Below are 115,343 nucleotides of genomic sequence, written 5' to 3'. Positions count from 1 at the left end.
GGCGATTTCAGCGCCCAGCTGATACCCCGCTGCCAACGGAAGCCTGTCACCGCTCCAAAACGAACCGGGATCGAACCAGTTGTAGTACTTCTCCGTCGACAGCAATCCCATTTCCTCGTACGTGAGCGCGACCGTCTCGGCGCAGTAGGCACTTTCCAGGCCGACTTCACGGCGCCGCGCCTTTCGTCGCTGTGTCGATTCGCGAACCTTCTTGTCCACCACCGGGATTCCCCGTACCCAGTCGTACATGGTGGGGATTCGACCGCGGAACCACCGGCCGGTGAGCCGGGCGGTGCTGGGAAACGGGGTGCCGTCCATGCGGGCGATAACCCGCAGCAGCCGGTTTTCCTGCTCGCCGGTCGCATACGGCGTCAGCTGGCGTAGCCAGCACCGCTGGCCGTATCGGTGCATCCACCGTTCGACCGCTTGGCGGGCGTCGTTGAGCTGCACACCGCGATGGTTGGTTCCGGTCCACACATCGATGAGCTTGTCGCCGAGCTCGGCGTGCCACACCAGCGGCGGCAAATCATCGATCGCGACGGTCATCGCGACATGGTTGACCGGGCTGTTCGACAGGGTCTGGATCGCCCGATCCGGCGCCGAATGGCCGCGAAACAGCCAGATGTCGCCGGTTCGGGTCTCCTCCAGCGCTCGGTCCAAAGGCACGGTACTGGTGTCCACCACTGCACGATATGCAGACTGATTCCATGCGCAACATGTGGAAGTGGCTCGGGGTGGCCGGTCTGGTCGGCGTTGCCGCGGGTGGAGCGCTGGTTGTGCGCGATCAGCGGCGGCGCAACGCCTACACGCCCGACGAGGTGCGGGCCCGTCTGCATCAGCGGTTAGCGGAATCCGGTACCGAGGGCTAGTCGGCGGCTTTCACGGCGTACAGGCGGTGGGTGCCGCTGAAGCCCTTCAACTCGGCGTAGCGGCCCTCGTCGACGCTGATGCCGTCGCAGTCGCTGATGGCGTCGCGCACCGGTTCGCTGACCAGGATCTCGCCGCCGGCGGCCTCACCGGCGACTCGTGCAGCCATCGCGACGTTGCGGCCGAACAGGTCGTCACCGCGTCGCACCGACCGGCCCATGTGGATGCCGATTCGAACCCGAAACCCATTTCGCCGCTTGAGCTTTCCACCGTTTTCCAACGCACGCTGGATCTCGATACCGCAGCGCACCGCTTGTTCGGCTTGAGAAAAGGCCATCATGAAACCGTCGCCCTGACTCTTGACCACATGTCCACCGTGGTTCTTGACCAACTTGCGGACGAGCTTGTCGTGCTCGGCAATCAGCTTGACCCAGGCGCGGTCGCCGATGCGTTCGTTGAGAGCGGTGGACTCCTCGATATCAGTGAACAGAATCACCACCCGGCCGTCGGGAGTGACCCGCGCGAGATCCGGCCGCTCTACCTCGGCCCAGTCGGCGAGGTCTTCGATACTGCTGCGCACCACGGCGCCCAAGCCCTCCTTGCGGACCAGGTTCGCCGTCTGCCACACCGTCTTGACGGCTTCGCGGCCGCCGGACAGCAGCCAGCTGCGGGTGTCGGCTCGGTGCTGCAGCGCCTCGGCCTCTCGGCGACTGCGCGCCAGCAGCACCGACACCGTGGCCAGGGCCGCGGCTTCGATCACGGCAATGCCGGCCAGGATGTAAACCACGATCATCGGGGCATCACCCATGCCAGGAATCTTTCCCGATCGCGATTGCGGTCGGCCCAACAGGTATGCCTGCCAGTCTGACGCCGATGTGTTTGGGGGGTGCGAAATCCGGTCATCTATTGAACGCGCTGCATACGTGGCGTCGTGGCCTGCCCACACCTCGTGCGACGGCGACTGGTTGTCGCGCTAAATGCGGGTGCTTAGGGTTGATCGTGGCCGCCGCGGGGAAGCGAGTTGTGCTGGTTGACTATTTGCCGTGGAGGTGCCGGTTTGGCCGAAGGTGACGGCTGTCCCGCCGATTTGTTGGTGATCTTCGGGATTACCGGCGATCTGGCCCGCAAGATGACGTTTCGGGCGCTGTACCGGCTTGAGCGCCGCAAGTTGCTGGAATGCCCCGTTCTGGGTGTGGCCAGCGATGACATTACCGTGGACCAGCTGATCGACCGTGCCCGCGACGCGATCAAGGACAGCGGCGAGAGCTTCGACGAGACGGTGTTCAAGCGGCTGGCTAAGCGGTTGTCCTACCTGTCCGGTGACGTCACCGACGATGGCCTGTATAGCAAGCTTGCCGAGCAGCTCGGGTCGGACCGCCAGGTCCTGTATTACCTGGAAATGCCACCGGCACTGTTCGCGCCGATCGTGGAGAACCTCGGCAAGGCCGGGTTGCTGGAGCGGTCGCGGGTTGCGGTGGAAAAACCTTTCGGCAACGATCTTGCGTCCGCGCGTGAACTCAACGCCCGGCTGCATGCGGTGCTCGACGAAGAGCAGATCCTGCGTGTGGACCACTTCTTGGGCAAGCAGCCTGTCGTCGAGCTCGAATATCTGCGGTTCGCCAATCAGGCGCTGGTTGAACTGTGGGATCGCCAAAGCGTTTCCGAAATCCACATCACTATGGCCGAGAACTTCGGCGTCGAGGAGCGGGGGAAATTCTACGACGCGGTGGGCACACTGCGCGACGTCGTCCAAAACCATCTGCTGCAGGTGCTGGCGCTGGTCGCCATGGAGCCTCCCGTTGGCTCTAGCGCCGACGATCTGAACGACAAAAAGGCCGAGGTCTTCCGGGCGATGCCCACGCTAAATCCGGCCAATTACGTCCGAGGGCAGTACCGCGGCTACACGGATGTCCCCGGCGTGGCGAAGGATTCGAGGACCGAGACATTCGTTGCGCTCCGGTTGGAGATCGACAACTGGCGCTGGGTGGGCGTCCCGATCTACCTACGTGCCGGCAAGGCGCTGCCGTACAAAGTCACCGAGGTCAGGCTGTTCTTGCACCGAACGCCTGCCCTGGGCTTCCTGCCCAGCCCGACTAGGGTGGCACCGAACCAGATTGTGCTGCGCATAGACCCGGATCCCGGAATGCGCCTGCAGTTGTCCGCCCGAGGCGGTCACTCCTGGCGGGAAGTACATTTGGACTCGTCGTTTGCTGAGGATCTCGGAGAACCGATCCGCCCCTACGAGCGGCTATTGCACGCCGGGCTGGTCGGCGATCACCAGCTGTTCGCCCGTGAAGACAGCATCGAAGAGACCTGGCGGATCGTGCAGCCACTGCTCGACACACCGGGTGAGGTCCATCCCTATGAGCCCGGTTCGTGGGGACCGGAGGCGGCGCAGTCGCTGCTGCGCGGCCACCACGGTTGGTTAGAGCCGTGGATGCCGGGGGACAAGCAGGCACGACGTTAAGGAGGACGGGATGCAGCTGGGCATGATCGGCCTGGGCCGGATGGGCGCCAACATCGTGCGCCGCGTGGTCAAGGACGGGCACGAATGCGTGGTGTACGACCACAACCCCGACGCGGTCAAGGCAATGGCCGGCGAAGACAACACCATCGGCGTGTCGTCGCTGGCAGAACTCGCGGAGAAGCTCAACGCGCCGCGAGTGGTCTGGGTGATGGTGCCCGCCGGCGACATCACGACCGGGGTAATCGAGGAACTGGCCAAGACCCTGGAGGCCGGTGACACGGTGATCGACGGCGGCAACTCCTACTACCGCGACGACATCCGTCACTCGAAGACCTTGTCCGAGCGCGGAATTCGCCTGCTGGACTGCGGCACCAGCGGCGGTGTGTGGGGCCGCGAGCGCGGCTACTGCCTGATGATCGGCGGCGACCCGGATGCGGTGGCCCAAGCCGAGCCGATCTTCGCCAGCATCGCACCCGGGGTGGAGGCAGCCCCGCGCACGCCGGGCCGAGACGGCGAAGTCGCTCAATCGGAGAAGGGCTATCTACATTGCGGACCGTCGGGAGCCGGGCACTTCGTCAAGATGGTGCACAACGGCATCGAGTACGGGATGATGGCCTCTCTTGCCGAGGGGCTGAACATTTTGCGCAACGCCGACATCGGCACCCGCATCCAGAAGGGCGAGGGCGACGCGGAAACAGCGCCGCTGGCCAATCCTGACTTCTACAAATACAACTTCGACATCCCCGAGGTCGCCGAAGTGTGGCGGCGGGGCAGTGTGATCGGCTCGTGGCTACTGGACCTGACCGCGATTGCGCTGCAGGAGTCGCCTGATCTCAGCGAGTTCGCCGGGCGCGTCTCCGACTCCGGCGAGGGACGGTGGACCTCCATCGCGGCTATCGACGAGGGAGTACCCGCGCCGGTGCTGACGTCGGCGCTGTATTCCCGCTTCGCGTCGCGACGCCTCGATGAGTTCGCCGACAAGGCGTTGTCGGCTCTGCGTAAGCAGTTCGGCGGCCACGAGGAGAAACCCGGGGATTAGCCGCGTCGAATGGCCAGTTATGGCACGGTTTTCCGTCCGATGCGTGCATTAACTGGCCACTCGCCGAGTATCTATCGGGTGACGAAAGCCACCACGGCGTCGCTGAATGCGTCGTTGTCGTCACCCGCCGCGGTATGGCCGGCATCGGACAATTCGACGAATTCCGCGTTGGGCACGGTCGCGAGAAAGTGCTGGACCCCTTCGCGACTGACGACGTCTGAGAGCTTGCCGCGGATCAGCAGGACCGGGATCTTCAGCTCGGCAGCGGCCTGCTCGAACTTCTCGGTGCGCAGTTGTGGGTCGTCGCCGGGCTTGGTCATAAACGCTGGGTCCCAATGCCAGTACCAGCGCCCGTCGCGCAAGCGCAGGTTCTTCTTCAGGCCTTCAGGGTTGCGCGGCCTTTTGCGGTGGGGCAGATAAGCGGCGACGGCATCAGCGGCTTCCTCGAGTGAGCTGAATCCGTGGATGTGGTTGAACATGAAGTCGCGGATACGGGCGCTGCCGCGCTTTTCGAACCGCGGTACCACGTCGACCAGCACTAGCCGGGTCACCTTGTCCGGCCCGGCCCGGTACGCGACGAGGATGCCGGTCAGCCCGCCCATGCTGGCCCCGATCACCACCACGGGCCGGCCGATTGCGTCGAGGACGTGCATCACGTCGGCGGTCAGGGTCTCGACGGCGTAGTCCGCGCCAGGGGCACGGTCGCTGTCGCCATGGCCGCGGCTATCGAGCGCCACCACGTGGAATCCCTGATCGGCCAGAATTTGGCCGGTGTTCTTCCAGGAGAACCGATTCTGGCCGCCGCCATGCAGCATCAAGACGGTCGGGTGAGCAGCCGATGTGGCGGAGCCGCGATTCCACTCGTCGGCGACCAGACTGATCCCTCCGGCGCCGGAAAACGTGACCGTCTGAGGTGTGCTGCTCACAGTGCTCACGGGCGTCCTCTCGATCAGGCTCGCACCTGACGTTACCGGGGGAGTTTGCCCCCGGTTCACCCGTGGTCGGTGTTGGTCGTTTCAGCGGTCGACGGAGGCAGCGGCGCATCGGGGAACAACTCATGGAACGCGCCGAAAAGGACGCGATCCCTAATCTTTTCGTCGACGCGGTCGAACAGCTGGTGCAGCGTCTGCTGGGTGTGGCCGAAGGTGCCTTCGATATGTGGATAGTCGCTGCCCCACAGCATATTGTCGAAGCCCATCGCCGTAGCTGCGGCGACGGCCGAGCTGTCATGTTGAAACGACGCGTACACCTGCGAGTAGATGATCTCCCGTGGACTGCGAGAAAGCTTGGGCCGCACCACCATTGCGTGCTGGCGATAGCCCTCCTCCATCCGGTCGGCGATGAACGGCACCCACGTCGCACCACCCTCGGACACCAGCACTTTGAGATTGGGGTGACGATCCAGTGCACCGCAAGCCACGAGCTTCATCACCGCTCGCTGACCGCCGAATGATGTCTCGGTGTAGTTGAGTACCGCGCCGCCCGGCCCGTGATATGTGACGCCGATCGACCCGCCGCGGGCAAAGTCGATCGGCTCGGTGCCGATGTGGACGGCGACGACCATGCGCGACTCTTCCGCGGCGGCCCAAAGCGGTTCCCACTCGTCATGGTGGTAGTCGGGCTGGGCGGGATGGGGAGCGACGGGTAGAAACACTGCCTTGAATCCCATTGCGGCGCAGCGCATCAGTTCCCGGACGGCGTCGTCGATGTCGAGCGTGGAGACCTGTGCGGTGGGGATAAGCCGCGACGAGTAGTCCATCAGCGTCTCTTTGGCCCAGTCGTTGGAGGCCCGCATTGCTTCGCGCAGCACCTCTGGCGTCCGGAACGAACTCGACCACATGCCCAGTGACGGGAACACCAGCTCCGACCAGATGCCTTCCTGGTCGAGGTCGGCCAACCGCTTGCTGACGTCGCGTGCGCCAGCAGCGGCGACCGTGGCCGCCATGAACTCTTGCTGCGCGACGCTGGGCAGCCGGCGACGAAAAACCTGGCCGTCGACGTAGATGGTCTCCCATCGGCCGTCGGCGTCTTTTTGTGTTCGAGGTACCAGCTCAGCCAGCCGCTTCGGCAGCCGCGACCGCCACAGGTCAGCCGGCTCGATGAAATGCGAGTCGGCCGAGTTGGCCCACAGCTTGACCGGTGTCGTGTGTTGTGCTGCGACGGTCATAGCGCTTCCTTGGCGAGTGAAGCCCCATATTAGAATCAGATTCTAATACCGTCAACGCCTTGGCGTAGGTTTGATCACCCGATCAGCCGGTCGATCCATTCGATCGTCGCCTCGATAATCGCCGTCACCTCGCTGCGGTGCTCGCACTCGGCCGCCATCAGCGACGACTCCGCCATGGTCGCCACCAGAACGCGGCGCAGTAGCTGAGCACCCAGCGAGTCGTCCAACTCCAGTACAGACATCCAACTGCCGAAGGCTGCAGTCATGCGTTTGCGCCGCGCGCTCTCAAACCCCGCCGGTGTGTCGTCGGACACCAGCACTCTGGCTGCGCGCCGGTTTTCCCACATCGCCTCCAGGTATGCCCGCACGTGCAGTTCGAATATGCGCCGGCGGTCGACCCGCTCGTCGGCTTGGTGCAGCATCGCTTCGATACGGCCGTCGACGGCCTGGGCCATCTGCTCGAAGATGGCCAAAAACAGCTCTTTCTTTCCGCCGAAGTGGTGATAGATGCTGCCGATGCTGGCGCCCGACGCGGCCACCACGTCCGCCATCGTGGCGGCGGTGAAACCCTTGGCCGCGAAGACATCGGTCGCGGCGTCGAGGATGCGCCCTTGCGTCGCATCCGTTTTCGCCCAGCGGCGGGTGGGAGGCCCGTCGCGGCCGACGCTCGGGACGCCGTCCATGGGCGTCCGGGCGGAAGTCGCCATAAGAAGACGGTAACGCGGCCCGCCACCCCGCAACCTGGGCAGAGCATGACTCTGGCCGCGACGTCGCCGGCTCGGGTCGGCCTCGCCGAGTGCAGAACGACCGCGTGGACGTACGTTGGACCGTACCGGCAGCTGTATGCCGGCCGATCCGTCAGGAAGCGGCCGAACAGGAGCAAAGCGTGGCAGACGATGCAGTGGACCCGGAGTTGAGCGGGTCGACCACAGACGGCAAACCCGAAACTGCGGCAACAGACACAAGCCATGTCCCGCCCCCGTACCGGGCCATCTTGCCCGAGCGGTGGGCGTTGGCCGTCGGGCTGACAAGCGTGGTGGTATTGGCCGCCCTGGTGGGGTGGCTGGGTTTCCGCGCCTACGAGTCCCATACCGCGGAGGTGCAGCGCGACCTGTTCCTGCAGGCTGGTCGGCAGGGTGCGGTCAACCTCACCACGTTCGACTACCAGCATGTCGACGCCGACGTGCAACGGATTCTGGGTTCGGCGACGGGAACCTTCTACGACAGCTTCTCTCATCGATCGCGCTCGTTCATTGACACCGTCAAACGCTCGCAGTCAAGGTCGGCCGGTACCGTCACCGAGGCGGGAGTGGAATACCAGACCCGCGACGAGGGACGGGTGCTGGTGGCGGTTACCGTGAAGAGCGTAAACTCCGGCAGCGCGCAGCAAGAGCCCCAGGCCTTGCGGATGCGTATCACCGTGCGCAAACTGGGCGACGGGCCAAAGGTCTCCAACGTCGCATTCCTGTCATGACCGAACCGCAGCCCGACGGACCCGAGAACCGCCCTGGCGCAAGGAAACCCGAAGGCGGATCCGAGCGTCGTGTCGACTCGTGGCGCGTGCTGGTCTATGGTCTGCTTCCCAGCCTGGCTTTGCTGCTTGCCATCGCGGCGGCCCTGTTGAAGTGGCACGACTCCTCGGTCCGGAATATTGACCTTGCGCGCGCCGAATCGGTGCTGGCGGCAAAGGATTCGGCGACGGAACTGCTGTCGTTTACGCCCGACACGATCGAGAAGGACGTGCAGATTGCGCGTGATCGGCTGACCGGCGGGTTCCGGGAAACGTACACCCAAGTGACCCGGGAAGTTTTGATTCCGAACGCAAAAGAAAAGCATGTTACGGCGGCGGCCACTGTCCCCGCCGCAGCTTCGGTGTCAGCAACCGAAAACCACGCGGTGGTCTTGGTGTTCGTCGATCAGACCGTCACAATTGGTACCGCCCGGCCGAACAACGCTACCTCCAGCGTCCGGGTGACGTTGGACAAAATAGACGAGCGGTGGTTGATTTCCGGCTTTGACCCGGTGTGAGAAGGATCAGGTGATGACCGAACCAGCCTGGATCAACGTGCAGGCTCCCGAGGTCGAGCTGAAAGCCCTGACCTGGGGGCCGACCACCGGCCCGATCGCGTTGTGCCTGCATGGATTCCCGGACACCGCCCATGGATGGCGCAAGTTCGCGCCCCGACTGGCCGAGGCGGGCTGGCGGGTGGTTGCCCCCTTCATGCGGGGCTATGCCCCATCGTCGATTCCCTCGGACGGCAGTTATCACATCGGGGCGTTGATGGACGATGCGCTACGGGTGCGGTCAGCGGCTGGCGGTAGCGCGCGCGACGTGGTGATCGGCCATGACTGGGGCGCGATCGCGGCGACGGGTCTGGCCGCCATGCCGGACAGCCCGTTCGCCAAGGCAGTGATCATGTCGGTGCCGCCGGCGGCCGCGTTTCGTCCGCTCGGTCGAGTGCCCGACGTCGGTCGGCTGGTGGCGAAGCTGCCGCGTCAGATGGCCCGTAGCTGGTACATTCTTTACTTCCAATTACCTTGGCTGCCAGAGCGTTCGGCGTCGTGGGTGGTGCCGCGGTTGTGGCGGCAATGGTCTCCGAACTACGATGCCGAAGAGGATTTGCGCCACGTCGACGCCGCGATCGGCACCCCTGAGAGCTGGCGGGCCGCTTTGGGGCCGTACCGGGCCACGATCCGTAACACCCGCCCGCCCGCACGCTACGCCGGACTGCACCGGTACTGGACTGCTCCACCGCTGTTGCCCAGCCTGTACCTGCACGGCCGCGACGACGGTTGCGCCACAGCTGATTTTGCGCACTGGGCGGCAAAGGTGCTGCCCGACGGCAGCGACGTGGCGGTCGTCGAACACGCCGGCCACTTCTTGCAACTCGATCAACCGGAAAAGGCGGCCGAGTCGGTGCTGAAGTTCACCGGTTCGGCGCGCTAACCGGGCTGGGCGTCGGCTGTGGGGTTCCGCAGCAATTCACCGAGCTCATAGTTAGGGCCGAAATGTCAGGTAAAGGACAGCAATATCGCAGGCGAAGACAACATAGGTGGCTAAGGGAATTAGGATGCCCCAGCCACGCTTTGCGGTCCGGCGGGACACAACGATTGTTAGCACTGCAATCACCGGAGCGCCGTAAAACAGCACGACGAAGATGGGCATTGGGGGGCCTTGGTGTGCACAGTATTGGTAGGCGCAACGATCAGTGGACATCGCACCCGCGAAGCCTATCGCCATGACCAACAACGCGGCCGGCACTGTAAGGAGTGCCAGAATCCAGTTCAGTATTGCAAGCCAGCGACGGCCGTAGCTTCCCCGATGGTAGGACGATGTCCGGTGAGAGGGTCGTTCGGGCTCAGTCGGTCTCGCGGTCTGACTCATGGGATGGTGGTCGGTCAGTTCGGCACTACGGATGAGGCTGACTGCTCGGCGTCGAGGTCGGTGTTTGAGTGTCGGTCTCCCGCATACGGCAGTCCGATGTAGCCGTGAGGATCGTCTGCACCGCAGTCCCGAAATGAAATTGGGCTCCAGAACCAGAGATGGCGAGGTCTTTATTGCCTGGTTGGTCGACGAAAACATTGACAGTCGTGGCACCGAACCGGGCGGCGCCGTCTTTGACGATCTGCAGCGCCTTCGGCCAGATCTCGTCAGGGATCCGGCGATCAAAAACGATGCGTTCGAACACCCGAACAGCGCGGGTCCAGACGTACTCGCCGGCGCAGTGGTCCCAGCTATTCTCGTCGACCGTCCACTTCATTCCTGGCACAAGGGCGGCGACCTTGTCTGCCATCTCGCTCATGGCCGACGTGTACTCGGATTTCGCGGTCTCAAACGATGGTTTCGACCGTAGTCCGTTCTCCAGCTCGGCCACCCGCTGCGGCCCGGGATTGCCGTGCGGCCCGGAATCGGCGGCGCCACAACCGGAAATCGACATGCATACCACCATCCCCACAATTCCTGCAGCGATTCGAATCATCATCCTCCCGTATGGGGATATGGCTTCAATGGCGTCGGCGCCATCACCAACTGCTTACCACCATCAGGAAGGTCCGCTATCCCCGCGGCGATCACCGCCAAGTTATAACCCGACATTCTCAACACTGGTTCGCCGCCTGGTCCGATAACCGCGCGAGGATAGTCGGCATGGCTCAGCACACCCGCCCGCGCAATACCGTCGGGGCTGGTCCCGGCGGCTGCGGATAACTCCGGCATCATCCCGCTATACGGGTCGGCACCCCAACCGTGGAATGGGGCAAGCGGTCCCACCTCGGGAATCAGGTCATGACCGATCGACCGCATCACGTAGGCATGACCATTAGCGAGCCCTAGTTGACTGGGGTCGGTGAGCTCAAGGCCCGGGGATCCGTAAAACACCGCATCGTTGACTGGATGCAAGCCCTGGGCGTTGAGCTGTTGCAAAGCCAGCGACGACGTCAAGGAGCCGTAAGAGTGCCCGAACAGGCTGATATGCGCGGTGGGATTGTTGGTGCGGACGTGTTGCAGGTATGACGAGAGATTCGCCGCGCCGGCACGGGCTTGGCCGTCGTTGATCATCCGCCAAAAATCACGCGGACTCGTGGTGTTGATGGGGTTCGCTGGCGGGTCGTAGCCCATAAACGCAGTGCGCCAAGGTCTCCAAGTCGACCCGAAGTTCGTCCGCAGCGGCCACCTGCTATGTCCTCGCAATCCCGAAAAAGTGCTGAGTATGCCATATCAGCACGGGGAACCGGCTGCAAGTCGCCCATACCGTCGGCGACCTCCGAAGTATGGTCGAACGGGCGAACATGGAAACGATTAATGACGAAGCACCGCATGGCGGCGGTCGACGCCCAGTTTTATTGGATGTCGACCAAGATCCCCAACGATCAATTCTTGCTCTACGCGTTCGGCGGCCAACCGGACGACCTGGGAAGGGCAATATACGAGGTCACTGACCGTGCCCGGTCCTGCCCGGACCTCACGATGCGGGTCGAAGACGGTTGCGTGCTCACCTACCCGACCTGGGTGCCGGCGGACATCGAACCCGATCAGGTGGTCTGCCATGAGCTTCCCGACGACACCTGGCATGGCTGTCTGGACGCTGTGGTGCGGCTGGCGGGCGAGCAGCTCGACATCCGAAAGATGCCATGGCGGCTACACGTTTTCACCGGAGTGCGCGGCATGCCTGCGAGTAGCGCAACGGGCACCGTCGGCGTCATGCAAGTCGCCCACGCGCTGGGCGACGGAGCGCGGTCCTCGGCAATGGCTGCCCGGCTTTTCGGCCGGGCGGAGCCGGTGCCCGCGGTGACGCCTCAGCCGCCAGGGTGGCTGCCGCGGCGCGCCGTCGAAGCCGCACGAACACACAACCAGCTGGTCAAGGACACCCGCTCTGGACTGCTGGCGCCGCCGGTGGGATCGCGACCGGCGTTGGCGACCAATGCGCGCCCGGAAGGTGCCCGCAGCGTGCGCACGCTGCGGCGGCACCGTTCACAGCTGCACGGGCCGACCGTAACCGTCGCTGTGCTCAGTGCCGTGTCGACCGCGTTGTCAAATCATCTGGGCGGCAATGCCGACATGCTGGGCGCCGAGGTGCCCATGCTCAAACCCGGTGTGCGGCATGCGCATAACCATTTCGGTAACGTCGTCGTCGGTCTGTACCCGCAACTGGACCCGGATGCACGGGTCGAGCGGATCGCCGGGGACTTGGCCAATGGCCGTCGGCGTGCGGAGCATCCCGCGGCGCGGGCCGCCGACCGGGCCTTCGCCGCGGTACCCGCGCCGCTGCTGCGTTGGGGTGTCGCGCAGTTCGACCCGGACGCCCGACCCGAGCTGGTCGCCGGCAACACGGTGGTGTCCAGCGTCAACAGGGGCGCGGCGGATCTGCATTTCGGCGGTGCGCCCGTGGTGCTGACGGCCGGCTTTCCGGCGCTTTCTCCCGCGATGGGATTGACCCACGGGGTGCACGGCATCGGTGACACCATCGCGATCAGCGTGCACGCGGCAGAGTCGGCGATCGGCGACATCGATGCGTATCTGCATAGGCTCGATGCCACGCTGTAGCGAAAGCTATTCGGCGTGGCCGGATTTGGCTTCGGCATCTCGGGTCAGGCCCGCAGCGCCGATCAGCTCCTCGTGCAGTTCGAACCACACGGTGTGGTAGGAGTCGATGAGTGGGCGGGTCAACCAGGTGTTCTCACCCGCCCGAACCTTGTCCAGCGCTTTTTGCAACTTAGCCGAATACGCGCTGAGCCGCGGCAATCGGGCCGTCGCGGCAGCAATGATCGGTAGCACCCGCCGGTGCACATCCTCGATGCGTGCGAGGACGGCCGAGTCGTATTCGCCGTCCCGGTGCATGTTGGGCTGGCCGTCCTTGAGCTGCCAGTCGGTGATGGCCGCTTTGAAATCGCGGTTGACAGCGCGGAACTCGTCGTAAGCAGCGAGCAGGGCAGCACCGTCGATATCCCTGCGCTCCTCGGCGAGCAACTCGTCGAGCCGGGCACGGCCTTCGCGGGTGAGCTTCAAAACTTTGTCGTCAGCCAGCAGACCCGTCTTCGTCAACTGCTCGACCGTATGCGCAATCTCGGCCGGATCCTCAACCAAGGTCTCGGACAGATCAGCCAGAGTTACCCGACCCTTGAGGCGGACCGCCTGCAACACGGCCAATTCACTCATCGGGAAGCCGGCACTTCGGTAAGCCTCAAGGCCGCCAGCATGGTGACCACGGGGTTGGTGGACACCACGTCCGTCTGACCGCTGGCCATAGCCGCGCGTACAGCCTCAAGCGAGTTCTTCTGCAGCCTCGGATAATTCCCGTCATCGTGGGCGCGCAGCGGGCTTATCCGCCGTGCGATATCGGCTAACTCCCGCAGCTCCGGAGTGTCGTTCTCCGACCAGGCGGACAACTCCAGGATGCCTTCGCGCACTTCGCCTTGGTTGCCGTCCACAGTCACCAGCCTGCCGGCCAGCGATTCGACGACCCCGACGCCGCAGCCCACCACGGCCACCTTGCCAAGCTCCCGGCTGACCACCGCGGCGTGACTGGAGGCGCCGCCGACCTCGGTAACGATGCCACGCGCAGCCAGCATGCCGTGGACGTCGTCGGGGCTGGTGTGGTTTCGCACCAGGATGACGTCCTCACCGGCGTCGGCGGCGTTCATCGCGTCGTCCATATCGGTATAGGCGCGGCCCGATGCCACACCGGGGCTGGCGGGCAGTCCCTTAGCTAAAAGTGCTACGGCCAACCGGGTCTCCGGCTGCAGCGACGGCAGCAGCAGTGTCTCGACTTGGGCGGGGGTGACTCTGCGTAGCGCCTCGGCGTCGTCGATGAGGCCTTCGCGGCGCAACTGCAGCGCCAAACGCACCGCCGCTTGCGCCGAACGCTCCGCGGCCCGGGTTTGCAGCAGCCACAGCTTGCCTTGTTCGACGGTGAACTCGATTTCTTGGACGTCACCAGCAAGCCGTTCAAGCGTGCGCGACGCGGCTATCAGCTCGTCGTAAACGGCCGGTTGTTCATCGCTCAGCGCGGCGATCGGTTCGACGTCGAAGGTCCCCGACACCACGTCGTCGCCTTGGCCGCCGGGCAGCCATTCACCAAATCGCTCGTCCGCGCCGGTTATCGGGTTGCGGGAAAACAGCACTCCCGCACCCGAATTAGGGTCCCGGTTGCCGAACACCATCGATTGCACGACAACCGCGGTACCGCCCCTGTCGTCGATGCCGTGATGGGCGCGGTAGGTGATCGCGCGTGGCGAGTTCCACGACGCGAACACCGCCTCAATCGCCGCCCGCAGCTGGGTGTACGGATCGGCCGGCGCGGAGATCGTCTCAGGACCGCCGGCCGTCGCCCCGGCGATGCGGCGATACATCCGGCTGAACCGCTGCCGGGTGTCGCGTGCGAACGCCGCCGTGCCGAGCGCTGCCAATGCTTCTTCGACAGCGTCGTCGATGCCCAGATCCAGCACCGTGTCCATCATGCCCGGCATCGACCGCGCCGCACTGGAGCGCACGCTGATCAGCAGCGGATTCGGCCCTCGGCCGAACGTCCGCGAGGTCTGGGCTTCCAGCCAGCCGATGTGGTCCAGTACGTCTTTCCAGATCGCGGCCATCGTCGCCTCAGGTCTAGAGAGGTACCGGGCGCCGACGTCGGTGGTGATGCAGAACGCCGGCGGCACCGGCAAACCCTGCCTGCGCATCGCAGCAATGCCGTAGCCCTTGTTACCCAGCGATTCCCGCGACAGCTTCGTGTTGCCGTCCAGCACCAGCACAGGGCATGCGCAGGGTGACCCACTGGAGGCACGTCTCGACACGCCCCGAGGTTACCTCCCGGGCAAACGCCCGAACGCGTCTACTGGCAGCCGGCTTATGGCTGGCCGCGCAACAGGCCGAACCCGAAGGTCGGGCCGAATCCGCGGCGCAGTGCCAGGTGAATCCACAGCAATGCGTACGGTTCGAGCAGCCGGGCCAGCGCCAGCTCGCCGATGTCGACCGTCTCGAAGCCAAGCTCGTCGACCAACCCGGCGGTCACCGACTTCGCGTCGTCATCGTCACCGCAGATGAACATCACGGGTTTGCCCGGCAGTTGGGGCGCATCCATCATCGGGGCGCCGATCTGGTTCATCGCTTTACAGACCCGCGCGCCGTTCGCCCAGGCCGCGACCTGCTCTGCTCCGGATGTGGTATGCCCAACCTCCAAGCCGGCGACGTCCGGTGTCAGCGGGTTCGTGCAGTCGATGAGGACCTTGCCAGTCAGGTCCCCGCAGGTCTGCACGGCAGCCTGCGTGCTCTGCCACGGCGTGCACAAGGCGACGACTTCGGCGGACGCGACCGCCGATTCGTTGGTCGCGACTGCACCAAGCGACGCATACTTCGGGTCATCCGGGTGCCGAACACCGAACGTGACGTGATGGCCGCGGTTACCCCACGCACCGCCCAGCGTGCTGCCGACATTGCCTGCTCCGATAATCGCGATCTTTATGTCGGGCTCCTAAGCGCTCAGGGAGCAGAGTTACCCCAGTCCGCACATCCCCGCCGCTCGGGAACGCTACGTTGATGGCGCGCAACGAACAAGAGCGCACTTCGAAGTGGGTTACTGACCCGGAGGTTAGCGTGGACAACAACTTCGAGTGCCCGGTCGAGGCCACGCTCGCGGTGATCGGCGGCAAGTGGAAAGCCGTGCTGATCTTTCACTTGATGACCGACGGCGCCCAGCGGTTCGCCGAATTGCGGAGCAAGACCCGCGGTATCAGCGACCGAGTTTTGTCGCGACAACTGCGTGAGCTGGAATCCGACGGCATCGTCCACCGCGAGGTCTTTGCTGAAGTCCCGCCACGTGTCGTGTATTCGTTGACGGAGTACGGGCAGTCGTTGCGGCCGGTGACCGAGGCGATGTGCGCGTGGGGCAAACGCCATATGGCTGTCGGCGCTGCCTAAGGGGTACAGCACACCGCAGGCGTCCGATGATCTAGCTTGACACTATGACTGCCTACGATGTCGGCTTATTGATTCTGCGGTTGGTGCTCGGCTTGACCCTTGCCGCCCACGGCTTCAACAAGTTCTTCGGCGGCGGCCGAATCCCGGGAACCGCGCGTTGGTTCGAGAGCATCGGCATGAAGCCCGGCACCTTTCATGCAGCCGTCGCCGCCACTACTGAGGTATCGGCCGGACTTGGCCTGGCGGCAGGGCTGCTGACCCCCATCCCGGCGGCGGGCTTCGTCTCGCTGATGTTAGTCGCGGCTTGGACTGTGCACCGGCCCAACGGATTCTTCATCGTCAAGGAGGGCTGGGAGTACAACCTTGTCCTCGCGGTCAGCGCCGTCGCGGTGGCCACGCTGGGTCCCGGGCGGCTCAGCTTGGACTGGCTGATCTTCGGGCACAACTGGCTCGACGGCTGGAAAGGCCTGCTGTTGTCGGCCCTGCTGGGCCTGGCCGGGGCCATCGGCCAGCTGCTGATCTTCTACCGCCCGCCGGTCAAGCAGGCGCAGTAGCCTCAGCGGACTAGGAGAGACAGCAGCTTCTTGCCAAGCGACAATGGCGGGAACTCGTTTTCGTAGGAAACATCGACCTGGTCGCCCACTCGTCGGCGCAACTCGGACTGCAGCTTTTCGTAGATCGTCGAGCCCGACGCCGGACATCCGGCGCAGGCGCCCGACATCCGGACGACGACGTGGCTACCGGTCACTGACACCAATTCGATTGATCCGCCGTGTGATTCAGCGAGCGCGCCGATCGGTCCAGCGAGCAGCGAGGTGGCCACCTCGGCCAGCTCAGCGCTTGTATCGGCGGATGACGCGTCGACCTGCCAACCCGCGGGGTCACGCAGTGCCTCGCTGAGCGCGTCACGCACGTCGTCGCCGAGCTCGCGCCAACTGGCGCCGGGCCGCAGCGTGATCAACACATCGGTTCCGCGCACCGTCAACGCATCGATGACTCCGCGGTCTAACAAGGCGCCGAGCCGCCCCGGGACGTGCCGGACGGCGCCTTCAGATGGGAGGTTGCTGCCCGGCGGCACGACCCAGCGCAATTGCTGAGGATTCGAGGTGGCGATGGCATGGATCGGAATCATGCCCCGACTCCTACCGCGATCGACCTGGCAGCGAACGCCATCACCCACGCGAGCACGAACATGTAACCGAAGGCCAGGCCCGGCCATCGCCACGAGTTGGTCTCTCGGCGCATCACGACGACTGTCGACATGCACTGCAACGCGAACATGAAATACACCAGCAATGCGATCACGGTCGGCCCCGTGAAGACCTTGTGGCCGTGGTCGTCGGTCATTGTCGCCAGCGCTTCACCCGGATCGGCGGGGTTTGTCGCGGCCGAAACCTGGCCCAGCGTAGACACGAACACCTCACGCGCCGACAGGGCACCGACCAGCGCGATATCGATATGCCAGTCGAAGCCGAGCGGTTTGAACACGGGCTCGATTGCTTTGCCGACGTCGGCGGCATAGCTGTGGCTCATCACGTATGCGGTCGCGTCGGTGGGCGACATGTGAGCGGTCTCGGCATCGCGGGTCGGCAGGTTGAGCAGCGCCCACAGCACCAGTGAAACGGCCAAGATGATCGTTCCGGCCTTGCGCAAGAACATCTTCGACGCGCTCCACACCGCGACCAGGACGGCTTGCGGCGACGGGAACCGATACGGCGGGAGTTCCATGGTGAACGGCAGCAGGTCGCTGCGCAGGATCGTCGACTTGAACAACCACGCCGCGATCAGGGCCGAGGTGCCCCCACCGAGATACAGCAAGAACATCGTGATGCCCTGCGCACTGAACCCCCACCAACGCGTTTGGGGGGCGACCAGCAGACCGACCAGCAAGGTGTACACCGGCAGACGCGCCGAACAGGTCATCAGCGGTGCACTCAAAATGGTGGCGATCCGGTCGCGCGATGACGGCAACGTCCGGGTAGCCATGATGCCGGGAATGGCGCAGGCGAACGACGACAGCATCGCAACGAAGGCGCGGCCTTCCAGACCGGTGATGGCCATCACCCGGTCCATCACGAACGCTGCCCGTGCCATGTAGCCGATGTTCTCGAGCAGCGCAATCAGCAAGAACAGCAACGCAATCTGCGGGATGAACTGCAGGACGGTACCGACACCGCCGATGATTCCGTGGCCCAGCAGGCTACCCACGATTGAGTTGCCCAAGTGATCGGCGATCTGGGCGCCCAGCCAGTTCAGTCCGTCACCGATCCAATCGCGCAGTGGGGCACCGACGGTGAAGACGATCTGGAAGAAGGCGAACATCACCGCGAAGAAGACGACCGTGCCCCGCAACGGGTGCAGGATCAACCGGTCGATCCGGTTGGTGCGGTGATCCGGTTGCGGCGCGACATAACCTGCCGCATCAAGCACCGACTTGCCCCAGGCGTCGGCGGTGTTGTGGTCGGACGGAGGCAAAAGCGGTGGCCGTTTCCACTGCGTGAACGACCCCAGCTGGGCGCGCAAAGCCGCAATGCCCGTGCCGCGGTGCGCGACGACCGCGGTCACCGGGATACCCAGGGCCGTCGATAGGGCATCGGTATCGATCCGGCCGCCACGCGACGTCAATTCGTCAGTCATCGTGAGTACCAGCACGCACGGCAAATCGAGGCGCAGGACCTCCGCCACCAGAGTTATCGAACGACGCAGCGTGGTGGCGTCGGCCACCAGCAGCACCGCATCGGGTCGGCCGATGCCATCGAGATCCCCGGTGAGCAGGTCTGTGACCACCTGCTCGTCCGGGCTGATGGGGTCGAGGCTGTAGGTGCCGGGCAGGTCCTCGACAACGATCTCGACGCCATCCACTTTCGCGGTACCCACACTGCGTCCGACGGTGACGCCCGGGTAGTTGCCGATCTTCGCGCGCAGCCCGGTCAGATGGTTGAAGACGCTGGTCTTGCCGGCATTCGGACTGCCCACCAGGGCGACCCGACGAAGATCTGCGACGGCAACCGCCCCGCTGCCCTCGGCATGACACGACGTCATGGCTGGGTCTCCGGGAGGACCTCGATCAGTTGCGCCTCGCGGCGACGGATACACAGTTCGGTGTCGTGGACTCGGTAGATCGTGGGATCACCTAGCGGTGCGCGGCGGATCACGTCGACGCGGGCGGTTGGCCGGAAGCCCAATTGGTGCAGTCGACGTCCGACCGCGGGGTCGGCCTGCGGCGCCAAACCCACCACTGTCGCCCGCTGACCTGGTGCCAGCTGGGCAAGATCGGATCGACGCGGATCCTGGCCTTGACCATGCATGACGTGCCTTAACGTTTGAGTGCAGTTAGGGTCACCTTACGCCCACGCGGGTGAGGGGTACTGCGGCTTGGCGCTAGACGTCGATCGTGGCGCGGCAACGCCAGTGGTCGCCGGTATGGCTGAACTCGAGCCCCGACAGCGCGACGGCCTTCGGCGCCGCACCGATCAGCGTGACGTCGCTGAGCGAGGCCACCGGCATGGTCAATCGCACTGACTTCGAGTCGATGTCGACGTCCGCGCCTAACGGGACAACGCCTTGGGTGTCGAGCAGAAAGATCAGCTCGTCGAGTGCCGCCACCAGACGATCGCTGTCATTCGTCGCGACCAACTCAGAAGTGATGGTCCGCAGCGGCGCCGCATCCGAGACGTCGACGAAACTCTCCGTGAGTCCCATCACCGCTTCAGCCAGGCACGCCTCGCGGGTCGGAGCCCAGGCTTCGATGGTGATATCAGCGGGATGGGGCAGGGTGCAGTGGCCGCGATCAGGGGCCATCAACCCTTCACCACGCCCAGCGGTTCCAGTCGGGCCACAGTGCGACATAGGCCCGCCTGTTCGGCGACCGCGACAACCTCCGAAACGTCCTTGTAGGCCGCGGGCGCCTCTTCGACCAGTCCGCGTTTCGACGCGCCACGGACGAGGATCTTCTGTCGTCGTTCCAGTTGCTCGCGCAATTCGTTCGGCGATACCGAGCGGGCCGCTTGATGGCGGCTCAGCCGCCTACCGGCGCCGTGACAGGTCGAATGAAACGCACCGCCACCAGTCACCCCAGCCAATACATATGACGCGGTCCCCATCGACCCCGGTATCAACACGGGTTGGCCGACATCAGCCAAATCCGTTGGCAGTTTTGCGTGCCCGGGCGGCAGCGCCCGGGTCGCGCCCTTGCGGTGCACACAAAGGTCGAGCAGCTGTCCTCCGACATCGTGCCGTTCGATCCGGGCGAGGTTATGCGAAATGTCGTAAACCAATTCCAATCCGTTGCCGGTGGCCGACCGAAACACCTCCGATGCGGCCCTGCCGAGGATCTGCCGGTTGGCGCGCGCGTAGTTCGCCGCTGCATACATCGCCGCCAGGTAGCGGCGACCTTCGGCTGAATCCATTGGCACGCAAGCTAATTGCCGATCAGGGACCTGCACTTTATGGCGCTCCATGGCACGGTCCATCGCGTGCACTTCGTCGGTGCAGATCTGATGTCCGAGTCCACGCGATCCGCAGTGGATCATCACGCATACTTGGCCGGCGCGCAGCCCGAAAGCCTTGGCAACGGGCTCGTCGGACACTTCGACCACATGCTGGACCTCCAGGAAATGATTGCCGGAGCCAAGGCTGCCGAGCTGGTGGCGACCCCGCTCCCGCGCTCGCTGGCTGATCGCGGACGGGTCAGCCTCGTCGAACGCGCCGCCGTCCTCGCAGCGCTCTAAGTCGAGCTCTGACCCGTCACCGTGCTCGACCACGTACCGAGAACCGCCGCGCAGCACGTGATTCAACTCGTTGTCGCTGACCGGCGAGCGCACCGCTCCCGGTCCCGCACCACGGGGAATGCGTTTGCTCAACAGATCCATCACCACCCGGGCAACTTTGGCGAACTCAGTCCGTTCGAGATCGGCTGACAGCAGCCGCACACCGCAGGAGATGTCGAATCCCACACCGCCGGGCGAGATCACGCCGCCGTCGCGGATGTCGGTCGCGGCCACGCCGCCGATCGGGAAGCCGTAGCCCAGATGGATGTCGGGCATCGCGTACGACGCCTCGACAATGCCCGGCAAGGTCGCGACGTTCGCCACCTGCCGCAGCAGGGGTTCGCGGTTGGTGTCGGGCAGCAGCGACGACGACGCGAAGATCACTCCCGGCACGCGCATTGCGCCGGACGGGTCGATGCGAAACCGAAACGGTGTTTCCTGCACTAATTTCATCGCCGCTCCCAGACGCTGGGGGAGTACCCACTGCGGGGTCGACTGTATGCGACGACGCCCGGCCGGCGGTCAGTCAGCAAGCAGAAGGATGTGACTCGCAGTACGGCGTCGTGCCGGGGAAGCGGTAGCGATGTGCCGCCACCCACCTATAGATCGCATCCTGGACGAACCGCACGCCGGGAATCCGGTACAGGGCCAACGGCAACTTGGTGCCGAGCGCGGCCGACACCGCCGCATTAAAGGCCTCCGCACCGGAGTAGACGGCGCCCGACTCGTCCAGCCACCGGGTGGAATCGAGCAGCTGCGACGGTGCGATGCCGAGCCGGTCCGCGACTCCCGCGCTTTGCAGCGGCTCGATCCGCACGTCACCGGTCCGGTTGAGCTTCAGCACGAAATACGCCGAGCGCGTGCACATTCCGCATACGCCGTCGAAGAAGAGAATTCCTGCCATACGCCCATCCTTCACCTAGCGGCGTTGTCGGCCAACAACATATCCGCCTCAGCGGATCGCCGGATGGCCTGGATGCCGGCAATCCCGAACACGATGCCGCTGCCGATCTCCGCGACTGCGCTGACCCACGAGAACCACGTCACGTTGATGTGCGGCGGAGAGATGAAGCTGTCCTGGTAGCCGGGCAACACCGTGGGCAGCAGGTGTGCATACGTGAAGACCAGCGCACTGCCGAAGCCGACGAGAATCCCCGCCAGCGGCGCCTGCCTGCGACGCGTGAGCACCATGCCAATCGCGGCGACGACGAACAGACCCTGCACCGTGCCGCCGGCCATGATGAACGGCGGCGATGCCGACATGCCGCGTCGCAGATGATCCAGGCCGTGTACCGCAAACCCGATGGCGAAGGCGACTGCGGCCCAGCGCAGAAACCGATCCGCGTTGTCCCGTGGTTGCTGGATCTGATCGGTCATCAGGATCACCGCCCCCCCTACGCGTGGTCGACCTGTAGCACCGTTCTTACTACTACGTTAGGTAGTAGTCAAAGACATTTGGTGAGACCTCGCGCCGCGAACCCGCGCCCACACATCTAGAACACGTTCTAATCTGTCCGGCATGGGATTCTTCAAACCTGAGCTGCCGCAGATCGACATGGCGGAATGGAGCAAAGGCACGCGAAGCGAGAAGATCCAGCCGATGGCCCGGCATTGGGCCGAGGTGGGCTTCGGGACACCGGTCGCGTTGCACCTGTTCTACGTCGTCAAAATCGGTCTCTACATCCTGGGCGGCTGGTTGTTCGCGCTGACCACCACGGGCATCAATGGGTTCACCGCCGTGGGTTCGTGGTGGTCGGAGCCGATCGTGTTCGAGAAGGTCGTGCTCTACACGATGCTCTTCGAGGTCGTCGGCCTGGGCTGCGGCTTCGGGCCGCTGAACAACAGGTTCTTCCCGCCGATGGGCTCGATCCTGTACTGGCTGCGCCCGAACACGATCCGATTACCGCCCTGGCCCAACCGAATCCCGCTGACGAAGGGCACCGCTCGCACTCCGATAGACGTCGCGTTGTATGCCGGCTTGCTCGTAATGCTGTTGTGGGCGTTGTTCTCCGACGGCACCGGCCCAGTTCCGGCGCTGGGCACCGACGTCGGCCTGCTTCCGCTGTGGCAGATCTGGGTGATCCTCGGCCTGCTCGCCGTGCTCGGGCTGCGGGACAAGGTGATCTTTCTGGCCGCCCGCGGCGAGGTCTACGCGTCGATGACGGTGACGTTCTTGCTCCCCGGTGTGGACATGATCGTCGCCTCGAAACTGGTGTTCTTGGTGATCTGGATGGGCGCGGCCACGTCGAAGCTCAACCACCACTTCCCGTTCGTGATCTCCACAATGATGTCGAACAACCCACTGATTCGGGCGAAGTCGATGAAGCGGGCCTTCTTCGAACGGTTCCCCGACGACCTGCGACCCGGACGCCTGTCGCGGATCGTCGCCCACGGCGGCACGACCGTGGAGATGTGCGTGCCGCTTGTGTTGTTCTTCTGCCACGGCGGCTGGCCGACCGCGATCGCCGCCGCCGTCATGGTCTGTTTCCACCTGGCGATCCTGACCGCGATCCCGATGGGGGTGCCGCTGGAGTGGAACGTCTTCATGATCTACGGGGTCGGAGCCCTCTTCGTCGCCTACGCGCACCTGGGGCTTGCAGAGCTGGAACATCCTGTGGTGGTGGCGGTCTTGTTCGTGGTGCTCGCCGGCGTCGTGATCGTCGGCAACCTGTTCCCGCGCAAGGTTTCGTTTCTGCCGGGCATGCGCTACTACGCCGGCAACTGGGATACCACGCTGTGGTGCGTCAAACCCTCTGCGGAGGAGAAGATCACCCGTGGGCTGGTGACGATCGCCAGCATGCCGGCCGCGCAGCTCGAGCGTTTCTACGGCAGCAAGGAGGCGGCGCAGATCCCCATCTACATGGGCTACGCCTTCCGCTCGTTCAACACCCACGGCCGGGCGCTGTTCACGTTGGCGCATCGAGCCATGGCCGGGCAGAACGAGGACGACTACGTCATCACCGACGGCGAACGGATTTGTTCCACCGCCATCGGCTGGAATTTCGGCGACGGCCACATGCACAACGAACAACTGATCGCCGCGATGCAGGAGCGCTGCCACTTCGAGCCCGGCGAGGTGCGCGTCGTGCTGCTCGACGCGCAACCCATTCACCGCCAGATCCAGCAATACCGGTTAGTCGACGCAGCTACGGGCGAGTTCGAGCGCGGCTACGTCAAGGTGGCCGACATGGTCACCCGGCAACCCTGGGACGACACCGTGCCGGTGCACGTGTACGAAAGCCGCGTCACCGGCTCCGACGAGGTGAGCCGGCCCTAGGCGGCTTCGCCTCGCACCTTCGCCGCCGCGGCGACCATGTTCTGCAGCGACGCCGTCACCTCCTCGACGGTGCGGGTTTTCAGCCCGCAGTCCGGGTTGACCCAAAGCCGTTCGGCGGGAACAGCTCTCAACGCCGCACGTAGCGAATTGGCGATCTCCTCGGTGCTTGGCACCCGCGGCGAATGGATGTCGTAGACGCCCGGACCCACGCTGTTGGAAAAGCCTGCCGCGTTCAGGTCGTCAAGCACTTCCATGTGCGAACGGGCTGCCTCGATCAGCGTGGCATCGGCGTCCAGCTCGCCGATGGCGCCGATGACCTCGCCGAACTCCGAATAGCACAGATGGGTTTGGATATGCGTCGAGTCGGCGACACCGGAGGTCGCCAACCGGAACGCGCCCACCGCCCACTGCAGGTACGCGTCCTGATCGGCGCGGCGCAGCGGCAGCAGCTCCCGCAGCGCCGGCTCGTCGACCTGGATGATCGCGATGCCGGCCGACTGCAAATCGATGGTCTCGTCGCGGATCGCCAGCGCGATCTGGTAGGCGGTGTCGGCCAGCGGCTGGTCGTCGCGCACGAACGACCACGCCAGGATCGTCACCGGCCCGGTCAACATGCCTTTGACCGGTTTGTCGGTCAGCGACTGCGCGTAGGTGATCCACTCGACCGTCATCGGGTGCGGGCGCGACACGTCGCCGTAGAGGATCGGCGGGCGCACACAGCGGCTGCCGTAGGACTGCACCCAGCCGTTCTGGGTGGCGAAGAAACCGTCGAGCTGCTCGGCGAAGTACTGCACCATGTCGTTGCGCTCCGGCTCCCCGTGCACCAGCACGTCGAGACCGAGCCGTTCCTGCAGCGCGATGACGTCAGCGATCTCGGCCTTCATCCGCCGGTTGTACTCGGCCTCGTCGATCTCGCCGGACCGGAAGGCGGCGCGGGCTTTTCGGATCGCCGGGGTCTGCGGGAACGAGCCGATCGTGGTGGTCGGCAGCGTCGGCAGGTGCAGCCGGGCCTTCTGCTGTTCGCGACGCTCGGCGGCGTTGCCGCGTTTGGCGCCCGACGCCAGGATCGAGTCGATGCGCGACCGGATTTGTTCGTTGCGCAGCCGCGGGTCCGAACGGCGTGACGCCACCGCGGCGTTGGAGGCTGCGATCTCGTCGGCCACTGCGTCGCGGCCCTCACGCAGTGCGCGCGCCAGGGTCACCACCTCGTGCACCTTTTCGGCCCCGAACGCCAGCCAGCTGCGCAGGTTGTCGTCCAGCTCGGTCTCGAAGGCCAGCGAATACGGGACGTGCAGGGTCGAGCACGACGTAGAGACAGCCAGCGTGCCCACCGATCCGAGCAGGGTGGCCAGCCGGCTCAGCGCTGCTTCCAGGTCGGTGCGCCACACGTTGCGTCCGTCGACGACCCCGGCTACCAGCGTCTTGTTCGCCAGCTCCGGCACCGAGGCGATCGCGGTATCGGCGCCGGCCACCAGGTCGACGCCGATGGCCTCGACCGCTGTGCGGGCCAGCGCCGGCAAGGCGGCGCCCGGGTCCCCGAAGTAGGTGGCGACATGGATCGCCGGCCTCTTGGCGAGGGAACCCAGCGCGGTGTACACGCGCTCGGCCAGTGCCGGGGTGTCGGCGCTGATGTCGGTCACCAGCACCGGCTCGTCCAACTGCACCCAAGCTGCGCCGACGTCGGCCAGCAGCGACAGCAGCTCGGAATACACCGGGATCAGCTCGTCGATGCGTTCGACCGGCGCGCCCGCACCGTCCACTGGTTTGCTCAACAGCAAGAAGGTGATCGGCCCGATGACCACGGGGCGCGCCGGAATGCCTTGTTCCAATGCCTCTTTCAGCTCGGCGACTACCTTGACCGGATTGAGCGTGAACCGGGTGTCCGGCGAGATCTCGGGTACGAGGTAGTGGTAGTTGGTGTCGAACCACTTGGTCATCTCCAGCGGGGCGATGTCCTCGGTGCCCCGCGCGGCGGCGAAGTAGCGGTCCAGTTCGTCGTGCACCGGCTGCACGCGCGCCGGCAGCGCGCCCAGCATCACCGCGGTGTCGAGCATCTGGTCGTAGTAAGAGAATGTGTTGACCGGCACGGAATCCAGGCCGGCGGCAACCAAATCAGACCAGGTGTCGCGGCGCAGGTTAGCGGCGACGGACTCGAGCTCGGTTCGGCTGGTCCGTCGGGCCCAGTACCCTTCGGTGGCGCGTTTGAGTTCGCGGCGCGGGCCGATGCGGGGCGAGCCGGTGATGGTGGCGGTAAACGGTTGAGCGGTCACTGTTCGTCCTTCACTCGACGGGGTGGTTCACCGCCCGCGGACGCGCAGCCGATCCGGTCGGGCACATGCCCTGTAACCGGTACGGCCAGACGCCCATTCCACGAGGCGATGAGCCGCCGGACGCGGCGCATCCGGCACAGCCGGCAGGTCTTCGGACTCGCAGGCGCGCACCGAAGTGCTCCTAGTGGCCGTCGCTTCCCAGTCTGGCGACCAGTGCTGATGACGGCGGTCGTTCCTGCATACCGCTGCGGGACAGTCCCGGACTCTCACCGGGTTCCCTCTTGCGAGGCAGATTCAACCTGCCTCGCTCGATGCCGGCACATGTGCCGGCAAACCAGCTGCGCGATCGAGATTACTCGATTGATGGCGACGTCAGCCTCCGGCGGCCAGCGCCTCGGCGATCGGGAGGTCGCCGTTGTTGAACTCGATGGTGCGCCTGATCGTCGAATCGTCGGCTAGAGCGGCGGCGATCACCAGCGCGACATCCCCGCGGGACACCTGGCCTTTGCTGGCCTCCGGCCCCAGCGCGATCCGCCCGGTCGCGGGCTCGAGGGTGAGCCGGCCCGGTCCCAGCACCGTCCAGTCCAGGTCACTGGCCCGCAGGTGGGCGTCGGCGGCCGCCTTCGCCTCGGCATACGGAAAGAACGGATCGTTCTGCGGCACACCATGATCCCGTCGGGCGCCAAAGTAGGAGACCATCACGAACCGCCGCACACCCGCTTGCTTGGCGGCGTCGATCACCCGGATGGCCGCATCGCGGTCGACGGCATACGTGCGGGCCGGGTTGCCGCCGCCGGCCCCGGCGGAAAAGACGACCGCGTCGTGCCCGGCCAACAGCTCCGCGAGCGCGTCGGTATCCAGTCTCTCGATGTCCGCCACGACCGGTGTGGCGCCGGTGGTGACGACGTCGTCGGTGTGATCCGGGTTGCGGAAGACGGAGCTCACCTCGTCTCCGCGTTCGCTCAGGATGCGGCTGAGATGCAAAGCCACCTTGCCGTGGCCGCCGATAACGAGGATGCGTGCCATGCGCACCGAGGCTACCGGGCGCCGCCGAAGTACCCCCGCGGTGAGCCGTCCAACGGGTTGGTCAACAATCGAGGCATTACCTCTTGAGAAGGAGAATTGCCATGGCTGAAGCCGTCATCGTCGAGGCAGTGCGCTCACCGATCGGCAAGCGCAACGGAGGTCTGTCGGGCGTGCATCCCGCCGACCTGTCGGCGCAGGTCCTCAACGGGCTGGTCGCACGGGCGGGCATCGATCCCGGGATCGTCGACGACGTGATTTGGGGCTGCGTGATGCAAGCCGGTGAGCAGGCCCTCGACATCGCCCGCACTGCGTTGCTGACGGCGGGCTGGCCGGAAAGCGTTCCGGGTGTCACCGTGGACCGCCAGTGCGGCTCCAGCCAGCAGTCGATCCACTTCGCCGCGGCGGGCGTGGTCGCCGGCCACTACGACGTCGTCGTCGCCGGCGGAGTGGAGTCGATGTCGCGGGTGCCGATGGGTTCATCGCTGGCCAACGGTGGGCGCCCGTTCCCCGACGGGTTCTTGAGTCGCTACGACGGCGCGATCCCCAACCAGGGCATCGGCGCGGAGATGATCGCCGAGCAGTGGGGCTTCGACCGCACCACACTCGACGAGTTCTCTCTCGCCTCGCATGAAAAGGCCGCTGCAGCACAGGATTCCGGGGCGTTCGACGACCAGATCGTGGCCATCAAGGATCAGGACGGCAACACCGTCCTCAAGGACGAGGGCATCCGCCGCGGCACCACGATCGAGAAGATGGCCGAGCTGAAGCCGGCATTCAAAGAGGACGGCGTGATCCACGCCGGCAACTCCAGCCAGATCTCCGACGGCGCCGCGGCCGTGCTGTTCATGTCCGCGGGCAAGGCGAAGTCGTTGGGACTCAAGCCGCTTGCCAAGGTGCACACCGCCACGCTGGCCGGCTCCAACCCGGTGATCATGCTGACCGCACCGATCCCGGCCACCCAGAAGGCGCTGAAGCGCTCCGGGCTGAGCCTTGACGACATCGGGGCCTACGAGGTCAACGAGGCATTCGCGCCCGTGCCGCTGGCCTGGCTGCACGACATCGGTGCCGACGAGAAGAAGCTCAACCCCAACGGCGGCGCGATCGCGCTCGGCCATCCGCTCGGCGGCTCGGGTGCCCGCATCATGACGACCCTGCTGTATCACATGCGCGACAAGGGAATTCGCTACGGCTTGCAGACGATGTGCGAGGGCGGCGGTCAGGCCAACGCGACCATCGTGGAACTGTTGTGACCGTCGCCGACGCCGCGCCCGCGGCGCTCACCGAGCGCCGCGGCAACGTCATGGTCATCACGATCAACCGGCCCGAGGTCCGCAACGCTGTCAACGGGGCGGTCAGCACTGCCGTCGGCGACGCGCTCGAGCAGGCGCAACACGACCCCGAGATCCGCGCCGTGGTGATCACCGGTGCCGGCGACAAATCCTTCTGCGCCGGAGCCGATTTGAAGGCGATCGCACGCCGCGAGAACCTCTACCACCCGGACCACGCCGAGTGGGGCTTCGCAGGCTACGTGCGCCATTTCATCGACAAGCCGACGATCGCCGCAGTCAACGGCACCGCGCTGGGCGGCGGCACGGAGCTGGCCCTGGCCAGTGACCTGGTGGTCGCGGAGGAGCGCGCGAAGTTCGGTCTGCCGGAAGTCAAGGTCGGTTTGATCGCAGGCGCCGGCGGCGTATTCCGGATCGTGCACCAGCTTCCCCGCAAGGTGGCACTGGAGATGCTGCTGACCGGTGAGCCGATCAGCGCCGCCGAGGCGCTCAAGTGGGGCCTGATCAATCAGGTCGTTCCCGACGGCACGGTGCTGCAGGCCGCGCTGGCGCTGGCCGAACGGGTCACCGTCAACGCGCCGCTGTCGGTGCAGGCCAGCAAGCGCATCGCCTATGGGGCTGACGACGGCGTCATCCCCGACGAGGAGCCGGGCTGGGCTCGCACCGAGCGCGAGTTCCGTGCACTGCTGAGGTCCGAGGACGCCAAGGAAGGCCCGCGGGCGTTCGCCGAGAAGCGTCAACCAGTGTGGAAGTCTCGCTGACGCAAGCTATTTCACTCGGCTAGCGTGTTGACCGCGCGGCCGAACACCGCGGGTAGAACCGTGCACGCAGGCACGATAGCGCGCCGGGCCTGCCGCGGCATGCTGGCCAACACCAGCGCGCGGGTGAGCATTCGGTAGTCGCGGGTGATCCGCCGCCACGCCGCCTCGTACGCCGACGGGGCGTCATCGACGATGGCGCCCACGGCTGCGGCGGCTTGCTTGAGGGCCAAGCTGATGCCATCGCCGGTCAGCGCGTCCTCGTAACCGGCGGCGTCGCCCACCAACAACACCCGGCCGGCCACGCGCCGTGAAACCACTTGACGCAACGGCCCGCATCCGCGGGCGCGCCCGGGTCGGGTGTCGCGCAACCGGCGTGCCAGCCAGGGAAACCAATTCAGATCGGGACGGTGCCGCGAGAGGATCGCGACACCCACCAAGTCCGGTTCGACCGGTGTCACATACGCCTCGCCCCATGGTGACCAGTGCACTTCGACGAACTCTGACCACGCCGGTACGCGGAAGTGCCGGCGCACGCCAAAGCGCCGCGGTTTACCCACGACCGTTCTGATTCCCATCGCCCGCCGGATCGACGAGTGCAGCCCGTCGGCTGCCACCAACCATTTCGCGCGCACACCGGCCGCCGTGACGCCGCCGGCATCCTGCTCGACAGTAGTAATCCGTGTCTTGATCCACTCGGTGTCTTGCTCTTTGGCGCGCGCCGCCATAGCGGCGTGCAACGTGGTACGGCGCACGCCGCGGCCCGGTCCGCTGCGGAATAACGCCTCCGCGCGGCGGTGCTCGCTGACGTAGGCGATGCCGCGGAACGGCAGGCCGGCCGGGTCGACGCCGAGCGATGTCAGTTCTTTTAGTCCGCCCGGCATCAGGCCCTCGCCGCATGCCTTATCGATCGGGCTCTCTTTCGGCTCGGCGACGATCACCGAAAGTCCTTGGGCGCGCGCGTGTATCGCCGTGGCAAGACCGCCCGGACCGCCGCCGACGACCAGCAGATCAGCGTCATAAACGCTCATGTGTAGCCCAGCGCGGCGTTCTCGACCCGGATCCGCACCCTGAGCAACACTGCGTTGGCCACCGTGAATGCGGCCGCGGTCAGCCACGCGGTGTGCACCAGCGGAAGCGCCAGCCCTTCTGCCACCACGGCCACATAGTTGGGGTGGCGAAGCCAGCGATACGGACCTCGTCGCACCAACGGCGCTTGCGGCACAACGATTACCAGAGTGTTCCACCGACGCCCCAACGTCGTCACGCACCACCAGCGCAGCGTCTGGCTCAGCGCGACGACGCCGAGCATCGGCCAGCCCAACCATCCGATGAAAGGCCGGTGCAAGGCCCAGACTTCCGCGGCGCAGCCGAGCAGCAGCGCGGTGTGGATGGTGACCATCAGCGGATAGTGGTCGTGGCCGAACTCCTTGCCGCCGTGGGCGAAAGCCCATCGCGCATTGCGCTTGGATACGATCAGCTCCACCACGCGCTCGATGCCGACCGCCAGGATCAGCAGGTAGTACACGGCCTACCAGCCGAGCAGCACGAGTTCTGAGCAAAATCCCGGGCCCATTGCAATCATCAGTCCGATGGAGCCCGGCGGCGGGGGATCGGCCATGGTGGCTCGAAGCACGTCCAGCACTGACACCGACGATAGGTTTCCGTTGTCGCGCAATGATTTTCGGGTGTGGTCAAGGGCATGCGCGGGCAGGTCCAACACATTCTCGACGGCCTCGATCACGCGTGGGCCGCCCGGGTGGCAGACCCATGTCGAGACGTCGGCGGTGGTGAGCCCGTGGTCCGCGAGAAACTTGCGGACGTCTTCGGCAAGGTATTTCTCGGCGACGGTGGCGACTTCGACTGACAACACGATCTTGAATCCGTCGCTGCCGATCCGCCAGCCCATGACCTCCTCGGTGTCCGGATAGATCCGGCTGCGCGTGGCCAGCACCCTCGGCGCGATCGGTGTCCGGTCGGCTCCGGTCGCGACCACGGCGGCAGCGCCGTCACCGAACAGGCTGGAAGCAACCAAATTGGCCACTGAACGATCGTTGCGCTGAACGGTTAGGGTGCATAGTTCGACGGCCAGCAGCGCGGCAACCTGATCGGGAAACGCCCGCAGGTAGTCGGCCATGCGTGCGATGCCCGCGGCGCCGGCGACGCAGCCCAGACCGAACAGCGGCACCCGTTTTACGTCGGGTCGCAAGCCGATTCGAGTCGCCAGCCGGGCCTCCAATGTCGGCACTGCAAGTCCGGTAACCGTCGTCGAAAAGACGATGTCCACCTCCGCCGGTTTGACGTTCGCGGCATCGAAAGCCGACAGCAGCGTCTGCTCGCCGAGTTCCAGCGCCACCTCGACAAAGGCGTCATTGGACTCAGTGAAGCCACTCAGCTGGCTATATCGTGACATTGGCAGGGCGTGGTGTCGCGCCTGAACCCCGCTACTGGCGGTGAACCGGCCAAATTCTGGACCAGCGAAACCCGCTAGGGTCGCGGCGATCTCGTCTTGACTGTGCCGGTGTGGGGGGAAGCCGACAGAAACCGCTGCGACGGAGGGGGCTGTCGGCGTGCTAGTTCTCGGTGATTGCCGGCCGTGAGTCACCGGAGCCATCCGGTCATGGTATCGGGGTCGGAGGTGTCCATATAAGAGTGACGGTCGCGGGTATTGATCAATTCAAAACTGAGCCGCGTCGCCCCTCGTGGGCCGGTTGGCCGGCCTAGTTGAAGTCGACGTTTTGTCGGCCGCCTTTCGCGCTCTTGCTGCAAAAACGTCGATATCGCCGTGCGAAGATGCGCCGCATTGCGGTTCGGCGGAACTAAATCCACCCGCGGCCTCTGCCCCAATCGCTAGGTTGGACGGTGTGCGCATTCTGGTGACCGGCGCCACCGGCTACGTCGGATCACGCCTGGTCACTGAGCTACTCGCAGAAGGCCACCAGGTAGTGGCTGCCAGCCGAAACCCCGCCCGTCTGCAGCGGCTGGGATGGCTTGACGACGTCACGCCGGTGAAACTCGACGCGGCCGATCATGCATCGGCTCATAAAGCCTTAGCCGATGCGGGTCACGTCGACGTCGTGTACTACCTGGTCCACGCGATCGGCCAACCCGGCTTCCGGGATGTGGACCACGTCGCGGCCACAAACCTTGCTGCCGCGGCCAAAGACGCCGGCGCATGTCGCATCGTGTACCTGGGCGGGTTCGTGCCGGACAGCGACGTTCTTTCGCAGCACCTGGCCAGCCGGGCCGAGGTGGCCGTGGCGCTGACGGTCGAGGACGGTCCCGAGGTGGTGTGGCTGGGCGCCGCCATCATCTTAGGGGCGGGGTCGACGTCGTTCGAGATGCTGCGCTACGTCGGCGACCGGTTTCCGGTCATGCCGATGCCGGCGTGGATGGACAACCCGATCGACCCGATTTCGATCCGCGATATGCTGTACTACCTAGTGGCTGCAGCCGATGCGGGGCAAGTACCGCCTGGCGCCTACGACATCTGCGGTCCTGACACCACGTCGTACCGAGGACTGCTCAGAACCTATGCGCGTATCTCCGGCAGGTGGCACACGGGTCTGCCGGTCCGCGGCGTCGACACCACGGTGGCTTCGCGGTTGACCGCCGCAGCGCTACCAGTTCCTGACGGCCTGGCCGCCGATTTGGTGGAATCGCTGGCACACCCGATGCTCGCCTCCGACACCGGCCTGCGCGACCTGGTTCCTGACCCGCCCGGGGGGCTGCTGGCCGTCGACGACGCCATTGCGCTGGCGCTGTCGAGCCCGCCACCCCGGCCCGTCAACGTGCTGGCTGATCCACACCACCTCGCCGACAGCGACCCGACGTGGGCCGGCGGGGACGCGCTGCGCATCCGCCAGCTCGTACGGGCCGTCACACCGGCGATCGCGCACCCCACGCTGGGCCTGGTGAACGTCGTCCCGGGACCGCTTGCAGGAGCACTGCGAACAGGCCTCGACCTACTGATCACTTTGACCCCGAAGGTGCGCCTATGACCGACCTGAATACCCGACCCTCGACGAGTGCGCTGGACGAACTCCGCCGTGCCGCCACCAAAGTTGCTGTCCCACATCACGAACCGCCGTCAGTGGTGCGGCGCCGGCGCATCGTCGTGGCCGTGGTGTTGGTGTTCGGTGCGGTGGTGCTGGGCCTGTCGATGAAGCGCCACCCGGGCGAGTCCACCTTTTACTGGCTGACCGCGGGGTTGAGCGCGCTGTGGGCTGTCGGGGCGTTCGCCTCCGGGCCGCTGCATTTGGGTGGCATCTGCTGGCGAGGCCGCAACCAGCGCCCGGTGATCACCGGCGCGACCATCGGTCTGGTGCTGGGGGGCGTGTTCGTGGTGGGCGGGCTAATCGCTCGGGAAATCCCGCCCGTGGCGGAGTTGACTACTCGCGTCTTGCATTTCGCCGACCAGGGTTCGTGGCGGCTGGTGCTGGCCATCGCGTTGCTGGGTGCCATCGCGGAGGAGTTGTTCTACCGCGGTGCGCTTTACACGGCGCTCGGCCGCCACCATCCGGCGCTGATCTCAACCGTCTTGTATGTGGCCGCCACCATGGCCAGTCAGAATCTGATGCTGGGATTCGCCGCGATCGTGCTGGGCTCGGTGTGTGCCTGGGAGCGCCGCGCGACGGGCGGAGTGCTGGCCCCGATACTCACCCACTTCGTGTGGAGCCTGGTTGTGATACTCGCGCTGCCGCCGCTGTTCGGGCTTTAGAGGGTATCGGTGAAGTTGGGTGTGCGACGCTGCTGGAAAGCCGTTGCCCCCTCGATGAAGTCACGCGATTTCAGCAGCACCGCCTGACCCTGCAATTCGCGGTCGAGCGCTGCGTCGAGTTCGGTGAGCGTAGCCGCGTTGATGGCTTCCTTTGTCTTGGCGAACGCCACCCCGGGCCCAGCCGCTAACGCCGACACCACTTTGTCCACTTCGTCGTCGAACTGGTCGGCCGGATAGACGGCGCTCACCAGTCCGGCGGCCAGCGCATCTGCGGCCGGCAATCGCTCCGCCAACAGCGCCATGCGCATCGCCCTGGTACGGCCGATTGCTGCTGCGACCAACGCCGACGCGCCACCGTCGGGCATCAGGCCCACCTTGGTGAAGGCAAGCATGAAAAACGCTGTGTCCGAAGCCAATACAAGGTCACAGGCCAGCGCCAGGGATACTCCGACACCGGCGGCGGGGCCGTGCACGACAGCGACCACCGGCCGCGGCAGCGCTGTGATCGCCCGCACCGCGCGGTTGGCCTCCGCGATGATTTCGGTGCCCGGACCGCCGCTGCCGGACACGTCGTCGGCGCTCATGCCGGCTCCGGAGCAGAAGCCGCGACCCGCTCCGCCGAGGCGCACCACTTTGACCCGCTGATCGGCGCCCGCCCATTCCATCGCGTCGGCGATCCCGGCCAGCACCGGCGTCGTCACCGAATTGAGGCTCTCCGGGCGATCGATGATCACCGACAACACGCCGTTGGTAAGCGTGACGGACAGGCCGGCGACGGGGGCCAGGGTGTCGATCCGGGACTCGATCGCGGTCATGGGGATCACCTTAAGTGACCGGGATGCCGGCCCTTTGCGGGCGGCTGCGAAGATGCGAGCGGGAATCTGTGGTGGCGACCCGCTGCGCCCGGCTCCGCCGCGCTGGCGATCGCCACGGGAGGAGGTCGCTAGATGGCGGGACCGCTAACAGGACTGCGCGTGGTGGAGCTGGCCGGTATCGGGCCGGGCCCGCACGCCTCGATGATCCTCGGCGACCTGGGCGCCGATGTTGTGCGGGTAGAGCGGCCCAGCGCCGCCAGCGGCCCGGTCCGCGACGCGATGCTGCGCAACCGGCGCTTCGTCACCGCCGACCTTAAGTCCGACGAGGGCCGCGAACTCGTGCTGCGGCTCATCGCCAAGGCCGACGTACTGATCGAGGGATACCGTCCGGGCGTCACCGAGCGGCTGGGCCTGGGCCCTGAGGACTGCGCACGCGTGAACGAGCGGTTGATCTATGCCCGCATGACCGGCTGGGGCCAGACCGGCCCGCGCAGCCAGCAAGCCGGCCATGACATCAACTACATCTCGCTCAACGGCGTGCTGCATTCGATCGGACGCAAAGGCGAGCGGCCGGTGCCGCCGCTCAACCTGGTCGGTGACTTCGGCGGTGGGTCGATGTTCCTGCTGGTCGGCATCTTCGCTGCGCTGTGGGAGCGGCAGACCTCCGGCAAGGGCCAGGTGGTGGACGCGGCGATGGTGGACGGGTCGTCGGTACTGATCCAGATGATGTGGGCGATGCGGGCCATGGGCATGTGGTCCGACGAGCGTGGCACCAACATGCTCGATGGCGGCGCGCCGTACTACGACACCTACGAATGCGCCGACGGCCGCTATGTCGCGATCGGCGCGATCGAGCCGCAGTTCTACGCGGCCATGCTGGCCGGGCTGAGGCTGGACCCCGCCGACCTGCCCGCGCAGGACGACCGCAGCCGCTGGCCGGAGCTGCGGGCCCGCATTGCCGAGGTGATCGGCTCGAAAGACCGCGACCACTGGGCCAAGGTGTTCGCCGACTCGGACGCGTGCGTGACTCCGGTGCTGGCGTTCGGCGAAGTCGAGACCGAGCCGCACGTCACCGCCCGTCGGACCTTTTACCCGACCGATGGCGGACTGCAGCCCGCGCCGGCGCCGCGGTTCTCGCGGACAGCGCCCGACCAACCCCGGCCGCCCGGCCCGCCGGGGTCTGACACCGAGGCGGTGCTCGCCGACTGGGTATAGTCGCCGACCGACCCTGAGGCCGGCCCGGTGGGCCGGATGGAAAGGAAAGACTCGAGTGGAGATCAAAGACGCCGTCGCACTCGTCACCGGTGGTGCATCTGGCCTGGGCTTGGCGACCACAAAGCGGTTCCTCGATGCCGGCGCCCAAGTGGTCGTCCTCGACATCAGAGGTGAAGAGGTTGTGCGCGAACTCGGCGATCGGGCACGTTTCGCGCCGGCTGACGTCACCGACGAAGCCGCCGTCACCACCGCCCTCGACCTGGCCGAGACGATGGGTCCGCTACGCATCGTCGTCAACTGCGCCGGCACCGGAAACGCGATTCGGGTGCTGGGCAAGGATGGCGTCTTCCCGCTGGATGCGTTCCGCAAGGTCGTCGACGTCAACCTGATCGGAACGTTCAACGTGCTTCGCCTGGGCGCCGAACGGATCGCCAAAACCGAGCTGGTGGGCGAGGAGCGCGGCGTCATCATCAACACCGCATCGGTGGCGGCGTTCGACGGCCAGATCGGCCAGGCCGCCTACTCGGCGTCCAAGGGCGGTGTGGTCGGCATGACGCTGCCGATCGCCCGCGACCTGGCCAGCAAGGCCATCCGGGTGGTCACCATCGCGCCCGGACTCTTCGACACCCCACTGTTGGCCGGTCTGCCGGAGCCGGCCAAGGAGTCGCTCGGTAAGCAGGTGCCGCACCCCAGCCGGTTGGGCAAGCCGGACGAATACGGGGCGCTGGCCGTGCACATCGTCGAAAACCCGATGCTCAACGGCGAAGTGATCCGCCTCGACGGCGCCATCCGGATGGCGCCGCGGTAACGAGCGCAGTTCACGCCAATACGGGCGGTTCGGGTAGCCACCAGCGTCGCCTACCCCGGCTTTGCTTCACGTTTAGTGCCCAGAAGCCGTCGCGAAGCGTAGCGTCCGGAAAGGTGATCGACGCTATCGAGCGGTGGCGCGCTAATCGCGTCATAGCGGCGATTTACGACGTCGGCATGAAGCACGACCGGGTTGCACGGATTGGTGCCCGAGCGCAGTGGGGTGCCGACATGCGCCTCATGCACGCCGAAATCGCGCGACTTGGGGACCTCCCGTCCGGAACGTCGGTCCTCGACATACCGTGCGGGGGTGGACTCGCGTTCCGAGGGCTGCGTGGCGGGCAGCCCGTGCGTTACGTCGCCGCCGATATATCTCGGTACATGCTGCAGCTGGCGCGCCGAGAGGCCGGTCGACAGGAGGTAGAAGACAGGATCGAGTTCGTCGAAGCGGACATGACCGCCCTCCAGTTCCCTGACGCAAGTTTCGATCTCTGCGTGACCTATAACGGGCTTCATTGCCTGGCGGACCCGCGTCGGGCATTGGCGGAGCTCACTCGTGTGCTCAGGCCAGGCGGGACCTTGCGGGGGACATCGTGCGTTACCGGTCGAGGTGTGCGCGCGGACGCGCTGATCGCGATGTACCGGCGCGCCGGGGTATTCGGGAACGCTCCCGGCGCAGGCCAGATCGAGACCTGGTTGACAGAGCTTGGTTTTGATGTCGTGACACTCAAGCGCAGTGGTGCAGTCGAGCTTTTCGAGGCGCGGTTACCGTTGCCCGGCTCGTGACCGACTCTGGTTCTGCGGTGGTCGCATACTTCACCCACGCGAACACACCCCGGCATACTGACGCAAGTCCAAGCGGGGTCAGGGATGGCTGATGGTCAAGCTAGGTGAGCATGCGGTTGTCCTTGGCGCGAGCATGGCCGGGTTGCTCGCCGCGCGGGTGGTGGCCGACTTCTACGAGACCGTCACCGTTGTCGAGCGGGATGTGCTGCCTGACCAACCCGGGCAGCGGCGCGGTGTGGCCCAGGCGCGCCACGCCCATGCCCTTCTGGCGCGCGGATCGCAGATCTTGGATGAACTGTTCCCCGGGCTGCTTGACGAACTGGTCGCCACCGGTGCTCCAGTCCTTGACGACGGTGATCTGTCGAAGGTCTTTCTTTCACCCGGGCACCTATTCACTCGCTCAGGCAGAGTGAAAGATCCACGTTCGCTTGCGACGTACTTCCCGAGCAGGCCGCTGTTGGACTTCTATGTCCGGCGTCGGCTACAGGCCCTCCCGAACGTGGCGCTTCTGGATGGCCACGACGTCGTCGACATCATCTCAACACCCGATCGAGAGCTTGTGACCGGAGCACGGTTGGTTAACCGCGACGGCGGCAAGGAACGAAACCTCTTCGCGGATCTGGTGATCGATGCGCTGGGCCGGGCTGCCCGCACACCGGCGTGGTTAGACCATCTTGGCTACGGCCGCCCGATCGAGGATCACGTCACCGTTCGTCTTGTCTACGCCAGCCAGCTGCTGCGCATGCGGCCCGGAACCTTGAAGGAAATGGCGATTATCATCGGCGCCACGTCAGGGCGGCCCACCGGGATGGCGTTGTTCGGCCACGAACGCAACACCTGGCAGTTCACCGTCGGCGGAATGGCTGGGTACGAACCACCACCCGACCGTGAGGGCATGATCAGTTTCGCCCAAGACTTCGCCCCGGAGTTTGTGATCGCAGCACTACGAGTGGCCGAACCCGTCGATGAGCCTGCGCGGTACACGGTGCCGTCCAACCAATGGCGACGCTACGACAAGATGAGCCGATTCCCGGCGGGTCTCTTAGTGATCGGCGACGCGATTTGTAGCTTCAACCCGATCTACGGGCAGGGCATGACGGTGGCGGCGCTCGATGCCCTGGTTCTACGGGATTCCCTGCGGCGTGGTCAGCGCGATCTGGCCCGGAGATTCTTCCGGGCCTCCGCCAAACCCATCGGGCAGGCCTGGCAGCTCGCCGTCGGCGCCGACCTCGCCGTACCCGAAGTTGAGGGCACCCGCACACTGCCAATGCGCATTGCCAATCGGTATGTGGACCGACTACTCACCGCCGCAGAATCGGATAGCCATGTGGCGGAACGCTTCTTGCGGGTCAGCTGGCTCATCGATCCGTCAACCCGCTTATTCCACCCCTCGTTGCTGTTCCGCGCGGCGACCGTCAACCTGCGCCGCCGGCAAGTCGATCGCACGCCCTTAGTAAGCGAAGCGGCTCGGTGACCAACAGGTCGGGATCGATGACGGTTGCCGCTCCGCCATCAATCACCTGTGACGTGGCCTCGATCGAGGATGCGCCGTGTTCCTCGGGGGAGCAGTTCTCGAGCGCAGTTCCGGCGCAGCTTGCCCGACAGTGTCTTCGGCAAAGTTCCGGCGGGGAACAACCGTACCTCGCGCGGGGCGTGACCAACTTGCCGGTTCACCCTGGCGGTGATGTCGCGGCTGATCCGCAGGCGCACATCCTCCTCGTCCGCGTTATGTACTTCGGCGAGCACCGCGAAGCCCTCTCGCTCGGCGTCGACACGCAGCGCGATCACGCAGCCCTTGCGAACACCGTCCACGGTCTCAGCGGCACGCTCGATATCGTGCGGATACAGATTCGTCCCGGCAAGCACGATGAGATCCTTTGTGCGGCCGCACACGTAAATTCGCCCCTCCTCGTCGAGATAACCCAGGTCGCCGGTGTCGAACCAGCCGTCCTGGCGGGCGAGTGGAAAGCAGCCGTCCGGCGTGAGATAACCGCTGGCCACCGCAGGACCGCGAAGTTCGATGGCGCCGATCTCCCTGGGTCCCTGCGCCTTTCCGTCCCGGGCGATGCGCACGTCCATGCCCGTGACCGGGGATCCCAGGCACACGACGTGCTGCGCGTTCTCGGAGTCATCCGGAACCGGCTGCGCGCGGTGTGCCTGCGTGACGGCCTGCCGGGAGACCGAGTCGACGATCGCCTGGTCTTGTGGTGCCGCCGCTGACACCACCAGGGTGGCCTCGGCGAGCCCATACGCGGGCCTCGGTGCGCTGGGTCTCAGGCCAAAGCGGGCGCCGACGGCGGCGAAGTTCGCCAGATCGCGGTGATTGATGGGTTCGGCCCCATTCGCCGCGAACCGCAGCGACGAGAGGTCAATATCGGTGGGGTCGGCTTTTTGCAGGACACGCGTCAGCAGGGAGTAAGCGAAGTTGGGGCCCGCGGTGATGGTCACGCGATGTCTGCTGATCAATTCGGCCCATATGAGTGGTCGCCGCAGGAACTGCTCCGTTGCGACGACGACGGCTTCCGCACCAAGCTGCATGGGGAACTGCAGGAAGGCGATCATGCCCATGTCGTGTGAGAGCGGAAGCCAGCTGGCCATGACGTCCTTCTCGGCGTCCATGTCAAACACATCGCGCAGTGCGACGCTGTTAGCGGCGATGTTGGCGTGACTGATTTCGACGGCCTTGGGCACGCCCGTTGACCCGGACGTCAGCTGGCGCATCGCGATGTCCGCCTCCTCGGCCTCGTCCGCGTCGACGGGCTCGATCGGCTCGGCGCCGCGCAAGGACTCGATCGTGCAGACGGCCAGGTTGTGGGCCAGCAATTGATCCTTCGCCATCAGAAAGGGCTCGCCGAGGACGACCAGGTCCGCATGGACCATCAGGATCGCCCGCACGGTGTCGGCTAGCCAGACCGCCAGGTCGGTGCGTGGTGTCGGTTGCTGAAGCATCGTCAGGGCGGCGCGACGCAGCCAGATCGCTTGCGCGAGCGGTGCGACGTCCGCCGCGTCGGTGGCCAGCACCGCGACGGAGCTGTGGCGCCCAATTCCTTTGGCGGTCAAGCTGCGGGCCATTCGCTTCGCCTGGTCGTGAATTTCGCTCCAACTCAACCGTATGGGATCGGCGACGGTGCCGACGGTCAAGCCGTGCGGTGACGATGCCGCAGACGCGAGCATGTCGCGGGTCAAGATGCTCATCGGATCGGCTCCCTTTTCTGTGCCACGTCCTCGACAATGCGGGCCACCGCTGTTACCAACTCCGGGTCCGGCTGACGCAACAGAAAGTGATCGCCGGCGAAGAGTCGGACCGGTTGCGGCTGCACGGAATAGCTCCACCAGGCGGCCAACGTGTCCGGCGGAGCCAGCGGGTCGTCGTTGCTTCCGAAGATGTGCAACGGACATGGCAACGGTGGCCCACTCGCAGGCCGGTAGGACTGGCACATCCGCAGATCATCGCGCACAGTCGGCAGCAGCAGTGCGAGCCATTCGGGATGAGACACGATCTCGGCGGGCAGACCGCCGTGGTGCGCGAGCACCGCGGCGAGCTCGCGATCGTCGACCAGATACACATCGCGCAGGGGTCCGGGCAGGTGTGGGGGGCGGCAGGATGCGACGATTACCGCCTCCGGTGCGCGCAATCCGCGCGAAACACGTTGTTGAGCAAGAAAATACGCCAGCAAAGCACCCATACTGTGGCCCAGCAGAACGTGGGGTCGGCTCAACAAGCCGTCAAGTTCGTCGGCGAGGGCCGACACGCAGGCGTCAGCATCGACGTAGCGCGGCTCGTCGCGGCGCGAGTCCCGTCCGGGCAAGCTCACCGCCGTCGGCACCACCTCTGCACCCTGTGCCGCCAGCGCCCGGCGCAACCGATGAAACGACGCCGCCCCGCCGCCGGCGTGGTGAAAGCACACCAACTCGACGGGTGTCATCCGGTCACTCCGGACCTATGGAACCACTGCACCATGAAGTCGACGAGGTCGCCGACGCTTCGAATCTTCGGCAGCACCGCGGTGACGTTGATGTGCTCGAGTTGGGGATATTCCGCCTTCAGCCGATCGAGGAGGCGAAGTTGCAGCAGCGAGTCGTAACCCAGGTCCTCAGCGAGCAGGCTGGACCGGCGAAGCTCGGCGACCGAATAGCCGCCCACATCGGCGATCACCGCCAGTACCGCCTCCTCACTGGCGGCCGGCACCCGAGCCGGCTGTTCTCGCTCGCCGACGGGCGTAACTACCGCGGGCCGGGCCGGTGCCACGGCGGCGACCCCGCCGTCGAACCAAAACCGACTGGAAGCGTCGAAGACGTACGGCGGAATCCGTTGCAGCGGACCGGCGGGGCTGCCATATAACGGCGTCAGGTCGGGCGAGTACCCGTCGCGCAGCATTGTCGCAGCTACGGCCAGCAGCTCCATTCCGTCTGAATCCGGTCCGCCGCACAATGGCAGCGATCGGGACTGCGGCTGTAGTCCACACTGGGCGGCCATGGCGAGCAGCGTGGATCGCGGACCGGCCTCGGCGACGTAGTCGGCACTTACCGCACTTCTGGCGGCCTGGACTGCGTCGAAAAACCTTACCGGCGAACAGATCTGATGGACCCAGTAGTCGCCGCCCATCTCGTGGCCCTCGACCTGTCTGCCAAGCACCGTTGAGAAGAGCGGGAACTCCGCGGGGCGCGGCGTGAGCCCGGACAGCTCGCGCCGAAATTCCGTCACGACAGGCTCCATCAGCGGCGAATGAAAGGCATGGGACACCCTGAGGTTCACCGCTCTTCCACCCTGTTCGCGAACCGCGGCGTGGGCCCGCGACACCGCCTCTGCGGCACCTGAGATAGCCACCGAGCGTGGCCCGTTGACGGCCGCAATAGCGCACCCGGGCTCGTCGGCAACTAGTGCCTCCGCCTGCTCGACGCCGAGGTCGGCCGCGATCATCGCGCCACCAGGGGGCAGGCAGCCCATCAGACGTCCTCTCACCGCGACGAGCCTTGCCGCATCATCGAGTGACAGCACGCCGGCCAAGCAGGCCGCCGCGAGCTCGCCGACGCTGTGGCCGATGCCGAAGGCTGGACGAATCCCGCTTTGCAGCAATGTCTTTCCCAGCGCGTAGGAGACCGCGAATAATGCGGGCTGCGCAAGGCCGGTGTGATGGAGTCCGGGATCGTCGCCGAACATCACCGCGAGAAGGTCCGACGGTAGGTGTGGGTCGAGGGCGGCCGTCGCGGCTTCCAGATGTTCCCGGTAGATGGGGTTGGCGTCGTAGAGCGGCCGCGTCATGCGCGGGTACTGGGTGCCCTGCCCGGAGCACAAGAGCCCGACCCGGGCCGGGACCTTATGCATCGGGGCAGACGACGCCAACTCGGCACGCGTACCGGCGAGATACGCGCGCAGCCCATCGACCAGTGTGGCGCGGTTGCCTTCCAGCGCAAAGCGATGCCGGTTCGATCGCTTGACGACATTCGTCGAGCGGCACCAAGAGGCGAGCCGCTGATCTTCGAGGGTGTGCAGCGCGGCGGCGATCGAATCGACGTTGCGCCGCAGCGCCTGCTCAGAAGACGCCGATAGCGTCAGGACACCGGTCGCACCCGGATGGGGTGCCGCTGCGGGCGGCGCCGACTCCAGCACCGCATGCGCGTTGCTGCCGCCCAGTCCGAATGAGCTCACCGCACCCAGTGCGCCGTTCACCGGCAATTCCTGCGGACCGTCGGCCAGGCGCAACCCATTCGCGTCCAGGCGCAATCTCGGATTGGCTTTGTCGCCGAACACCGTCGGCGGCAGTATGCGATGCTGCAGCGCCAGGCACGTCTTGATGAACGCCGCTATCCCCGCGCTGCCCTCGGTATGCCCGATATTTCCCTTGACCGAACCAAGCAGACATGGTTCGCCGCCGCGCGTTTTGTGGATATCGCCCAGCGCGTTGGCCTCAATCATGTCGCCGAGAACCGTGCCGGTGCCGTGTGCTTCGACGAAGTCGATCTGCCCGGCCTCCAGTTCTGCGAGTTCTAGTGCGCGGCGCATCAGCTTTACCTGGGCTCCACGGTTCGGGGCGGTGATCCCATTGCTGCGGCCATCGTGGTTGGCGACCGAACTTTTCACGACGGCGTAGATCGGCTGGCCGTCGGCAACGGCGTCGTCCAACCGGCGCAGCACTACCGCGGCCACGCCCTCACCGCGGCCGATGCCGTCGGCGGACTGCCCGAACGGTTTGCAGCGACCATCCGGCGCGGAGAGGCCAGCTTGGGTGTAAAAGATTGAAAGCGCTGGTGTCAACAGCAGATTCGCGCCGGCGGCGATGACAGTGTCGGTTTCCCCCGAACGCAGCGCGGCACAGCCTTGGTGCACGGCCATCAATGATGACGAACAGGCGGAATCGATGACCATGCTGGGCCCGGTGAGGTTCAGGTGGTATGAGATGCGGTTGGCCGTCATGAAGTAGCCGCTGCCCGCACCACGAAATGCGGTGAGCCCGGCGAAGTCCAGAATCTGGAGGAAGCTCCACTCGCTGGACATCATTCCGACGAAGACTGCGGTTGGCGTGCCGGCCAGCGACCGGGGATCGATGCCGGCATCCTCGAGTGCGCGCCACGACGCCTGTAGCAGCAGTCGCTGCTGCGGATCGAGCGCCGCCGCCTCGATGGGCGCGACGCCGAAGAAGTCGTTGTCGAATGCGTCTACGTCGTCGATGAAATGGGCACGTCGGGTGTTCATCGATCCGGCGACACCGTCAGGGTGATAGTAGGTGTCGATGCCCCAACGCTGCGAGGGCACTTCGGTGTCGGTGACGACGCCGCCCATGAGCAGTCGCCAGAACGCGTCCTTGTCGGGCGCGCCCGGGAAGCGGCAGTCGATGCCGACCACTGCGATCGGCGTCATGGCGCGGCTCGCTCGGTGAGCAGATACGCCGCGATGGCATCGATGGTCGGGTAGTCCCAGACGGTGGTGGTTTCGACGTCGAAACCCTTCTCGCACTGCAGGTCCGCGCATAGCGCCATGGCGGAGACCGAGTCGATCCCACAATCGGCCAGCGGGGTGTCAATGCCGATCGCGTCAGGCGCAACGTTGACGTATCCGGCGACCTTGACGGTCAGCCAGTCGACAAGTTCCTGATACTCTGAAGCGTCAGCGGTCATGACGCTCTCATGTCCGGATTGTGTCTCGGCGATCACCGATCGCCGGCTGGGGGACAGCTCCTCCGCCGAATGAGATCCGGCCCCGCACGAAACCAGCGACCAGCGCCTCGAACCGCGCGCCGCCGGCGAGTGCCGCGCATCCGATCAAAGGAAGACCGACCATGATGCCGATGGCCAAGCCGAGGACGAACATCGCCAAACTCGCGCCCTCCACCACCGCACCACATCGCCGAGCCGACCTCACTGTTGCGCCCCATCTCCGAAAAACCACCCCGGAGAGAAGATCCGCCGCAGCCAGGGTGGGCACGATGGGCGCCGCCTCTTCGGGGCACCGCCTCGACTCGGCGATGCATCGCCCTACATCGGCGATCCGAGCCATTTCCGCGTCGCCGATCCCGGCCCGCCCGAACCACAGGAAGGGTTCGCGATTCCCCGTCAGCAACCAGCGCAGGGTGGTCACAAATGTCGTCGCCTGCGGCCGTGTGTCGGTCGCGGCGATGACCTCGACGCGTCTTGCACCCGCGGATCGCAGCAGCGCGGACACTTCGATCGCCGCCGAGTACCACATGTTGCGGCAGGCGATCAGCGAGACCACCGACCGGTTGCGGACTGCCTCAGGATGCGCTTTCAGCAGTGACCGGACGGGAAGCGAGGGCGCTAAATACCACACCTGGTAGGCCAGGATCACCAATTCCTCTGGGTCGCTGGAGAAGCCGCCCGCCGGCTCGATGAGCTCCACGACCGCCTCCGGGTCCACCGCCGAAGGGAACACCCCGAAGAATCGCCGGATCGGCCACGGGAAAGGGAACGCGACGCGCGGCTGTACCTGCACCCGCCGGATGTCCCACCCGCGGGAGACGAGAGGAGCGGTCAATGCATCGGCGACCTCCCGCAGCTGCCCCGTCTGCGAATAGAGGTACACCACCGCGCGAGGCTGCGGCCGCCCGTCCGATACGACCTCGGATGCCGTAGTCATGGCTTGACGTCCGAGACCGCAGCCGCCGACACCGCGGTCAGATGCATGAACGAGACCACGAACCGGCCTGACTCCGGGACCATGCACAACAGCGTGTCGCCATCCTTGATCAGGCCCTCCGTCACCATCTCGTCGAGAATGACGAAAATGGCTGCGCTCCCGACATTTCCGACTCTCGTCAGGTTGCTGTACCACGCTTCGGTACCGCCCGCGGCGACACCGCGCCGACGGAACTCGCCCAACATCATCGCCTTCATCCGTTCGCTCGAGTAATGCGCGGGAAACCAGGTCACCGTCTCAGGGTCGAACTTGCCCATGGCGAGCAGACGTTCGTACTCGTCGATCCCGACGCGCACCAAGTGCGGCAGCAGGGAGAGCTTCTGCCGCAGAACGAACGCACCATCGGCAGCGGCTGCTGAGACGCTCGGGTAGTCACCCCAGGTCGTCGCGCACGTGTTGCTGTTACTGCCGAAAAACATGCAGGCCTTTTCGGTGTTCGCATACGACGTCAGCGAAATCCAGTCGATGCGAAGACTGATCCCCGATGTCGCTGGCGCGCTCTCGACCACCACGGCCCCGGCGCCATCGGAGAGCATGTAGCGCAAAAACGCGGTTTCCATCGGTAGCGACCCGTCGTCAGCGATCGCCTCCAGACCCTCGTAGCGGGTGCTCTTGAATCCCCGTGATGCCAACTCGCTGGCCACGCAGATCGCATTGCGCTTCTCGCCGATCGCTACTTGCAGATATGCGTTCTTCAACGCCATCATCCCGCAACTGCAGATACCGTGGGCAGTCGCAATCTCGAGCGGCCCATACCCCAACTCGCCGTGCACCATGCTGGCATGCCCGGGACCCAGCACGTCGGGCATCGTCGTAGCAGCACAAAGCATTTCGACTTCGTCGGGGCCGAGTCCCGCGCGCTCGGCGGCATTGCGCACGGCGGCGGCCGCCATCGCCGTATTCGACACGACGGTTCGCTGACTCTTGTCGATCGCGTAGTGGCGCGTCTTGATGCCGCAGTTGGCGAGGACGAGATCTTTGAGATCGGCCGACGCGTTACCCGCCTTTCCGATGTAGTCTTCGATCTCGTCGTTTGTCACCGGGTAGCCCGGGAGAAAACTGCCGGTGGCTGTGATGTATGCACTCATAGTGGTGGCTCCGATGATGCAGTTCCTAAAGAGACTTTGTGTGCGCCGTCAGGCCACTTCGGTTCTCTTTAGTTCGATGAGACCCTTGAAGTCGGAGAGTGTGCGCACCCCCGCTATGCGCTCGTCGTTGAGCGAAACGCCGTACTTGTTCTCAATGATCTCGGCGAGGGCGAGTAGCCCCAGTGAATCGACTCCCAGATCGTCCAATGTGGATTCACTCGTGATGTCCTCGGATTCGACGCCGTAGTGCGCGCGCAGGTACGCGACGATGTCGTTTTCGATCGACATGACAGTCTTCCTTCCGCTTGACCATTGTGCGGCCGTGTCATGTGCCACGGCAAACCGTCGCTGAGCTACTCAGTCCTATTACGAGTCGCGGCCTGTGGGCGCGCTGGCGCGAGTAGCCGCTGAGGGTCGTCGAAGCCCGGAAACCTGGCAAGCGATCCGGTGATCTCAGGCCGGCTGTAGTGAGTCGGTGGCAATCCACCCTGCACCCGCTGACACTCACTGCGTCCACACTGCTGGCACGAGCGGCGGTGCGGGTTGGTTCAATCGAAGCCCACGCTGGCCGTTATCGACCAGCTACTGGTAGAGCCGGCACGGTCGTAATCTCGCGGCCCAATGACCAACACTCATCAGGCGCGTAACGAGACGAGCGTGGTTTGCGAGGAAGTCAGGAATGCAGCAACGACACAAGCGAGGGTGAACTCATCTGATTGGGCGCTTTCTCACTGCCCGCCCATATGTGCGGGTCAGCTCGCAGTGGGCAGCGGGTGCCAGTCGTCGAGCTGCTCAGAGGTTTCGCCCTCTACCAACATGTCGCCGTGGTAGAGAGCCTCAAAGTCGGCTTTGATGACGTCGGCACTTGAGTCGTCGATCCACATGGCCATGAGCGTATGGGTAACCATTAAGGAATCATTGAGTCACAGTTCGGAAAATTGTGGCAATATTACCGTCGGGTAGGGTCCGGCCGGCCGGAGCGGTGAACCATCTGTGGCGCCACCTTCGTATCTATGGACAAGGGTGCTGAGGGCGTCGTGGACACTTATGACTTATCGCTGATAAGTTACCGCCGATAGTGATGGTGGTCCGCCCCGAACGACGTCGACAGGCAGGGAAGCGCGACCATGTCGGCGGTGGAAGGACGCGAACATGCTGCAGGGAATCGCTCGACTTGCCATCGCCGCACCTCGGCGAATCATCGCGGTGGCGGTCCTGGTCCTGGCGGGTGCTGCCGTCTTCGGTATTCCGGTTGCCAAGAGCCTGTCTCCAGGTGGGTTCCAAGATCCCACCTCGGAATCCGCCCATGCGATCCAGCTTCTGGCAGCTAAGTTCAGCCAAACTGAGCAGCAGCTGCTCGTCGTCGTGACCTCGGCCGCGGGCGCCCGCAGCGACCAAGCCCGCCATGTCGGCACCGACATCGCTGAGGAACTGAAACGGTCACCGCTGGTCTTCAATGTGTCCTCGGCGTGGACTTCGCCGCCGCAGGCCGCTGCCGACCTGGTCAGCAAGGACGGCAAATCTGGACTGATCGTGGCAAACCTCAAAGGCGGCGAAAACAACGCCCAGAAATACGCCACCACGCTGACCGGCCAAGTGATGCACGACCGGGACGGCGTGACCGTACGTGCCGGCGGTGTGGCGATGGTCTACTCCCAGATCAACCGGCAGAACGAACGCGACCTGCTGCTCATGGAATCCATCGCGATTCCGTTGAGTTTCGTCGTCTTGGTCTGGGTTTTCGGTGGGTTGTTGGCGGCGGCGTTGCCGTTGATCCTGGGCGGATTCGCGATTGTCGGCTCGATGTCGGTGCTGCGGCTGATCGCCTTCACCACCGATGTGTCGACATACTCGCTCAACCTCAGTACCGCGCTGGGCTTGGCCTTAGCGATCGACTACACCCTGCTGATCATCAGCCGCTACCGCGACGAGCTTGCCGAGGGCACCCCGCGAGACGAGGCACTGGTCCGCACGATGGCGACAGCCGGCCGCACGGTGCTGTTCTCCGCAACCACCGTGGCTTTGTCGATGGCGGCAATGGTGCTGTTCCCGATGTACTTCTTGAAGTCATTCGCCTACGCCGGTGTGGCCACCGTGGCATTCGTCGCCACGGCGGCGGTCCTGGTGACCCCGGCCGCCATGGTGCTGCTGGGGCCGCGGCTCGACGCGCTGGACGTGCGCCGGCTGGCGCGCCGGGTACTCCATCGTCCCGATCCGGTCCACAAGCCTGTGGAGCAGCTGTTCTGGTACCGATCCACCAAGTTCGTGATGAGCCGCGCCGTGCCAATCGGTTTGGCAGTTGTCGCGCTGCTGGTGTTGCTCGGGGTTCCCTTCCTCGGCGTGAAATTTGGTTTTCCAGATGAACGTGTGCTGCCGCCTTCGGCTTCGGCGCACCAGGTCGGGGATCAGTTACGCAACAATTTCGCCGACGATTTCGGAAGGAGAGTCTCCGTCGTCATCCCCGACGCTCGTGGCCTCAACCCAGCCGAACTTGAGCGCTACGCCGCCGATCTGTCGCGGGTGCCCGACGTGTCTGCGGTCGCCGCCCCGACTGGCACATTCGTGGCAGGAAACCGCGCCGGACCGCCGGCCGCCCCCACCGGGCTCGACGGCGGCAGTGCATTCCTGACCGTCGCCAGCACCGCACCGCTGTTTTCGCAAGCCTCGGCCACCCAGCTTGACCGACTGCACGCCGTCACCAAACCGGCGGGTCGATCCGTCGAGATGGCAGGCCTGGCGCAGATCAACCACGACAGCGTCAGGGCGATCGTGTCGCGAGTGCCGCTGGTACTCGGGGTGATCGCTGTCATTACCTTTCTGCTGTTGTTCCTGCTTACCGGCAGCGTGGTGCTACCGGTGAAGGCGTTGGTATGCAACGTGCTTTCGCTGACGGCCGCGTTCGGCGCACTGGTGTGGATCTTCCAAGACGGCCATCTCGACGCACTGGGAACGACTTCGAGCGGCACGCTGGAGGCCACCATGCCGGTGTTGTTGTTCTGCATCGCTTTCGGGTTGTCCATGGATTACGAGGTGTTTCTGATTTCACGGATCCGTGAGTACTGGCTGGAATCGGGTGCCGCTCGGCCGGCCAGACTGACCCCGGGTGCGGCCCGTGCCGCGAACGACGAGAGTGTGGCGCTCGGCGTGGCCCGCACCGGCCGGGTGATCACCGCCGCTGCGCTCGTGATGTCGATATCGTTCGCCGCGCTGATCCCCGCTCAAGTGTCGTTCATGCGGATGTTTGGTGTCGGCCTCACACTTGCTGTGCTGGCGGATGCCACCCTGGTGCGGATGGTGCTGGTTCCGGCGTTCATGCACGTCCTTGGACGGTGGAATTGGTGGGCGCCCAAGCCGCTGGCATGGCTGCACGAGCGGTTCGGGCTCAGCGAGTCCGGCGCTGCTCAGGAGTTGACACCGCTCGCTGCGGCATCGGGACGGCATCGCCGGTCGGACGTGCGGCTGGGGGACACGAGCGGGAATGGACAACGGACCCCTGCATCGGTGAGGGACAGTAGTTGAGGTGCCGATGAAAACTTTGCGACGATCGCGCGCACCGCGTGGCTCTGGTGATCGGCTACGTGACGAAATCCTCGATGCTGCAACCGAGTTGCTGTTAGAAACCGGACACGCCAAGGCGGTCTCGATCCGGTCGGTCGCGCAACGCGTGGGCGTCACGCCGCCCTCCATCTACCTGCATTTCCAGGACAAAGATGCGCTGCTGGACGCGGTGTGTGCCCGCTACTTCGCCAAATTGGATCAGGAAATGCAGCGGGTCGCGTCCGGGCAACAGTCCGCCGTGGAAGTGTTGCGCGCACAAGGACTGGCCTATGTGCGGTTCGCCATCGCGACACCTGAGTTGTATCGGATCGCCACCATGGGTGAGTGGCGGTCCGGCAGCGACGTCGACGCGACGCTGGACAGCTCGGCGTTCAAGCACATGCGTGAGACCGTCCAGACGCTGATGGATGAAAAGATCTACCCGCCCGGTGATCCGACGACCGTGGCGCTGCAGCTGTGGAGCGCCGCCCATGGGGTGGCCGCCTTGCTGATCGCCAAGCCGCACCTGCCGTTCGGCGATGCGGAGGCGTTCGCTGACCGGGTGTTGGGCGCAGTGTTCTGGGGGCATTTGGTGGCGGGGCTAGTCGGTCTGGACGCCGAACCGCAGGAACTGCTCAACCGGCTGATGGCACGTGAACACCGAGAGGGCTCCCCGGCATGACAGCGACAACCACCACGGTCCACCACCCGTTTTTCGCCCGCGTCTGGCCCACCATCGCCGCGCACGAGACCGACACGCTGCGGGCGCTTCGTCGGGAAAACCTGGCCGGTTTGTCGGGGCGGGTGCTCGAAGTCGGCGCGGGCACCGGGACGAACTTCGCTCTCTATCCAGAGGCCGTCGAACACGTCGTCGCAATCGAGCCCGAGCCGCGGCTGGCCGCCCGTGCACGTCAGGCGGGGGCCGACGCCTCGGTTCGGGTGGACGTCAGATGCGAGACCGTCGAGCACTTTACTGCCGAAGAACCGTTCGACGCGGTGGTGTGCTCACTGGTGCTGTGTTCGGTGGAGGACCCGGATATGGTTCTGCGGCAGCTGCATTCGTGGCTGCGGCCGGGCGGGCAGTTGCGGTATCTCGAGCATGTGGCCAGCGGCGGTGTCCGCGGCCGGTTCCAGCGATTGGCCGACGCGACGTTTCACCCACGATTGATGGGGAACTGCCACAGCCACCGCCACACCGAGCAGTCGATCGCCGAGGCCGGGTTCGATGTCGACCACATTCGGACCGAGCGGCCGTTGCCTGTGTGGGTGCCGCTGCCGGTGGCGGAGTTCGCGCTCGGCCGCGCCCACCGCCCGGCCTAGGCCGTCGCTTGTTATGCGCCGCTGCGTTGCTGCGTCGAGACTGCGCTCACTGCGTCGAGACTGCGCTCACAGCGCATGACCATGTTCGGCACAAGCTATACGCGCAGAGTCGATGCCACTAACGCAGACTCGACCGGCGAGACTCCAGCGCATCGCGTACCCGGCGGACGATGTCCGCCGGACGATCGCCGGCGAGCACTCGGATGACGATCCAGCCCAGCCGTTCCAGCTCTTCGCTTCGTCGAACATCCCGGGCGTATTGCCAGCGGTCGAGCCGATGGTGTTCGCCGTCGTACTCGACCGCGACCATGACGTCCTCCCATCCCATATCCAGGTAGTACGTTTGACGGCCGTCGGCGCTCACCACCGGAATCTGGGTACGTGGCCGTGGCAGGCCAGCGCGAATCAGCAAGAGACGCAACCACGTTTCTTTGGGCGACTGCGCACCCGCATCGACCAATTCGAGCACGGTTTCCAGCTGCCTGAGCCCCCGCGCGCCGCGATGCCGCCCGGCAAGGTCGGCGACGTGGCTCAGGTCGATGCCGGTGGCCGCCACGAGGGCGTCCATGTGTGCAACCGCGGCACCGACCGATCCACGGCGACCGATATCGAATGCGGTGCGCTCAGCCGTGGTGACCGGCAAGCTCGCGACTAGCTGGGATTCGTCGCAATGTAGACGTACGGCGTAGGTTCGCACGCCGCGCGGTGGCCGTGCGTTGGACCAGATCAACTCAACCGGCGAGCTGTCGTCTACCCATTTCGAGCCGTGCCAAGCAGCTGCCGTCAGCCCGGCAATCACGCCCTGTCGATGCGACCACAGCCACGCCGCTACTGTCCGCTGCTGCAACGTCATCTGTTGGTCGCGCCGGACGTAGACGTCGGGAAACACCGCCCGGAACCGGGACCGCAGTTGGTGCCAGCGCAATGCTCCGCAGGCGATCGCCTCGCTACCGATGAACGGCTCAGATGTTGTCATGGCGGTAGGTTCACCGGTTGCACCGACGCTAGCGTCACCGATACTGCGGTGACAGCGTGCTGTTGTGGATGAACCGCGATGTGTGCGCAGCGTCGGCGCGGTGGGCGCAGAGTGGGTTTACTTCAACAGGGCGGGCAGCCGCTGCAGCAACCCCGGCAACGCCTGGCTTGCGGTCTCGCGCAGGGAGATCGTCGCGCTGCGGGACAGCGGTGTCGGCTCGGGGTTGACCTCGACGACCGTCGCGCCGCGCGCTAACGCCAGCTCGGGCAGACCCGCGGCCGGATAGACGATCGCCGACGTACCCACCACGACCAGCACGTCGGCAGCCTGGGTGGCCTCGACGGCCCGCTGCCACGGCTCTTCAGGTAGTTGCTCGCCGAACCACACGACGTCCGGCCGGATCAGACCGCCGCAACCACAGCTCGGCGGTTCCAGTTCCAGAACAGGCTCCGACATTTCCGGCAGCGTGCCGGTATAGGGCAAAGCGCAAGCAGCGCAACGGAATTCGAAGATGCTGCCGTGTACGTGGTGAACGGGGTCGCTGCCGGCGCGCTCGTGCAGATTGTCGACATTCTGGGTGACGACGGTGACCTCGGCGTGGTCCTGCCAGGCGGCGATTGCGCGGTGCCCGTCGTTGGGTTCGACGCAGCTGGCCAGGTAATGCCGCCACAAGTACCAGCCCCAGACCCGTTCCGGGTTTTGCAGCCAACCGTCGATGCTGGCCAATTCGTAGGGGTCGAAGCGAGCCCACAGCCCGTTCTTGTCGTCGCGAAACGTCGGCACGCCGCTCTCCGCCGAGATTCCCGCGCCACTCAGCACTGTGATCCGCACCCTCCCAACATAGTCGCTGCGAGATACTGAGCAGGTGGAGCTGGGGGAAGCACTACGACTCGACGCGCGGGCGGGCAGGCCGCTATTCGACCAGCTCAGGACTCAGCTCATCGACGAAATCCGGACCGGCAGGTTGGCGCCGGGCACCAGGTTGCCGACCGTGCGCGAGCTGGCCGGCGAGCTGCACCTTGCGGTGAACACCGTGGCCCGCGCCTACCGTGAGCTGGAGACAGCCGGCATCGTCGAAACCCGTGGCCGATTCGGCACTTTCGTCGCCCGGGCTGACCCAGCCGACGCCGCGATGGCCGCCGCGGCCCGGACCTACCTCGATACCGCGCGCGGACTGGGCCTCGGCAAGCACGACGCGATGCGTTATCTCGATTCCGCACCGGACGACTGACACTACTTGTCCGCTGCCTGCAGCACCTTCGCCAGTGTGCGCAGGTTGCGGGTCGTCGTCGCCGACTTGTAGCGCGGCTTGCCCATCGTTTTGCCGATCGTGCTGTCCAGGGTGGCGCCTTTGGGCACCTGCCAGTAGATGACCCCGTCACCGCGGCTGATCTTCTCGCCGGGGGTGGCTTTCAGCACGCCGAGTTCGTCGAGCACCTCGGTATCGCTGACGAACGTGACGTAGGACTGGTATCCCTCGGCCTCGCGTTCGAACGGATACCCATCGTCGATGGCGCGCACCCTCTCGACGTCGTAGACCAGCACCCAGGCGTCATAGCCGAACTTTTCGCGCAATGCGGCTTCTGCCTTCTTGCGCACTGTGTTGACGGCCGAATCGGAATCCAGCAGCACGTTGCCGCTGGCCAAGATGGTGTGCACGTTGCCGAAACCGGCGTCGGTCAAGGCGCTCGCCACGTCGGCCATCTTCAGGCTGACGCCGCCGACGTTGACTCCGCGCAGAAACACCGCATAGCGCGTCATGCGAACTCCAGCAGCGTGACGCTCGAACTGCTGCGCCGCAGCGGACCGATGCGATCCACCGGCCGCCACGCGCTCAGCTTGGACATTCCGTGGCCGGGTCGCAGCGGGACATCGCGGGCAGTGCGCACGCCCGGGATTTGACGGCCCAGGGCGATACTTTCGTCGGCTGTCTGCCCGAACGGCATGGGCGGTAACGCATAGCGATCAGATAGGTGCCAGCCCTGCAGCGTTCGTCGACTGGCCCAATGCGGTATCGAGTCGAAAATCATCTGGCCGCCGGGAAATCGGGCCGCGCAGTCAGCGATCAGGGCACGCCCCTCGCCGGGCTGCAGGTACATCAGCAGGCCCTCGGCGGTGATGAGGACGCCGTGCCCGATTTGGACGCGGTCCATCCAGCTGCGGTCCAGCGCCGACTGGGGGAGTTCGACGACGCGTTCGTCGCGGGGAAGGAGCTGCCGGCGCAGCGCCATTACCGGCGCCAGGTCGACCGAATACCACGTCACGTCATCGACCAGGCCGGCTCGATCCAGACGCCAGAAACTGGTTTGCAAGCCCTCGGCAAGCGCCACGACCGATGCTTTCGGGTGGGTGCGCAGGTAGTGCGCGGTGGCACAGTCGAAGGTCAACGCCCGCCGCGGGTGATACTGGTGCGGCTTGCCGAACTTGTCGTAGTCATAGTCGATCGCATCGAAAAGTCTGATGGCCCAAGGGTCGTCGAGCACACCGTTCGGGCGCTTGGCCTCGATGGCGCGATTGCGCAGTGTCCACAGTGGGGTGGTCGAGACGCCCAGCAGCGAATTGCCGTCGACCCTCGTCATAGCGCGATGGTAGCGGCGCCGCTGGCGAATCGGGCGTGGTCACCGACACCGGCGACGGTAGGCTTCCGGCATGGGACGCCGAGTGTTCGACGACAAGCTGCTTGCCGTGATCAGTGGAAACTCCATCGGCGTACTGGCCACGATCAAGCGCGACGGGCGCCCCCAGCTGTCGAATGTGCAGTATTACTTCGACCCGCGCAGTCTGGTCATCCAGGTATCGATCACCGAGCCGCGGGCCAAGACCCGCAACCTTCGCCGTGACCCGCGGGCCTCGATCCTCGTCAACGCCGACGACGGATGGTCGTACGCCGTCGCCGAGGGCACCGCCGAATTGACACCGCCAGCAGCCGCGCGCGATGACGACACCGTCGAGGCGCTGATCACGTTGTATCGCAACATCGCCGGTGAGCATCCGGACTGGGACGAGTACCGCGAGGCGATGGTCACCGACCGCCGCGTGGTTTTGACGCTGCCCATCACCCACGTATACGGCTTGCCGCCCGGCATTCGTTAAGCGGCGGATCAGCTCCGGTGGCCTCGTTCGCGCTACGCTGCGGTCATGGCGGTATCGAAGTCCGGGCCGGATCCCACATCGGAAGACGAAACCAAGCGCAAGTTCCGGGAAGCCCTGGACCGCAAGAAGCACAAGTCGTCGTCCGGATCTGACCACAAGGACACCGGCGCCAAACAGCCGCGAGCGCACGGACCCGCCGAGAGCCGCCGGGAGTTTCGGCGCAAAAGCGGTTAGTCGCTGACTGCCGCGCCCAGCGCGGCTTTCTGCTGGGCGTCGGCGAGACCGAGAAACGCTGCTGGAACGGCGAATTCGACGGCGGCGAGCACGTCCTGAAACCAGTGCGGTCGACCGTTTACGGCCCGCGAGATCAATCGCCCCACGCCGCCGGCCAGCATCAGCCCGGCCAGCAGGCGCACTTCGTCGGCGCGGATCGGTGACTTGCCAGCCGCCCGCATCCAGGCGATTCCGTACCCGGCGAAGATGGCTGAGTAGAAGCGCTCCCGCGAGTCGACTGTCGCGTTCGCGTCAGCTGCGCCGGGAACCGACGCGGTGCCCAACGCGAAGTGGTAGGCGCCGATGGCGATCGAGGACACGCCGGTGCACACGCTCAGGTACTTCAGGTAGCGGGCCTGCGGCGTCGTGACCACGGAGGTACCGGCCATCTCAGCGGATTCCTTCCGCAATTCGGATAGCGGCCCGCCAACCGTAAGCACGTTAAGTAGACGACTGTCAACTGAGTATGGATCCTCTTGTTTGCCAATGCCTCTCAGCCTGGGTCTGACGGTGGTAGACGGTTGTCAACTAGCATCTGGGCGTGGCCGTTCAACGCCGTCTCGGTCCGGAGCTGCGCCGCGAAAAACGTCGTCGACGCCGCAGAGCGGATCTTCGCGGACCGGCCCTACGAGGACGTCACCATGGATGCCGTCGCCGAAGAGGCCGGCATCTCCCGGGCGCTGCTGTACCGATATTTCCCCGGCAAACCGACACTGTTCGCGTCGGTCTACCGGCGAACCGCCCAGCGGCTGCTCGACCACGTTCAGTTGAACCCGGGGGCTTCGCTCGAAGAGCAAATCGCCAGCGACCTGGACGCCCACCTCGACTACTTCGTGGCCAACCGCAACACCGTGCTGGCTGCCAACCGGACATTGGCCACCGATCCTGTCGTGCAGGACACCATCAACGGCGAGCTGGCCGCGCTGCGGGACCGCATCGCTGATGCAGCCGACTTCGACCAGCTTGCGCGCCAACGATTTTCCGCCATCGTCATCAGCTGGCTGGCATTCGTGCGGGTGCTGTGTGTGCAGTGGCTGGCCGACGAGCAGTTCACCCGCGAAGAAGTCCGCGCCCTGTGTATGGACGCTCTCGCCGCGGTGTTGCCGGCACAGCTTTAAACTATGCGGGTGCCGAAACTGCAGCTGGCTCAGGACCCGGCCGCTGACGCGCTGTTGGGTTCCAACCCGTTCGCACTGTTGGTCGGCATGCTGCTGGACCAGCAGGTGCCGATGGAGACGGCCTTCGCGGGACCGAAGAAGATCGCCGAGCGCATGGGTGGCTTCGACGCCACGCAGATCGCCGACTACGACCCGGACAAGTTCGCCGCACTGTGCTCGGAACGGCCTGCGATACATCGCTTTCCAGGTTCGATGGCCAAGCGGATCCAAGCGCTGGCACAGGTCATCGTCGACCAGTACGACGGCGACACGGCTGGGTTGTGGACCTCAGGTGACCCCGACGGGGCCGAGTTGCTGCGACGGCTCAAAGGACTGCCCGGCTTTGGCGAGCAGAAGGCCCGCATCTTTTTGGCGTTGCTGGGCAAGCAGTACGGCGTGACGCCGGCGGGCTGGCGGGCAGCGGCCGGCGAATACGGCAAGGCCGGCACTCACATGTCGATTGCCGACGTCCTCGACGCCCGCTCACTCGAGCAAGTGCGATCCCACAAGAAGCAGATGAAGGCAGCCAAAACGGCGACCCCGAAGGTGACGCGGAAGGCGGCAACGTGAAGACACACCTGAACTGTCCGTGCGGTGAGGCGATTGTCGGCAAGGACGAGGACGAGCTGGTCGAACTGACCCAGCAGCACCTGGCCAGCGCTCACCCCGGCCTGGAGTACGACCGCGACGCCATTCTTTTCATGGCGTATTGACGACCGACCCAACTTTGCCGCGAGCGTGCATCGTTGTACGCCGTCGGCGGCGTGTCGGCGTACAGACACGCACGCTCGCGGTTAGGGGTGAGCGGTTACGGCACCACCGTCGAGCCGATCGTGGGCAGGAACTGGCACTGCTTTTCCTTGGTGGTGACCTGCCCGAAGATCGTCGAGATGATGCTGCCCGAACCGGTGTCCGCGATGGCGGTCAAGGTGGTCGGTCCGTCGGGGTTGATATCGGGCCGCGGCTTGAGTGTGGCGCTACCCGACTTGCCGGTGGTGAGGTTCACCCACGTGACGTTCAACGGCAGCTTCTGCTCCTCGGCGGGCCCGGGTGTGCCGATCGCGGTGAACACGTAGGCCGTTTGCCCAGGCCCTGGACCGGGAGTGGGGATCTTGGCCGGCCCGGCCACCGACAGAGCGGTCGCGATTGAGTTGCTGCCGTCGGCCAGGCAGCCACTGCCGATCGAGGGGTACATGAAGTCCTGGGTGGGCGGAGCGTCCGGACCGAAACCAGGAGCAGCCGCGGGCGCCGGCCCTCCAGGCGCGGGCGCCGGCCCACCGGCCGACGGCGCGGGCGCCTGCCCCGACGGTGCCGGAGCTGGCACCGCAATCCCTGGCGCCGGCGTCGGCGCGGCAGCAGGAGTCCCGGCCGTCGGCGCGGCGGCAGGAGCCGCGGCCGGCGGCGTGGCCATGGACGCCGGAGCAGCGCCCGGCGGCGAGGCCGGCCCGGCTGGCGGTGCAGCTGAGGCCGGACCGGCTGGCGGCGCGGCTGGGGCCGGGCCCGCGGCATAGGCGGGGTCGATCCCAATCGGTAGGTGTGCCTTGACGCCCGGTTGCACACCGAGTGGCGGAGTATGAGCCGCCGTGGCACCCGGAACGGCCGGGTCCTGCACGAACTGGTTCACCGCCGAGGCGACATTTTTCGACGCGTCCGGCGCTGCCGGATTCTGCGAAAACATCGACGCCGCCGCCATGAGCAGCTGGGACGCTTGCTCGGGATTGGCAGCCGCCTGCTGGATGATCGGACTCAGCTGCGAGAGCGCCGGCAGACCCGGGAGCTGTTGGGACGGTAGGGGTTGCGGTGGCGCCGGCTCAGCGGCAGCGCTGGGGCATAGCGCTAGGCCGGCGGTCGACGCGATCGCAACGGCGGCGAAGCTGCTGCGCAGATTCCAGATGCGTACCACGGTGTTCTCCCGGTGTCTCGGTGGGGCAGTCGACTACACGCTCAGGGCAGCGCCGAAAGCGGGATCAATATCGGGTTGTTGATCACTGCCGGCGGCGCGGTCGCCGCCGACGGCGCCGGAGCGGTCGGCGGGGTCATGCCGCGCGGAATCGGGACGCCCCCCGGAGCAAGCGAAGCCAGATCGGCGGGCAGGGACACCTGCTGCGGCAACGGCACCGGCGAGAACGGCAGGTTCGGCAGCGAAACCTGCGCGTTCGGCATCAGACCCGGACCCGCCGCCGGAGCTGTCGCACCCGGAGCAGCCGCGGGCGCCGAAGGGGCCGCGCCCGGAAGGATCGAATTGAGCCCCGGCATGGCGGCGGGCGCCCCTTGGGCGGGCGACGTAGCTGGCGGGGCGAGAGCGGATGCGCCCGGAACGTTTGCCGGCAGTTGCGGTACGCGAATGTCAGCGCTGGCCATGGGCGGCGGCGTCGGCGGTGTGGCGGGCGCGCCGCTGAGGGCGCTCGTGAGGCCCTGCAGCAACTGCGGTGCGTTGGCAAGCTGTTGCCCGATGCTGCCAAGGTTGGGAACCGGCGCCGGCGGCGCGGTGTCGGCATGGGCGATGCCGCCCGTCAGCAGCGCGGCCGACCCCCCTACCACAACGGCGGTCGCGCGTAACAAGGTCCAAATGGTTGACATGACTCTCCCTGGTTTTCGACGAGATGTTCCGGCGCCGATCGTTCGCTCGATACCAAAGTGACTCAAGTGACACGTGTGGCGGTTATTTGATCGTTACGCAGACGAGCGGTCACGGTGACCGGCGGGCCGTCGCGAAGGCAACGCGGCGTCGTATCCGTCCACGCTCGCTAAAGTCGGGCACATAGACACCACCGCGGCCGCCCCGGCGGCAACCTCGACCCGCCGGCAGGCGATCCCACTAGGAGCTGCCGCGCCGGTTTTGCTGTGTGTGAGCATCGCGGCACGGCTGGCGTGGACCTACTTGGTGCCAAACGGGGCCAACTTCGTCGACTTGCACGTCTACATCGGCGCGGCGGCCACCCTCAGCCATCCCGGCGCCCTGTACAGCTACGTCTACGCGGACCAGACGCCCGATTTCCCGCTGCCGTTCACCTATCCGCCGTTCGCGGCGGTGGTCTTCTATCCTCTGCACTTCCTGCCGTTCGGTCTCGTCGCATTTCTGTGGACGGTCGGCACCATGGCGGCGCTGTACGGCGTCGTTCGCCTCACCCAGCGTTTACTGGGTGTGCCGGCCGGCCGCGGCCAGCGCGCCGCCATGCTGTGGACCGCGGTGTCGATCTGGATCGAGCCGCTGCGCAGCACGTTCGACTACGGCCAGATCAACGTGCTGCTGGTGCTGGCTGTGCTCTGGGCGGCCTACACCAGCCGGTGGTGGCTATCGGGCCTGCTGGTCGGCGTGGCAGCTGGGGTGAAGCTGACCCCGGCGATCACCGGCCTCTATCTCGTCGGGGTCCGGCGCTGGGCGGCGGCGGTGTTCTCGGCGGTCGTCTTCCTGGCAAGCGTCGCGATATCGGCGCTCGTCGTCGGCGACCAGGTCCGCTACTACTTCACGGACTTGCTTCCCGACACCGATCGGGTCGGGCCGATCTGCACGACCTTCAATCAGTCCTGGCGCGGGGCGATCTGTCGGATCTTCGGCCACGACACGGGATACAACCCGCTGGTGGTTGCGGCGATTCTTATCACTGCCGTACTGGCCGTGCTGGCCTGGCGGGCGTTGAAGACGAGGGGCGAAGCGCCGGACCGGTTAGGCATGCTGCTGGTGGTACAGCTGTTCGGGCTGCTGCTATCGCCGATCTCGTGGACGCACCACTGGGTATGGCTGGTGCCGTTGATGATTTGGCTGATTCACGGGCCGCTGTCCGAGCGCCGCGGCACGCGGATTCTCGGGTGGTGCTGGCTCGCATTGACCATCGTCGGGGTGCCGTGGCTGCTGAGCTTCGCGCAACCGAGCATCTGGCAGAGCAGCCGGCCGTGGTATCTGGCCTGGGGCGGATTGGTCTACATCGTGGCGACGCTGGCCACGCTGGCATGGATCGCCGCGAGCGGACGACGAACGGTCAGCTCGGCGTCCCGATAATTCCGTTGATGTCGCGGGCCATCCCTATGTCGTTTTGCGTGATGCCGCCCTCAGAATGCGTCACCAACGCGAAAGTGACTGTTCGCCAACGGATATCGATATCCGGGTGATGATTCTTTTCTTCCGCGTGCTCAGCCACCCGGCGCACCGCGTCGATACCTGCCATGAACGACGGGAACTTGATCGACCGGCGCAGCACACCGCCTGCTCGCTCCCAGCCCTCAAGCTCTGGCAGTGCGGCGTCGACTTGTTCATCGGATAACACGGCCATGCATCGACGGTATACCGTCACCCGCGATGCCGAACCAGATCGTCGTCGCCGGCGCCGTCATCTCCGGATCCACACTGTTGGTGGCACAACGGGACCGGCCACCGGAATTAGCCGGCCGCTGGGAGCTGCCCGGCGGCAAGGTCATGGCGGGCGAATCCGAGCCCGAGGCCCTGGCCCGGGAGCTGGCCGAAGAACTCGGCATCCATGTAGTGGTCGGGGAGCGGCTGGGGCAACGACATCGACCTCGACGGCACAGCGACGTTGCGCGCCTATCGGGTCGAGTTAATCCGCGGCGAGCCGCATCCGCGCGACCACCGCGCGCTGCGCTGGGTGACGGCCGCCGAACTCGATCACGTCGACTGGGTGCCCGCCGACCGGGCCTGGCTGGCTGCGCTGTCCGAACTCCTGTGAGGGGCCGACTCTTCGACACGCGGACAGCGGCTTTGCAGGAAAAACACAGCATTGTCGAAGGCCCCGAATTGTGAGCTAGTTTTTACAACGCCATACGAAATATTTACGCTGGGTTATCGCAGTGTTGGCGATCCTGATGGTTGTGTGCAAGGCGGGGGACGGCCGCCACGCCTGTTACCGGCGCATTTCGACGCAGGAACCCGCAGCAGGCGATCGGTCGGTTCTTCGACTGCGCCCCGGCCCTCGGAATCGGCAACCGTCCGCCAACGGCCTATGCTGGTGACCGTCGCTGATCAGCGAGCGGGCCGCCGGTGCAGACGGCCACGTCTGTAGCTGGTCGGCCGGGGTCGGCGAGATCGCCGTCGAATCGCTGACCGATCCCGCGAATACCGCAACGGGTTGCACGCCCAAGGCCCACAAGCCGAAGCGGCGCCGCTACTTGTGAAGGAGATCCTCAGGTGACTGTGACACCACCGCACGTCGGAGGTCCTCTCGAGGAGTTGCTGGAGCGCAGCGGCCGCTTCTTCGTGCCGGGTGAGTTCTCCGACGACCTGCGCACGGTCACGCGCCGGGGCGGCCGCGAAGCCGACGTGTTCTACCGAGACCGGTGGAGCCACGACAAGGTGGTCCGCTCCACCCACGGAGTCAACTGCACCGGCTCGTGCTCATGGAAGATCTACGTCAAGGACGGGATCATCACCTGGGAGACCCAGCAGACCGACTACCCGTCGGTGGGTCCCGACCGGCCGGAGTACGAGCCTCGCGGCTGTCCCCGCGGTGCGTCGTTCTCCTGGTACAGCTATTCGCCGACTCGGGTGCGCTATCCCTATGCCCGCGGCGTGCTGGTCGAGATGTTCAGGGAAGCCAAGGCGCGCCTCGGCGACCCCGTGCTGGCGTGGGCGGACATTCAGGCTGATCCCGAGCGGCGCCGCCGCTATCAGCGGGCCCGCGGCAAAGGCGGTCTGGTCCGGGTGAGCTGGGCCGAAGCCACCGAGATGATCGCCGCAGCCCACGTGCACACGATCAAGACCTACGGGCCCGACCGGGTCGCCGGCTTCTCGCCGATCCCGGCGATGTCGATGGTGAGTCATGCCGCAGGCTGCCGGTTCGTCGAGCTGATCGGCGGGGTGATGACGTCGTTCTACGACTGGTATGCCGACCTGCCCGTCGCCTCACCACAGGTCTTCGGCGACCAGACCGACGTGCCGGAGTCCGGAGACTGGTGGGACGCGGCCTACCTCATCATGTGGGGCTCCAACGTGCCGATCACCCGGACCCCCGACGCGCACTGGATGGCCGAAGCCCGCTACCGCGGCACCAAGGTGGTGACGGTCAGCCCTGACTACGCCGACAACACGAAGTTCGCCGACGAGTGGATGCCGTGCGCGGCAGGCACCGACGGGGCGCTGGCCATGGCGATGGGCCACGTGATCCTCTCGGAATGCTATGTGCAACAAGAGGTTCCGTTCTTCACCGACTACGCGCGCCGCTATACCGACCTGCCGTTTTTGATCAAGCTCGAAGAGCGCGATGACGGGCTGGTACCCGGCAAGAACCTCACCGCAGCCGACATCGGTCAAGCGGTGGAAAATGCGGCCTTCAAGCCGGCGGTGTTGGACGCCGACACCGACTCCATCGTGGTGCCCCATGGCTCACTCGGGTTCCGCTACGGCGAGGACGGGGTCGGCAAGTGGAACCTCGACCTGGGCAATGTGACGCCGGCGTTGAGCGTGGAACGTCCGCACGCCACCAACGGTGACCGCAGCACCGCGCTGGTCCGGTTCCCCAGCTTCGACACCATCGACGGACACGGCGAAACCGTGGCGCGCGGCGTGCCGGTGCGCCGCGTCGGCAAGCACCTGGTGTGCACGGTGCTCGACTTGATGCTCGCCCACTACGGGGTCGCACGCCCTGGACTCCCCGGCGAGTGGCCCACCGGATACGACGACGCCAGCCATCCCAACACACCCGCCTGGCAGGAACCGATCACCGGGGTGTCGGCCGCGCAGGCCATCCGCGTCGCACGCGAATTCGCCCGCAGCGCAGAGGAATCCGGTGGGCGCTCGATGATCATCATGGGCGGCGGCATCTGTCACTGGTTCCACGGCGACACGATCTACCGCGCGGTGTTGGCGCTGCTGATGCTGACCGGGTCCATGGGACGCAACGGCGGTGGATGGGCTCACTACGTCGGTCAGGAGAAAGTGCGACCGCTGACCGGGTGGCAGACGATGGCGATGGCCACCGACTGGTCGCGGCCACCACGGCAGGTGCCCGGCGCCTCTTATTGGTATGCCCATACCGACCAGTGGCGCTACGACGCCTACGGAGCCGACAAGCTAACCAGCCCGGTCGGTCGCGGCCGGTTCTCCGGCAAGCACACGATGGATCTGCTGGCCTCGGCCACCGCGATGGGCTGGAGCCCGTTCTATCCGCAGTTCGACCGGTCCAGTCTCGACGTGGCCGACGAAGCGAAGGCGGCCGGTCGTGACGTCGCGGAGTACGTGGCCGAACAACTTGGGCAGCGCAACCTGAACCTGGCCATCAGCGACCCCGACAATCCCGTCAACTGGCCGCGAGTCCTCACCGTGTGGCGAGCGAACCTGATCGGTTCGTCAGGCAAGGGCGGCGAATACTTCCTGCGGCATCTTTTGGGCACCGACTCCAACGTCCAGGGTGAAGCACCGGGTGACGGGGTTCGGCCCGCAGATGTCGCCTGGGACAGGGAGGTTCCTGAAGGCAAGCTCGATCTGATGATGTCGGTCGACTTCCGGATGACCTCGACGACGTTGGTGTCCGATGTCGTCCTGCCAGCTGCCACCTGGTACGAGAAGGCCGATCTGTCCAGCACCGACATGCACCCGTATGTGCACGCGTTCAGCCCGGCCACCGACCCGCCGTGGGAAACCCGTTCGGATTTCGACGCTTTCGGCGCGATCGCCCGCACCTTCAGCGCGATGGCCAAGCGTCACCTCGGTACCCGCAGCGATGTGGTGCTCACCGCCCTGGGCCATGACACTCCAGATGCGTTGGCCTATCCCGATGGCGCCGAACGTGATTGGCGGCATACCGGCGAAGTGCCGGTACCGGGCAAGACGATGAGCCGGCTCACCGTGGTGGAACGCGACTACGGTGCGATCTACGACAAGTGGGTGACACTGGGCCCGCTTGTCGACAAATTCGGGCTGACGGTCAAAGGCGTCACCGTGCATCCCTTCCAGGAAGTCGAGCAATTGGCCGCGAAGTTCGGCGTGATGAACTCCGGTGCCGGTCAAGGCCGTCCGGCCATCACGACCGCCAACCGAATGGCCGATGTGATACTGCTGCTGTCCGGCACATCCAACGGCCGGCTGGCCGTTGAGGGTTTCCACGAGCTGGAAAAACGCACCGGTCAGCGGCTGGCCCACCTGGCCGAGGGCAGCGAGGAAAAGCGCATCACCTACGCCGACACCCAGGCGCGTCCGGTTCCGGTGATCACCAGCCCGGAGTGGTCCGGCAGCGAGACCGGCGGTCGCCGCTATGCGCCGTTCACGATCAACATCGAGCACTTCAAGCCGTTCCACACGCTCACCGGACGCATGCACTTCTACCTCGCCCACGACTGGATCGAGGAACTCGGCGAGCACCTGCCTGTCTATCGGCCACCGCTGGACATGACGCGGTTGTTCAACGCTCCGGAGCTCGGCCCCACCGGAGACGGCATCGGGCTCACCGTGCGGTACCTGACCCCGCACTCCAAGTGGTCGTTCCACTCCACCTACCAGGACAACCTCTACATGCTCTCGCTGTCGCGCGGCGGCCCCACCATGTGGATGAGCCCAGGCGACGCCGCGAAAATCAATGTCCGCGACAACGATTGGGTCGAGGCGGTCAACGCCAACGGCATCTATGTGTGCCGGGCCATCGTCAGCCACCGGATGCCCGACGGCGTGGTTTTCGTCTACCACGTGCAGGAACGCACCGTGGACACTCCGCGCACCGAGACCAACAACAAGCGCGGCGGCAACCACAACGCGCTGACCCGGGTGCGGATCAAGCCCAGCCACCTCGCCGGCGGCTATGGTCAGCACGCCTTCGCGTTCAACTACCTTGGCCCGACCGGCAATCAGCGCGACGAGGTGACCATTGTGCGGCGGCGCAGCCAGGAGGTGCGGTACTGATGCACCTGCGAAACCATGCTGAGCGGGGCCGCCGATGAAAGTCATGGCGCAACTTGCGATGGTGATGAACCTCGACAAGTGCATCGGCTGCCACACCTGTTCGGTCACTTGCAAGCAGGCTTGGACGAACCGCAGCGGAACTGAGTACGTGTGGTTCAACAACGTCGAAACCCGCCCAGGCGTGGGCTATCCGCGCACCTACGAAGACCAGGAGCGCTGGCGCGGGGGCTGGATCCGGGACAAGAGGGGCCGGCTGCGGCTTCGCGACGGCGGCCGCATCGCCAAGCTGCTGCGGATTTTCGCCAACCCCAAGCTGCCCACCATCGGCGACTACTACGAGCCGTGGACCTACGACTACGAAAACCTCACCTCGGCGCCGCTGGGCGACACGTTCCCGACCGCCGCGCCGCGCAGCCAGATCAGCGGCAATCCGATGAAGATCGAGTGGGGCGTCAACTGGGACGACAACCTGGCCGGCTCCACCGAGACGATGCGCGACGACCCGGTGCTGAAGAAGGTGAACGACGAGGTCAAGCTCCAGCTTGAAGAGACGTTCATGTTCTACCTGCCCCGGATCTGCGAGCACTGCCTCAACCCGTCCTGCGTGGCGTCGTGCCCGTCGGGTGCGATGTACAAGCGCACCGAGGACGGCATCGTGCTGGTGGACCAGGACCGCTGTCGTGGTTGGCGGATGTGTGTGTCGGGATGCCCTTACAAGAAGGTGTATTTCAACCACAAGACCGGCAAAGCCGAGAAATGCACGTTGTGCTACCCGCGCATGGAGCTCGGCATGCCGACCATCTGCTCGGAAACCTGTGTGGGCCGGTTGCGTTACCTCGGGCTGGTGCTTTATGACGCCGATCGGGTGCTGGAGGCGGCGTCGGTGGAAAAGGACACCGATCTCTACCAGGCGCAGTGCCAGGTTTTTCTCGACCCCGACGACCCGGAGGTAATCGCCGCCGCGCGTGGCGAAGGCATCTCCGACGAGTGGATCGAGGCCGCACAACGCTCACCGATCTACGCGCTGATCAACAAATACAAAGTGGCGCTGCCGTTGCACCCGGAATACCGGACCATGCCGATGGTCTGGTACATCCCGCCGCTGTCGCCGGTGGTGGACGCGGTCAGCCGTGAGGGTCACGACGGGGAAGACCTGGGCAACCTCTTCGGTGCGCTGGAGGCGCTGCGTATCCCGATGCAATACCTTGCCGAATTGTTCACCGCCGGCGACACCAGCGTCGTGGAGCAGGTGCTGCGGCGGTTGTCGGCGATGCGCTCCTACATGCGTGACATCAACCTCGGGCGCGAGACCCAGCCGCAGATCCCGCATGCCGTCGGGATGACCGAAGAAGAGATCTACGAGATGTACCGCTTGCTCGCGATCGCGAAATACGAAGAGCGGTACGTCATTCCGACAGCGTATAAAGCCGAGGCCCGTGAACTGGACCGGTTGGCGGGGTGCTCGCTGGACAGCGATGGCGGCCCGGGCATGTACGAAGGGGGCCCGTTCGGCGGCGCCGACGCACCGGTGCCGGTCAGCGTGGAGACCTTTCACACGCTCAAGCACCAGGCCGGCGCCGGCGGGTCCGGCAACGGCAACGGGTTGTCGCGGGTGAACCTGCTGAACTGGGACGGCGGCGACGTGCCGACCGGCATGTTTCCCGAAGCGCAGCACAAGCAATGAGGCTCTGCAGCCGATCACGAGAATCCGTACTGCGCGACCGGTTGGTGTGGCAGGCGGCCTCGCTGCTGTTGGCCTATCCCGACGAGCAGCGTGACGAGCGACTCGACACGGTGGACCGCCTGCTGGCCCACCTGGACGGGACCGTTGCCGAGCTGCTTGGGCGTACCGTCGCCGCCCTCCGGGCCACCGATGCGCTGAGCGCCGCCGCCGAATATGTCGAAACCTTCGATATGCGCCGGCGCTCGACGATGTACCTGACCTACTGGACGGCCGGCGACACCCGCAACCGCGGACGCGAAATGCTGGCTTTCGCATCGGCATACCGCGCCGCCGGTGTCGAACCGCCCAAATCCGAGGCCCCCGACCACCTTCCGGTGGTCCTCGAGTTCGCCGCGACGGTCGACCCGGACGCGGGGCGCCGGCTGTTGGTCGAGCACCGCGTGCCCATCGACGTGTTGCTGACGGCGTTGCGGGACGCGCATTCCCTGTACGAACATGTCATCGCGGCGGTGTGCGAAACGCTCCCGCCGGTGACCGACCAGGAGGTGCGCCGGGCGCAGCGGCTCGCCGCGCAGGGCCCCCCGGCCGAAGCTGTTGGCTTGCAACCGTTTACCTTGACCGTCCCACCCAAACGAACCGGCGGAAGCTGAGATGGCCCACACGAGCCTTACCGAGATCTTCTGGGACGTCGCACCGTACGTCTCGCTGTCGATCGCTGCGGTCGGCACCTGGTGGCGCTACCGCTACGACAAGTTCGGCTGGACCAGCCGCTCCTCGCAGATCTACGAATCGCGGCTGTTGTCAATCGGCAGCCCGCTGTTTCACTTCGGCAGCCTGATGGTGATCATGGGCCACGTCGTGGGCCTGTGCATCCCCGAGTGGGTCACCGAGGACATCGGGATGAGCGACCGCTTCTACCATTTGCAGGCGCTGATTCTCGGTGCGCCCGCCGGAATCGCCGCCCTGATCGGCATCGGGTTGCTGATCTATCGACGATGGGCCAGCGGACCGGTGCGCCTTGCCACCACCTTCAGCGACAAGCTGATGTACCCGGTGCTGGTCTGCGCGATGGTGGCCGGCATGAGCTGCACATTGATGGGAGCCACGCACTTCGGCCAAGTACATGACTACCGCCAGAATGTGTCGATCTGGTTCCGGTCGATCTTCGTCCTGGACCCGCGCGGCGATCTAATGCTGCAGGCGCCGTTCTACTTCCAATTGCATGCGACGATCGCACTGCTGCTGTTCGCCCTGTGGCCGTTCACACGACTCGTGCACGCGTTCAGCGTTCCGATCGCGTACCTGTTCCGCCCCTACATCGTCTACCGCAGTCGCGAGGTCGTCGACGATCAACTGGTCGGATCAGCGCCGCGCCGCCCCGGTTGGTAGCCATCAGTCGATTCACGCAATTTCGCAACGTTGCCATCGTTGCCCATGTCGACCATGGCAAGACGACACTGGTCGACGCCATGCTGCGGCAGTCCGGCGCCTTGCACGAGCGCGGCGAAGCCAAAGAGCGGGTGCTCGACACCGGCGACCTCGAGCGGGAAAAAGGCATCACGATCCTGGCCAAGAACACCGCCGTGCACCGTCACCACAGTGACGGCAGCGTCACCGTGATCAATGTGATCGACACGCCCGGCCACGCCGACTTCGGCGGCGAGGTGGAACGCGGGCTCTCGATGGTCGACGGGGTGCTGTTGCTGGTCGACGCCGCCGAAGGGCCGCTGCCGCAGACCCGCTTCGTGCTGCGCAAGGCGCTGGCGGCGCATCTGCCGGTGATCCTCGTCGTCAACAAGACCGACCGGCCCGACGCCCGCATCGCCGAGGTCGTCGACGCCAGCCATGATCTGCTGCTCGACGTCGCGGCCGATCTCGACGACGAAGCGGCGAAGGCCGCCGAAGAAGCCCTCGGCCTGCCGACGCTGTACGCGTCCGGGCGCGCCGGGGTGGCCAGCACCGTGCCGCCCGCCGACGGGGAGCTTCCCGAGGGCGACAACCTGGATCCGCTGTTCGACGTTTTGCTGCAGCACATTCCACCGCCGTCCGGCGACCCGGACGCACCCCTGCAGGCGCTCGTCACCAACCTCGACGCGTCGACGTTCCTGGGCCGGTTGGCGTTGATCCGCATCTACAACGGCCGGTTGCGGAAGGGACAGCAGGTAGCGTGGCTGCGCGAAATCGACGGCGAACCCGTCGTCGCCGCCGCGAAAATCACCGAGCTGCTGGCCACCGAGGGGGTGGAACGTTCACCCACCGAGCAAGCAGAAGCCGGCGACATCGTCGCAGTCGCGGGCATACCCGACATCATGATCGGCGACACGCTCGCCGATCCCGCCAATCCCGTTGCGCTGCCGCGGATTACCGTCGACGAGCCGGCGATCTCGGTCACCATCGGAACGAATACCTCGCCGCTGGCCGGCAAGGTGCCCGGCCACAAGCTCACCGCGCGGATGGTCAAAGCCCGGCTGGACGCCGAGCTGGTGGGCAACGTGTCGATCCGGGTGCTCGACATCGGCCGGCCCGACGCCTGGGAGGTGCAGGGCCGCGGCGAGCTGGCGCTGGCGGTGCTGGTCGAGCAGATGCGCCGGGAGGGTTTCGAGTTGACCGTCGGCAAGCCGCAGGTGGTGACCAAGACCATCGACGGGAAACTGCACGAGCCGGTCGAGGCGCTGACCATCGACTGCCCGGAGCAGTACGTCGGCGCGGTCACCCAGTTGATGGGTGCGCGCAAGGGCCGCATGGTCGAGATGGTCAACCACGCCACGGGGTGGGTGCGAATGGATTTCACGGTGCCCAGCCGCGGGCTGATCGGGTGGCGCACCGAATTCCTGACCGAGACCCGCGGCACCGGCATCGCCCACGCGGTGTTCGACGGCTACCGGCCGTGGGCGGGGGAGATCCGAACCCGCCACAGCGGGTCGCTGGTGTCGGACCGCTCCGGCACCGTCACGGCGTATGCGCTGCTGCAACTGGCTGACCGCGGCCAGTTCTTCGTCGCGCCCGGGCAGGACACCTATGAGGGCATGGTCGTAGGCATCAACCCGCGCCCGGAGGACCTCGACATCAACGTCACTCGGGAAAAGAAGCTGACCAATATCCGCTCGTCGACCGCCGAGGTCATGGAGACCGTAGCCAAGCCCATTGACCTCGACTTGGAGCGCGCGATGGAGTTCTGTGGGCCCTACGAATGTGTCGAGGTCACCCCGGAGGCGGTGCGGGTCCGGAAGGTCGAGCTCGGCGCTACCGAGCGGGCGCGCAGCCGGGCGCGGGCCAAGGCGCGAGGCTAGATGACGGTGCGGTTGCGCCGGCAGCCGATGGGCCGGCCGATACCCTGATGGCGTGCCGAAACGAGCCTGCCGCGCCTGGTCGATGATCGGCGGGCTGGCTACGGTGCTGGTGCTGGTGGTGTCGGGCTGCACCGTCAAGCCGCCGCCCGCGCCGCAGAGCACCGAGACGTCGCGCAGCTCGCCGCCGCCGCCTCCGCGCGTCATGCAGGTCATCATGGGTATCGACTCGATCGGCGCCGGCTTCAACCCCCACCTGCTTTCCGACCTGTCGGCGGTCAACGCCGCGGTCAGCGCCCTGGTGCTGCCCAGCGCGTTCCGCCCGGTGCCCGACCCGAGCACTCCGACCGGTTCGCGGTGGGAGATGGATCCGACGCTGCTGGTATCCGCCGACGTCACCAACGACAACCCGTTCACGGTGACCTACAAGATCCGGCCCGAGGCGCAGTGGACCGACAACGCCCCGATCGCGGCCGACGACTTCTGGTACCTGTGGCGCCAGATGGTCAGCCAGCCCGGCGTCGTCGACCCGGCCGGCTACGACCTCATCACCGGTGTGCAGTCGATCGACGGCGGCAAGCAGGCGGTCGTCACGTTCTCCCAGCCATATCCGGCGTGGCGGGAGTTGTTCAGCAACATCCTGCCGGCACACATCGTCAAAGACGTCCCCGGCGGCTTCCCGGCCGGGCTGACGCGCGCGCTGCCCGTCACCGGCGGACAGTTCCGGGTGGAGAACATCGACCCGCAACGAGACGAGATCTTGATCGCCCGCAACGACCGTTACTGGGGCCCGCCGGCCAAGCCGGATCTCATCCTCTTTCGTCGCGCGGGCGCTCCGGCCGCCCTGGCCGACTCGATCCGCAACGGCGACACCCAGGTCGCCCAGGTACACGGCGGCTCAGCGGCATTCGCCCAACTGTCCGCCATTCCCGACGTGCGCACCGCCCGGATCATGACACCGCGGGTCATGCAGTTGACCCTGCGCGCCAACGAACCCAAGCTGGCCGACTCCCAGGTGCGCAAGGCGATTCTGGGGCTGATCGACGTGGACTTGCTCGCCACGGTCGGCGCCGGCAGCGACAACACGGTCACGCTGGACCAGGCGCAGATCCGCGCGCCCAGCGACCCCGGATATGTGCCGACGGCGCCGCCGGCGATGACCAAGGCGGATGCGCTGAGTCTCTTGGAAGCCGGCGGCTACCAGATCGAGAACGACACGTCTGCATCGGTGCCGCCCCCGGCAGATCCGGCGACCACACCGGTCAACACCGGGGCACCGGAGTTCACCCGAGGCCGAATCAGCAAGGACGGCAAGCAGTTATCGCTCGTTATCGGTGTTGCGTCGAACGACCCGACGGCCGTGGCAGTGGCCAACACGGCCGCCGACCAGTTGCGCAACGTCGGCATCGCCGCCACCGTGCTGGGATTGGATCCGGTGGTGCTCTACCGCGACGCGTTGGTCAACAACCGGGTGGACGCGGTCGTCGGCTGGCATCAAGCCGGCGGCAACCTCGCGACGCTGCTGGCTTCTCGCTACGGCTGCCCCGCGCTGGAGGAGACCCCGGTGTCGACATCGAGTGCGCCGGCGGCCAGCAGGTCCGACGGATCACCGACCGCGCCGCACGCCGCGTCTCCGTCGAGGACGCCGACGTCAACCCCGCCGAGCCGCTCACCGGAGCCGGGGGCGCTGGTGCAGGCGCCGTCGAACATCACCGGCATCTGCGACCGCAGTATCCAGTCGAATATCGACGCCGCCCTGCAGGGCACCAAGGACATCAACGACGTGATCAACGCGGTAGAGCCGCGGCTGTGGAATATGGCGACCGTGTTGCCGATCCTGCAGGACACCACGATCGTCGCCGCGGGACCCAGCGTGCAAAACGTCAACCTGTCCGGCGCGGTGCCGGTGGGCATCGTCGGCGATGCCGGTCAATGGCTGAAGATTTCGCAATAACTCCCCGGGTGTAACCTCCACTTACGTGGGCGTCTTCAGGCCGCAGACGCTGGCCTTCATGCAACAAGATGACGACCAACCCGGACATGCCAAGCGGTTCGAGCCCCTACAAGAACGGCTGAACCCTTGAGCCACTTCTCGATAACTATCGGGTGCAATTCCCGATCTGGGCGGTGACGGCTACCCGCCGCGACTGACCGCCGGTGTCCGCTGGGGAAGCACGGTTTCGAGAATGCGCATCAGTTGTCGCTTGTTCGGCGGAGCTCCGGTCAACAGCAGGTGATGGTTGATCAACGCCGGCCCAATTCGTGCGGTCAACGGGGTAAGGCTGGCGGGATCAATGTCGCCGCTGCGCTCGGCTGCTCGCAGGATCGATTCGATGATGCGAAGGCGGGGGGCCACCACGGCGTCGGCGAAGATCGCGCGCAGCTCCGGTTCGTGGACCAACTGGCCGATGATGTCCAGACTCGGAAAGGCGGTCTTTCCAGCGAGCACCTCGCAGTGTGCGGTGAACACCGCCAACAGGTTCTCGCGCGGCGACCGGTCAACGTTGGGCTCCGGCAACGGCGGCAGGGCGTGCAGCAGAGCGGCCTGCACCAGCGCGCGCTTGCTGGCCCAGCGTCGATACAGCGCGGCCTTGCCGGTACGGGCGCGTGCTGCGATCCCTTCCATGGTCAGCCCGCCGTAGCCCACGGCAGAAAGTTCGGCCAGTGTGGCCTCGTAGAGCGCGTTCTCGAGGTCTTGGCCTCGGCGACGGCTTTTTACGGCTTTGCTCTGCTGTGGCATTCTCCGATAGTAGCCATCATCGTTTCTCTTGGCGCCCCGACGTCGCGTTCTGCGATGGTAGAGATTTCGCAGTCGTCAGCGTGGGCCTTCGTGAAAGCTGTTGCGCAGCACGGACAGTCGCATAAATGAGCGTGACGTTACCACACCGCCGACGTCTTCGCGCAACGAGATGTACGGTCCCGGCACGCATTACCTACCGCTCGCCGACGGGTCAGTTCACTCTGCGGGTCGATCGACCAGCGAACAGACAACGCCCCAAGCGCTGCGGGACAGCCCATGGTCCTTGCTGGGCGCAGCTCACCGGTACGGTTTCTCCATGCCGTCCCACGAGACGCCGCGGCTGCTGTTCGTGCACGCCCATCCCGACGACGAAAGCCTCACCACAGGCGCCACCATCGCGCATTACACCGCTCGCGGTGCCCAAGTGCAGGTCGTCACCTGCACACTCGGCGAGGAGGGCGAAGTCATGGGCGACCAGTGGGCGCAGCTGTCCGTCGACCACGCCGATCAACTCGGCGGCTACCGCATCGGCGAACTCACCGCCGCGTTGCACGCCCTCGGTGTAGGGGCACCGAGCTACCTCGGGGGCGCAGGTCGCTGGCGCGATTCCGGCATGGCTGGCACCGCGCCGCGGCGCCAGCAGAAGTTCGTCGACGCCGACGAGCGCGACGTTGTCGGTGCACTGGTGTCGGTAATCCGGGAGCTACGTCCCCACGTCGTCGTGACCTATGACCCCAACGGGGGATACGGACACCCGGATCACATCCGCGCCCATGCCGTCACCACAGCGGCGGTCGCAGCCGCCGACACCGCGGACTACCCGGGCGAGCCGTGGACCGTACCGAAGATGTACTGGACCGTCATCGCTGCGAGCGCCTTCTCCGCGGGCTGGCGCGCACTGCGTCGCGACGATTTACAGCCCCACTGGGTAATCCCCACCGGCGACAGCGACATCGGCGAGTTCGGCTACCCGGACGAGCGGATCGACGCCGTCATCGAGGCACCCGATGCGCTACCCGCCAAGGTTGCGGCGCTGTCCGCGCACGCCACCCAGGTCGTCGTCGGACCCACCGGGCGCGCGTGCGCGTTGTCGAACAACCTGGCGCTGCCGATCCTGGCGGAGGAGCACTACATCCTGGTCGCCGGGACCGGGGGAGAGCGCGACGAGCGCGGCTGGGAGACCGACCTGCTCGCCGGACTCGACTTGTGCCCATCCTCCCCGCGGTAGGCTTCCTACCAGCCAGCCTCGTGGAAGGAACCGGTATGGACCCCGATATGGACCCCGACATGCAGCACTGGCAGGTCCGGCTCGACAACTTTCAGTGGGTGATCGCTTCCCCGGCCGCGCAGCTCGACAGCGTCCCGACCTGACCGCCACCCAGCCAACCGTCGCATCGAGTGATGACACCGCGGCGACGGATCCCGCCATCCGTATCGTCGTTCTCACCCTGCTGGCCATCGACGGCGTCCTGTCGGCACTCGCCGCGGCACTGCTGCTGCCCGCCTATATCGGGTCGATTCCGTTCCCGGTAAGCGCATTGATCAGCGGTCTGGTCAACGCGCTCCTGGTATGGGCAGCCATGCACTGGACCACGTCGTCACGGGTGGCCGCGTTGCCGTTGTGGACGTGGCTGCTGACCGTGGCCGGGATGACCCTCGGCGGTCCTGGCGACGACAGAATCTTCGACGGGCCGGGGGTGCTTGCCTTGGCCCGGGCGCCGCTACTGATCGCGGTGGGCGTCGTACCGCCGGTGTGGATGGTGCTCTGGCGGCGCCGGCGCCGGACGAAACCGGTCGAGGCGGCGGAGCGGCGGGCGCCCGACCCCAGGTGAGCAAGACCCGCGAAACTCAGGTCTAATGTGACGGTTGCCAGGCACCGAGATATGGAGATCGTGAGAGGGTGCGGATGATTTCGCAGCGAGCGGGTGTTACGGGGGAGTGGCCCTGAACCCGCAACGCAGCGCCGACCTACCCATCCCCGCCGTTCCGGGGAAATCCGCTGCCGTTAGCGCCAGCGCGCTGCGGCGTGTGTTGCGGCGTGCTCGCGACGGGGTGACGCTCAACGTCGACGAGGCCGCCCTGGCGATGACGGCCCGGGGCGATGACCTGGCTGATTTGTGCCGCAGCGCGGCGCGGGTGCGCGACGCCGGACTGGAATCGGCCGGACGGCGCGGCGCCACCGGCCGGTTGCCGGTCACGTATTCACGCAAGGTGTTCATCCCGGTCACCCGGCTGTGCCGCGACACCTGCCACTACTGCACGTTCGTCACCGTGCCCGGCAAGCTGCGCGCGCAAGGGGCGGGCATGTATCTGGAAGCCGACGAGATCGTCGACATCGCCCGTCGGGGCGCTGAACTCGGTTGCAAGGAAGCACTGTTCACGCTCGGCGACCGACCCGAGCAGCGCTGGCCTGAGGCCCGCCAGTGGCTGGAAGAACGCGGTTACGACTCGACCCTGTCCTACGTGCGGGCGATGGCGATCCGGGTGCTGGAGGAGACCGGCCTGCTGCCGCACCTGAACCCCGGGGTGATGAGTTGGTCGGAGATGTCGCGGCTCAAGCCGGTGGCGCCCTCGATGGGCATGATGCTGGAGACCACATCGCGGCGGCTGTTTGAAACCAAGGGCATGGCCCACTACGGCAGCCCCGACAAAGATCCGGTGGTTCGGCTGCGGGTGCTGACCGATGCGGGGCGGCTGTCGATTCCGTTCACGACCGGGCTGCTCGTCGGCATCGGTGAGACGCTGCACGAGCGCGCCGAGACATTCCATGCGATCCGCAAGGTGCACAAGGAGTTCGGCCACATCCAGGAAGTGATCGTGCAGAACTTCCGGGCCAAGGAGCACACCGCGATGGCCTCGGTGCCCGACGCGGGCTTCGAGGATTTCGTGGCGACCGTGGCGGTGGCGCGGTTGGTGCTCGGTCCCGGTATGCGTATCCAGGCGCCGCCGAACCTGGTGTCCCGCGAGGAATGTCTGGCGCTGATCGGAGCCGGTGTCGACGACTGGGGCGGCGTCTCACCGCTGACGCCCGACCACGTCAACCCCGAACGGCCTTGGCCCGCTTTGGATGAACTGTCGGCCGTCACCACCGAAGCCGGATACGACCTGGTGCAGCGGCTGACCGCGCAGCCTAAATACGTGCAGGCCGGAGCGGCGTGGATCGACCCGCGGGTGCGGCGGCATGTCATGGCGCTGGCGGATCCGGCGACCGGCCTGGCCCGCGACGTGAACCCGGTAGGGATGGTGTGGCAAGAGCCCGACGACGTGGCGTCGGCGGGACGGGTGGACTTGCATTCGGCGATCGACGTCGAGGGGCGCAACACTGAGGCCCGCAGCGATCTGGACAGCGCGTTCGGCGATTGGGACTCCATCCGCGCGCAGGTGCATGCGTTGGCCGCGCGCGCACCCGAACGGATCGACACCGACGTGCTGGCCGCCCTGCGCTCGGCCGAACGCGATCCCGCCGGCTGCTCCGACGAGCAGTATTTGGCGCTGGCCACCGCCGACGGGCCGGCGTTGGAAGCTGTTGCGGTGCTGGCTGATTCGCTGCGCCGCGATGCTGTCGGCGACGACGTGACATTCGTGGTGAACCGCAATATCAACTTCACCAACATCTGCTATACCGGTTGCCGGTTCTGCGCGTTCGCGCAGCGCAAGGGCGACCCGGACGCGTACTCGCTGTCGGTCGGCGAGGTGGCCGACCGCGCGTGGGAGGCGTATGTCCAAGGCGCCACCGAGGTGTGTATGCAGGGCGGTATCGACCCCGAGCTGCCGGTCACCGGATACGCCGATCTGGTTCGCGCGGTCAAGGCGCGGGTGCCGTCGATGCACGTGCACGCGTTCTCCCCGATGGAGATCGCCAACGGAGTCACCAAGAGCGGCTTGAGCATTCGCGAATGGTTGACCAGCCTGCGTGCGGCTGGACTGGACACGATCCCCGGCACCGCGGCCGAGATTTTGGACGACGAGGTCCGCTGGGTGCTGACCAAGGGCAAGTTGCCGACGTCGATGTGGATCGAGATCGTCACGACCGCCCACGAGGTCGGTCTGCGGTCCAGCTCGACGATGATGTACGGCCACGTCGACAGCCCACGGCACTGGGTGGCCCATCTCAACGTGCTGCGCGACATCCAGGACCGCACCGGGGGTTTCACCGAGTTCGTCCCGCTGCCGTTCGTCCACCAGAACTCGCCGCTGTATCTGGCCGGCGCGTCGCGGCCCGGGCCCAGCCATCGCGACAACCGCGCCGTGCACGCGCTGGCACGGATCATGTTGCACGGCCGCATTTCTCATATCCAGACCAGCTGGGTCAAGCTCGGCGTGCAGGGCACCCAGGTGATGCTTAACGGCGGGGCCAACGACCTGGGCGGCACGTTGATGGAGGAAACCATCTCTCGGATGGCCGGCTCCGAACACGGATCCGCCAAGACCGTCGCTGAACTGGTCGCGATCGCCGACGGCATCGGCCGGCCGGCGCGTCAACGGACCACCACCTACTCACTGTTGGCGGCGTGATGAACCGAAACGTCGACACCGACCGGTTTCTGGAGTGGCAGCCGTTTCTGGACGCGGTGCGGCAACGCCGACCTGATGCCGGCACGTGGTGTGAGGCCTGGACGGTGCGCGACATCGTCATCCACCAAGCCGGCAACGCCGAAGAACTAGCCCGAGTGCTGGGCGCGCACCTCGAAGGCGAACGCGTCGACACGCGCAGCTTCGAGGAGCGCGAAGGCCCGCTGCGCGCCATGAACGACTCGGATCTGTGGGACGCCCTGCACGACAGAATGGCCAGACTCAACGAGGTCGCCGAAGCAGCCGACGGTATTCCCGCCGATGCCGACGTCGCCTGGACCGGGCGCACCATGAAGGTGCCGTGGTTCGCCGAGCACATGCGCGAAGAATGCGTCTTGCACACCTGGGACATCACCGGAGACGACGCAGCGGCACAAGCCCGGCTGGCGGAACGCTGGATGACGACCCACAGTGTGATCGCGGTGGGAAAACCGCTGCTGAGGAAGGGCGCCGAGCTGCTCGATGCCGGCGAACGCATCGAGGCCCGGCTGCGGGTTCCCGGCGCCGACGACCTCATCGTGGCAGCCGAAAATGGTTCGGTGCGAATCGAACTCACCGAGCCTGACGGACCGGCCACGCTCGAAACGGACGCGGCGGCACGTGTCCTGCTGCTGTGGGGTCGCCGTCCCGCTGATCCGTCACGCATCTGCAGCAGCGTCGGCCCGGAAACGCTGGGCCGGGTGCGCCGGCTGCTCAGCGGTTACTGAAGCCTTTACCCCGCGGCCGCTCAGCGGTATACACACGCCATGAGACTGGCATCGGCCACTATTGCGCTGCTGCTTTTTGCGCTGCCCGCATGTGGTGGGGGCAAGGTGAATCCGCAATCTCCTCGGCCGACCACTTCCGCAGCCGCGACGAGCATGACAACGGCACCGCCGGCCGGGTCGGCCAAATTCACCGTCACCAGTTCCGCGTTCGGCGACAACACACCGATCCCGGCCGAGTACTCCTGCAAGGGTCGCAATGTCCCCCCGCCGCTTCGCTGGCAAAACGTCCCGCCCGGCACCGAGTCGCTGGCGGTGGTGGTCGACGACCCCGACGCGCCCTCCGGCCTATACATCCACTGGGTGGTCACCGGCATCCCGCCCTCGACCACCGCAATCGGGGAAGGCCCGCTACCCCAGGGATCGAGCGTCAGCCTGAACTCGTCCGGAAAGGCGGAGTACTTCGGCCCGTGCCCGCCGGCCGGCACGGGAGTGCACCACTACCGCTTCCAGCTGTACGCCTTGAACAACCCGTTGACGCTGGCGCCCTCCACACCTGCGCCGCAAGCCACCCAGAAGATCGCCCAGGCGGCCATCGCGGACGCCCGCACGGTCGGCCTGTTCGGCGGCTGAAGCCTCTACAGGCCCACGGCCAGCTCGGTGCCCTGTTGGTGGCGCATAGCGCGGGGCGGTGGTGAGATTGTATATGCAACGTCTAGTATCAGTAATCAACGGAAACGCATCGCCCGCAAGCGAAGCGATAGGGCACACTGGGTGTTCGGTCAGCAACCCCCAGGCTCCCTGTCCGAGCGACCAGGCAGCAGCTACGACCAGCACATGGAGGAGACCTTCGTGACCTACACGATCGCCGAACCCTGCGTCGACATCAAAGACAAGGCATGCATAGAGGAGTGCCCGGTCGACTGCATCTACGAGGGCGCTCGGATGCTGTACATCCACCCCGACGAATGCGTCGACTGCGGGGCGTGCGAGCCGGTCTGCCCCGTCGAGGCGATCTACTACGAAGACGACGTGCCTGAGCAGTGGGCGCAGTACACGCAGATCAACGCCGACTTCTTCGCCGAACTCGGGTCGCCGGGAGGCGCGGCGAAAGTCGGTATGACGGAAAACGACCCGCAGGTGGTCAAGGATCTGCCGCCGCAAGGCGAGGGCGACTGAGCGGGCTGGTCGATCGCTGGCGGCGCGTGTCGGCGACGTTACCGGAATTCCCTTGGGACACCCTGACCGAAGCCCGGGCAGTCGCCGAAGCACACCCGGACGGGATCGTCGACCTCTCCGTCGGCACACCGGTCGACCCGGTCGCGCCGCTGATCCGTGAGGCGCTGGCATCCGCCAGCGCCTCACCTGGATATCCCACTACCGCAGGCACACCGACGCTGCGCCAGTCGATGGTGGCGGCATTGGGCCGCCGCTACGGCGTCACCAAACTCTCGAAGGCGGCCGTCCTGCCCGTCATCGGCACCAAGGAACTCATCGCCTGGCTGCCGACACTGCTGGCCCTGGGCGCCGCCGATCTGGTCGTCGTACCCGAACTGGCCTATCCGACCTACGAAGTCGGCGCACGGCTGGCCGGCGCACCGGTGCTGCGCGCCGACTCGCTGACGCAGCTGGGCCCGCAGTCCCCGGCACTGGTGTACCTGAACTCGCCGAGCAACCCTACCGGACGTGTCCTCGGCGTCGACCATCTGCGGAAGGTCGTCGGCTGGGCCCGCGAGCGCGGCGCGCTGGTGGTTTCCGACGAGTGCTACCTGGGCCTGGGCTGGGACACCGAGCCGGTGTCGCTGCTGCATCCGTTGGTGTGCGACGGCGACCACACCGGTTTGTTGGCGGCGCACTCGCTGTCGAAAAGCTCCTCGCTGGCCGGGTATCGAGCCGGATTCGTTGCCGGCGATCCGGTCGTGATCGCCGAACTACTGGCGGTGCGCAAGCACGCCGGGATGATGGTGCCGACCCCCGTGCAGGCCGCCATGGTCGCCGCCCTCGACGACGACGCACACGAACACGAACAGCGTGACCGCTACGCTCGGCGGCGGGCGGCGCTCCTGCCGGCGTTACGCGCCGCCGGGTTCACCGTCGACCATTCCGAAGCCGGGCTCTACCTGTGGGTCACCCGCGGCCAGCCGTGTCGCGACACCGTCGACTGGCTGGCGCAGCGCGGCATCCTGACCGCGCCCGGCGAGTTCTACGGCCCGGCCGGCGCCCGACATGTGCGGGTCGCGCTGACCGCCACCGACGAGCGGATCGCCGCAGCGGTCGACCGGCTTAGCTAGTGTCGAGTGGCCACTTATGACACGCCGAATCGCGATCGGCGTGCAATAACTTCCCACCCGACGGAAGCTGACGCCATGAGCGACTACGACCTCGAAGCCGTCGACCGGCTGCCCTTCAGCACTGCCGAGAAGGCCGAACGCTACCGCACCGAGAAGTACCAGGGCGCCGTCGGTCTGAACTGGTATCGCAGTGATCCGACGCTGCAGTTCACGATGGCCTATTACTTGCAGCCCGACGAGTTGGCTTTCGCCGAACCGCATTTGACCCGCATCGGCGAGCTGATGGGCGGCCCGGTGGCGCGGTGGGCCGAGGAAACCGACCGCAACCCGGCCCGACTGGAACGCTACGACCGCTGGGGCCACGACGTCAGCCGGGTAATCCAGCCGCCGTCGTTCACCGCATCCAAGCGCGCCATCCTCGACGTCCACCAGGCACTCAAAGACGACGCCCGCCGCGCCGGGGTAAACCCGTCGCTGCCGCTGTTCGCGTCCAACTACATGCTCAACCAGGCCGACATCGGCATGGGCTGTGCGCTGGGCACTGGCGCCAACATGGTCAAGGCGCTGGTCGCCGCCTACGCGCCGGCCGACGTTCGCGAACACGTGCTGGCGAAATTCGAATCCGGCGAGTGGGAGGGCGAGACCGCGCAACTGTTGACCGAGCGCACCGGCGGATCCGATCTCGGCGTGCTGGAGACCACCGCCACCCGCCACGGCGACGCGTGGCTTCTCAATGGCTTCAAGTGGTTTGCGTCCAACTGCGACGGCAAGGTGTTCGTCGTCTTGGCCAAACCCGAAGGCGCTCCCGACTCGAGCCGCGGTATCGCCACTTTCCTGGTCTTGCGGATGCGCCGCGACGGTTCGGCCAACGGCGTGCGGATCCGCCGCCTCAAGGACAAGCTGGGCACCCGTTCGGTGGCCTCGGGCGAGATCGAGTTCGTCGACGCCGAAGCCTTCCTGCTGTCCGGCGAACCCAGCACCGACGCCGGGCCGTCCGACGGCAAAGGGCTGGGCCGCATGATGGAACTCACCAACGCCGCGCGGCTGGGCATCGCGCTGTTCGGGCTCGGCAACGCGCGCCGTGCTCTGGTCGAGTCGCTGTGCTATGCCCGGCAACGGCGCGCGTTCGCCGACGCGCTCATCGACAAGCCGCTGATGCGCCGCAAGCTCGCCGAAATGATCGTCGACGTCGAGGCTGCCCAAGCGCTGGTGTTCGACTGCACCGGTTTCGCCAACCATCGCCAGCCCAAGTCGGTGCGTCAGCGCATCGCCGTCCCGGTCGCCAAGCTCAAGGTCTGTCGGTTGGGCATCACCATGGCCTCCGATGCCATCGAGATCCACGGCGGCAACGGCTACATCGAAAACTGGCCGGTGGCCCGACTGCTGCGCGACGCGCAGGTGAACACCATCTGGGAAGGCCCGGACAACATCCTGTGCCTGGACGTGCAGCGCGGCATCGAGCGCACGCAGGCGCACGAACCGCTGCTGGCGCGCCTGCACGACGCGGTGGAGGTGTCGGACGACGACGACACCACCCGGTTGGTGCGGGGCCGTGTCGAGGACCTCGACGCGGCGATCACCGCGTGGACGAAACTGCACGGCCGAGTGGCTGAGGCGCGACTGTTCGCACTGGCCCAATTCATGGGAGACGTCTATGCCGGCGCGCTGCTCACCGAACAGGCCGCCTGGGAGCGGGCCGCCCGCCAGGCGGATCGCAAGGCACTGGTCGCGAGGTTGTACGCCCAGCGCTATCTAGCCGATCGCGGCCGGCTCCACGGCATCGACGCCGAAGGCGACGAGGCCATCGAGCGTTTCGACGAACTCGCCGACGGCGCGCTGATCATCGGTTGATCCTTTCGGTCAGCGCGCCGATCAGGTAAAGATGTGTCGTGGCAACATCGGCTCGCCAGTTGAGCGTCCCACTGTCGTTTGGTGACGTCGCCAAACGCATCTTTCTCGGAAAACCGCTGATCAGCGAACAGCTGAGCACCGAGAGACTATCGAATCCCGTTGCGCTGGGCGCTCTTTCGCCGGATGCGATCTCGTCGACCGCTTACGGTCCCGAACAGATCATGATCGAGCTGCTGCCCCATGCAGGGTTGGCGGCGTTCGCATTGTTGCTGCCGATCACCGGTGTCATCTTGCTGATCCTGGTGTTGGTGGCCGCGTCGTATCGCCAGGTCGTGATGGCATACACCCGAGCGGGCGGCTCCTATGTGGTGGCGCGGGAGAACTTCGGGCCCAGAGTGGCCCAAATCGCCGCCGCCGCACTGTTGATCGACTACGTGGTCACAGTGGCGGTGCAGTCGGCGGCGGGCACGGTGGCGGTGGTGTCGGCGATAACCGCGCTCGGTCCGTACAGTTTGGAAATCACCGTGGCGGTGGTGCTGCTGATCTGCTACGCCAACCTGCGGGGACTGCGGGAAGCGGGCTTGCCGTTCGCGGTGTCGACGTACTCGTTCGTGGTGATGATTGCGCTGACAATCGTGGTCGGTGTCATCCGCGAAGTCTTCGGGGGATTACCGACATACGATCCCCAGCACATCGCCGGAGCGGTGCCGGTTCACCAGGGCAGTGGATTGGTCATGGGCGCGACGATCCTGGTGCTGCTACGCGCGTTCGCCAACGGTGGGTCGTCGCTGACCGGTGTCGAAGCGATTTCCAATACCGTCAACGTCTTTCGCAAGCCACAGGGGCTCAACGCTCGTCGGGTTCTCACCGCAATGGCGTGCATTCTGGGCTTCTTGTTGGCCGGTGTCGCCTACCTGACCCACGTCACCCACGCCACGCCGTATGTCGACGAATATCCGTCGATGCTTTCCGAAGTGGCCCGGGCGGTTTTCGGTCACGGGATCATCGGCAACGTTTTATATGCTCTCGTCCAGGCGTCGACTGCGGCCATCCTATTCACCGGTGCCAACACCAGTTTCAACGGTTTTCCCGCCTTGGCCAGCTTCGTTGCGGAGGACCGCTTCCTGCCGCGGCAGCTGACGAAACGTGGTCACCGCCTGGTGTTCTCCAATGGCATCATCACGCTGACAGCACTGTCGGTGGCATTGCTGGTGGTCACCGGGGGGTCGGTCAACGCGCTGGTGCCGTTTTATGCGATCGGCGTGTTCACCGGGTTCGCGATGGCCGGTTACGGGATGACCAAACACCATCTGAGACACCGGCAACCGGGCTGGCGGCACAAGCTGGTCATCAACTTCTCGGCGGGAGTGTTGTCGACGATCGTGGTGGGGATCTTCGCGGTGGCCAAGTTCACCGAGGGGGCATGGCTGGTTGTGGTCGTCTTCCCGGCGCTGGTGTTCGTGCTGATTCGGCTGAACCGGGAGTACCGGGCTGAGGCAGCCATCCTCGAGATGTTCCGCACTGATCGTCCGGAATTGGTGAAATATGCGCGACACCGCGTGTTCGTATTCGTCAGTTCGGTTGACCTGGCGGTGATCGAGGCGTTGCGATACGGCAGAGGCTTGCGCGCCGACGAACTGATCGCCGTGCATTTCATGGTGGACGCGGCCCATGCCGCGCAGCTGCGCAAGCGCTGGGATCGCTTCGATCTCCAAACCCGCCTGCGGGTGGTCGACTGTCCGGATCGGCAGATCAACCGGGCGGCGCAGGAATTGGTGTTGCGGGCGCTGAGCGAACACCCGGATACCAACGTGACGGTGCTGTTGCCGCGTCGAACCTATGCACCACTGCTCGGCCGGCTGCTGCATGACCGGACCGCGGACAAGATTGCCCGGGCCATCAGCCGGATCCCGGATGCGGCCGCAACGATTGTGCCCTACGACGTGCGGTCACGGATCGAAGAAGCGTTCCCCGACAGCTTTGAGCAACGGATCGCGCGAGCACTCGACAGAGTCGAAGCACGCGTCGCCCAGGGCGAACAGGAGAACGTCGAAGACTACGAGCACCCCGAGCGGCCCCCGGCGGTGATCACGATCGAAGGCTTGATTCCCGGACGCCGGGCCACCATCGAAGGACGCGTCAGCCAAGTGGAGGAAATCACCAAGCGCCGGCGCACGTTTCGCTGGATCGTCGTCGGCGACAACACCGGAGACATCCGGGTCACCTTCCACCCCGGGCACGGTGCCGATATCCATCCGGGCCAAGTGCTGCGAATCACCGGCAAGGTGCGCCAAAGCGGTAACGGCCCGTTGTCGATGGCCGATCCCAAATACCACGTCGTGCAGGAACCTGAGGAGAACGAGTAGTTCGACGACGATTGGAATGCTGGTGTCGAACTAATAACGGTGCAGTGCTTGGGTTTTCGCGCGGGACGGCAGTCGGTGCAAAGGTCCGCCCAGACGCACGTGCGGTCGCGTCACAAGGTGGTGTCTGATGGTCGCGGCCGGTGTGATCGCCACCGGCGATCCAGCAACGCAGCTTCGTGCAACTCTGTTTCGGTCGGTTCGGGCGACCACTCGTGGGGCCCAGCAGCCGGTTGGGTTGACCCGCCGCGGGCCCAGGCCACCAGATCGGGAACCAGGATGAGCGCGCCGGCGACCGCCACCGGGACGATCCAGGCGCGTCGGTGCGCCAGGGCGCTGTTGCACTGATCGACATAGCTGGTTGCCGGGTGGGTTGGCGCGGACGCCGATTCCTGGTCGTCGAGCGATGCTTGCAGCAACTCAGCGTGATAGCCGTTGCCGCACTTGATCTGGAGGCCGTACTTGTCGTACGAGCCGAGGAAGACGGGAAAGCACAACGCGACGAGACCACCGACCAGCAGCGCGGTCCCGATCAGCACGGCCAGCCAGCCGCGGGTAATGGTCTTCTCAGACCGCTCCATGCGCCAATTTTGCTCCGCCTGCTGCATTGACAGGAAGGCCTGGAGGCCGAATTCCGGTGTCGATCGAGCGGCCGTTACCGCCGCGGCCGCAGCCCGTCGAGCAGGATGTCGACCAGCCGCTCGGGCAGGTCGTCGGTCAGTGGTTCCCCGGTCATGATCGTCCGCATGTGCAGCGGCGCCACCAGCATTTCAAGGACGAGCCCGGCGTCCGTGCCGGGGGGCAACTCGCCGCGCTCGATTGCCCGGTCCACCACCACACGTGTTGCGGCGAGCCGCGATGACAGGAAGTTGGCACGCGCCTGGTCGAGGTACTTGTCCGCGACGATCAATGTGCTCATCCGCACCAACGCTGCGCCGATGCGCGACGACAGGTAACCAATCACCCGGCGGGCCAGCTCGATCAGGTCACCTCGCAGCGATCCGGTGTCCGGTACCGGGATGTGCGTCTCGCTGCGGTCAAGCAATGCGTCAACGATGAGGTCTTCTCGGGTGCGCCAGCGGCGGTAGACCGAGGTTTCGTGCACTCCGGCGCGTGCCGCCACGGCGGCCACGGTCACCCCGTCGATGCCGTGGTCGACCAACTCGGCGACCGTCGCCTCGAGCACGGCCGCACGCACAGCCGCGCCTCGCCGGCCCAACTTGGCGGTGGTTGCCTTCATCGCCGACCACCATATCGCAAGAGCACTTGCGATACCGGATGGCTCAGCGCTACGGTATCGCAAGTAGTCCTGCGATAGGAGCAGTCATGACCAACCAGCCAGCCTTCAACCTGCAGGGCCCCGCGTCGGGGTACCACGAGTTCCACCCCGACCGCAGCCTGAACTTCCAGTGCAACCGCTGGCTCGAATGGATCGGCCCCGAGGCCCGCGACGAAATCGCAGAGGCGGTACGCGACGTGCGAAGCTACGAGGACTGGGTTGCGGCGTTTCTGGCGTTGGCGAACCGAGTTCGCGCCGAGGGCCGAGCGCTCGCGGCCGCCTACTACGACCGGGCGGCGGAGTTCTTCATCCCGCCGCAGGATCCGCGTAAGGCCGCAGCCCGGGCACGCTTCCTGGCGACGATGCGCGAGCACTTCAGCGTTCAGCCCGAGCGCATCCCCTATGACGGGGCGTGGTTGCCTGCCTACGATCTGCGACCCGAGCATGCTTCGGGCCCGCCGGTGGTGGTGTTCGGTGGCTTCGACAGCTACATCGAGGAGTTCTTGCCGATGCTCACCGCGATAGCGGCGACGGGGCATCGGGTGGTGACGTTCGAAGGCCCCGGGCAAGGCAGTGCCCTCGAAGACGCCGGCCTGGTCTTCACCCACGAATGGGAGCGGCCGGTCGCCGCGGTCCTCGACCACTACGGTCTCGACGACGTGACCGCGATCGGCATCTCGCTCGGCGGCGGGCTGGTGATCCGCGCCGCCGCATTCGAAACCCGCATTCGCCGCGCGGTCGCATGGGACATCCTGGACGACTTCCTCGAGGTCATCGGGCGGCAAATCGCACCGGGCGCCGCACCCGTGATCCGTGCCCTGCTGACGCTCCGCGCCCGCCGCATCCTCAACGCTTTGGCGAGTATCGGAGCGGCCCGCAGCCCGGTCTCCCGGTGGGGGCTGTGGCAGGGCATGCACATCACCGGGACCGCGACGCCGTACGACTTTTTCGCCTCCGCCCGCGCAGTGACTACCCGAAAGGTCTCCGGGCGGGTGAGGGCCGACGTGCTGCTCATCGCCGGAGCGGACGACCACTACGTGCCGCTGCCTCAGTTGCACCGTCAGGCGCGCAACCTCACAAATGCGCGCTCGGTGACCACCCGGGTCTTCACCGCCGCCGAACAGGCGAGCAACCACTGCCAGATCGGCAACATCGGCGCCTGCGTTCGCACCATCCTGTCGTGGATCCGCACCGTCAGTCCGGCGGAGCAGCCAAGTTCGCTCGGCAGCTAGGGTGGCTCAGTTGGATGCCAACCGAGCGGATGGTTACGTCATGCGTGCGGTCGATGGGAGTGACTTGTGCTGAAGCGACTGATAGCGGTGGTGAGCTCACTAGCCGGACTCGTGACCACGGCCAACGGTTACCGGCCGCTGACCAAGCGCGGCTATCCCTCGCTGTTCGCGTTCAGCTTTGGCGTGTTCGCGTCAGAACTTCCTTTGCAGGTGCTTGGCGTCCATCTGGCGATGATCGGCGCAATGTGGCGGCGGCTGTCACCTCGCATCCGGTTGTTCAGCTCGCTGGTTTCGGGCATCTCCACGCTGGGGCTCCTGGGCTTGCATCGCATCGGCCGAAGCGCCAACACGCCGCTCACTGCGGCGCTCGATGAAGGGTTGGGAAGCGAGCGCCGCACTGAGTCCGGCGATCTGTGGAAGCGGCCGGCAGGTGCGGGCACAGCTAAAACTCCCGGTGTGATCCGCATGTTCCGGATTTATCGGGACTACGCGCACGACACGGACATCAGTTATGGCCCTTACGGTTCCCGGAACCACCTCGACATCTGGCGGCGTCGCGATCTCGATCCGGGCGGACGGGCACCTGTGCTGCTGCAGGTTCCCGGCGGCGCCTGGATGCTGGGCGGCAAACGCCACCAGGCGTATCCGTTGATGAGTCATCTGGCCGAGTTGGGGTGGGTTTGTGTCGCGATCAACTATCGGCTGAGCCCCCGCTCGACGTGGCCTGATCACCTCGTCGATGTAAAGCGTGCGCTGGCTTGGATCAAGGAGCACATCGCCGAGTACGGCGGCGACCCCGAGTGGGTCGCCATCACCGGTGGCTCGGCGGGCGGACACCTGTCCGCGTTGGCCGCGGTCACCGCGAACAACCCACAGTTTCAACCGGGTTTCGAAGACGCCGACACCAGCGTGCGGGCGGCGGTGCCGTTCTACGGCGTCTACGACTTCACCCGCAGTGATTCCGTGCACCCGCAAATGGCCCCGATGTTGGGCAAGTACGTGTTCAAGCGGACGCGGGCGGAAATCAATGAAGCATTCCGCGCCGCCTCGCCGATAACCTATGTATCTGCCGACGCCCCACCGTTTTTCCTGCTGCATGGCAGCAACGACTCGTTGATTCCCGTCGAACAGGCCCGCAACTTCAGCGCCCGCCTACGCGAGGTCAGCCGCCAACCTGTCGTCTACGCCGAGCTGCCTTTCGCCCAGCACGCCTTTGACATCTTCGGCTCCGTGCGCGCCAAGCATGCAGCGGTGGCGGTTGAACAGTTCCTCGCCGAGATCTACGCGTCCGATCACGCCGACACGGGCGTGACGCGGCCCGGCGCCGCTGCCCGCAGTCGGTAGTCCGGGCCATCCTGCCGAGGCGGGAAGGTTTCCACTCGCGTTTCCACTCGCGCGCAGCTCGTCGCAGGGGGATGCTGACAGGATGGACGCCGTCACGGATGTACCCGTACCGGCCAACGAGCCGGTGCACGACTATGCTCCCGATTCCCCGGAACGCACCCGGCTGCGCGCCGCGCTGACCGCCTTGGCCGACCATCCGATCGATCTGCCCCACGTCATCGGCGGTACCCATCGGATGGGTGAGGGTGAACGCATCGACGTGGTGCAGCCACACCGGCACTCCCAGAAGCTGGGCACGCTGAGCAACGTCACCCACGCCGATGCGGCGGCCGCGATCGAAGCCGCTATGGCTGCTAAAGATGCTTGGGCTGCAACGCCTTTCGACGAGCGCGCTGCAGTCTTTCTGCGCGCCGCCGAGCTGCTGGCCGGCCCGTGGCGGGAAAAGATCGCCGCCGCAACCATGCTCGGGCAATCCAAAACCGTGTACCAAGCCGAGATCGACGCCCCGTGCGAGCTGATCGACTTCTGGCGGTTCAACGTCGCGTTCGCCCGCCAGATCATGGCACAGCAGCCCCTGAGCGTCCGCGGTGAGTGGAACCGGATGGACTACCGACCGCTGGACGGTTTCGTCTACGCGATCACCCCGTTCAACTTCTCCTCGATCGCCGGCAATCTGCCGACGGCGCCGGCGCTGATGGGCAACACCGTGGTGTGGAAGCCGTCGATCACCCAAACTCTGGCTGCCTATCTGACTATGCAGCTGCTCGAGGCCGCCGGGTTGCCGCCTGGCGTAATCAACCTGGTAACCGGCGACGGGTATGCGGTTTCCGATGTGGCACTGGCGGATCCGCGGCTAGCCGGTATCCACTTCACCGGGTCGACGGCCACCTTCCAGCACTTGTGGCGGGAGGTGGGCGCGAACATCGAGCGTTACCATAGCTACCCGAGGCTGGTCGGGGAGACCGGCGGCAAGGATTTCGTGGTGGCGCATGCCTCCGCGCGACCGGACGTGTTGCGCACCGTGCTGATTCGCGGCGCATTCGACTACCAGGGGCAGAAGTGCTCGGCGGCGTCTCGCGCGTTCGTCCCGCGCTCGGTGTGGCAAAAGATGGGTGACGAGTTCCTGGCTGCCACCGCGCAATTGCGCTATGGCGACATCACCGACTTGTCCAACTACGGCGGCGCGTTGATCGACCGGCGAGCCTTCACCAAGAATGTCAAGGCGATCGAACGCGCGAAAGGTGCGGCCGGTGTCACGATTGCGGTCGGCGGCGAATACGACGACAGCGAAGGCTATTTCGTGCGGCCCACCGTGTTGCTCGGCGACGACCCGACCGACGAGGCATTCGCGACCGAGTACTTCGGGCCGATCCTGTCGGTGCACGTCTACCCCGACGACCAGTACGAGCGGATCCTGGAGGTGATCGACACCGGGTCACGGTACGCGTTGACCGGCGCGGTCATCGCCGACGACCGCGACGCGGTGTCGGTGGCGCTGGAACGGCTGCGGTTCGCGGCAGGCAACTTCTACATCAACGACAAGCCGACGGCGGCGGTGGTGGGGCGGCAGCCGTTCGGCGGTTCGCGCGGCTCGGGCACCAACGACAAAGCGGGATCGCCCCTGAATCTATTGCGCTGGACATCGGCACGCACGATCAAGGAGACGTTCGTACCGGCAACCGATCACAGGTATCCACACATGGCGGCCGAGTGATGCGGGGGCGATCGCAAGAGCGGCGAAGCCGGTCCAGCGGGTCGCCCCCATCAAATTGTGGCGATCGCAAGAGCGGCGAAGCCGGCAGCGGGTCGCCCCCATCAGACCACGCGTGTTCGCGACGGCGGTGCGCCCGGTGATTCTTGCGGCCAGTCGCTCCGATCGGCTGCGCCGCGCAGCCGAGCGGATTTCTGCGACTCGCAAGGTCGTTCGTCGGTTCGTGCCTGGGGAGACGCTGGAGTCCGTGCTGGATGCCGTTGCGGCGCTTCGCGTTTCCGAGCGCTATGTGAGTGTGGACTATCTCGGTGAGGATGTCACCGACATCGACGGCACCGGCACCACAGTGCAGGCCTACCTCGGGCTTCTCGACGCGCTGGGCCGGCGGCCCGACGCCGCGGCTGACGGTGTGCGGCCGCTCGAGGTGTCGCTCAAGCTTTCCGCACTCGGCCAAGCGCTGGACCGCGACGGCGAAAAGATCGCACTGGAGAACGCGCACACCATTTGCGAGCGGGCCGGGCAGGTCGGCGCCTGGGTAACGGTGGACGCTGAAGACCACACCACAACGGAATCGACGCTGTCCATCGTCCGTGATTTGCGAGCTGACTTTCCCTGGCTGGGCGTCGTCCTACAGGCATACCTGCGGCGCACGCTCGGCGACTGTCACGAGTTCGCTGCTGCTGGGGCACGGATCCGGTTATGCAAGGGCGCCTACGACGAACCGGCGTCGGTGGCTTATCGCAAGCCGGCCGCCGTCACCGACTCGTACCTGAGATGCCTTCGAGTACTGATGGCCGGGTCGGGCTACCCGATGGTGGCCACCCATGATCCAGCCGTCATCTCTGCCGTGCCGGATATTGCTTACGAAACAGGACGTGCTGCTGGCGATTTCGAATACCAGATGCTGTACGGCATCCGCGACGCCGAACAGCAGCGGCTCGTCAACGCCGGCAACCAGGTGCGGGTGTACGTGCCGTACGGCGGGCAGTGGTACGGGTATCTGGTGCGCAGGCTGGCCGAGCGGCCAGCCAACCTGATGTTCTTCCTGCGAGCGCTGGCAGAAAGGCGGCGCTGACGAGCGTCGATGTCCACGGCGCCCAATCGTGGGTAGTCGTGACGGTATATACCGTTTCGGCGGTAGCACCGCAGTCTCGATGCGCAGCAAGCCGCCCAGGCTGACGCCGCTCTGGGACACATCTGTACAAACCTGCGGCGCGGGGCCAGGGGTCGGTGGCAGGCTGGCGGGTATGGCTGACGCGATATTCGAACCCGTCGAGCGCCCCCGGCGCCTCGGCGCCCCGCCCTGGTCGCTGTCGCTGACCGACCCCGCACGGGCCGCCGTCGAGTTCGGGCTGCTGGTCGGGACGCTGCCGCTGCGGCACACGCTGCCGACCGGTGACGGGCACCCGGTGCTGGTATTGCCGGGGCTGCTGGCCGGCGACGGCTCCACCGTGGCGCTGCGGCGCATCCTGCGTCGTCTCGGGTACCGGGTGCACGGCTGGCGGCTGGGCCGCAACATCGGCCCGACGGCCGCAGCGGTGGCCGGCATGGGGGAGCGCCTGCAGGACCTCCAGGCGCGGTACCGCACTCCGGTCACCGTGATCGGCTGGAGCTTGGGAGGCATCTACGCGCGGGCCATGGCGCGGCGCAGCCCGTCGTCCATACGCCAGGTGATTACCCTCGGCACGCCGTTTCGCCTGACGCATCACAACCAGACCCGCGCCAGCGCCGCCTTCAACCGGTTCTCCCACTTGCATGTCGAGCGGACGTCGGCGCCGGTGGATCTTGAAACCGAGCCCTTGCCGGTACCGGCGACATCGATCTACTCCCGGTATGACGGTGTCGTCGCCTGGCAGGCCTGCCTGGATCTGCAGTCGCCGCGTGCAGAAAACATCGCCGTGATCGGCAGCCACTTCGGCTATGGCCACAATCCTGCAGTGGTGTGGGCTGTCGCCGACCGCTTGGCCCAACCCTCCGGCGAGTGGGCGCCGTTCCGGCCGCCCGCGGTGCTGCGGCCACTGTTCCCGCGGCCGGATACACCGTCCGAGCCGGCGGCCGATTCACAAACCCGGCTCGCCTAGTAGCACAGGAGCGACCGATGAGCTTCAACCTCGCCGTCATGCTGCGCGAATCCCGCAACGCTCACCCGGACAAGCCGCTCTGCCACATCGCCGAGCAGAGCTTCAGCTACGCCCAGGTCGACGAAATCTCGGGCCGGATCGCCACCAGCCTGCGCAACCTCGGGTTGGGCCGCGGCGACAAGGTCGCCGTCCAATTGCCCAACCTGCCGCAGTTCTTGTTCGCCTACTTCGCGATCCTCAAAGCAGGCGCGGTGATGGTGCCGCTCAACCCGCTGCTGCGCGCCCCGGAAGTCAGCTACCACCTGCACGATTCCGACTCGCGGCTGCTGATCACCTTCGAGACGTTCGCCGAGGAAGCGGTCAAGGGCGCCGGCGACCTGCCCACCTATGTGGTGAACCTGCCGGGCAATGACCAACGACCCGAGGGCACAAAGCATTTCGACGAACTGTACTTCGCCGATGACACCGGCGACATCGAGCCGACCAACGCCGACGATACCGCAGTAATCATCTATACGTCGGGCACCACCGGAAAACCCAAGGGCGCCGAGCTGACTCATTTCCAGCTGTTCATGAACTGCACCGTCGCCGGCGAGCTGTTCGAATTCCGCGACGACGACATCGGCATGGCGGTGCTGCCGATGTTCCACGTGTTCGGCCTGTCCAGTGTTCTGAACGTGACGGTGCGCTTCGGCGGCAGCCTGGTTCTGGTGCCCCGGTTCGACGCCAAGACGGTAGTCGACGAACTCGCCCACCACCGCTGCACGATCTTTTCCGGCGTTCCCACAATGTATTTCGCGCTGCTGCAGGCCGACACCGAAGGCCATGACCTCTCCGCGCTGCGGGTCGGGGTATCCGGCGGCGCCGCGATACCCGGCGAGGTGATCCGCGCCTTCGAGGAGAAGTTCCCGGGTGTGGTGATCCTCGAGGGATACGGCTTGTCCGAGACCGCGTCGACCACGACCTTTAACATCAATGCCGAACAGCGCAAGGTGCTTTCGATCGGCAAACCGATCTGGGGCGTGGAAGTGCGGGTGGTCGACGAGGACGACAACGAATTGCCTCCTGGCCCAGATCATGTGGGCGAGATCGTGATCCGTGGGCACAACATGATGAAGGGCTACTACAAGAAACCCGACGCGACCGCCGAGGCGTTCCGCCACGGCTGGTTTCACACCGGCGATCTGGCCTACCGCGACGAGGATGGTTACTTCTTCATCGTCGACCGCAAGAAGGATCTCGTTATCCGCGGCGGCTACAACGTCTACCCCAGGGAGATCGAGGAAGTGTTGTTCGATCACCCCGGCGTCGCTGCGGCAGCGGTGATCGGCAAACCGGACGAGAAGCTCGGCCAGGAGGTGCTGGCCTTCGTAGTGGCCAAAGAGGGCGTCAAGCTCACGTCCGACGAGCTGATTGCGCACTGCAAGGAGCGCCTGGCCGCCTACAAATACCCGCGCGAGGTCCGCGTCATCGACGAGTTGCCGATGGGCCCGACGGGCAAGGTCCTCAAAAAGGAGCTGCGCCCTTAGGGTTACAGCGTTTGGTGGCGGTCTTCGCTGTATCCGCCGTAGCCGCTGCCGATTTCGGAGTAGTGGGCAAGAAACTCGATGCCTTTGATCCACTTCACCTGCTTGAAGCCATGCTGCAATTCGTGCACAGGCGCAGCGGCGCCCCGTGACCGTACGACAACGGTTCGTCGTTCATGGTGTAGGCCAGCATCGTCAGATGGTGGCTCATCTGCTCGACCGGGTGCACGTTGTAGTAGATGCCGCAGGTGGCGCGAGGCCCATCGAATAGAACGCGACCCACTTCGCTTCAGGCAGCGGTTTGACGATATCCATTATCGTTCGCATCGACACGCCGCCCCACTTGGCGACACCCGACCATGCCTGGATACAGAAGTGCTGCGTGATCTGTTCGTGGTAGGGCAGCGCCTTCAGCTCGTCCAGCGAGAACTCCCTTGGCTTTTCGACCAGACCGTAGACGCGCAGCTGCCAATCGCGAAAGCCGTTCTTCTCCAGCTCCTTGTACTCGAGGCTGTCGGGCAGGCGGCCGTTGTGCCAGAAGTAGGGCGAGATGTCCTTTTCGGTGAACGCACCCGGCTCCGGATTCATCCGCTCGAGCATTCGCTGCAGGGGACCGACCAACGCGTCTCCTACCCGCTGCACTACGCGCGGGTGCCGAATAGTCAAGGGAGTGGCTGCAACCCAGCCGACGGCGGTCACCGTCATGGCCAGGCAAAGGACGCCAAAGCCCACCCAACCGGTGTCGTCGCGGGCAGCGAACATGTGATTGAGGTTGCGCTGCGCTTCGGTCGCAAACACCAAAGTGACGTGCACGATGATGAAGAATATGAAAAACACCAGCACCAGCAAGTGCAGGGAGCGCGCGGCCTGGATGCTCAGCCGCTTGCTGATCCAGGTGAGACGCATCGACAGCGCGGGGGACATCCCCGGGCCGGTGATCAGTGCCGCCGGCGCAGCGATGAACACGACCGTGAAGTACGCCAGCACCTGCAACCCGTTGTAGGCCACCCATCCGTTGTCCCTAGGCCACTCCAGCGACAAGTACTGGATCGCCACCGACGCCGCGTTGGGGAAGACGTCCCAGCTGGTCGGCACGATATGGCGCCAGTGGCCCGTGCTGAACAAAAGCACGTAGAAGACCAACCCGTTGAGCAGCCAGAGCATGTCGGCGCCAAGGTGCCACCATCGCGCCAGCCCGCTACCCGAAGACCCGCTCACGCAAACGGAGGCGCCGAGTACGCCGGGTAATCTCGCTGCCGTGCTGCTGACGTCCCTCGCCTCTGCTGCGACCGATATGGGTGACGTCGTGCAGATCGGCGACGTCACGTTGAGCCGCAGCGATTTGGTCGGCGCGGCGACCTCGGTGGCCGAGCGGGTCGGGGGCGCCAGCCGGGTCGCGGTGCTGGCCACGCCGAGCGCGTCGACCGTGTTGGCCATCACCGGCTGCTTGATCGCCGGTGTTCCCGTGGTGCCGGTTCCCGCCGATGTCGGCCAGGCCGAGCGACGCCACATCCTCACCGACTCCGGTGCCCAGGCGTGGCTCGGGCCGGTACCGCAGGAGCCAGACGGCCTACCGCACATCCCGGTGCGACTGCACGCCCGCTCGTGGCACCGCTATCCCGAACCGTCGCCCGATTCCATCGCGCTGGTGATCTACACCTCGGGTACCACCGGTCCGCCCAAGGGAGTGCAGTTGAGCCGGCGGGCGATCGCCGCCGACCTCGATGCGCTGGCGAAGGCCTGGCAGTGGACCGCCGACGACGTGTTGGTGCACGGGCTGCCGCTATTTCACGTGCACGGGCTGGTGTTGGGCTTGCTCGGGTCGCTGCGAGTGGGAAATCGCTTCGTGCACACTGGGAAACCGACACCGGAGGCGTACGCGGCAGCTCGTGGGACGCTGTATTTCGGTGTTCCGACCGTATGGTCACGGGTGGTGGCCGACCCGGCGGCCGCCGAGGCGCTACGGCCCGCGCGGTTGCTGGTGTCGGGCAGCGCGCCGTTGCCGGTGGCGGTGTTCGACCAGCTCGCGCAGCTCACCGGCCACCGGCCCGTCGAACGGTACGGCAGTACCGAATCGCTGATCACACTGTCCACCCGCGCTGACGGTGAGCGTCGCGCCGGCTGGGTGGGCCTGCCGCTGGAAGGTATCGAGACCCGGCTGGTTGACGACGAGGGCCGCCCCGCCCCCTACGACGGCGAAACCATTGCGCGACTTCAGGTCCGCGGCCCCACGCTGTTCGACGGCTATCTGAACCGGCCGGACGCGACCGCCGAGGTCTTCGGCGACGATGGCTGGTACCGCACCGGCGACGTCGCTGTCGTCGACTCTGGTGGCATGCACCGCATCGTGGGACGTGAGTCCGTCGACCTGATCAAATCCGGGGGATATCGTGTCGGCGCCGGAGAAGTCGAAGCGGCACTCCTCGGGCACCCGGGCGTGGACGAAGTCGCCGTAGTCGGGCTGCCCGACGACGACCTTGGCCAGCGGATCGTCGCGTTCGTCGTCGGTGACGCTCAACCGCAGGAACTGATCGACTATGTGGCGCAGCAGCTTTCGGTGCACAAGCGGCCGCGGGAAGTGCGGGTGGTGGACCGCTTGCCGCGCAACGCCATGGGCAAGGTGCTCAAGAAGGAGCTGCTGACATGGGGCTGACATTCGACGAGATCTGCATCGACGCGGAAAACCCGACCGCGCTGGGCACCTGGTGGTCGACGGTACTGGGCTGGCCGCACGAGATCGACTCCGACGGCGACGTCGTTTTGCATCCGCCGGCAGGGAGCGGGCCGGACTGGATTTTTCTTCGGGTACCGGACAAGCGAATCGTCAAGAACCGCATCCACTTCGACTTCCGGCCTGACAACCAACAGGTCGAAGTCGACCGGGCGGTCGGGCTGGGGGCCCGTCGCATCGACATCGGCCAAGGCGATGACGCGAGCTGGGTGGTGCTGGCCGACCCGGAAGGCAACGAGTTCTGCATTCTCGCGGAGGACTAGTCTTGCGTGACTCTGCGGATTTATACGTCCACGCGGCGTGTCGCGTCCAAAACCGCAGTGTCGCCGACTAGTTCGCGTGCAGGTCTTGGTTGAGCGCGATTCCTTGACCGTCGCGGGACACCACTTCGACGGCGCCGGTGAGCGAGTTGCGGCGAAACAGCATGTTGCTGCCGCCGGAGAGGTCGCGGGCCTTGACTGCGGTGCCGTCCGGCAGGCTGACTTTGGTGCCGGCGGTGACGTAGAGCCCGGCTTCGACGACGCAGTCGTCACCCAGCGAGATGCCCAACCCCGAATTGGCGCCCAGCAGACAACGTTTGCCGATCGAAATGATTTCGGTGCCACCACCAGACAGCGTGCCCATGATCGAGGCGCCGCCCCCGACGTCTGAACCGTCGCCGACCACTACGCCCGCCGAGATACGGCCTTCGACCATCGAGGTGCCCAGCGTGCCGGCGTTGTAGTTGACGAATCCTTCGTGCATCACGGTGGTGCCGGCTGCCAGGTGAGCGCCCAGCCGGACCCGGTCGGCGTCGGCGATACGCACCCCCGTGGGCACGACGTAGTCGACCATCCTGGGGAACTTGTCGATCCCATACACCGCGACGGGCCCGCGGCGGCGCAGCCGCGCCCGCACCGCCTCGAAACCTTCGACGGCACAAGGACCGTGGTTGGTCCACACCACATTGGTCAAGATGCCGAAGAAGCCGTCGGTGTTCAGCCCGTGCGGCGCAACCAGCCGGTGCGACAACAGATGCAGCCGTAGGTACGCGTCATAGGCATCGGAAGCCTTGTCGTCCAGCGAGCCGATCACGGTGCGGATCGCTACTGTTTCGGTGCCCCGGTCCTCGTCGCGGCCGACCAACGCCGCCAGGTCGTCGGGAACCTCGGTCGGCGACAGCGGTATGGTGCCGGTTCTCCCGCCAGATTGGATCAGTTTCGGTGCGGGATACCAGGCGTCGAGAACCGTTCCATTGGCGGCCCGCGTTGCCAGCCCGATACCCGAAGCTCCAGTCACGCGCTCCACGCTACTGGTTGCGCTAGACGTGTTCGCCGGGCCCCGCCCGGCGACCAGACGCAAAGGTCCCCGACACGCCGCCGGAGAAGGAGCTTTTGCGTCTGCTCGGCCCACTTGAGCCACCCGCTACTCTTGCCTGGTGCTGGACCTACACGGCGACCCGGTCGAACTGACCGCGGCGTTGGTCGACATCCCCAGCGAGTCGCGGTCCGAGGGGCGCATCGCCGACGAGGTCGAGGCCGCGCTGCGTGCGCAGACGACAGGCTTCGAGATCATCCGCTACGGCAACGCCGTACTGGCCCGCACGCATCTCGGCCGGCCGACACGAGTGCTGCTGGCGGGCCACCTCGACACCGTGCCGGTGGCCGACAACCTGCCCAGCCGCCGGGACGGCGAGCTGCTGCACGGCTGCGGCACGGTCGACATGAAATCCGGTGACGCCGTCTTCCTGCACCTGGCCGCCACGGTTCCCGTGCCCGCACACGACCTGACGCTGGTGTTCTACGACTGCGAGGAAATCGAGTCAGCGGCAAACGGTTTGGGTCGCATCGAACGCGAGTTGCCGGACTGGCTGGACGCCGACGTGGCGATCCTCGGCGAGCCCACCGCCGGCTACATCGAGGCGGGCTGTCAGGGCACGCTGCGCGTCGTCGTCCACGCAACCGGAACCCGGGCCCATTCGGCGCGATCCTGGCTGGGCGACAACGCGATTCACAAACTGGGCGCTGTGCTCGACCGGCTGGCGGGCTATCAGGCCCGCAGTGTCGACATCGACGGCTGCACGTACCGCGAGGGTCTGTCGGCGGTGCGCATCGACGGCGGCGTCGCCGGCAACGTCATTCCCGACGCCGCATCGGTGACCGTCAACTACCGGTTCGCCCCGGATCGCTCGGCGGCCGAGGCGTTACAACACGTCCACGACGTCCTCGACGGGCTCGACGTGCGGATCGAGCAGACCGATGTCGCGGCCGGCGCACTGCCCGGATTGTCCAAGCCCGCCGCCAAAGCATTGGTCGACGCCGCCGCCGGCCGAGTCCGGGCGAAATACGGGTGGACCGACGTGGCGCGGTTCGCCGCTCGCGGCATCGCCGCGGTCAACTACGGGCCCGGCGACCCCAACCTGGCGCACCGGCGGGACGAGCGGGTGCCGGTGGAGCAAATCACCGCCGCGGCCGACATGTTGCGCCGCTATCTGACGAGCTGAGCCTGCCGCGCCTGGGCAGCGGCGTCGGCTGCCGCTGGATGCAGCCCCACCTCGGCCAGGCCGGCGGCCACGTCGGCCAGCGCGGCGGAATCACCGGCGGTCAGCGCGCGGGCATGAGCCAACGTCAGTCGGCCCAGCACGCAGTCCACTTCCACCGCGAGGCGTTCGGCTCGATACACCGCGCGCAGGTCACCCAGCCGCGTCGCGTCCTGCAGCGCACGAAGCGCGATCGCCGACTGCCCACCGCGTTCAGCGGCCTGCACCGCCTCGCGGGCGGCGTCGATCGCTGCGGTCTGGTCACCACGTGCTGATTTCGACCACGCTTTGGCCAAGGCCAGCTCGGGTGTGAACAGCGCTGATTTCAGGCCGTGCCGCGACTCGGCGCGGCTGAAAACCTTTGCGGCTTCGACCTGTTCACCCTGCTGGCCCAGCGCCTGTGCGAGCAGCATCAACGACAGCGGCCCCCATGAATAACCCGTCCGCGCCAGCTCGCTGGCGGCCGGGCGCAGCAGCGTCACCGCCGTGTCGAAGTCGCCCTGGGCGATCGCCACGTACGCCACCAGCACCTCGCCGATCGCCCGACCCGGCTGCTGCAGTTCGGCGAAATCGGTGTAGCGCTGCGCCAGTGAGCGTGCCGCATCCAGCCGCCCCGCCATCACCAGCGCCGTGACCCGGGCGAAGCCGCTGGTGAACCTCAGCAAGCCCGGATGCTCGCCGGCGACGGCCCGGGCGGCCAGCGCTTCGACGTCGTCGAACCGGGCAGTGCGAGCTGAGCACAGCGCCGCAGTCGACGCCGCCCACCCCACGCCGACCTCGTCAGCGTGCGGTGACGCCAGCACGTCGGACGCCATCCGCAACGCTCGCAGCGGGGTACCGGAGTTCATCGCGAAGGTCGCCGCCAGCGCGTCGAGCGTGGCCTTGGCGGCTGGCGCCGCGACCCGCTGACGGGTGGTGTGCAGGAACGCCGTGGCGCGCTCCGGCTCGCTCAGCATCCAGAACTGATTGGCGGCCCGTGGCAGCGCCCAGGCCATCAGTTCGGTGTCGGTCAGGGTGTCGGGATCGACTGCGGCGAGCACTGCTCCGGCCTCCCGACCCTGACCCTGCCACGCCAGCGCGTAGGCCAACACCAGCCGCGCCGCCAGGCCTTCCGACCGGTCCAGCGCTGCCCGCGCCAACCGCTCGGCGAGGACCAGGTCGCCAAGCCGCAGCGCCTGCTGCGCCGCACTCACGACATCTGCGACCGGGCCGGGGGTGTCGCTGTCGACCGCTAGCGCTGCCCGTCGTAGTTCGTCGCTGACATGGTCGGACGGATGCTTCGCCAGCTGTGCGACCACCGCTGCACGCAGCGATCGGGCTTGCTGCGCTGCGAGCGCGGCGCGGGCGCGTTCGCCGTAGAGCGGATGAGCCGGGTGCGCCAGTTCCTGGTCGTCGAAGGCGATCACGGCTGCGGCGTCCTCGACGGCCTGCTCGCCGGCTAACGCCGCCAAGTCGGCGCGGGACAGTGGTTCGGCGACCGCCAGGTAGTCCAGCACGGTGCGCGCCGGCTCCGCCAGCGCGCCGAGGTGGCCGTCGATCAGGGCGGACAGCGTCAACCGCTCGTCGTCGCGGAAGCGCCAGCCGTCGTCGGCCCGCACCAGGGCGCCGTTCTCGACGACGTGGCGCAGATACAGCGGGTTGCCTTGGCTGCGGCCGACGACTTTCTCGGCCACCGGCTTCGGTAGCGGTTCACCCAGCGCCGACTCCAGCAGCGCCGCTGCCCGCTCGGCATCCAGGGGTTGCACCTCGATGCGGCTGAGCAGCTGATCGGTCCACAAGGCGGTGACGACGTCGGGCAGCCGGATGTCCGAGCGCACGGTGACCAGAAGTCGCGCCGAACCGCTCAACGCCAGCTGATACACCAGCGTGGCCGACAGGGCGTCCAACTCATGCGCGTCGTCGACGACCAGCAGCAGGTCGCCGCCCGCGCTGGTGAGTGATTCGCGCGCGGCGCGCAGCAGCGCCGCGGGTCGCCCGATGTGGGCCAGACGGACCAGATGCCGGAAGGCGCCGAAGGGGACCGGTCGCTCGGGCGCGCTGCCCAGCGCCCACCGGACGATCGTCGACGGCCGCTGTGCAGCGAACCTCTCGGCGGCGGCGCGGGCCAGTGTCGTCTTGCCGACGCCGTCGGGTCCAACGAGCGCGGCGCCGGAAACCTGCGAGCTCTCCAGCGCGCCCGTCACCTGCGCTACGACGGATACCTGCGGCGCGGCTACCCAAGGCACCGCCGGATTTTATTGCCCGTATACGGCGTAGCAGGGCGATAGCCCGAAATGCGCTCGGCGGCAAGGCTGGTCTACGTTTCTGAGTGTGGAGCCGAAGCGGTGGGCGGTCTGCGTCTACTGCGCGTCCGGGCCGACCCATCCGGAGCTGCTGGCACTGGCCGCGCGGCTCGGCGAGGCGATCGCCGAGCGCGGCTGGGTACTGGTGTGGGGCGGCGGCAACGTCTCGGCGATGGGCGCATTGGCCACTGCGGCGCGGGCCCGCGGCGGATGGACCGTCGGCGTGATCCCCAAGATGCTGGTCCACCGAGAGCTAGCCGATACCGACGCCGACGAGCTGATCGTCACCGACACCATGCGCGAGCGCAAACAAGTCATGGAAGATCGCGCCGACGCGTTCATCGCACTGCCCGGCGGTATCGGAACGCTCGAAGAGTTGTTTGAAACCTGGACGGCGGGGTATCTCGGCGTGCACGACAAGCCCGTGGTGATGCTGGACCCCGACGGGCACTACGACGGACTGCGGGCATGGCTGTACGGGCTGGTCGACACCGGATACGTCTCGCAGATGGCCCTCGACCGGCTCGTGGTGGTCGACGACCTGGATGCGGCTTTGGCGGCGTGCGCACCTCGATGAAGCGGCTGGGCACACCGCGTTAGGCTGGCCGCCGACTGCGCTTGCTGCGAATGGGAGACAAAGTGTCCGATCACGACTCCGGCGCCCCTGCCACCGTCGGGCTCACCGACATCGCAACACGGCTGCCCGGCCTGTTGCCCGACCTGCCGGTGATCCTGCGCGGCGCGCTGACCGGGCTGCTGCCTCAGCGCAACTCCAAGGCCTCGATCGGCAAGGTGTTCCAGGAGCGGGCAGCCCGCTACGGGGACCGCATCTTCCTGCGGTTCGGCGACCAGCGACTGACCTACCGCGAGGCCAACGAAACCGCAAACCGCTATGCCGCGGTGCTGGCCGCGCGCGGTGTCGGACACGGCGACGTGGTCGGCATCATGCTGCGCAATTCGCCCAACACGGTGCTGATGATGCTGGCCGTCGTCAAGTGCGGAGCGATCGCGGGCATGATCAACTACCACCAGCGCGGCGAGGTGCTCGCCCACAGCCTGGGCTTGCTCGACGCCAAAGTGCTGGTCTGCGAGTCCGATCTGGTCAGCGCGGTCAGCGAGTCCGGGGCGCCCGCCGATCCGATGACCATCGAGGAGCTCGAGCGACTCGCCGCCACAGCGCCGACCAGCAACCCGGCGTCAGCGTCGGCCGTGCTGGCCAAGGACACGGCGTTCTACATCTTCACCTCAGGCACGACCGGCTTCCCGAAAGCCAGCGTGATGACACACTTCCGATGGTTGCGGGCGCTGGCCGCGTTCGGCGGCGTGGGACTACGACTGCACAGCAGCGACACGCTCTACTGCTGCCTGCCGCTGTATCACAACAACGCGCTGACGATAGCGGTCGCATCGGTGCTCAATTCCGGTGCGACGCTGGCGCTGGGCAAGTCGTTTTCGGCGTCGCGGTTCTGGGACGAGGTGATCGCCAACGACGCGACGGCCTTCATCTACATCGGCGAGATCTGCCGGTACCTGCTCAACCAGCCGCCCAAGCCGACCGACCGCGCGCACAAGGTGCGGCTGATCGCCGGCAACGGGTTGCGCCCAGAGATCTGGGATGAGTTCACGACACGATTCGGCATCCAGCGAGTGTGTGAGTTCTACGCCGCCAGCGAGGGCAACACCGCGTTCATCAACATCCTCAACGTGCCCAAGACGACCGGCGTCTCGCCGCTGCCGCTGGCGTACGTGGAGTACGACCCGGACACAGGCGCGCCCCTGCGCGACGAGAAAGGCCGGGTGCGCCGCGTGCCTCCCGGCCAGCCGGGCCTACTGCTCAGCCCGGTCAACAGACTTCAGCCCTACGACGGCTACACCGATCCTGCTGCCAGCGAAAAGAAGTTGATACGCAACGCTTTCCGCAAGGGCGACTGCTGGTTCAACACGGGCGACGTGATGCGCCCGCAGGGCACTGGTCACGCTGCGTTCGTCGACCGGCTCGGCGACACGTTCCGGTGGAAGGGCGAAAATGTCGCCACCACACAAGTCGAGGCGGCGCTGGCGGTCGACGAGTCCGTCGAGGAGTGCGCGGTCTACGGGGTAGAGATTCCGCGTACCGGCGGGCGGGCCGGCATGGCGGCGGTCAAGCTTCGCGGCGCCGCCGAGTTCGACGGCAAGGCACTCGCGCGCACGGTGTACGACCGGTTGCCGGTGTATGCGCTGCCGCTGTTCGTGCGGGTGGTGCAGTCGATGGAACACACCACGACGTTCAAGAGCCGCAAAGTCGACCTGCGTGAACAGGGTTACGGCCCCGGCATCGAGGATCCGCTCTACGTGCTCGCCGGCCGTGACGAGGGCTACGTGCCGTTTTATCCCGAATACCCCGACGAGGTCGCGGCAGGCAAGCGACCGCAGGCGTAAGCCTGGGCCGAGTCTGCATTGGTGGCATCGAGCCTGCGGCCACCGCGTGGATTTGGCGCTGACGGACGCCATGGGCGCAGTCTCGATCGGTGAGAAGGCGACCGAAGGCGTAAACCCGCGACCAGGCACCATAGATGGGTGCAGTTGACGCTTTGTGGCCGCCCGGTGGCAGGTGATCGCGCGCTGATCATGGCGATCGTCAACCGCACCCCGGATTCGTTTTACGACCGGGGCGCCACGTTCAGCGACGACGCGGCCAAGGCCGCCGCCCACCAAGCGATCGCCGACGGCGCTGACGCCATCGATGTCGGCGGCGTCAAGGCCGGGCCCGGCGAGAACGTCGACGCCGCGACCGAAGCCGCTCGCGTGGTGCCTTTCATCGAATGGTTGCGCAGCGCCTACCCGGACCAGCTGATCAGCGTCGACACCTGGCGTTCGTCGGTAGCCCGGCAGGCCTGCAGCGCGGGCGCCGACCTGATCAACGACACCTGGGGCGGCGTCGACCCGGCTCTGCCCGAGGTGGCAGCGGAGTTCGGCACCGGCCTGGTCTGCTCGCATACCGGCGGTGCGGCGCCGCGGACCCGCCCGTTCCGGGTCAGCTACGGGACCACCACCCGCGGCGTCGTCGATGACGTCATCCGCGAGCTCACCGCCGCCGCCGAGCGCGCGGTAGCCGCCGGCGTGGCCCGAGACCGGGTCTTGGTCGACCCCACCCACGACTTCGGCAAGAACACCTTCCACGGGCTAGCGTTATTGCGCCACATGGAAGATCTTGTGAGCACCGGATGGCCGGTGTTGATGGCGCTCAGCAACAAGGACTTCGTCGGGGAGACATTGGGCGTGGAGCTCACCGAGCGGCTGGAGGGGACACTGGCAGCGACTGCCCTCGCCGCCGCGGCCGGCGCTCGGATGTTTCGTGTGCATGAGGTGGCCCCGACGCGTCGCGTGCTGGAGATGGTGGCCTCCATCTACGGCACACGTCCGCCGACCCGCACGGTGAGAGGACTCGCATGACCACATCAGAGCTGGTCGATCTGGTCGGCGAGGGGATTCTTGCTGCCCGGCCCGGAGACGCCTGGCTGTCCGACCGCAGCTGGAACCGCCCCAGCTGGACGATCGGGGAGCTGCAGGCAGCGAAGGCCGGGCGGACGATCTCGGTGGTGCTGCCCGCCCTCAACGAAGAAGAAACCATCGAATCGGTCATCGACAGCATCTCCCCGCTCGTCGGCGGGCTGGTCGACGAGCTGATCGTGCTCGACTCGGGTTCCACCGACGACACCGAGATCCGCGCCATCGCCGCCGGCGCCCGCGTCGTCACCCGCGAACAGGCCTTGCCCGAAGTCCCGCCGCGGCCCGGCAAGGGCGAGGTGCTGTGGCGTTCGCTCGCAGCCACCACGGGCGACATCGTGGTGTTTGTCGACTCCGACCTGATCGACCCCGACCCCATGTTCGTCCCGTGGCTCGTCGGCCCGTTGCTGACCAATGACGGCATCCACCTCGTCAAGAGCTTCTATCGGCGACCCCTGAACGTCAGCGGCAGCGAGGGCGCCACCGGAGGAGGCCGCGTCACCGAACTGGTCGCCCGGCCCCTGCTCGCGGCGCTTCGCCCCGAACTGGGCTGCGTGCTGCAGCCGCTGGGCGGCGAGTACGCGGCCAGCCGGGAGCTGCTGACATCGCTGCCCTTCGCGCCGGGTTACGGCGTGGAAATCGGGCTGTTGGTCGACACCTACGACCGGCTCGGCCTGGACGCCATCGCCCAGGTCAACCTCGGCGTGCGGGCACATCGCAACCGCTCGCTGGCCGAACTGGGCGCGATGAGCCGTCAGGTCATCGCGACCCTGTTGTCGCGCTGCGGCATCCCCGACTCGGGTGTCGGGCTCACTCAGTTCTTCGCCGACGGCGACGGCTACACGCCCCACACCTGGCCCGTCTCATTGGTCGACCGCCCGCCGATGAACGCTCTGCGCCCGCGCTGACTGTCCGGCCCACGCGGCGCCGGATAAGGCAGGATCGGTGACGTGGCGTTGGTGTTGCTCTATCTCGTGGTGTTGATCCTGTTGGCGCTGCTGCTATTCGGTGTGGCCAGCCTGGTGTTCGGCCGCGGCGAGCAGCTGCCCCCGCTGCCGCGCGCCACGACCGCAACCGCGTTGCCAGTCTCAGGTGTCACCCGCGCGGACGTCGACGCGGTGAAGTTCACCCAGGTGCTGCGCGGGTACAAGACCAGCGAGGTCGACTGGGTGCTGGACCGGCTGGGCCAGGAACTCGACCTGCTGCGCGGTCAGCTTTCAGCCCGCGACGCCTTGGACGCCGAGCCCGACGACGATGACAGCGCCGAGGACGTTTCGCCGCAAAAGGACCACGGGTGAGTGCGCCCACCGACGACGGGCGGGTTCGTTGCGGCTGGGCGATTACCGACCTGTACCGCGACTACCACGATCGCGAGTGGGGCCGACCCGTGCGCGACGGGGTGGCGTTGTTCGAGCGGATGAGCCTGGAGGCCTTCCAAAGCGGGCTTTCGTGGTTGATCATCCTGCGCAAGCGGGAGAACTTCCGACGGGCTTTCGCGGGCTTCGACATCGAGACGGTCGCCGGCTACACCGACGACGACGTGGCTCGGCTGATGGCCGACGACGGAATCGTGCGCAACCGCGCCAAGATCGAAGCGACGATCGCCAACGCGCGCGCGGCGGCCGACTTGGGATCCGCCGACGACCTATCGGAATTGCTGTGGTCGTTCGCGCCGCCACCGCGGCCGCGTCCCACCGATGCCTCGCAAATCCCTTCGGCCACTGCGGAGTCCACCGCGATGGCGCGGGAACTCAAACGGTGCGGATTCCGGTTCGTCGGGCCTACCACTGCCTATGCCCTGATGCAGGCCACCGGGATGGTCGACGACCACCTCAGCACCTGCTGGGTGCCGTCGACCGCCCAGTAGGATTCTCCAGAACCGGGTCTTGTACACCCTGTTCGTTCCAATAGGGAACAATAGGGGGGTGAATTGGCAGTTCAATGCCGGGTATCGGGCGTACCCGGCCTGGACCAGGTCCGTGACGACGGGCCGGCTCGAACCTGGAGGGAGTACTCGATGGCGGCGATGAAGCCCCGGACCGGAGACGGTCCTCTGGAAGCGACCAAGGAGGGGCGCGGCATCGTGATGCGGGTACCACTAGAGGGCGGTGGTCGACTCGTCGTCGAGCTCACGCCCGACGAAGCCGCCGCTCTAGGTGACGAACTGAAGGGCGTCACCAGCTAACCGGGTTCAGCCACGTCCAGCCGGCGTCCGGCGAGCGGTTGCTGCTAGGCGCACACCTTCCGGTAGATATCCAAGGTTTGTTCAGCGATGTGCGCCCATGAGAATTCGTCGATGCACCGCTGGCGTCCGGCCCGGCCGTAGCGCTCCGCCTTCTCAGGATCATCCACGAGGGCGTTGACCGCCTCAGCCAAGGCGGCTTCATAGCCGGCCGGATCGGCGGGGTCGTAGTGCACCAGCGAGCCGGTGACGCCGTCGCCGACCACCTCGGGTATGCCGCCGACATCGGATGCCACCACCGCGGTCGCGCAGGCCATCGCTTCCAGGTTGACGATGCCCAGCGGCTCATAGACCGACGGGCACACGAAAACGACTGCAGCCGAGAGTATTTCGCGTATCTCCCCGATAGGAAGCATGTCCCGGATCCAGAACACCCCGGTGCGCGTGCGGGACAATTCGTTTACCGCCGCGGACACTTCGGCGGCGATCTCCGGAGTGTCCGGGGCGCCGGCGCATAGCACCAGCTGCAGGTCGGGATTGAACCGGTGCGCCGCCGCCACCAGATGTGCGACCCCTTTCTGGCGGGTGATGCGGCCGACGAACGCCACGATGGGCCGGCGGCGGTCGACGCCGAGTTGGGCTAGCAGCGACTCGCCGGCTTGGGGCGCGGCCGGATACCACACGTCGGTGTCAATTCCGTTCCGCACCACGTGCACTCGGCTCGGGTCCAGGGAGGGGTAGAGCCGCAGCACGTCGTCACGCATGCCCGAGCTGACAGCGATGACGGCGTCGGCACCGTTCAACGCGGTGTCCTCCACCCACGACGACAGCCGATAACCCCCACCGAGCTGCTCGGCCTTCCAAGGCCGCAGCGGCTCCAGCGAATGCGCAGTCACGACATGGGGGATGTCGTAGAGCAACGCGGCCACATGCCCGGCCAGCCCGGCGTACCACGTGTGCGAATGCACGACATCGGCCCCGGCAGCCGCGTTGGCCATCACCAGATCGGTCGACAACGTCGCCAGCGCCGGGTTGGCGCCGCGCAGCCGGGGGTCGGGTTGATGCGCGAACGCCGCCGCGCGGGGAGCGCCCATGCAGTGCACGTCGATCTCGCACAGGCGGCGCAACTGTGCGACGAGCTCGGTGACGTGCACTCCAGCGCCGCCGTACACCTCAGGTGGGTACTCCCGGGTCATCATTGCCACCCGCATACTCGGCACGCTAGCCGGGTGACGACGAGGGCCGCCAGCGGCCCGAGGAGAAGCCCGGCCATTGAACCCCGCGGGTGACGACGAGGGCCGCCAGCGGAGCCGGGCCATCGTTATTCGGTACTCGTGGTTTGCCATTGCAGCCGGGCGGCAATATCTAGGCCGAACTGAGTCAAATACCTTGACGGACAGTCCGTCAACGTGGGCAATCGAGCGATTGCGCTGGCAGGGGCTCAGGGCGGCCGATAGGTTTGTGCCATGAGGGAAGCGCCAGACGTGCTGGGCATCGTCCTGGCCGGGGGGGAGGGCAAGCGGCTTTACCCGTTAACCGCCGACCGGGCAAAGCCCGCGGTTCCCTTCGGCGGCGCTTATCGGCTGATCGACTTCGTGCTGTCCAATCTCGTCAACGCCCGCTATCTGCGGATCTGCGTTCTGACTCAGTACAAGTCGCATTCGCTCGACCGCCACATTTCGCAGAACTGGCGATTGAGCGGCCTGGCCGGTGAATACATCACTCCGGTGCCGGCCCAGCAGCGCCTGGGACCCCGCTGGTATACCGGCTCCGCTGACGCCATCTATCAGTCGATGAACCTCATCTACGACGAGGATCCCGACTACATAGTGGTTTTCGGCGCCGACCACGTCTACCGGATGGACCCCGAACAGATGGTCCAGTACCACATCGACAGCGGAGCAGGCGCGACGGTGGCCGGTATCCGGGTGCCGCGCGCGGAGGCCAGTGCGTTCGGCTGCCTGGACGCCGACGACTCCGGCCGAATCCGCAGCTTCGTGGAGAAGCCGACCGAACCGCCCGGCACACCTGACGACCCGGAATCCACGTTCGTGTCGATGGGCAACTACATCTTCACCACCAAGGTGCTCATCGACGCGATCCGTGCCGACGCCGAAGACGACCACTCCGACCACGACATGGGCGGCGACATCATCCCGCGTCTGGTGGCCGACGGATTAGCCGCGGTCTACGACTTCTCCGATAACGAGGTACCGGGCGCCACCGACCGCGACCGCGGCTACTGGCGTGACGTGGGAACGCTGGACGCCTTCTACGACGCGCACATGGATCTGGTCTCGGTGCATCCGGTGTTCAACCTGTACAACAAGCGCTGGCCGATCCGCGGTGCGACGGAAAACCTCGCGCCGGCGAAGTTCGTCAACGGCGGCTCCGCGCAGGAGTCGGTGGTCGGTGCGGGCAGCATCATCTCTGCGGCGTCGGTGCGCAATTCGGTCCTATCGTCGAACGTCGTCGTGGACGACGGTGCCATCGTCGAGGGCAGCGTGATCATGCCCGGTACCCGTGTGGGCCGCGGCGCCGTGGTGCGCCACGCGATCCTGGACAAGAACGTCGTCGTGGGGCCTGGCGAGATGGTCGGCGTCGACTTGGAAAAGGACCGGGAACGCTTCGCGGTCAGCGCCGGCGGAGTGGTTGCCGTCGGCAAAGGGGTGTGGATTTAGCGGCGGCGGTGGCGTCGTCACCACACGTACGGCACCAGCCGGTACTGCACCTGCTGGGTGTATTCGCGGTATCCGGCTAATTCTTTTGTGAGCAGTTGTTCTTCGTCTCGGATACGAAGTGCCAGCACAACCACACCGGGCACGACGAAAACCAGTCCCCAATAGGACCCGAGCGCGAGCGGAATGCCCAGCATCATGATCACGTTCGCGGTGTACATCGGGTGTCGCACCAATCCGTAAAGACCAGTCGACACCAGTTTCTGGTCGGCTTCGACGCGCACGGTCGCGGCCGCATAGCTGTTCTGAAAGACGACCAGCATCGCCACACCGAGCCCAACCACTACCAGAATGTCGCCGACCATCGAGATTGCCGCCGGTACTGACGACCAGCCCCAACGATGGTCGAGGACGCTGACCACGACCATGGCGAACAGCGACGATAACGAGAATGCCATGACGACCTTCTGGAACGGTCGGGGCTCTGCCGTCGGCCCTCCACGCATCCGTCGCCGCAGTGCCGCGGGGTTCGTACCTAACAAGCGGACGCTCGGCATCCAAGTCGCGAGGACAAACACGGCCAGGAAAACCCATGCCTGCCAGTAATCGAACGTTCCGGCCGGCACAAACAGCAGCAATCCCAGGACGAGGAGCCCAACTACCGCGAATGCCACTAATTTTGCAACGGTTTTCACGGTTCCTCCCGCTGGATCCTACGAGCGCAGATCTCGTCGCCGGAAAGCCGCAACTCCCACCACGATCAGCGCCGTCCCGAGCGCCGACAGCCATAACAGCGGAACGGCGCTGAAGTCACCGCCGCCCACCCGCGGGATGTGCGCGAACGGTTCGAAGTCCAGCACCCACTGGGGGGCACCCGACAATGAACCGATCAGATACACCGCGACGAACCCGACCAGCACCCCCCAGACCACCGGAGTGAACCGGGGCACAAGACCGAACAACGCGGCCGTAACGGCCGCGAGCAGGCACACGGCAGGCAGCTGTACCGCCGCAGTGCCGACGACCGTGGCCAGTTTGCCGGCCACGTCACCGGCCGCGACGCCGTAGCTGAGGCCGGCCGTCACCCCGGCAAGCAGCATGGCAGCCGCCGGACCGCCGATGGCTATCGTCAAATGAGTTGCTGCCCAACGGATCCGACCGACAGCGCCAGCCAGTATCGTCTCGGCACGTGCGGCGGTCTCCTCTTGGTGTAGGCGCAGGCTCAGCGAGACCGCAAACGCGGCCGCCGCCATCCCCAGCATGCTGAACGCCACCGCGAGGAAAGCCTGCTCAACGGCGCCGGTGCCGCCCATCCGCACGACGATGTCACGGGCAGCCGAATTGCCGATCTCCTCGCCGATGCCGTGCACGATGCTGCCGATCAGCACGCCGTACAGACACAGCCCGACGGTCCAGATCACCACCGCACCGCGATCCAGCCGCCATGCGAGGCCAGCCACCCCGCGCAGCGACCAGCCCGCCTTTCCCGGCCCGGGGCGTTCGGCGATCAATCCGGCTCCGACGTCGCGTCGCGCCAACAACAGGTAGGCCACGACGGTCAGCGCCAGGACCGTCAGCGCATGCAAAGACAGCACCCACCAGCGGTCCCCGGCATATGGGCGAACTTGCAACGACCACCCCAGCGGTGACAGCCACGACAAGGTACCCGAGCCGGCGTCACCGACGGCGCGCAGCGAAAACGCGACCGCCAGCACTGCGAAGGCCGCGCTGCGGGTGAACCGGGCGCTGGGCGACAGTTGCGCCGCCAAGGCGGCCACCGCGGTGAACACCAAACCGGATGCCGCCAGCGCCGCACCGAACGCAAGCGATCCGCCGGAGGGAACGTCGGTGCTCAGCAGGCCGGCGGCACCGATCGCACCGGTGGCAACCGACGCCCCGGACGACAACAGCACGGCAGCCGTCAAGCTGGCGTATCGGCCGACCGACGTCGAGTCGAGCAACTCGGCACGGCCAGTCTCCTCGTCGGCGCGGGTATGGCGAATCACCGTGAGAATCACCGCGACAGCGATGAGCATGTGGAACATCCCGGCTTTCCAGATCCCGACGGCGCCGAGGTTGTCCGCATAGATCTGCCCGTAGAGTGCTCGCTGGGCCGGGCTGGCCATGATCGACGCCGCAAACGCAGCCCGGGCGGCCTGATCCGGATACACCTTCTCGATGCCGCCGACGTAGACGGTCGCCAACGGCACCGACAGCAGCAGCACCCACAGCGGCAGCACGATGCGGTCGCGGCGCAGGTACAAACGCAGCAGCCCAAGGGTTCCGGAGAAGTTCGACGTTCGCGTCGGCGGCGCGTGGTGGGCGGGCCGGGACGGCCGGTCCAGCGTTGTGGTGCTCATGCCGATACCTCCTGCCTGCTCTGGTCGCGTTGGCCGTCGACGCCGTAGTGGCGCAGGAAGAGTTCTTCCAGCGTCGGTGGCTGGCTGACCAGGCTGCGCACACCGGCGTCGCCGAGAACCCGGATCAGCTCGGCGAGGCTTTCGCTGTCGACGTGGGCACGCACAGTTTTGCCCTCGACGCTGACGTTCTCGACACCCTTGATTCGGGTGAGATCGCCTGGGTCGCCGATCATTTCGGCTTTGATTGAGGTGCGGCTGAGATGACGCATGTCGTCCAGGGAGCCACTCTCGACGGTCTTGCCGGCCCGGATGATGGTCACCCGATCGCAGACCGCCTCGGTTTCGGCCAGGATGTGGCTTGACAGCAGTATCGTCACGCCCCGGTCGCGCGCCTCGCGGACGCACTGTTGAAAGACATGCTCCATCAACGGGTCTAGGCCACTGCTGGGCTCATCCAGCAGCAGCAGTCGTGCCCGCGAGGAAAACGCCGATATCAGCGAGACCTTCTGCCGATTGCCCTTCGAATACGTCCGGGCCTTCTTGCGTGGGTCGAGGTCGAAGCGTTCGATCAACTCCGCACGCCGCTTCTCGTCGATGTCGCCGCGCATGCGGGCCAGCAAGTCGATGGTCTCGCCGCCGGTGAGGTTCGGCCACAGGGTCACATCGCCTGGCACATAGGCGATCTGGCGATGTAGCTCCACAGCGTCGGACCACGGGTCGCCGCCCAGCAGGCAAGCTGTGCCTGCGTCGGCTTTCACGACGCCGAGCAGGATGCGGATGGTCGTCGACTTGCCGGCCCCGTTGGGGCCGAGGAAGCCGTGCACCTCGCCTTCGCGGACTGTGAGGTCTAACCCGCCCAGTGCCCGGACTGCACCGAAATTCTTTGTCAGTCCACGAATCTCGATTGCAGACTGGTAGTTGTCATTCGGCATTGGCTTCTCCTTGGTCGGCTTGCGCTTCGGCTTGTGCTTCGGCTTGGGCGAGGAACGCGTCATACATGGCCCGGTCGGCCATCAGGCCTTCGGTAGAGACCTCGAGGGCCGGCAGCACCATGTCTCGCGCGTAGTCGCGCAGCACTGCCCGCAGATCCGTCGGGGTTTCGTGCATCTGCAGATACAACAAAAAGCCGCCACCGCCGGTGATCGCCAGATACTTGGCTCTGGCCTTGGGGTCACGGCTGGGCTTGAGCGCGCCGGAGCGCACACCCTCCTCCAGATACTGCTCGGTGTTGTCAATCATCCTGCGCCACAATATTTTTGCCAGCTCTCCGCCGGACTGCATGCTGCGCACGAGGTAGGCCATCAGCGGCGCGTAGGACTCGATCTCGGCCATCTGGGCAAACCAGGTGGCGGGGTCGTTGGACCGCATCGCCTCGGACTTCTCGCTGCGGATCTCCTCGGCGACGTAGTCGTCGCACGCTTTGCGCAAGCCTTCCTTGGAGCCGAAGTGGTGAATCACCAGCGCGGCGCTGACCCCCGCCGCTTCGGCGATCCTGCGCACTCCGACGTCAAACCCGTGCTCGCCGAACTGCTCGATGGCCGCATCGCGAATCCGAGCGGCGGCAGTCAGATCGGCTGAACGCATGTTCAGTACGCTAAACGCACGTTCAACCCGCGGTCAAGGGTCGCCTGCGTCAGGAATTCGTAAAAACTCAGTCGCGGACAGCGGCCAGCAGTCCATCGCCGAGCGGTATCAATGCGGGAGTAAGGCGTTCGTTTTCGGCGATCAGTCGCGCCGCCTCACGCACGGCTGCCACCTCAACGTCGTGTGCTGCAGGGTCGTTTGCCCGCCCGCCCAGCGCCGCCCGATGCATCACCACAACTCCGCCCGAGCGCAGCAGCCGCATGCCCTCGGCAACGTACTCCGGCTGGTCGAGGGGATCGGCGTCGATGAACACCAGGTCGTAGGACTCATCGGCAAGCCGGGTGAGTACTTCTTGGGCCCGCCCGCTGATCAGCCGTGTGCGCGACGGCGCGATGCCGGCCTCGGCGAACGCTTGTTTGGCGATCCGCTGATATTCCGGCTCGATGTCGATCGTGGTCAGGACGCCGTCGTCGCGCATCCCCGAGAGCAGCCAAAGCCCGCTGACCCCGGCACCGGTTCCCACTTCCACGACGGACTTCCCGCCGCTGAGCTTCGCCAGCAGGCTCAGCAGTGCACCGACCGCCGGTGTCACGGCGCCGGCCCCGATTTCCGTCGCACGGTCTCGGGCCGCCGCCAGGATCGCATCCTCGGAGATCGATCCCTCGGCGTGCGCCAGGAGCGATTCGGCCCGGCTTGTCGCGACGGCCTGGCCGGAGGTGTAGTTGATGCTGGCCATGC

109 protein-coding genes, 3 pseudogenes and 1 riboswitch (1 of these 113 only partly in view) are annotated in these 115,343 nt (G+C 66.1%); of the genes and pseudogenes, 61 read left to right on the top strand and 51 right to left on the bottom strand.

The window, feature by feature from the left end; translation table 11 throughout:
- Positions 1–666 carry the 5' portion of a guanylate cyclase gene (locus G6N15_RS02975; RefSeq protein ID WP_372506463.1) on the bottom strand. 15 nt of this gene lie to the left of the window's left edge, so only the first 666 of its 681 coding nucleotides appear in the window; its start codon is at positions 664–666; its stop codon lies beyond the left edge, outside the window.
- Between the two features lie 41 nt (positions 667–707).
- Between G6N15_RS02975 and G6N15_RS22680 the strand changes: the two genes are divergently transcribed.
- The gene (locus tag G6N15_RS22680; RefSeq protein ID WP_169922489.1) at positions 708–869 is read left to right on the top strand and encodes a hypothetical protein; all 162 of its coding nucleotides are present in this window, start codon (positions 708–710) and stop codon (positions 867–869) included.
- Here the strand turns inward: G6N15_RS22680 and G6N15_RS02970 are convergent.
- On the bottom strand, positions 866–1,684 hold the full coding sequence (locus G6N15_RS02970) for an adenylate/guanylate cyclase domain-containing protein (protein WP_083085139.1): 819 nt from the start codon (positions 1,682–1,684) through the stop codon (positions 866–868). The genes G6N15_RS22680 and G6N15_RS02970 overlap by 4 nt on opposite strands.
- A gap of 240 nt (positions 1,685–1,924) precedes the next feature.
- Here G6N15_RS02970 and G6N15_RS02965 point away from each other — a divergent pair, with 240 nt between their 5' ends.
- Together G6N15_RS02965 and gnd are read left to right on the top strand one after the other, a co-directional pair.
- Entirely contained in the window at positions 1,925–3,334 is a 1,410-nt protein-coding gene (locus G6N15_RS02965) for a glucose-6-phosphate dehydrogenase (RefSeq protein WP_083084642.1), read from the top strand.
- 10 nt (positions 3,335–3,344) lie between these two features.
- A complete protein-coding gene (gene gnd, locus G6N15_RS02960; RefSeq protein WP_083084645.1) occupies positions 3,345–4,373 on the top strand; it encodes a phosphogluconate dehydrogenase (NAD(+)-dependent, decarboxylating) in 1,029 nt (342 codons plus the stop codon).
- 71 nt (positions 4,374–4,444) lie between these two features.
- Here gnd and G6N15_RS02955 read toward each other — a convergent pair whose 3' ends face one another.
- The 3 genes from G6N15_RS02955 to G6N15_RS02945 all read right to left on the bottom strand — a co-directional run bounded on the left by G6N15_RS02955 (position 4,445) and on the right by G6N15_RS02945 (position 7,247).
- On the bottom strand, positions 4,445–5,308 hold the full coding sequence (locus tag G6N15_RS02955; protein WP_083084648.1) for an alpha/beta fold hydrolase: 864 nt from the start codon (positions 5,306–5,308) through the stop codon (positions 4,445–4,447).
- Positions 5,309–5,364: 56 nt separating this feature from the next.
- On the bottom strand, positions 5,365–6,540 hold the full coding sequence (locus G6N15_RS02950; protein WP_083084651.1) for an amidohydrolase family protein: 1,176 nt from the start codon (positions 6,538–6,540) through the stop codon (positions 5,365–5,367).
- Positions 6,541–6,614: 74 nt separating this feature from the next.
- Complete coding sequence (locus tag G6N15_RS02945; protein ID WP_083084654.1) at positions 6,615–7,247, bottom strand: TetR/AcrR family transcriptional regulator; 633 nt, start codon at positions 7,245–7,247, stop codon at positions 6,615–6,617.
- A gap of 179 nt (positions 7,248–7,426) precedes the next feature.
- Between G6N15_RS02945 and G6N15_RS02940 the strand changes: the two genes are divergently transcribed.
- The 3 genes from G6N15_RS02940 (at position 7,427) to G6N15_RS02930 (ending at position 9,487) form a co-directional block, all read left to right on the top strand.
- Positions 7,427–8,014 carry a mammalian cell entry protein gene (locus tag G6N15_RS02940; protein WP_083085144.1) on the top strand — a complete coding sequence of 196 codons (588 nt, stop codon included), beginning with the start codon at positions 7,427–7,429 and terminating at the stop codon, positions 8,012–8,014.
- 86 nt (positions 8,015–8,100) lie between these two features.
- The gene (locus tag G6N15_RS02935; RefSeq protein ID WP_232070337.1) at positions 8,101–8,568 is read left to right on the top strand and encodes a hypothetical protein; all 468 of its coding nucleotides are present in this window, start codon (positions 8,101–8,103) and stop codon (positions 8,566–8,568) included.
- 13 nt (positions 8,569–8,581) lie between these two features.
- Positions 8,582–9,487, top strand: a complete 906-nt coding sequence (locus G6N15_RS02930) for an alpha/beta fold hydrolase (protein ID WP_083084660.1) — start codon at positions 8,582–8,584, stop codon at positions 9,485–9,487.
- A gap of 463 nt (positions 9,488–9,950) precedes the next feature.
- On the opposite strand, the gene G6N15_RS02925 is transcribed toward G6N15_RS02930, so the two are convergent.
- A complete protein-coding gene (locus G6N15_RS02925) occupies positions 9,951–10,478 on the bottom strand; it encodes an LppA family lipoprotein (RefSeq protein ID WP_232070336.1) in 528 nt (175 codons plus the stop codon).
- A gap of 41 nt (positions 10,479–10,519) precedes the next feature.
- Positions 10,520–11,164, bottom strand: a pseudogene (locus tag G6N15_RS02920) (alpha/beta hydrolase); the annotation flags it as partial.
- A 177-nt stretch (positions 11,165–11,341) separates the two neighbouring features.
- Here G6N15_RS02920 and G6N15_RS02915 point away from each other — a divergent pair.
- Entirely contained in the window at positions 11,342–12,583 is a 1,242-nt protein-coding gene (locus G6N15_RS02915) for a WS/DGAT domain-containing protein (RefSeq protein ID WP_083084672.1), read from the top strand.
- Between the two features lie 6 nt (positions 12,584–12,589).
- Here G6N15_RS02915 and G6N15_RS02910 read toward each other — a convergent pair whose 3' ends face one another.
- The 3 genes from G6N15_RS02910 to G6N15_RS02900 all read right to left on the bottom strand — a co-directional run bounded on the left by G6N15_RS02910 (position 12,590) and on the right by G6N15_RS02900 (position 15,482).
- Positions 12,590–13,195, bottom strand: coding sequence for a MarR family transcriptional regulator (locus G6N15_RS02910; RefSeq protein ID WP_083084675.1), 606 nt, complete (start codon positions 13,193–13,195; stop codon positions 12,590–12,592).
- The gene (locus G6N15_RS02905; protein WP_083084678.1) at positions 13,192–14,787 is read right to left on the bottom strand and encodes a pyruvate, phosphate dikinase; all 1,596 of its coding nucleotides are present in this window, start codon (positions 14,785–14,787) and stop codon (positions 13,192–13,194) included. The genes G6N15_RS02910 and G6N15_RS02905 overlap by 4 nt, the downstream gene beginning before the upstream one ends.
- Before the next feature lie 95 nt (positions 14,788–14,882).
- Complete coding sequence (locus G6N15_RS02900; RefSeq protein ID WP_264018259.1) at positions 14,883–15,482, bottom strand: NADPH-dependent F420 reductase; 600 nt, start codon at positions 15,480–15,482, stop codon at positions 14,883–14,885.
- An 89-nt stretch (positions 15,483–15,571) separates the two neighbouring features.
- On the opposite strand from G6N15_RS02900, the gene G6N15_RS02895 reads away from it, so the two are divergent.
- Positions 15,572–15,952: a winged helix-turn-helix transcriptional regulator gene (locus G6N15_RS02895; RefSeq protein WP_083084684.1), complete on the top strand. Its 381-nt coding sequence runs from the start codon at positions 15,572–15,574 to the stop codon at positions 15,950–15,952.
- Positions 15,953–15,996: 44 nt separating this feature from the next.
- Positions 15,997–16,506, top strand: a complete 510-nt coding sequence (locus G6N15_RS02890) for a DoxX family protein (protein ID WP_083084687.1) — start codon at positions 15,997–15,999, stop codon at positions 16,504–16,506.
- Positions 16,507–16,508: 2 nt separating this feature from the next.
- On the opposite strand, the gene G6N15_RS02885 is transcribed toward G6N15_RS02890, so the two are convergent.
- The 7 genes from G6N15_RS02885 to G6N15_RS23050 all read right to left on the bottom strand — a co-directional run bounded on the left by G6N15_RS02885 (position 16,509) and on the right by G6N15_RS23050 (position 22,098).
- Positions 16,509–17,084 (bottom strand): NifU family protein, encoded by a 576-nt coding sequence (locus tag G6N15_RS02885; protein WP_083084690.1) that lies wholly within the window; start codon positions 17,082–17,084, stop codon positions 16,509–16,511.
- Positions 17,081–18,994: a ferrous iron transporter B gene (gene feoB, locus G6N15_RS02880; protein WP_083084692.1), complete on the bottom strand. Its 1,914-nt coding sequence runs from the start codon at positions 18,992–18,994 to the stop codon at positions 17,081–17,083. The genes G6N15_RS02885 and feoB overlap by 4 nt, the downstream gene beginning before the upstream one ends.
- Positions 18,991–19,260 (bottom strand): FeoA family protein, encoded by a 270-nt coding sequence (locus tag G6N15_RS02875; RefSeq protein WP_083084695.1) that lies wholly within the window; start codon positions 19,258–19,260, stop codon positions 18,991–18,993. The genes feoB and G6N15_RS02875 overlap by 4 nt, the downstream gene beginning before the upstream one ends.
- A 73-nt stretch (positions 19,261–19,333) precedes the next feature.
- Positions 19,334–19,753 (bottom strand): archease, encoded by a 420-nt coding sequence (locus tag G6N15_RS02870; protein WP_163747909.1) that lies wholly within the window; start codon positions 19,751–19,753, stop codon positions 19,334–19,336.
- A complete protein-coding gene (locus tag G6N15_RS02865) occupies positions 19,753–21,174 on the bottom strand; it encodes an RtcB family protein (RefSeq protein ID WP_083084701.1) in 1,422 nt (473 codons plus the stop codon). Before G6N15_RS02865 ends, G6N15_RS02870 begins: the two co-directional genes overlap by 1 nt.
- A gap of 73 nt (positions 21,175–21,247) precedes the next feature.
- On the bottom strand, positions 21,248–21,625 hold the full coding sequence (locus G6N15_RS02860; RefSeq protein ID WP_083084702.1) for a thiol-disulfide oxidoreductase DCC family protein: 378 nt from the start codon (positions 21,623–21,625) through the stop codon (positions 21,248–21,250).
- Between the two features lie 11 nt (positions 21,626–21,636).
- Positions 21,637–22,098 (bottom strand): hypothetical protein, encoded by a 462-nt coding sequence (locus G6N15_RS23050; RefSeq protein ID WP_232070334.1) that lies wholly within the window; start codon positions 22,096–22,098, stop codon positions 21,637–21,639.
- A 142-nt stretch (positions 22,099–22,240) separates the two neighbouring features.
- On the opposite strand from G6N15_RS23050, the gene G6N15_RS02850 reads away from it, so the two are divergent.
- A complete protein-coding gene (locus G6N15_RS02850; protein ID WP_083084703.1) occupies positions 22,241–23,998 on the top strand; it encodes a DUF3556 domain-containing protein in 1,758 nt (585 codons plus the stop codon).
- Here G6N15_RS02850 and metE read toward each other — a convergent pair.
- Positions 23,995–26,268 carry a 5-methyltetrahydropteroyltriglutamate--homocysteine S-methyltransferase gene (metE, locus tag G6N15_RS02845; RefSeq protein WP_083084704.1) on the bottom strand — a complete coding sequence of 758 codons (2,274 nt, stop codon included), beginning with the start codon at positions 26,266–26,268 and terminating at the stop codon, positions 23,995–23,997. The genes G6N15_RS02850 and metE overlap by 4 nt on opposite strands.
- A gap of 125 nt (positions 26,269–26,393) precedes the next feature.
- Positions 26,394–26,622: riboswitch (cobalamin riboswitch) on the bottom strand.
- Between the two features lie 18 nt (positions 26,623–26,640).
- Entirely contained in the window at positions 26,641–27,294 is a 654-nt protein-coding gene (locus G6N15_RS02840; RefSeq protein ID WP_083084706.1) for an SDR family oxidoreductase, read from the bottom strand.
- Positions 27,295–27,395: 101 nt separating this feature from the next.
- Here G6N15_RS02840 and G6N15_RS02835 point away from each other — a divergent pair, with 101 nt between their 5' ends.
- Positions 27,396–28,544: a thiolase family protein gene (locus tag G6N15_RS02835; RefSeq protein ID WP_083084709.1), complete on the top strand. Its 1,149-nt coding sequence runs from the start codon at positions 27,396–27,398 to the stop codon at positions 28,542–28,544.
- Positions 28,541–29,341 (top strand): crotonase/enoyl-CoA hydratase family protein, encoded by an 801-nt coding sequence (locus tag G6N15_RS02830; protein WP_083084712.1) that lies wholly within the window; start codon positions 28,541–28,543, stop codon positions 29,339–29,341. Before G6N15_RS02835 ends, G6N15_RS02830 begins: the two co-directional genes overlap by 4 nt.
- Positions 29,342–29,352: 11 nt before the next feature.
- Here G6N15_RS02830 and G6N15_RS02825 read toward each other — a convergent pair whose 3' ends face one another.
- Genes G6N15_RS02825 through G6N15_RS02815 form a run of 3 tightly spaced genes read right to left on the bottom strand, consistent with a single transcriptional unit; the run spans position 29,353 to position 31,952 of the window.
- Positions 29,353–30,369 carry an NAD(P)/FAD-dependent oxidoreductase gene (locus G6N15_RS02825; protein WP_083084715.1) on the bottom strand — a complete coding sequence of 339 codons (1,017 nt, stop codon included), beginning with the start codon at positions 30,367–30,369 and terminating at the stop codon, positions 29,353–29,355.
- Entirely contained in the window at positions 30,366–30,866 is a 501-nt protein-coding gene (locus G6N15_RS02820; RefSeq protein WP_083084717.1) for an isoprenylcysteine carboxyl methyltransferase family protein, read from the bottom strand. Before G6N15_RS02820 ends, G6N15_RS02825 begins: the two co-directional genes overlap by 4 nt.
- Positions 30,867–30,869: 3 nt before the next feature.
- Positions 30,870–31,952: a type III polyketide synthase gene (locus G6N15_RS02815; RefSeq protein WP_083084719.1), complete on the bottom strand. Its 1,083-nt coding sequence runs from the start codon at positions 31,950–31,952 to the stop codon at positions 30,870–30,872.
- A 250-nt stretch (positions 31,953–32,202) separates the two neighbouring features.
- On the opposite strand from G6N15_RS02815, the gene G6N15_RS02810 reads away from it, so the two are divergent.
- Together G6N15_RS02810 and G6N15_RS02805 are read left to right on the top strand one after the other, a co-directional pair.
- A complete protein-coding gene (locus G6N15_RS02810; RefSeq protein ID WP_083084732.1) occupies positions 32,203–33,339 on the top strand; it encodes an NAD(P)H-binding protein in 1,137 nt (378 codons plus the stop codon).
- The gene (locus G6N15_RS02805; protein ID WP_083084734.1) at positions 33,336–34,058 is read left to right on the top strand and encodes a CPBP family intramembrane glutamic endopeptidase; all 723 of its coding nucleotides are present in this window, start codon (positions 33,336–33,338) and stop codon (positions 34,056–34,058) included. The genes G6N15_RS02810 and G6N15_RS02805 overlap by 4 nt, the downstream gene beginning before the upstream one ends.
- Here the strand turns inward: G6N15_RS02805 and G6N15_RS02800 are convergent.
- Entirely contained in the window at positions 34,055–34,873 is an 819-nt protein-coding gene (locus G6N15_RS02800; RefSeq protein WP_083084737.1) for an enoyl-CoA hydratase, read from the bottom strand. The genes G6N15_RS02805 and G6N15_RS02800 overlap by 4 nt on opposite strands.
- Positions 34,874–35,005: 132 nt before the next feature.
- On the opposite strand from G6N15_RS02800, the gene G6N15_RS02795 reads away from it, so the two are divergent.
- The 4 genes from G6N15_RS02795 (at position 35,006) to G6N15_RS02780 (ending at position 39,155) form a co-directional block, all read left to right on the top strand.
- Entirely contained in the window at positions 35,006–36,088 is a 1,083-nt protein-coding gene (locus G6N15_RS02795) for a CaiB/BaiF CoA transferase family protein (RefSeq protein ID WP_083084740.1), read from the top strand.
- A 55-nt stretch (positions 36,089–36,143) separates the two neighbouring features.
- A complete protein-coding gene (locus G6N15_RS02790) occupies positions 36,144–36,896 on the top strand; it encodes a 3-hydroxyacyl-CoA dehydrogenase (RefSeq protein ID WP_083084743.1) in 753 nt (250 codons plus the stop codon).
- Positions 36,897–37,009: 113 nt separating this feature from the next.
- A complete protein-coding gene (locus G6N15_RS02785) occupies positions 37,010–37,681 on the top strand; it encodes a class I SAM-dependent methyltransferase (protein WP_232070333.1) in 672 nt (223 codons plus the stop codon).
- 91 nt (positions 37,682–37,772) lie between these two features.
- Positions 37,773–39,155: an FAD-dependent oxidoreductase gene (locus tag G6N15_RS02780; protein ID WP_083084746.1), complete on the top strand. Its 1,383-nt coding sequence runs from the start codon at positions 37,773–37,775 to the stop codon at positions 39,153–39,155.
- Positions 39,156–39,193: 38 nt separating this feature from the next.
- Here G6N15_RS02780 and G6N15_RS02775 read toward each other — a convergent pair whose 3' ends face one another.
- The 8 genes from G6N15_RS02775 to G6N15_RS02740 form a co-directional block, all read right to left on the bottom strand.
- On the bottom strand, positions 39,194–40,822 hold the full coding sequence (locus G6N15_RS02775) for a fatty acyl-AMP ligase (protein WP_232070332.1): 1,629 nt from the start codon (positions 40,820–40,822) through the stop codon (positions 39,194–39,196).
- Positions 40,823–40,872: 50 nt separating this feature from the next.
- Entirely contained in the window at positions 40,873–41,607 is a 735-nt protein-coding gene (locus tag G6N15_RS02770) for a thioesterase II family protein (RefSeq protein ID WP_083084751.1), read from the bottom strand.
- Positions 41,604–44,540 carry a type I polyketide synthase gene (locus G6N15_RS02765; RefSeq protein WP_083084754.1) on the bottom strand — a complete coding sequence of 979 codons (2,937 nt, stop codon included), beginning with the start codon at positions 44,538–44,540 and terminating at the stop codon, positions 41,604–41,606. Before G6N15_RS02765 ends, G6N15_RS02770 begins: the two co-directional genes overlap by 4 nt.
- On the bottom strand, positions 44,537–44,797 hold the full coding sequence (locus tag G6N15_RS02760) for an acyl carrier protein (protein ID WP_083084757.1): 261 nt from the start codon (positions 44,795–44,797) through the stop codon (positions 44,537–44,539). The genes G6N15_RS02765 and G6N15_RS02760 overlap by 4 nt, the downstream gene beginning before the upstream one ends.
- Before the next feature lie 7 nt (positions 44,798–44,804).
- Entirely contained in the window at positions 44,805–45,773 is a 969-nt protein-coding gene (locus tag G6N15_RS02755; RefSeq protein WP_083084759.1) for a hypothetical protein, read from the bottom strand.
- A complete protein-coding gene (locus G6N15_RS02750) occupies positions 45,770–46,921 on the bottom strand; it encodes a hypothetical protein (protein ID WP_083084762.1) in 1,152 nt (383 codons plus the stop codon). The genes G6N15_RS02755 and G6N15_RS02750 overlap by 4 nt, the downstream gene beginning before the upstream one ends.
- A 48-nt stretch (positions 46,922–46,969) precedes the next feature.
- Complete coding sequence (locus G6N15_RS02745; protein ID WP_083084765.1) at positions 46,970–47,209, bottom strand: acyl carrier protein; 240 nt, start codon at positions 47,207–47,209, stop codon at positions 46,970–46,972.
- 464 nt (positions 47,210–47,673) lie between these two features.
- Positions 47,674–47,811, bottom strand: coding sequence for a hypothetical protein (locus tag G6N15_RS02740; RefSeq protein ID WP_163747861.1), 138 nt, complete (start codon positions 47,809–47,811; stop codon positions 47,674–47,676).
- Between the two features lie 262 nt (positions 47,812–48,073).
- Between G6N15_RS02740 and G6N15_RS02735 the strand changes: the two genes are divergently transcribed.
- The 3 genes from G6N15_RS02735 to G6N15_RS02725 are packed head-to-tail and all read left to right on the top strand — an operon-like array spanning position 48,074 to position 51,778.
- Positions 48,074–50,440, top strand: coding sequence for an MMPL family transporter (locus G6N15_RS02735; RefSeq protein WP_083084767.1), 2,367 nt, complete (start codon positions 48,074–48,076; stop codon positions 50,438–50,440).
- 7 nt (positions 50,441–50,447) lie between these two features.
- Positions 50,448–51,140, top strand: a complete 693-nt coding sequence (locus tag G6N15_RS02730; protein ID WP_083085152.1) for a TetR/AcrR family transcriptional regulator — start codon at positions 50,448–50,450, stop codon at positions 51,138–51,140.
- On the top strand, positions 51,137–51,778 hold the full coding sequence (locus tag G6N15_RS02725; RefSeq protein WP_083084770.1) for a class I SAM-dependent methyltransferase: 642 nt from the start codon (positions 51,137–51,139) through the stop codon (positions 51,776–51,778). The genes G6N15_RS02730 and G6N15_RS02725 overlap by 4 nt, the downstream gene beginning before the upstream one ends.
- Positions 51,779–51,896: 118 nt before the next feature.
- Here the strand turns inward: G6N15_RS02725 and G6N15_RS02720 are convergent, their stop codons facing one another.
- Together G6N15_RS02720 and G6N15_RS02715 are read right to left on the bottom strand one after the other, a co-directional pair.
- Positions 51,897–52,754: a DUF559 domain-containing protein gene (locus tag G6N15_RS02720; RefSeq protein ID WP_083084773.1), complete on the bottom strand. Its 858-nt coding sequence runs from the start codon at positions 52,752–52,754 to the stop codon at positions 51,897–51,899.
- A 117-nt stretch (positions 52,755–52,871) separates the two neighbouring features.
- Positions 52,872–53,585 carry an NAD-dependent deacylase gene (locus tag G6N15_RS02715; RefSeq protein WP_083084775.1) on the bottom strand — a complete coding sequence of 238 codons (714 nt, stop codon included), beginning with the start codon at positions 53,583–53,585 and terminating at the stop codon, positions 52,872–52,874.
- 34 nt (positions 53,586–53,619) lie between these two features.
- Between G6N15_RS02715 and G6N15_RS02710 the strand changes: the two genes are divergently transcribed.
- The gene (locus G6N15_RS02710; protein WP_083084777.1) at positions 53,620–53,985 is read left to right on the top strand and encodes a GntR family transcriptional regulator; all 366 of its coding nucleotides are present in this window, start codon (positions 53,620–53,622) and stop codon (positions 53,983–53,985) included.
- A gap of 2 nt (positions 53,986–53,987) precedes the next feature.
- Here G6N15_RS02710 and G6N15_RS02705 read toward each other — a convergent pair whose 3' ends face one another.
- Together G6N15_RS02705 and G6N15_RS02700 are read right to left on the bottom strand one after the other, a co-directional pair.
- Complete coding sequence (locus G6N15_RS02705) at positions 53,988–54,515, bottom strand: DUF1697 domain-containing protein (RefSeq protein WP_083084780.1); 528 nt, start codon at positions 54,513–54,515, stop codon at positions 53,988–53,990.
- A complete protein-coding gene (locus G6N15_RS02700; RefSeq protein ID WP_083084782.1) occupies positions 54,512–55,333 on the bottom strand; it encodes a class I SAM-dependent methyltransferase in 822 nt (273 codons plus the stop codon). The genes G6N15_RS02705 and G6N15_RS02700 overlap by 4 nt, the downstream gene beginning before the upstream one ends.
- 70 nt (positions 55,334–55,403) lie before the next feature.
- Here G6N15_RS02700 and G6N15_RS02695 point away from each other — a divergent pair, with 70 nt between their 5' ends.
- Positions 55,404–55,847, top strand: coding sequence for a PPOX class F420-dependent oxidoreductase (locus tag G6N15_RS02695; protein WP_083084785.1), 444 nt, complete (start codon positions 55,404–55,406; stop codon positions 55,845–55,847).
- A 45-nt stretch (positions 55,848–55,892) separates the two neighbouring features.
- Positions 55,893–56,081, top strand: coding sequence for a DUF5302 domain-containing protein (locus tag G6N15_RS02690; protein ID WP_083084787.1), 189 nt, complete (start codon positions 55,893–55,895; stop codon positions 56,079–56,081).
- Here G6N15_RS02690 and G6N15_RS02685 read toward each other — a convergent pair.
- A complete protein-coding gene (locus G6N15_RS02685; RefSeq protein WP_083085155.1) occupies positions 56,078–56,509 on the bottom strand; it encodes a DUF4345 domain-containing protein in 432 nt (143 codons plus the stop codon). The two genes, G6N15_RS02690 and G6N15_RS02685, sit on opposite strands and share 4 nt — an antisense overlap.
- 132 nt (positions 56,510–56,641) lie before the next feature.
- On the opposite strand from G6N15_RS02685, the gene G6N15_RS02680 reads away from it, so the two are divergent.
- Genes G6N15_RS02680 through G6N15_RS02670 form a run of 3 tightly spaced genes read left to right on the top strand, consistent with a single transcriptional unit; the run spans position 56,642 to position 57,990 of the window.
- Positions 56,642–57,238 (top strand): TetR/AcrR family transcriptional regulator, encoded by a 597-nt coding sequence (locus G6N15_RS02680; protein ID WP_232070331.1) that lies wholly within the window; start codon positions 56,642–56,644, stop codon positions 57,236–57,238.
- A 9-nt stretch (positions 57,239–57,247) separates the two neighbouring features.
- Positions 57,248–57,847: an HhH-GPD-type base excision DNA repair protein gene (locus G6N15_RS02675; protein WP_083085158.1), complete on the top strand. Its 600-nt coding sequence runs from the start codon at positions 57,248–57,250 to the stop codon at positions 57,845–57,847.
- Positions 57,844–57,990 (top strand): DUF1059 domain-containing protein, encoded by a 147-nt coding sequence (locus tag G6N15_RS02670; protein WP_083084790.1) that lies wholly within the window; start codon positions 57,844–57,846, stop codon positions 57,988–57,990. The genes G6N15_RS02675 and G6N15_RS02670 overlap by 4 nt, the downstream gene beginning before the upstream one ends.
- 95 nt (positions 57,991–58,085) lie before the next feature.
- Here G6N15_RS02670 and G6N15_RS02665 read toward each other — a convergent pair whose 3' ends face one another.
- Both G6N15_RS02665 and G6N15_RS02660 read right to left on the bottom strand, forming a co-directional pair.
- Positions 58,086–59,180, bottom strand: coding sequence for an Rv1157c family protein (locus tag G6N15_RS02665; protein ID WP_083084793.1), 1,095 nt, complete (start codon positions 59,178–59,180; stop codon positions 58,086–58,088).
- Positions 59,181–59,221: 41 nt separating this feature from the next.
- On the bottom strand, positions 59,222–59,857 hold the full coding sequence (locus tag G6N15_RS02660) for a hypothetical protein (protein WP_083084796.1): 636 nt from the start codon (positions 59,855–59,857) through the stop codon (positions 59,222–59,224).
- 181 nt (positions 59,858–60,038) lie between these two features.
- Here G6N15_RS02660 and G6N15_RS02655 point away from each other — a divergent pair, with 181 nt between their 5' ends.
- The gene (locus tag G6N15_RS02655) at positions 60,039–61,277 is read left to right on the top strand and encodes a mannosyltransferase (RefSeq protein ID WP_083084799.1); all 1,239 of its coding nucleotides are present in this window, start codon (positions 60,039–60,041) and stop codon (positions 61,275–61,277) included.
- Here the strand turns inward: G6N15_RS02655 and G6N15_RS02650 are convergent.
- Positions 61,258–61,548 carry a 4a-hydroxytetrahydrobiopterin dehydratase gene (locus tag G6N15_RS02650; protein ID WP_083084802.1) on the bottom strand — a complete coding sequence of 97 codons (291 nt, stop codon included), beginning with the start codon at positions 61,546–61,548 and terminating at the stop codon, positions 61,258–61,260. The two genes, G6N15_RS02655 and G6N15_RS02650, sit on opposite strands and share 20 nt — an antisense overlap.
- 26 nt (positions 61,549–61,574) lie before the next feature.
- Between G6N15_RS02650 and G6N15_RS02645 the strand changes: the two are divergent.
- From G6N15_RS02645 to G6N15_RS02615, 7 genes and pseudogenes are all read left to right on the top strand, one after another.
- A pseudogene (locus G6N15_RS02645) lies at positions 61,575–61,959 on the top strand ((deoxy)nucleoside triphosphate pyrophosphohydrolase).
- A gap of 458 nt (positions 61,960–62,417) precedes the next feature.
- The gene (locus G6N15_RS02640; RefSeq protein WP_083084805.1) at positions 62,418–66,119 is read left to right on the top strand and encodes a nitrate reductase subunit alpha; all 3,702 of its coding nucleotides are present in this window, start codon (positions 62,418–62,420) and stop codon (positions 66,117–66,119) included.
- Positions 66,120–66,153: 34 nt separating this feature from the next.
- On the top strand, positions 66,154–67,803 hold the full coding sequence (gene narH, locus G6N15_RS02635; RefSeq protein WP_083084808.1) for a nitrate reductase subunit beta: 1,650 nt from the start codon (positions 66,154–66,156) through the stop codon (positions 67,801–67,803).
- On the top strand, positions 67,800–68,453 hold the full coding sequence (narJ, locus tag G6N15_RS02630) for a nitrate reductase molybdenum cofactor assembly chaperone (protein WP_083084811.1): 654 nt from the start codon (positions 67,800–67,802) through the stop codon (positions 68,451–68,453). The genes narH and narJ overlap by 4 nt, the downstream gene beginning before the upstream one ends.
- Position 68,454: 1 nt before the next feature.
- Positions 68,455–69,192 (top strand): respiratory nitrate reductase subunit gamma, encoded by a 738-nt coding sequence (narI, locus tag G6N15_RS02625; protein ID WP_083084813.1) that lies wholly within the window; start codon positions 68,455–68,457, stop codon positions 69,190–69,192.
- 2 nt (positions 69,193–69,194) lie between these two features.
- Positions 69,195–71,093: a translational GTPase TypA gene (typA, locus tag G6N15_RS02620; RefSeq protein ID WP_083085161.1), complete on the top strand. Its 1,899-nt coding sequence runs from the start codon at positions 69,195–69,197 to the stop codon at positions 71,091–71,093.
- An 82-nt stretch (positions 71,094–71,175) separates the two neighbouring features.
- Entirely contained in the window at positions 71,176–73,044 is a 1,869-nt protein-coding gene (locus G6N15_RS02615; protein WP_179961808.1) for an ABC transporter family substrate-binding protein, read from the top strand.
- 180 nt (positions 73,045–73,224) lie between these two features.
- On the opposite strand, the gene G6N15_RS02610 is transcribed toward G6N15_RS02615, so the two are convergent.
- Positions 73,225–73,830 carry a TetR/AcrR family transcriptional regulator gene (locus G6N15_RS02610; protein WP_083084817.1) on the bottom strand — a complete coding sequence of 202 codons (606 nt, stop codon included), beginning with the start codon at positions 73,828–73,830 and terminating at the stop codon, positions 73,225–73,227.
- 316 nt (positions 73,831–74,146) lie between these two features.
- On the opposite strand from G6N15_RS02610, the gene mshB reads away from it, so the two are divergent.
- The 9 genes from mshB (at position 74,147) to G6N15_RS02565 (ending at position 85,614) form a co-directional block, all read left to right on the top strand.
- The gene (mshB, locus tag G6N15_RS02605; protein WP_083085164.1) at positions 74,147–75,058 is read left to right on the top strand and encodes an N-acetyl-1-D-myo-inositol-2-amino-2-deoxy-alpha-D-glucopyranoside deacetylase; all 912 of its coding nucleotides are present in this window, start codon (positions 74,147–74,149) and stop codon (positions 75,056–75,058) included.
- A 94-nt stretch (positions 75,059–75,152) separates the two neighbouring features.
- On the top strand, positions 75,153–75,662 hold the full coding sequence (locus tag G6N15_RS02600) for a hypothetical protein (RefSeq protein ID WP_372506459.1): 510 nt from the start codon (positions 75,153–75,155) through the stop codon (positions 75,660–75,662).
- 106 nt (positions 75,663–75,768) lie between these two features.
- The gene (locus tag G6N15_RS02595; RefSeq protein ID WP_083084819.1) at positions 75,769–78,345 is read left to right on the top strand and encodes a bifunctional FO biosynthesis protein CofGH; all 2,577 of its coding nucleotides are present in this window, start codon (positions 75,769–75,771) and stop codon (positions 78,343–78,345) included.
- Positions 78,345–79,109: a maleylpyruvate isomerase N-terminal domain-containing protein gene (locus tag G6N15_RS02590; protein WP_083084822.1), complete on the top strand. Its 765-nt coding sequence runs from the start codon at positions 78,345–78,347 to the stop codon at positions 79,107–79,109. The genes G6N15_RS02595 and G6N15_RS02590 overlap by 1 nt, the downstream gene beginning before the upstream one ends.
- A 39-nt stretch (positions 79,110–79,148) precedes the next feature.
- Positions 79,149–79,739 carry a YbhB/YbcL family Raf kinase inhibitor-like protein gene (locus G6N15_RS02585; protein WP_083084824.1) on the top strand — a complete coding sequence of 197 codons (591 nt, stop codon included), beginning with the start codon at positions 79,149–79,151 and terminating at the stop codon, positions 79,737–79,739.
- Positions 79,740–79,958: 219 nt separating this feature from the next.
- Positions 79,959–80,285, top strand: a complete 327-nt coding sequence (gene fdxA, locus G6N15_RS02580; protein WP_083085170.1) for a ferredoxin — start codon at positions 79,959–79,961, stop codon at positions 80,283–80,285.
- A gap of 26 nt (positions 80,286–80,311) precedes the next feature.
- The gene (gene dapC / locus G6N15_RS02575) at positions 80,312–81,397 is read left to right on the top strand and encodes a succinyldiaminopimelate transaminase (protein WP_083084827.1); all 1,086 of its coding nucleotides are present in this window, start codon (positions 80,312–80,314) and stop codon (positions 81,395–81,397) included.
- A 75-nt stretch (positions 81,398–81,472) separates the two neighbouring features.
- Positions 81,473–83,248 (top strand): acyl-CoA dehydrogenase family protein, encoded by a 1,776-nt coding sequence (locus G6N15_RS02570; protein ID WP_083084829.1) that lies wholly within the window; start codon positions 81,473–81,475, stop codon positions 83,246–83,248.
- Between the two features lie 38 nt (positions 83,249–83,286).
- Positions 83,287–85,614, top strand: a complete 2,328-nt coding sequence (locus G6N15_RS02565; protein ID WP_083084831.1) for an APC family permease — start codon at positions 83,287–83,289, stop codon at positions 85,612–85,614.
- Between the two features lie 110 nt (positions 85,615–85,724).
- Here the strand turns inward: G6N15_RS02565 and G6N15_RS02560 are convergent, their stop codons facing one another.
- Both G6N15_RS02560 and G6N15_RS02555 read right to left on the bottom strand, forming a co-directional pair.
- Positions 85,725–86,192, bottom strand: a complete 468-nt coding sequence (locus G6N15_RS02560; protein WP_139797683.1) for a hypothetical protein — start codon at positions 86,190–86,192, stop codon at positions 85,725–85,727.
- A gap of 74 nt (positions 86,193–86,266) precedes the next feature.
- Positions 86,267–86,851 carry a TetR-like C-terminal domain-containing protein gene (locus tag G6N15_RS02555; RefSeq protein ID WP_083084833.1) on the bottom strand — a complete coding sequence of 195 codons (585 nt, stop codon included), beginning with the start codon at positions 86,849–86,851 and terminating at the stop codon, positions 86,267–86,269.
- A gap of 86 nt (positions 86,852–86,937) precedes the next feature.
- On the opposite strand from G6N15_RS02555, the gene G6N15_RS02550 reads away from it, so the two are divergent.
- The 6 genes from G6N15_RS02550 (at position 86,938) to G6N15_RS02525 (ending at position 94,787) form a co-directional block, all read left to right on the top strand.
- Positions 86,938–88,122, top strand: coding sequence for an alpha/beta fold hydrolase (locus tag G6N15_RS02550; protein WP_163747907.1), 1,185 nt, complete (start codon positions 86,938–86,940; stop codon positions 88,120–88,122).
- Between the two features lie 66 nt (positions 88,123–88,188).
- Positions 88,189–89,466 (top strand): alpha/beta hydrolase, encoded by a 1,278-nt coding sequence (locus G6N15_RS02545; RefSeq protein WP_083084838.1) that lies wholly within the window; start codon positions 88,189–88,191, stop codon positions 89,464–89,466.
- Positions 89,467–89,548: 82 nt separating this feature from the next.
- Entirely contained in the window at positions 89,549–91,180 is a 1,632-nt protein-coding gene (pruA, locus tag G6N15_RS02540; protein WP_083084840.1) for an L-glutamate gamma-semialdehyde dehydrogenase, read from the top strand.
- A 112-nt stretch (positions 91,181–91,292) separates the two neighbouring features.
- Positions 91,293–92,252 (top strand): proline dehydrogenase family protein, encoded by a 960-nt coding sequence (locus G6N15_RS02535; protein WP_083084843.1) that lies wholly within the window; start codon positions 91,293–91,295, stop codon positions 92,250–92,252.
- A 172-nt stretch (positions 92,253–92,424) separates the two neighbouring features.
- Positions 92,425–93,258 (top strand): esterase/lipase family protein, encoded by an 834-nt coding sequence (locus tag G6N15_RS02530; RefSeq protein WP_083084846.1) that lies wholly within the window; start codon positions 92,425–92,427, stop codon positions 93,256–93,258.
- A gap of 17 nt (positions 93,259–93,275) precedes the next feature.
- Positions 93,276–94,787: a long-chain-fatty-acid--CoA ligase gene (locus G6N15_RS02525; RefSeq protein ID WP_083084848.1), complete on the top strand. Its 1,512-nt coding sequence runs from the start codon at positions 93,276–93,278 to the stop codon at positions 94,785–94,787.
- Between the two features lie 2 nt (positions 94,788–94,789).
- On the opposite strand, the pseudogene G6N15_RS02520 reads toward G6N15_RS02525, so the two are convergent.
- Positions 94,790–95,981: pseudogene (locus G6N15_RS02520) on the bottom strand (molybdopterin-dependent oxidoreductase); the annotation flags it as partial.
- A gap of 61 nt (positions 95,982–96,042) precedes the next feature.
- On the opposite strand from G6N15_RS02520, the gene G6N15_RS02515 reads away from it, so the two are divergent.
- Together G6N15_RS02515 and G6N15_RS02510 are read left to right on the top strand one after the other, a co-directional pair.
- Positions 96,043–97,437, top strand: coding sequence for an acyl-CoA synthetase (locus tag G6N15_RS02515; RefSeq protein ID WP_083084850.1), 1,395 nt, complete (start codon positions 96,043–96,045; stop codon positions 97,435–97,437).
- A complete protein-coding gene (locus G6N15_RS02510; RefSeq protein ID WP_083084853.1) occupies positions 97,428–97,778 on the top strand; it encodes a VOC family protein in 351 nt (116 codons plus the stop codon). The genes G6N15_RS02515 and G6N15_RS02510 overlap by 10 nt, the downstream gene beginning before the upstream one ends.
- A 67-nt stretch (positions 97,779–97,845) precedes the next feature.
- Here the strand turns inward: G6N15_RS02510 and dapD are convergent, their stop codons facing one another.
- Positions 97,846–98,802, bottom strand: coding sequence for a 2,3,4,5-tetrahydropyridine-2,6-dicarboxylate N-succinyltransferase (gene dapD / locus G6N15_RS02505; RefSeq protein ID WP_139797684.1), 957 nt, complete (start codon positions 98,800–98,802; stop codon positions 97,846–97,848).
- A gap of 130 nt (positions 98,803–98,932) precedes the next feature.
- Here dapD and dapE point away from each other — a divergent pair, with 130 nt between their 5' ends.
- On the top strand, positions 98,933–99,997 hold the full coding sequence (gene dapE, locus G6N15_RS02500) for a succinyl-diaminopimelate desuccinylase (protein WP_083084855.1): 1,065 nt from the start codon (positions 98,933–98,935) through the stop codon (positions 99,995–99,997).
- Here dapE and G6N15_RS02495 read toward each other — a convergent pair.
- Positions 99,982–102,258, bottom strand: a complete 2,277-nt coding sequence (locus G6N15_RS02495) for an AAA family ATPase (RefSeq protein ID WP_232070330.1) — start codon at positions 102,256–102,258, stop codon at positions 99,982–99,984. The genes dapE and G6N15_RS02495 overlap by 16 nt on opposite strands.
- A gap of 79 nt (positions 102,259–102,337) precedes the next feature.
- On the opposite strand from G6N15_RS02495, the gene G6N15_RS02490 reads away from it, so the two are divergent.
- The 7 genes from G6N15_RS02490 (at position 102,338) to G6N15_RS02460 (ending at position 107,986) form a co-directional block, all read left to right on the top strand.
- Entirely contained in the window at positions 102,338–102,892 is a 555-nt protein-coding gene (locus G6N15_RS02490) for a TIGR00730 family Rossman fold protein (RefSeq protein ID WP_083084858.1), read from the top strand.
- 50 nt (positions 102,893–102,942) lie between these two features.
- Complete coding sequence (gene fadD6, locus G6N15_RS02485; protein WP_275997975.1) at positions 102,943–104,733, top strand: long-chain-acyl-CoA synthetase FadD6; 1,791 nt, start codon at positions 102,943–102,945, stop codon at positions 104,731–104,733.
- Positions 104,734–104,922: 189 nt separating this feature from the next.
- A complete protein-coding gene (folP, locus tag G6N15_RS02480; RefSeq protein WP_232070402.1) occupies positions 104,923–105,747 on the top strand; it encodes a dihydropteroate synthase in 825 nt (274 codons plus the stop codon).
- Positions 105,744–106,709 carry a glucosyl-3-phosphoglycerate synthase gene (locus G6N15_RS02475; RefSeq protein ID WP_083084863.1) on the top strand — a complete coding sequence of 322 codons (966 nt, stop codon included), beginning with the start codon at positions 105,744–105,746 and terminating at the stop codon, positions 106,707–106,709. Before folP ends, G6N15_RS02475 begins: the two co-directional genes overlap by 4 nt.
- Positions 106,710–106,751: 42 nt before the next feature.
- Positions 106,752–107,099 carry a DivIVA domain-containing protein gene (locus G6N15_RS02470; RefSeq protein ID WP_083084866.1) on the top strand — a complete coding sequence of 116 codons (348 nt, stop codon included), beginning with the start codon at positions 106,752–106,754 and terminating at the stop codon, positions 107,097–107,099.
- Positions 107,096–107,668 (top strand): DNA-3-methyladenine glycosylase I, encoded by a 573-nt coding sequence (locus G6N15_RS02465; protein WP_083084868.1) that lies wholly within the window; start codon positions 107,096–107,098, stop codon positions 107,666–107,668. Before G6N15_RS02470 ends, G6N15_RS02465 begins: the two co-directional genes overlap by 4 nt.
- Positions 107,669–107,818: 150 nt before the next feature.
- Positions 107,819–107,986: a DUF3117 domain-containing protein gene (locus G6N15_RS02460; protein ID WP_003406247.1), complete on the top strand. Its 168-nt coding sequence runs from the start codon at positions 107,819–107,821 to the stop codon at positions 107,984–107,986.
- Positions 107,987–108,030: 44 nt separating this feature from the next.
- Here G6N15_RS02460 and glgA read toward each other — a convergent pair whose 3' ends face one another.
- Positions 108,031–109,194, bottom strand: coding sequence for a glycogen synthase (glgA, locus tag G6N15_RS02455; protein WP_083084871.1), 1,164 nt, complete (start codon positions 109,192–109,194; stop codon positions 108,031–108,033).
- A gap of 255 nt (positions 109,195–109,449) precedes the next feature.
- On the opposite strand from glgA, the gene glgC reads away from it, so the two are divergent.
- Positions 109,450–110,664, top strand: a complete 1,215-nt coding sequence (gene glgC / locus G6N15_RS02450; RefSeq protein ID WP_083084873.1) for a glucose-1-phosphate adenylyltransferase — start codon at positions 109,450–109,452, stop codon at positions 110,662–110,664.
- A 17-nt stretch (positions 110,665–110,681) separates the two neighbouring features.
- Here glgC and G6N15_RS02445 read toward each other — a convergent pair whose 3' ends face one another.
- The 5 genes from G6N15_RS02445 to G6N15_RS02425 form a co-directional block, all read right to left on the bottom strand.
- The gene (locus G6N15_RS02445; protein WP_083084876.1) at positions 110,682–111,356 is read right to left on the bottom strand and encodes a methyltransferase family protein; all 675 of its coding nucleotides are present in this window, start codon (positions 111,354–111,356) and stop codon (positions 110,682–110,684) included.
- 18 nt (positions 111,357–111,374) lie between these two features.
- Positions 111,375–113,021, bottom strand: coding sequence for an ABC transporter permease (locus tag G6N15_RS02440; RefSeq protein ID WP_179961776.1), 1,647 nt, complete (start codon positions 113,019–113,021; stop codon positions 111,375–111,377).
- Entirely contained in the window at positions 113,018–113,953 is a 936-nt protein-coding gene (locus G6N15_RS02435; protein WP_083084879.1) for an ABC transporter ATP-binding protein, read from the bottom strand. Before G6N15_RS02435 ends, G6N15_RS02440 begins: the two co-directional genes overlap by 4 nt.
- Complete coding sequence (locus G6N15_RS02430; RefSeq protein ID WP_083084882.1) at positions 113,943–114,605, bottom strand: TetR/AcrR family transcriptional regulator; 663 nt, start codon at positions 114,603–114,605, stop codon at positions 113,943–113,945. Before G6N15_RS02430 ends, G6N15_RS02435 begins: the two co-directional genes overlap by 11 nt.
- A gap of 67 nt (positions 114,606–114,672) precedes the next feature.
- Positions 114,673–115,341: an O-methyltransferase gene (locus G6N15_RS02425; protein ID WP_139797685.1), complete on the bottom strand. Its 669-nt coding sequence runs from the start codon at positions 115,339–115,341 to the stop codon at positions 114,673–114,675.
- Positions 115,342–115,343: the final 2 nt, after the last annotated feature.

It is taken from the genome of Mycobacterium noviomagense (assembly GCF_010731635.1).
GTDB lineage: Bacteria > Actinomycetota > Actinomycetes > Mycobacteriales > Mycobacteriaceae > Mycobacterium > Mycobacterium noviomagense.
The sequence above is the reverse complement of the archived record's forward strand: the minus strand, read 5'-3'. Positions and strand labels throughout refer to the sequence as shown.

Coding starts and splice junctions, on each gene's coding strand:
- G6N15_RS22680 (WP_169922489.1), top strand. CDS start 708: ATGCGCAACATGTGGAAGTGGCTCGGGGTGGCCGGTCTGGTCGGCGTT.
- gnd (WP_083084645.1), top strand. CDS start 3,345: ATGCAGCTGGGCATGATCGGCCTGGGCCGGATGGGCGCCAACATCGTG.
- G6N15_RS02950 (WP_083084651.1), bottom strand. CDS start 6,540: ATGACCGTCGCAGCACAACACACGACACCGGTCAAGCTGTGGGCCAAC.
- G6N15_RS02945 (WP_083084654.1), bottom strand. CDS start 7,247: ATGGCGACTTCCGCCCGGACGCCCATGGACGGCGTCCCGAGCGTCGGC.
- G6N15_RS02930 (WP_083084660.1), top strand. CDS start 8,582: ATGACCGAACCAGCCTGGATCAACGTGCAGGCTCCCGAGGTCGAGCTG.
- G6N15_RS02925 (WP_232070336.1), bottom strand. CDS start 10,478: ATGTCGATTTCCGGTTGTGGCGCCGCCGATTCCGGGCCGCACGGCAAT.
- G6N15_RS02915 (WP_083084672.1), top strand. CDS start 11,342: ATGACGAAGCACCGCATGGCGGCGGTCGACGCCCAGTTTTATTGGATG.
- G6N15_RS02910 (WP_083084675.1), bottom strand. CDS start 13,195: ATGAGTGAATTGGCCGTGTTGCAGGCGGTCCGCCTCAAGGGTCGGGTA.
- G6N15_RS02895 (WP_083084684.1), top strand. CDS start 15,572: ATGGCGCGCAACGAACAAGAGCGCACTTCGAAGTGGGTTACTGACCCG.
- G6N15_RS02890 (WP_083084687.1), top strand. CDS start 15,997: ATGACTGCCTACGATGTCGGCTTATTGATTCTGCGGTTGGTGCTCGGC.
- G6N15_RS02885 (WP_083084690.1), bottom strand. CDS start 17,084: ATGATTCCGATCCATGCCATCGCCACCTCGAATCCTCAGCAATTGCGC.
- feoB (WP_083084692.1), bottom strand. CDS start 18,994: ATGACGTCGTGTCATGCCGAGGGCAGCGGGGCGGTTGCCGTCGCAGAT.
- G6N15_RS02875 (WP_083084695.1), bottom strand. CDS start 19,260: ATGCATGGTCAAGGCCAGGATCCGCGTCGATCCGATCTTGCCCAGCTG.
- G6N15_RS02870 (WP_163747909.1), bottom strand. CDS start 19,753: ATGGCCCCTGATCGCGGCCACTGCACCCTGCCCCATCCCGCTGATATC.
- G6N15_RS02865 (WP_083084701.1), bottom strand. CDS start 21,174: ATGAAATTAGTGCAGGAAACACCGTTTCGGTTTCGCATCGACCCGTCC.
- G6N15_RS02860 (WP_083084702.1), bottom strand. CDS start 21,625: ATGGCAGGAATTCTCTTCTTCGACGGCGTATGCGGAATGTGCACGCGC.
- G6N15_RS23050 (WP_232070334.1), bottom strand. CDS start 22,098: ATGACCGATCAGATCCAGCAACCACGGGACAACGCGGATCGGTTTCTG.
- G6N15_RS02850 (WP_083084703.1), top strand. CDS start 22,241: ATGGGATTCTTCAAACCTGAGCTGCCGCAGATCGACATGGCGGAATGG.
- G6N15_RS02840 (WP_083084706.1), bottom strand. CDS start 27,294: ATGGCACGCATCCTCGTTATCGGCGGCCACGGCAAGGTGGCTTTGCAT.
- G6N15_RS02835 (WP_083084709.1), top strand. CDS start 27,396: ATGGCTGAAGCCGTCATCGTCGAGGCAGTGCGCTCACCGATCGGCAAG.
- G6N15_RS02825 (WP_083084715.1), bottom strand. CDS start 30,369: ATGAGCGTTTATGACGCTGATCTGCTGGTCGTCGGCGGCGGTCCGGGC.
- G6N15_RS02815 (WP_083084719.1), bottom strand. CDS start 31,952: ATGGCTCCGGTGACTCACGGCCGGCAATCACCGAGAACTAGCACGCCG.
- G6N15_RS02805 (WP_083084734.1), top strand. CDS start 33,336: ATGACCGACCTGAATACCCGACCCTCGACGAGTGCGCTGGACGAACTC.
- G6N15_RS02800 (WP_083084737.1), bottom strand. CDS start 34,873: ATGACCGCGATCGAGTCCCGGATCGACACCCTGGCCCCCGTCGCCGGC.
- G6N15_RS02795 (WP_083084740.1), top strand. CDS start 35,006: ATGGCGGGACCGCTAACAGGACTGCGCGTGGTGGAGCTGGCCGGTATC.
- G6N15_RS02780 (WP_083084746.1), top strand. CDS start 37,773: ATGGTCAAGCTAGGTGAGCATGCGGTTGTCCTTGGCGCGAGCATGGCC.
- G6N15_RS02770 (WP_083084751.1), bottom strand. CDS start 41,607: ATGACACCCGTCGAGTTGGTGTGCTTTCACCACGCCGGCGGCGGGGCG.
- G6N15_RS02765 (WP_083084754.1), bottom strand. CDS start 44,540: ATGACGCCGATCGCAGTGGTCGGCATCGACTGCCGCTTCCCGGGCGCG.
- G6N15_RS02760 (WP_083084757.1), bottom strand. CDS start 44,797: ATGACCGCTGACGCTTCAGAGTATCAGGAACTTGTCGACTGGCTGACC.
- G6N15_RS02755 (WP_083084759.1), bottom strand. CDS start 45,773: ATGACTACGGCATCCGAGGTCGTATCGGACGGGCGGCCGCAGCCTCGC.
- G6N15_RS02750 (WP_083084762.1), bottom strand. CDS start 46,921: ATGAGTGCATACATCACAGCCACCGGCAGTTTTCTCCCGGGCTACCCG.
- G6N15_RS02745 (WP_083084765.1), bottom strand. CDS start 47,209: ATGTCGATCGAAAACGACATCGTCGCGTACCTGCGCGCGCACTACGGC.
- G6N15_RS02740 (WP_163747861.1), bottom strand. CDS start 47,811: ATGGCCATGTGGATCGACGACTCAAGTGCCGACGTCATCAAAGCCGAC.
- G6N15_RS02735 (WP_083084767.1), top strand. CDS start 48,074: ATGCTGCAGGGAATCGCTCGACTTGCCATCGCCGCACCTCGGCGAATC.
- G6N15_RS02730 (WP_083085152.1), top strand. CDS start 50,448: ATGAAAACTTTGCGACGATCGCGCGCACCGCGTGGCTCTGGTGATCGG.
- G6N15_RS02725 (WP_083084770.1), top strand. CDS start 51,137: ATGACAGCGACAACCACCACGGTCCACCACCCGTTTTTCGCCCGCGTC.
- G6N15_RS02720 (WP_083084773.1), bottom strand. CDS start 52,754: ATGACAACATCTGAGCCGTTCATCGGTAGCGAGGCGATCGCCTGCGGA.
- G6N15_RS02705 (WP_083084780.1), bottom strand. CDS start 54,515: ATGACGCGCTATGCGGTGTTTCTGCGCGGAGTCAACGTCGGCGGCGTC.
- G6N15_RS02700 (WP_083084782.1), bottom strand. CDS start 55,333: ATGACGAGGGTCGACGGCAATTCGCTGCTGGGCGTCTCGACCACCCCA.
- G6N15_RS02695 (WP_083084785.1), top strand. CDS start 55,404: ATGGGACGCCGAGTGTTCGACGACAAGCTGCTTGCCGTGATCAGTGGA.
- G6N15_RS02690 (WP_083084787.1), top strand. CDS start 55,893: ATGGCGGTATCGAAGTCCGGGCCGGATCCCACATCGGAAGACGAAACC.
- G6N15_RS02685 (WP_083085155.1), bottom strand. CDS start 56,509: ATGGCCGGTACCTCCGTGGTCACGACGCCGCAGGCCCGCTACCTGAAG.
- G6N15_RS02660 (WP_083084796.1), bottom strand. CDS start 59,857: ATGTCAACCATTTGGACCTTGTTACGCGCGACCGCCGTTGTGGTAGGG.
- G6N15_RS02650 (WP_083084802.1), bottom strand. CDS start 61,548: ATGGCCGTGTTATCCGATGAACAAGTCGACGCCGCACTGCCAGAGCTT.
- narH (WP_083084808.1), top strand. CDS start 66,154: ATGAAAGTCATGGCGCAACTTGCGATGGTGATGAACCTCGACAAGTGC.
- narJ (WP_083084811.1), top strand. CDS start 67,800: ATGAGGCTCTGCAGCCGATCACGAGAATCCGTACTGCGCGACCGGTTG.
- narI (WP_083084813.1), top strand. CDS start 68,455: ATGGCCCACACGAGCCTTACCGAGATCTTCTGGGACGTCGCACCGTAC.
- G6N15_RS02615 (WP_179961808.1), top strand. CDS start 71,176: ATGATCGGCGGGCTGGCTACGGTGCTGGTGCTGGTGGTGTCGGGCTGC.
- G6N15_RS02610 (WP_083084817.1), bottom strand. CDS start 73,830: ATGCCACAGCAGAGCAAAGCCGTAAAAAGCCGTCGCCGAGGCCAAGAC.
- mshB (WP_083085164.1), top strand. CDS start 74,147: ATGCCGTCCCACGAGACGCCGCGGCTGCTGTTCGTGCACGCCCATCCC.
- G6N15_RS02590 (WP_083084822.1), top strand. CDS start 78,345: ATGAACCGAAACGTCGACACCGACCGGTTTCTGGAGTGGCAGCCGTTT.
- G6N15_RS02585 (WP_083084824.1), top strand. CDS start 79,149: ATGAGACTGGCATCGGCCACTATTGCGCTGCTGCTTTTTGCGCTGCCC.
- G6N15_RS02570 (WP_083084829.1), top strand. CDS start 81,473: ATGAGCGACTACGACCTCGAAGCCGTCGACCGGCTGCCCTTCAGCACT.
- G6N15_RS02560 (WP_139797683.1), bottom strand. CDS start 86,192: ATGGAGCGGTCTGAGAAGACCATTACCCGCGGCTGGCTGGCCGTGCTG.
- G6N15_RS02555 (WP_083084833.1), bottom strand. CDS start 86,851: ATGAAGGCAACCACCGCCAAGTTGGGCCGGCGAGGCGCGGCTGTGCGT.
- G6N15_RS02550 (WP_163747907.1), top strand. CDS start 86,938: ATGACCAACCAGCCAGCCTTCAACCTGCAGGGCCCCGCGTCGGGGTAC.
- pruA (WP_083084840.1), top strand. CDS start 89,549: ATGGACGCCGTCACGGATGTACCCGTACCGGCCAACGAGCCGGTGCAC.
- G6N15_RS02530 (WP_083084846.1), top strand. CDS start 92,425: ATGGCTGACGCGATATTCGAACCCGTCGAGCGCCCCCGGCGCCTCGGC.
- G6N15_RS02525 (WP_083084848.1), top strand. CDS start 93,276: ATGAGCTTCAACCTCGCCGTCATGCTGCGCGAATCCCGCAACGCTCAC.
- G6N15_RS02510 (WP_083084853.1), top strand. CDS start 97,428: ATGGGGCTGACATTCGACGAGATCTGCATCGACGCGGAAAACCCGACC.
- fadD6 (WP_275997975.1), top strand. CDS start 102,943: ATGGGAGACAAAGTGTCCGATCACGACTCCGGCGCCCCTGCCACCGTC.
- folP (WP_232070402.1), top strand. CDS start 104,923: ATGGCGATCGTCAACCGCACCCCGGATTCGTTTTACGACCGGGGCGCC.
- G6N15_RS02475 (WP_083084863.1), top strand. CDS start 105,744: ATGACCACATCAGAGCTGGTCGATCTGGTCGGCGAGGGGATTCTTGCT.
- G6N15_RS02460 (WP_003406247.1), top strand. CDS start 107,819: ATGGCGGCGATGAAGCCCCGGACCGGAGACGGTCCTCTGGAAGCGACC.
- glgA (WP_083084871.1), bottom strand. CDS start 109,194: ATGCGGGTGGCAATGATGACCCGGGAGTACCCACCTGAGGTGTACGGC.
- glgC (WP_083084873.1), top strand. CDS start 109,450: ATGAGGGAAGCGCCAGACGTGCTGGGCATCGTCCTGGCCGGGGGGGAG.
- G6N15_RS02440 (WP_179961776.1), bottom strand. CDS start 113,021: ATGAGCACCACAACGCTGGACCGGCCGTCCCGGCCCGCCCACCACGCG.
- G6N15_RS02435 (WP_083084879.1), bottom strand. CDS start 113,953: ATGCCGAATGACAACTACCAGTCTGCAATCGAGATTCGTGGACTGACA.
- G6N15_RS02430 (WP_083084882.1), bottom strand. CDS start 114,605: ATGCGTTCAGCCGATCTGACTGCCGCCGCTCGGATTCGCGATGCGGCC.
- G6N15_RS02425 (WP_139797685.1), bottom strand. CDS start 115,341: ATGGCCAGCATCAACTACACCTCCGGCCAGGCCGTCGCGACAAGCCGG.